Origin of the sequence: Vreelandella aquamarina, from assembly GCF_020075495.1 — a bacterium.
Lineage (GTDB): Bacteria > Pseudomonadota > Gammaproteobacteria > Pseudomonadales > Halomonadaceae > Vreelandella > Vreelandella aquamarina_A.
In genome coordinates this window covers 56,419-168,540 of the sequence record NZ_JABYQT010000006.1, presented here as the reverse complement: position 1 = coordinate 168,540, position 112,122 = coordinate 56,419, and the positions used below count along the sequence as shown (strand labels likewise).

The 112,122-nt window shown below is 60.7% G+C and carries 106 protein-coding genes (2 of these 106 cut by a window edge); 64 read left to right on the top strand and 42 right to left on the bottom strand.

What is annotated here, in order from left to right:
- The 3 genes in view from HW452_RS11515 to HW452_RS11505 are tightly spaced (each overlapping or abutting the next) and all read right to left on the bottom strand, a layout consistent with a single transcriptional unit that may run on beyond the window.
- Nucleotides 1-556 carry the 5' portion of an FkbM family methyltransferase gene (locus tag HW452_RS11515; protein WP_224106250.1) on the bottom strand. Its footprint begins 233 nt before the window's first position, so the window shows 556 of its 789 coding nt (coding positions 1-556); the start codon lies at nt 554-556; the stop codon falls past the left edge of the window.
- Nucleotides 556-2,526 (bottom strand): glucans biosynthesis glucosyltransferase MdoH, encoded by a 1,971-nt coding sequence (mdoH, locus tag HW452_RS11510; protein WP_224106249.1) that lies wholly within the window; start codon nt 2,524-2,526, stop codon nt 556-558. Before mdoH ends, HW452_RS11515 begins: the two co-directional genes overlap by 1 nt.
- A complete protein-coding gene (locus HW452_RS11505) occupies nt 2,519-4,042 on the bottom strand; it encodes a glucan biosynthesis protein (RefSeq protein ID WP_224106248.1) in 1,524 nt (507 codons plus the stop codon). Before HW452_RS11505 ends, mdoH begins: the two co-directional genes overlap by 8 nt.
- Nucleotides 4,043-4,246: 204 nt before the next feature.
- On the opposite strand from HW452_RS11505, the gene HW452_RS11500 reads away from it, so the two are divergent.
- On the top strand, nt 4,247-5,857 hold the full coding sequence (locus HW452_RS11500; RefSeq protein ID WP_224106247.1) for an alkaline phosphatase: 1,611 nt from the start codon (nt 4,247-4,249) through the stop codon (nt 5,855-5,857).
- Nucleotides 5,842-7,251 (top strand): mannose-1-phosphate guanylyltransferase/mannose-6-phosphate isomerase, encoded by a 1,410-nt coding sequence (locus HW452_RS11495; RefSeq protein ID WP_224106246.1) that lies wholly within the window; start codon nt 5,842-5,844, stop codon nt 7,249-7,251. The genes HW452_RS11500 and HW452_RS11495 overlap by 16 nt, the downstream gene beginning before the upstream one ends.
- 3 nt (nt 7,252-7,254) lie before the next feature.
- Here the strand turns inward: HW452_RS11495 and HW452_RS11490 are convergent, their stop codons facing one another.
- The 3 genes from HW452_RS11490 to HW452_RS11480 form a co-directional block, all read right to left on the bottom strand.
- Nucleotides 7,255-8,190, bottom strand: a complete 936-nt coding sequence (locus HW452_RS11490; RefSeq protein WP_224106245.1) for a lysophospholipid acyltransferase family protein — start codon at nt 8,188-8,190, stop codon at nt 7,255-7,257.
- Nucleotides 8,191-8,193: 3 nt separating this feature from the next.
- Entirely contained in the window at nt 8,194-8,592 is a 399-nt protein-coding gene (locus HW452_RS11485; protein WP_224106244.1) for a DUF4870 family protein, read from the bottom strand.
- A 107-nt stretch (nt 8,593-8,699) separates the two neighbouring features.
- On the bottom strand, nt 8,700-9,080 hold the full coding sequence (locus tag HW452_RS11480; RefSeq protein ID WP_224106243.1) for a VOC family protein: 381 nt from the start codon (nt 9,078-9,080) through the stop codon (nt 8,700-8,702).
- Between HW452_RS11480 and HW452_RS11475 the strand changes: the two genes are divergently transcribed.
- The 4 genes from HW452_RS11475 to HW452_RS11460 all read left to right on the top strand — a co-directional run bounded on the left by HW452_RS11475 (nt 9,079) and on the right by HW452_RS11460 (nt 13,974).
- Nucleotides 9,079-9,759, top strand: a complete 681-nt coding sequence (locus HW452_RS11475) for a class I SAM-dependent methyltransferase (RefSeq protein ID WP_224106242.1) — start codon at nt 9,079-9,081, stop codon at nt 9,757-9,759. The two genes, HW452_RS11480 and HW452_RS11475, sit on opposite strands and share 2 nt — an antisense overlap.
- A gap of 138 nt (nt 9,760-9,897) precedes the next feature.
- Entirely contained in the window at nt 9,898-11,271 is a 1,374-nt protein-coding gene (locus HW452_RS11470) for an MFS transporter (RefSeq protein WP_224106241.1), read from the top strand.
- Between the two features lie 108 nt (nt 11,272-11,379).
- Nucleotides 11,380-13,152, top strand: coding sequence for an acyl-CoA dehydrogenase (locus HW452_RS11465; RefSeq protein ID WP_224106240.1), 1,773 nt, complete (start codon nt 11,380-11,382; stop codon nt 13,150-13,152).
- Nucleotides 13,153-13,200: 48 nt separating this feature from the next.
- Nucleotides 13,201-13,974: an enoyl-CoA hydratase-related protein gene (locus HW452_RS11460; protein ID WP_224106239.1), complete on the top strand. Its 774-nt coding sequence runs from the start codon at nt 13,201-13,203 to the stop codon at nt 13,972-13,974.
- 64 nt (nt 13,975-14,038) lie between these two features.
- Here the strand turns inward: HW452_RS11460 and HW452_RS11455 are convergent, their stop codons facing one another.
- From HW452_RS11455 to HW452_RS11445, 3 genes are read right to left on the bottom strand one after another with little or no spacing between them, the layout of a single operon-like run.
- Nucleotides 14,039-15,049, bottom strand: a complete 1,011-nt coding sequence (locus tag HW452_RS11455) for a zinc-binding dehydrogenase (protein WP_224106238.1) — start codon at nt 15,047-15,049, stop codon at nt 14,039-14,041.
- 23 nt (nt 15,050-15,072) lie between these two features.
- The gene (locus tag HW452_RS11450; protein ID WP_224106237.1) at nt 15,073-15,843 is read right to left on the bottom strand and encodes an SDR family oxidoreductase; all 771 of its coding nucleotides are present in this window, start codon (nt 15,841-15,843) and stop codon (nt 15,073-15,075) included.
- A gap of 9 nt (nt 15,844-15,852) precedes the next feature.
- Nucleotides 15,853-17,211, bottom strand: a complete 1,359-nt coding sequence (locus tag HW452_RS11445) for a GntP family permease (protein WP_224106236.1) — start codon at nt 17,209-17,211, stop codon at nt 15,853-15,855.
- Between the two features lie 262 nt (nt 17,212-17,473).
- On the opposite strand from HW452_RS11445, the gene HW452_RS11440 reads away from it, so the two are divergent.
- The 4 genes from HW452_RS11440 to HW452_RS11425 all read left to right on the top strand — a co-directional run bounded on the left by HW452_RS11440 (nt 17,474) and on the right by HW452_RS11425 (nt 20,219).
- A complete protein-coding gene (locus HW452_RS11440; RefSeq protein ID WP_224106235.1) occupies nt 17,474-18,013 on the top strand; it encodes a YaeQ family protein in 540 nt (179 codons plus the stop codon).
- 192 nt (nt 18,014-18,205) lie between these two features.
- Nucleotides 18,206-19,195: a lipid A deacylase LpxR family protein gene (locus HW452_RS11435; protein ID WP_224106234.1), complete on the top strand. Its 990-nt coding sequence runs from the start codon at nt 18,206-18,208 to the stop codon at nt 19,193-19,195.
- Nucleotides 19,196-19,260: 65 nt separating this feature from the next.
- Complete coding sequence (locus HW452_RS11430; RefSeq protein ID WP_224106233.1) at nt 19,261-19,584, top strand: hypothetical protein; 324 nt, start codon at nt 19,261-19,263, stop codon at nt 19,582-19,584.
- Nucleotides 19,585-19,700: 116 nt separating this feature from the next.
- A complete protein-coding gene (locus HW452_RS11425) occupies nt 19,701-20,219 on the top strand; it encodes a DUF421 domain-containing protein (protein WP_224106232.1) in 519 nt (172 codons plus the stop codon).
- 72 nt (nt 20,220-20,291) lie between these two features.
- Here the strand turns inward: HW452_RS11425 and yghU are convergent, their stop codons facing one another.
- A complete protein-coding gene (yghU, locus tag HW452_RS11420; RefSeq protein ID WP_224106231.1) occupies nt 20,292-21,155 on the bottom strand; it encodes a glutathione-dependent disulfide-bond oxidoreductase in 864 nt (287 codons plus the stop codon).
- Between the two features lie 173 nt (nt 21,156-21,328).
- Here yghU and HW452_RS11415 point away from each other — a divergent pair, with 173 nt between their 5' ends.
- Complete coding sequence (locus tag HW452_RS11415; RefSeq protein ID WP_224106230.1) at nt 21,329-22,030, top strand: aspartate/glutamate racemase family protein; 702 nt, start codon at nt 21,329-21,331, stop codon at nt 22,028-22,030.
- Here the strand turns inward: HW452_RS11415 and HW452_RS11410 are convergent, their stop codons facing one another.
- Together HW452_RS11410 and HW452_RS11405 are read right to left on the bottom strand one after the other, a co-directional pair.
- Nucleotides 22,031-22,456 (bottom strand): organic hydroperoxide resistance protein, encoded by a 426-nt coding sequence (locus HW452_RS11410; protein WP_224106229.1) that lies wholly within the window; start codon nt 22,454-22,456, stop codon nt 22,031-22,033.
- Between the two features lie 112 nt (nt 22,457-22,568).
- Entirely contained in the window at nt 22,569-23,018 is a 450-nt protein-coding gene (locus HW452_RS11405; RefSeq protein ID WP_224106228.1) for a MarR family winged helix-turn-helix transcriptional regulator, read from the bottom strand.
- Nucleotides 23,019-23,282: 264 nt separating this feature from the next.
- Between HW452_RS11405 and HW452_RS11400 the strand changes: the two genes are divergently transcribed.
- From HW452_RS11400 to HW452_RS11385, 4 genes are all read left to right on the top strand, one after another.
- Entirely contained in the window at nt 23,283-23,825 is a 543-nt protein-coding gene (locus tag HW452_RS11400; RefSeq protein ID WP_224106227.1) for a gluconokinase, read from the top strand.
- 15 nt (nt 23,826-23,840) lie between these two features.
- The gene (gene gntR, locus HW452_RS11395; protein WP_224106226.1) at nt 23,841-24,836 is read left to right on the top strand and encodes a gluconate operon transcriptional repressor GntR; all 996 of its coding nucleotides are present in this window, start codon (nt 23,841-23,843) and stop codon (nt 24,834-24,836) included.
- 73 nt (nt 24,837-24,909) lie between these two features.
- Nucleotides 24,910-25,782 (top strand): MOSC domain-containing protein, encoded by an 873-nt coding sequence (locus HW452_RS11390; RefSeq protein WP_317986347.1) that lies wholly within the window; start codon nt 24,910-24,912, stop codon nt 25,780-25,782.
- Between the two features lie 175 nt (nt 25,783-25,957).
- Nucleotides 25,958-26,380, top strand: coding sequence for an OsmC family protein (locus HW452_RS11385; RefSeq protein WP_224106225.1), 423 nt, complete (start codon nt 25,958-25,960; stop codon nt 26,378-26,380).
- Between the two features lie 170 nt (nt 26,381-26,550).
- On the opposite strand, the gene HW452_RS11380 is transcribed toward HW452_RS11385, so the two are convergent.
- The 3 genes from HW452_RS11380 to HW452_RS11370 form a co-directional block, all read right to left on the bottom strand.
- A complete protein-coding gene (locus HW452_RS11380) occupies nt 26,551-26,985 on the bottom strand; it encodes a PRC-barrel domain-containing protein (RefSeq protein ID WP_224106224.1) in 435 nt (144 codons plus the stop codon).
- Nucleotides 26,986-27,412: 427 nt separating this feature from the next.
- Nucleotides 27,413-28,081, bottom strand: a complete 669-nt coding sequence (locus tag HW452_RS11375) for a 2OG-Fe(II) oxygenase (RefSeq protein WP_224106223.1) — start codon at nt 28,079-28,081, stop codon at nt 27,413-27,415.
- Nucleotides 28,078-28,746, bottom strand: coding sequence for a CoA pyrophosphatase (locus HW452_RS11370; protein ID WP_224106222.1), 669 nt, complete (start codon nt 28,744-28,746; stop codon nt 28,078-28,080). Before HW452_RS11370 ends, HW452_RS11375 begins: the two co-directional genes overlap by 4 nt.
- 93 nt (nt 28,747-28,839) lie before the next feature.
- On the opposite strand from HW452_RS11370, the gene HW452_RS11365 reads away from it, so the two are divergent.
- Nucleotides 28,840-29,397, top strand: a complete 558-nt coding sequence (locus HW452_RS11365; protein ID WP_224106221.1) for an NUDIX hydrolase — start codon at nt 28,840-28,842, stop codon at nt 29,395-29,397.
- A gap of 3 nt (nt 29,398-29,400) precedes the next feature.
- On the opposite strand, the gene HW452_RS11360 is transcribed toward HW452_RS11365, so the two are convergent.
- Nucleotides 29,401-29,712 carry an NGG1p interacting factor NIF3 gene (locus tag HW452_RS11360; RefSeq protein ID WP_224106220.1) on the bottom strand — a complete coding sequence of 104 codons (312 nt, stop codon included), beginning with the start codon at nt 29,710-29,712 and terminating at the stop codon, nt 29,401-29,403.
- A gap of 93 nt (nt 29,713-29,805) precedes the next feature.
- Between HW452_RS11360 and HW452_RS11355 the strand changes: the two genes are divergently transcribed.
- The 12 genes from HW452_RS11355 (at nt 29,806) to HW452_RS11300 (ending at nt 46,327) form a co-directional block, all read left to right on the top strand.
- Nucleotides 29,806-30,765, top strand: coding sequence for a sugar-binding transcriptional regulator (locus tag HW452_RS11355; RefSeq protein WP_224106219.1), 960 nt, complete (start codon nt 29,806-29,808; stop codon nt 30,763-30,765).
- Between the two features lie 138 nt (nt 30,766-30,903).
- Nucleotides 30,904-32,223 carry an ABC transporter substrate-binding protein gene (locus tag HW452_RS11350; protein WP_224106218.1) on the top strand — a complete coding sequence of 440 codons (1,320 nt, stop codon included), beginning with the start codon at nt 30,904-30,906 and terminating at the stop codon, nt 32,221-32,223.
- 78 nt (nt 32,224-32,301) lie between these two features.
- Nucleotides 32,302-33,192 (top strand): carbohydrate ABC transporter permease, encoded by an 891-nt coding sequence (locus tag HW452_RS11345; RefSeq protein ID WP_224106217.1) that lies wholly within the window; start codon nt 32,302-32,304, stop codon nt 33,190-33,192.
- Nucleotides 33,193-33,222: 30 nt separating this feature from the next.
- Nucleotides 33,223-34,077, top strand: a complete 855-nt coding sequence (locus HW452_RS11340; RefSeq protein ID WP_224106216.1) for a carbohydrate ABC transporter permease — start codon at nt 33,223-33,225, stop codon at nt 34,075-34,077.
- A gap of 12 nt (nt 34,078-34,089) precedes the next feature.
- Nucleotides 34,090-35,238, top strand: coding sequence for an ABC transporter ATP-binding protein (locus HW452_RS11335; protein ID WP_224106215.1), 1,149 nt, complete (start codon nt 34,090-34,092; stop codon nt 35,236-35,238).
- Nucleotides 35,235-35,933 (top strand): HAD family hydrolase, encoded by a 699-nt coding sequence (locus tag HW452_RS11330; RefSeq protein WP_224106214.1) that lies wholly within the window; start codon nt 35,235-35,237, stop codon nt 35,931-35,933. Before HW452_RS11335 ends, HW452_RS11330 begins: the two co-directional genes overlap by 4 nt.
- A gap of 73 nt (nt 35,934-36,006) precedes the next feature.
- Nucleotides 36,007-37,494 (top strand): mannitol dehydrogenase family protein, encoded by a 1,488-nt coding sequence (locus HW452_RS11325; RefSeq protein WP_224106213.1) that lies wholly within the window; start codon nt 36,007-36,009, stop codon nt 37,492-37,494.
- The gene (xylB, locus tag HW452_RS11320) at nt 37,494-38,981 is read left to right on the top strand and encodes a xylulokinase (protein ID WP_224106212.1); all 1,488 of its coding nucleotides are present in this window, start codon (nt 37,494-37,496) and stop codon (nt 38,979-38,981) included. Before HW452_RS11325 ends, xylB begins: the two co-directional genes overlap by 1 nt.
- A 365-nt stretch (nt 38,982-39,346) precedes the next feature.
- Nucleotides 39,347-40,828, top strand: a complete 1,482-nt coding sequence (locus HW452_RS11315; protein ID WP_224106211.1) for a TolC family outer membrane protein — start codon at nt 39,347-39,349, stop codon at nt 40,826-40,828.
- A gap of 129 nt (nt 40,829-40,957) precedes the next feature.
- Nucleotides 40,958-42,235, top strand: coding sequence for an efflux RND transporter periplasmic adaptor subunit (locus tag HW452_RS11310; RefSeq protein ID WP_224106210.1), 1,278 nt, complete (start codon nt 40,958-40,960; stop codon nt 42,233-42,235).
- Complete coding sequence (locus HW452_RS11305) at nt 42,235-45,444, top strand: efflux RND transporter permease subunit (protein ID WP_224106209.1); 3,210 nt, start codon at nt 42,235-42,237, stop codon at nt 45,442-45,444. Before HW452_RS11310 ends, HW452_RS11305 begins: the two co-directional genes overlap by 1 nt.
- 208 nt (nt 45,445-45,652) lie before the next feature.
- Nucleotides 45,653-46,327 (top strand): hypothetical protein, encoded by a 675-nt coding sequence (locus tag HW452_RS11300; protein WP_224106208.1) that lies wholly within the window; start codon nt 45,653-45,655, stop codon nt 46,325-46,327.
- Nucleotides 46,328-46,411: 84 nt separating this feature from the next.
- Here HW452_RS11300 and HW452_RS11295 read toward each other — a convergent pair whose 3' ends face one another.
- Nucleotides 46,412-47,023, bottom strand: coding sequence for a TetR family transcriptional regulator (locus HW452_RS11295; protein ID WP_224106207.1), 612 nt, complete (start codon nt 47,021-47,023; stop codon nt 46,412-46,414).
- Nucleotides 47,024-47,245: 222 nt separating this feature from the next.
- Here HW452_RS11295 and HW452_RS11290 point away from each other — a divergent pair, with 222 nt between their 5' ends.
- Nucleotides 47,246-48,277 carry a succinylglutamate desuccinylase/aspartoacylase family protein gene (locus tag HW452_RS11290; protein WP_224106206.1) on the top strand — a complete coding sequence of 344 codons (1,032 nt, stop codon included), beginning with the start codon at nt 47,246-47,248 and terminating at the stop codon, nt 48,275-48,277.
- 193 nt (nt 48,278-48,470) lie between these two features.
- Nucleotides 48,471-49,925 (top strand): catalase, encoded by a 1,455-nt coding sequence (locus tag HW452_RS11285; RefSeq protein ID WP_224106205.1) that lies wholly within the window; start codon nt 48,471-48,473, stop codon nt 49,923-49,925.
- 99 nt (nt 49,926-50,024) lie between these two features.
- Here the strand turns inward: HW452_RS11285 and dusA are convergent, their stop codons facing one another.
- Together dusA and HW452_RS11275 are read right to left on the bottom strand one after the other, a co-directional pair.
- On the bottom strand, nt 50,025-51,038 hold the full coding sequence (dusA, locus tag HW452_RS11280) for a tRNA dihydrouridine(20/20a) synthase DusA (protein WP_224106204.1): 1,014 nt from the start codon (nt 51,036-51,038) through the stop codon (nt 50,025-50,027).
- 631 nt (nt 51,039-51,669) lie between these two features.
- Entirely contained in the window at nt 51,670-51,984 is a 315-nt protein-coding gene (locus HW452_RS11275; RefSeq protein ID WP_224106203.1) for a hypothetical protein, read from the bottom strand.
- Between the two features lie 373 nt (nt 51,985-52,357).
- On the opposite strand from HW452_RS11275, the gene HW452_RS11270 reads away from it, so the two are divergent.
- From HW452_RS11270 to HW452_RS11245, 6 genes are all read left to right on the top strand, one after another.
- Nucleotides 52,358-52,627 (top strand): hypothetical protein, encoded by a 270-nt coding sequence (locus tag HW452_RS11270; protein ID WP_224106202.1) that lies wholly within the window; start codon nt 52,358-52,360, stop codon nt 52,625-52,627.
- A gap of 414 nt (nt 52,628-53,041) precedes the next feature.
- Nucleotides 53,042-53,926, top strand: coding sequence for an SDR family oxidoreductase (locus HW452_RS11265; protein ID WP_224106201.1), 885 nt, complete (start codon nt 53,042-53,044; stop codon nt 53,924-53,926).
- A gap of 71 nt (nt 53,927-53,997) precedes the next feature.
- The gene (locus tag HW452_RS11260) at nt 53,998-54,402 is read left to right on the top strand and encodes a hypothetical protein (protein WP_224106200.1); all 405 of its coding nucleotides are present in this window, start codon (nt 53,998-54,000) and stop codon (nt 54,400-54,402) included.
- A 60-nt stretch (nt 54,403-54,462) separates the two neighbouring features.
- On the top strand, nt 54,463-55,317 hold the full coding sequence (locus HW452_RS11255) for a hypothetical protein (RefSeq protein ID WP_224106199.1): 855 nt from the start codon (nt 54,463-54,465) through the stop codon (nt 55,315-55,317).
- Between the two features lie 28 nt (nt 55,318-55,345).
- Nucleotides 55,346-56,233 (top strand): hypothetical protein, encoded by an 888-nt coding sequence (locus HW452_RS11250; protein WP_224106198.1) that lies wholly within the window; start codon nt 55,346-55,348, stop codon nt 56,231-56,233.
- A 92-nt stretch (nt 56,234-56,325) separates the two neighbouring features.
- On the top strand, nt 56,326-57,210 hold the full coding sequence (locus HW452_RS11245; protein WP_224106197.1) for a dihydrodipicolinate synthase family protein: 885 nt from the start codon (nt 56,326-56,328) through the stop codon (nt 57,208-57,210).
- A gap of 44 nt (nt 57,211-57,254) precedes the next feature.
- Here the strand turns inward: HW452_RS11245 and HW452_RS11240 are convergent, their stop codons facing one another.
- Both HW452_RS11240 and soxR read right to left on the bottom strand, forming a co-directional pair.
- The gene (locus HW452_RS11240; protein ID WP_224106196.1) at nt 57,255-58,190 is read right to left on the bottom strand and encodes a glycerophosphodiester phosphodiesterase; all 936 of its coding nucleotides are present in this window, start codon (nt 58,188-58,190) and stop codon (nt 57,255-57,257) included.
- Between the two features lie 100 nt (nt 58,191-58,290).
- The gene (gene soxR, locus HW452_RS11235; RefSeq protein WP_224106195.1) at nt 58,291-58,734 is read right to left on the bottom strand and encodes a redox-sensitive transcriptional activator SoxR; all 444 of its coding nucleotides are present in this window, start codon (nt 58,732-58,734) and stop codon (nt 58,291-58,293) included.
- A 190-nt stretch (nt 58,735-58,924) separates the two neighbouring features.
- On the opposite strand from soxR, the gene HW452_RS11230 reads away from it, so the two are divergent.
- The 6 genes from HW452_RS11230 (at nt 58,925) to mmuM (ending at nt 66,463) form a co-directional block, all read left to right on the top strand.
- Nucleotides 58,925-59,998 carry a zinc-binding dehydrogenase gene (locus tag HW452_RS11230; RefSeq protein WP_224106194.1) on the top strand — a complete coding sequence of 358 codons (1,074 nt, stop codon included), beginning with the start codon at nt 58,925-58,927 and terminating at the stop codon, nt 59,996-59,998.
- 163 nt (nt 59,999-60,161) lie between these two features.
- Nucleotides 60,162-60,791, top strand: a complete 630-nt coding sequence (locus tag HW452_RS11225) for a LysE family translocator (protein ID WP_224106193.1) — start codon at nt 60,162-60,164, stop codon at nt 60,789-60,791.
- 53 nt (nt 60,792-60,844) lie between these two features.
- A complete protein-coding gene (locus HW452_RS11220) occupies nt 60,845-61,918 on the top strand; it encodes a DUF2235 domain-containing protein (protein ID WP_224106192.1) in 1,074 nt (357 codons plus the stop codon).
- A gap of 326 nt (nt 61,919-62,244) precedes the next feature.
- On the top strand, nt 62,245-63,843 hold the full coding sequence (locus HW452_RS11215) for a methyl-accepting chemotaxis protein (RefSeq protein ID WP_425348108.1): 1,599 nt from the start codon (nt 62,245-62,247) through the stop codon (nt 63,841-63,843).
- Between the two features lie 203 nt (nt 63,844-64,046).
- A complete protein-coding gene (locus tag HW452_RS11210) occupies nt 64,047-65,513 on the top strand; it encodes an amino acid permease (RefSeq protein ID WP_224106191.1) in 1,467 nt (488 codons plus the stop codon).
- Entirely contained in the window at nt 65,510-66,463 is a 954-nt protein-coding gene (gene mmuM / locus HW452_RS11205; protein ID WP_224106190.1) for a homocysteine S-methyltransferase, read from the top strand. Before HW452_RS11210 ends, mmuM begins: the two co-directional genes overlap by 4 nt.
- Here mmuM and HW452_RS11200 read toward each other — a convergent pair.
- On the bottom strand, nt 66,460-67,362 hold the full coding sequence (locus HW452_RS11200) for a LysR family transcriptional regulator (RefSeq protein WP_224106189.1): 903 nt from the start codon (nt 67,360-67,362) through the stop codon (nt 66,460-66,462). The two genes, mmuM and HW452_RS11200, sit on opposite strands and share 4 nt — an antisense overlap.
- 121 nt (nt 67,363-67,483) lie before the next feature.
- Between HW452_RS11200 and trpB the strand changes: the two genes are divergently transcribed.
- Both trpB and trpA read left to right on the top strand, forming a co-directional pair.
- Nucleotides 67,484-68,701 carry a tryptophan synthase subunit beta gene (gene trpB / locus HW452_RS11195; protein ID WP_224106188.1) on the top strand — a complete coding sequence of 406 codons (1,218 nt, stop codon included), beginning with the start codon at nt 67,484-67,486 and terminating at the stop codon, nt 68,699-68,701.
- A gap of 20 nt (nt 68,702-68,721) precedes the next feature.
- Complete coding sequence (gene trpA, locus HW452_RS11190) at nt 68,722-69,564, top strand: tryptophan synthase subunit alpha (protein WP_224106187.1); 843 nt, start codon at nt 68,722-68,724, stop codon at nt 69,562-69,564.
- A gap of 86 nt (nt 69,565-69,650) precedes the next feature.
- On the opposite strand, the gene HW452_RS11185 is transcribed toward trpA, so the two are convergent.
- A complete protein-coding gene (locus HW452_RS11185; protein WP_224106186.1) occupies nt 69,651-70,268 on the bottom strand; it encodes a LysE family translocator in 618 nt (205 codons plus the stop codon).
- Nucleotides 70,269-70,319: 51 nt separating this feature from the next.
- A complete protein-coding gene (locus HW452_RS11180) occupies nt 70,320-71,150 on the bottom strand; it encodes a helix-turn-helix transcriptional regulator (protein ID WP_224106185.1) in 831 nt (276 codons plus the stop codon).
- A gap of 196 nt (nt 71,151-71,346) precedes the next feature.
- Here HW452_RS11180 and HW452_RS11175 point away from each other — a divergent pair, with 196 nt between their 5' ends.
- The 7 genes from HW452_RS11175 (at nt 71,347) to HW452_RS11145 (ending at nt 76,093) form a co-directional block, all read left to right on the top strand.
- A complete protein-coding gene (locus HW452_RS11175) occupies nt 71,347-72,114 on the top strand; it encodes a carbon-nitrogen hydrolase family protein (RefSeq protein WP_224106184.1) in 768 nt (255 codons plus the stop codon).
- Nucleotides 72,095-72,478, top strand: a complete 384-nt coding sequence (locus HW452_RS11170; RefSeq protein WP_224106183.1) for an NUDIX hydrolase — start codon at nt 72,095-72,097, stop codon at nt 72,476-72,478. The genes HW452_RS11175 and HW452_RS11170 overlap by 20 nt, the downstream gene beginning before the upstream one ends.
- 119 nt (nt 72,479-72,597) lie before the next feature.
- Nucleotides 72,598-72,912, top strand: coding sequence for a hypothetical protein (locus HW452_RS11165; protein WP_224106182.1), 315 nt, complete (start codon nt 72,598-72,600; stop codon nt 72,910-72,912).
- A gap of 37 nt (nt 72,913-72,949) precedes the next feature.
- Nucleotides 72,950-73,381, top strand: coding sequence for a GNAT family N-acetyltransferase (locus HW452_RS11160; protein ID WP_224106181.1), 432 nt, complete (start codon nt 72,950-72,952; stop codon nt 73,379-73,381).
- Nucleotides 73,382-73,509: 128 nt separating this feature from the next.
- Complete coding sequence (locus HW452_RS11155) at nt 73,510-74,079, top strand: pyridoxamine 5'-phosphate oxidase family protein (protein ID WP_224106180.1); 570 nt, start codon at nt 73,510-73,512, stop codon at nt 74,077-74,079.
- Between the two features lie 95 nt (nt 74,080-74,174).
- Nucleotides 74,175-75,524, top strand: a complete 1,350-nt coding sequence (locus tag HW452_RS11150; protein WP_224106179.1) for a carboxylesterase family protein — start codon at nt 74,175-74,177, stop codon at nt 75,522-75,524.
- A 47-nt stretch (nt 75,525-75,571) separates the two neighbouring features.
- Nucleotides 75,572-76,093 (top strand): hypothetical protein, encoded by a 522-nt coding sequence (locus HW452_RS11145; RefSeq protein WP_224106178.1) that lies wholly within the window; start codon nt 75,572-75,574, stop codon nt 76,091-76,093.
- A gap of 81 nt (nt 76,094-76,174) precedes the next feature.
- Here HW452_RS11145 and HW452_RS11140 read toward each other — a convergent pair whose 3' ends face one another.
- The 5 genes from HW452_RS11140 to recB all read right to left on the bottom strand — a co-directional run bounded on the left by HW452_RS11140 (nt 76,175) and on the right by recB (nt 83,627).
- Nucleotides 76,175-76,426 (bottom strand): hypothetical protein, encoded by a 252-nt coding sequence (locus tag HW452_RS11140; RefSeq protein ID WP_224106177.1) that lies wholly within the window; start codon nt 76,424-76,426, stop codon nt 76,175-76,177.
- 104 nt (nt 76,427-76,530) lie between these two features.
- Complete coding sequence (locus tag HW452_RS11135) at nt 76,531-76,722, bottom strand: hypothetical protein (protein WP_224106176.1); 192 nt, start codon at nt 76,720-76,722, stop codon at nt 76,531-76,533.
- Nucleotides 76,723-76,788: 66 nt separating this feature from the next.
- Complete coding sequence (locus HW452_RS11130) at nt 76,789-77,544, bottom strand: phosphatase PAP2 family protein (protein ID WP_224106175.1); 756 nt, start codon at nt 77,542-77,544, stop codon at nt 76,789-76,791.
- 105 nt (nt 77,545-77,649) lie between these two features.
- Nucleotides 77,650-79,881 carry an exodeoxyribonuclease V subunit alpha gene (gene recD, locus HW452_RS11125; protein ID WP_224106174.1) on the bottom strand — a complete coding sequence of 744 codons (2,232 nt, stop codon included), beginning with the start codon at nt 79,879-79,881 and terminating at the stop codon, nt 77,650-77,652.
- Nucleotides 79,878-83,627 carry an exodeoxyribonuclease V subunit beta gene (gene recB / locus HW452_RS11120; protein WP_224106173.1) on the bottom strand — a complete coding sequence of 1,250 codons (3,750 nt, stop codon included), beginning with the start codon at nt 83,625-83,627 and terminating at the stop codon, nt 79,878-79,880. Before recB ends, recD begins: the two co-directional genes overlap by 4 nt.
- A 241-nt stretch (nt 83,628-83,868) precedes the next feature.
- On the opposite strand from recB, the gene pncB reads away from it, so the two are divergent.
- Nucleotides 83,869-85,050, top strand: a complete 1,182-nt coding sequence (pncB, locus tag HW452_RS11115; protein ID WP_224106172.1) for a nicotinate phosphoribosyltransferase — start codon at nt 83,869-83,871, stop codon at nt 85,048-85,050.
- Nucleotides 85,051-85,065: 15 nt separating this feature from the next.
- On the opposite strand, the gene recC is transcribed toward pncB, so the two are convergent.
- Nucleotides 85,066-88,671 (bottom strand): exodeoxyribonuclease V subunit gamma, encoded by a 3,606-nt coding sequence (gene recC, locus HW452_RS11110; protein ID WP_224106171.1) that lies wholly within the window; start codon nt 88,669-88,671, stop codon nt 85,066-85,068.
- Between the two features lie 208 nt (nt 88,672-88,879).
- Nucleotides 88,880-89,233: a DUF5362 family protein gene (locus HW452_RS11105; RefSeq protein ID WP_224106170.1), complete on the bottom strand. Its 354-nt coding sequence runs from the start codon at nt 89,231-89,233 to the stop codon at nt 88,880-88,882.
- A 200-nt stretch (nt 89,234-89,433) separates the two neighbouring features.
- Between HW452_RS11105 and ilvD the strand changes: the two genes are divergently transcribed.
- The 3 genes from ilvD to HW452_RS11090 all read left to right on the top strand — a co-directional run bounded on the left by ilvD (nt 89,434) and on the right by HW452_RS11090 (nt 93,618).
- Nucleotides 89,434-91,119, top strand: a complete 1,686-nt coding sequence (gene ilvD, locus HW452_RS11100; protein WP_224106169.1) for a dihydroxy-acid dehydratase — start codon at nt 89,434-89,436, stop codon at nt 91,117-91,119.
- A gap of 1,017 nt (nt 91,120-92,136) precedes the next feature.
- Nucleotides 92,137-93,333 carry a chromate efflux transporter gene (gene chrA / locus HW452_RS11095; protein ID WP_224106168.1) on the top strand — a complete coding sequence of 399 codons (1,197 nt, stop codon included), beginning with the start codon at nt 92,137-92,139 and terminating at the stop codon, nt 93,331-93,333.
- 105 nt (nt 93,334-93,438) lie between these two features.
- Complete coding sequence (locus HW452_RS11090; protein WP_224106167.1) at nt 93,439-93,618, top strand: hypothetical protein; 180 nt, start codon at nt 93,439-93,441, stop codon at nt 93,616-93,618.
- A 79-nt stretch (nt 93,619-93,697) separates the two neighbouring features.
- On the opposite strand, the gene HW452_RS11085 is transcribed toward HW452_RS11090, so the two are convergent.
- Nucleotides 93,698-93,970, bottom strand: a complete 273-nt coding sequence (locus HW452_RS11085) for an XRE family transcriptional regulator (RefSeq protein ID WP_106375577.1) — start codon at nt 93,968-93,970, stop codon at nt 93,698-93,700.
- A gap of 209 nt (nt 93,971-94,179) precedes the next feature.
- On the opposite strand from HW452_RS11085, the gene purE reads away from it, so the two are divergent.
- Nucleotides 94,180-94,695 (top strand): 5-(carboxyamino)imidazole ribonucleotide mutase, encoded by a 516-nt coding sequence (purE, locus tag HW452_RS11080; protein ID WP_224106166.1) that lies wholly within the window; start codon nt 94,180-94,182, stop codon nt 94,693-94,695.
- Between the two features lie 11 nt (nt 94,696-94,706).
- A complete protein-coding gene (locus HW452_RS11075; protein WP_224106165.1) occupies nt 94,707-95,828 on the top strand; it encodes a 5-(carboxyamino)imidazole ribonucleotide synthase in 1,122 nt (373 codons plus the stop codon).
- 54 nt (nt 95,829-95,882) lie between these two features.
- Here the strand turns inward: HW452_RS11075 and HW452_RS11070 are convergent, their stop codons facing one another.
- From HW452_RS11070 to HW452_RS11040, 7 genes are all read right to left on the bottom strand, one after another.
- Nucleotides 95,883-96,680, bottom strand: coding sequence for a TraX family protein (locus HW452_RS11070; protein WP_224106164.1), 798 nt, complete (start codon nt 96,678-96,680; stop codon nt 95,883-95,885).
- Nucleotides 96,681-96,861: 181 nt separating this feature from the next.
- Nucleotides 96,862-97,632: a transporter substrate-binding domain-containing protein gene (locus tag HW452_RS11065; protein WP_224106163.1), complete on the bottom strand. Its 771-nt coding sequence runs from the start codon at nt 97,630-97,632 to the stop codon at nt 96,862-96,864.
- A gap of 132 nt (nt 97,633-97,764) precedes the next feature.
- Nucleotides 97,765-98,496 carry an ABC transporter permease gene (locus HW452_RS11060; RefSeq protein WP_224106162.1) on the bottom strand — a complete coding sequence of 244 codons (732 nt, stop codon included), beginning with the start codon at nt 98,494-98,496 and terminating at the stop codon, nt 97,765-97,767.
- Between the two features lies 1 nt (nt 98,497).
- The gene (locus tag HW452_RS11055; protein ID WP_224106161.1) at nt 98,498-99,199 is read right to left on the bottom strand and encodes an ABC transporter permease; all 702 of its coding nucleotides are present in this window, start codon (nt 99,197-99,199) and stop codon (nt 98,498-98,500) included.
- A 14-nt stretch (nt 99,200-99,213) separates the two neighbouring features.
- Complete coding sequence (locus HW452_RS11050) at nt 99,214-99,984, bottom strand: ABC transporter ATP-binding protein (RefSeq protein ID WP_425348107.1); 771 nt, start codon at nt 99,982-99,984, stop codon at nt 99,214-99,216.
- A gap of 208 nt (nt 99,985-100,192) precedes the next feature.
- Nucleotides 100,193-101,185: a succinylglutamate desuccinylase gene (locus HW452_RS11045; protein WP_224106159.1), complete on the bottom strand. Its 993-nt coding sequence runs from the start codon at nt 101,183-101,185 to the stop codon at nt 100,193-100,195.
- A 167-nt stretch (nt 101,186-101,352) separates the two neighbouring features.
- Nucleotides 101,353-101,793 (bottom strand): hemerythrin domain-containing protein, encoded by a 441-nt coding sequence (locus HW452_RS11040; protein ID WP_224106158.1) that lies wholly within the window; start codon nt 101,791-101,793, stop codon nt 101,353-101,355.
- A gap of 225 nt (nt 101,794-102,018) precedes the next feature.
- On the opposite strand from HW452_RS11040, the gene wrbA reads away from it, so the two are divergent.
- Nucleotides 102,019-102,618, top strand: a complete 600-nt coding sequence (wrbA, locus tag HW452_RS11035; protein WP_224106157.1) for an NAD(P)H:quinone oxidoreductase — start codon at nt 102,019-102,021, stop codon at nt 102,616-102,618.
- 62 nt (nt 102,619-102,680) lie between these two features.
- On the opposite strand, the gene HW452_RS11030 is transcribed toward wrbA, so the two are convergent.
- Complete coding sequence (locus HW452_RS11030) at nt 102,681-103,754, bottom strand: tartrate dehydrogenase (protein ID WP_224106156.1); 1,074 nt, start codon at nt 103,752-103,754, stop codon at nt 102,681-102,683.
- Between the two features lie 134 nt (nt 103,755-103,888).
- Between HW452_RS11030 and HW452_RS11025 the strand changes: the two genes are divergently transcribed.
- From HW452_RS11025 to HW452_RS11005, 5 genes are all read left to right on the top strand, one after another.
- On the top strand, nt 103,889-104,812 hold the full coding sequence (locus tag HW452_RS11025; protein WP_224106155.1) for a LysR family transcriptional regulator: 924 nt from the start codon (nt 103,889-103,891) through the stop codon (nt 104,810-104,812).
- Between the two features lie 125 nt (nt 104,813-104,937).
- Nucleotides 104,938-105,369 (top strand): secondary thiamine-phosphate synthase enzyme YjbQ, encoded by a 432-nt coding sequence (locus tag HW452_RS11020; protein WP_224106154.1) that lies wholly within the window; start codon nt 104,938-104,940, stop codon nt 105,367-105,369.
- Nucleotides 105,370-105,530: 161 nt separating this feature from the next.
- Nucleotides 105,531-106,982, top strand: coding sequence for an alanine/glycine:cation symporter family protein (locus HW452_RS11015; protein WP_224106153.1), 1,452 nt, complete (start codon nt 105,531-105,533; stop codon nt 106,980-106,982).
- 176 nt (nt 106,983-107,158) lie between these two features.
- Complete coding sequence (locus HW452_RS11010; protein WP_224106152.1) at nt 107,159-107,767, top strand: FMN-dependent NADH-azoreductase; 609 nt, start codon at nt 107,159-107,161, stop codon at nt 107,765-107,767.
- A gap of 13 nt (nt 107,768-107,780) precedes the next feature.
- Entirely contained in the window at nt 107,781-108,083 is a 303-nt protein-coding gene (locus tag HW452_RS11005; protein WP_224106151.1) for an MGMT family protein, read from the top strand.
- Between the two features lie 72 nt (nt 108,084-108,155).
- Here the strand turns inward: HW452_RS11005 and HW452_RS11000 are convergent, their stop codons facing one another.
- Nucleotides 108,156-109,724 carry a bifunctional GNAT family N-acetyltransferase/carbon-nitrogen hydrolase family protein gene (locus HW452_RS11000; protein ID WP_224106150.1) on the bottom strand — a complete coding sequence of 523 codons (1,569 nt, stop codon included), beginning with the start codon at nt 109,722-109,724 and terminating at the stop codon, nt 108,156-108,158.
- 46 nt (nt 109,725-109,770) lie between these two features.
- Nucleotides 109,771-110,682 carry a DMT family transporter gene (locus tag HW452_RS10995; protein WP_224106149.1) on the bottom strand — a complete coding sequence of 304 codons (912 nt, stop codon included), beginning with the start codon at nt 110,680-110,682 and terminating at the stop codon, nt 109,771-109,773.
- A 121-nt stretch (nt 110,683-110,803) separates the two neighbouring features.
- Here HW452_RS10995 and HW452_RS10990 point away from each other — a divergent pair, with 121 nt between their 5' ends.
- Nucleotides 110,804-112,122: the 5' portion of an NADPH-dependent 2,4-dienoyl-CoA reductase gene (locus tag HW452_RS10990; protein WP_224106148.1), read on the top strand. The gene runs 703 nt beyond the window's last position; 1,319 of the gene's 2,022 nt are visible here — the first part of the coding sequence; its start codon is at nt 110,804-110,806; its stop codon lies off the right edge, out of view.

Below are 112,122 nucleotides of genomic sequence, written 5' to 3'. Positions count from 1 at the left end.
ACTCCACCGAAAGGGCGGCTACCGGCCGGCTGAGGCCTGCCAGCACCTCGGCTTCGTAGCCCTCGACATCTATCTTGATAAAGCTGGGCTCACCGTATTCGTCGATCAGTTGATCCAGGGTGGTAACGGGCACGCGTATCTGCCGTTCCCAGCGGACCTTGCGAAAGCTTTCGTTGCGCTCGCCAATCTGGTCGCGCCAATCAAGCGCCAGGGTGGACAGCGTCGGGTTGCGGGTACTGATGGCAATATCGGCCACGCCGGGCGCGGCGCCGGCGGCCAGCGGCAACAGGGTGACCGTTGGGTAGCGGACAATCCGCCGAAACCATTTGGCAAGTTCGGGCTGTGGCTCCAGCGCGACCACGCGCGCCCCCAGTGCATGAAAGGCGGCGCTGCGATCACCCAGATGGGCGCCTACATCAAATGCGGTATCGCCAGGCGCGATGAAGGGGCGGTAAAGGCGCTGCAGGCTCCGTTGCCTGCCGGGGCGCCAGTAGACCAGCAGCGAGCGGGCAACCCCGCCTGCACTGCCGAGCCGATGCAGAAGAGGCTGCTGCATCAATGAGGCTCCTTCGCTGCGGGCGCCGCTTGCACTGCATCGAACTGGGTAAGCGACTGGCTGGGCATGTCACCCATGAGTTCGCAGGGCAGAGGTGTCAGCAGCCTGTTGCTGTCAGCCCTGAGCGGTTGAGTTTCACTGTGACGCTCCATCAGCGCGTTGAAATCGTCCAGCAGCGCCGGGCTGAGGCTGGTACTCGGCGTTTGCAGCAGCCCAAGGCGACGGTTGACCACGCCACCCCAGGTGCTGCTGCTGGAGTACTTGATGATCGGTACCGCTACCACCAGACCCAGCCAGACGGGCGTCAACCAGCCAAAGGCGGGAGCAGAAAACAGCATGACGCTGCCGGCCCAGGCGATACCGCATAGAGTCATCCAGCCAGCGTGCTGCCACACCTCTTGCCAGGGCAATGAGCGCTCGCCGCGCGGCTGAGTCTGCCATTCGATCGAACGGCCCAGCAGTACGTTGATGATGAACAGGCTGTGCCAGGCCATCATCAGCGGGGCAATCAACGCGGCAAAGAGAATTTCCAGCAGGGCGCTTGCCAGCAGCTTTGCGCGCCCGCCAAAGGCATGGGGCGACTGGAAAAACGCCAGTGTCAGGCCAAGCAGCTTGGGCGCGACCAGCATGCCCAGCGTAATGGAAAGCAGCCCGGCCGACAGCGACTTGGGCAGGGCCTGTGTGGGCGGTGCATCGATGGCGTGGTAGCCCACCAGGAGACTTGAGCACACCAGCAGGCCCAGCCAGACCAGTGACGACAGATAGGCAAATGCACCGAACAGAAAGTGCAGGCGGCTGACAGGATGCAAGCCAGCCCCGGTGAGCAGGCGCAAATGCTGGAGATTGCCTTGCAGCCAGCGCCGGTCACGCTTGGCAAAGTCGAGCATGTTGCTGGGCATGGCTTCAAAGCTGTTGTGTGAAGCACTGGCGTATGGGTTGCGTCGTGATACGGCGGTTGTCGCCGTGGTGTCCAGCAACACCTGCCACCCGCTGCGTTTGAGCAGGGCCGCCTCGACAAAGTCGTGGCTGAGAATCTCCCCACCCAGCGGCGGCTTGCCAGGCAGAGTGGGCAGTCCGGCGCTGGTCATGAAGGCACGGGTGCGAATGATGGCGTTATGCCCCCAGTAGTTGGCCGCATCGCCTTGCCAGAAACTCTGCCCGGCGGCCAGCATGGGGCTGTAGAGCGCCGAGGCAAACTGAGTAAACAGGCCAAACAGGGTGCGCTGTCCAACCGGAATGGGCACGGTCTGAATCAGCCCCACGCCCGGCTGGTGCTCCATGCGATGCACCAGGTTCAAGAGCGTGGCGCCGCTCATCAGGCTGTCGGCATCAAGCACGACCATATAGTCGTAACGCTGTCCCCAGCGGCGGCAGAAATCCGCGATATTGCCCGCCTTGCGGCCCAGGTTGTTCTCCCGGCGACGGTAGTGCACCGCAAGCTGACCAGCCAGGCGCTGCTGCAGGGCGGCCACGTGGGCGGCTTCTATTTCGGTTTTTTCAGGGTCTTGAGTATCGCTCAAGATGAACACTTCAAAGTGTTCGCCAAGCGGTGTTCCCAGATGCTGGTGAACCGCGCCGGCTTGCTCCAGAAGCGAGCGGCAGGTGGCTTCAAGCCCTGCAATGGTAGGTAGGGGCGGTTCTGCGTAAATGGGCATGACCAGGGCGGTGCGGCCTTCAAGCGTATGATCATCCGGAGAAAGGGCGACTTGCTTGCGCAGGCTCAGTGGGTCCAGTCGCAGAGCGCTTACCAGAAAACCAAAGATGGCAACCCAGAAGGCCAGCGCGATCCAGGTAAACGTCAGCGCAAACAGCGCAAGGGTCATGATCTGCCAGCCCACACCCAATCCGGAAACCACGCGATTGAGCGCCACGCAGCCCGCCAGGCTGGTCAGTACCACCAGCACGGTCAGAAGGGCACGGCGAAGCCCCAGGCCTGGAATCAACGGGGTCGTTTCACTGATCTTATGCATCGGGATACCATACGTAGTTCCAGGTTTCGCTAATCGGCTCTCCGTTCAACATCAAACGCAGACGGATATCGCTGGGTTCGCCCGTGGCGGGAATGCGGAAGCTGGCTCGCCAGGCGTTATCGGAAAGTGCCGTCACCTGAGGGATCAGGATCTCGCTTCTTTGGGCGCTGATATCCAGCGTTACCGGCGCATCCGGGGGGATATCCCCGAGTACGCCGCCTTCAAAATCGACGACGAACTGGCGCTGCGGGTTGTGTTCGCTGGCTTGCCCAAGCCCCCAGAGCCCGCCATGGCGGGTGCGTACTACTCGGCCCAGCGTCAGCTCCTCGGGGTTATCGTTCAGCGTATAGGTATGGTAGTGAAGTTTGCGCGTGTTGCCGGCCTCGAGCGGTTCGTCGGCGACCCAGTAGGCCACGATATTGTCGAAGGTTTCATCCTGGGTGGGAATTTCCACCAGCTCTACATGGCCGGGCCCCCAGGGCTCGATAGGCGCGACCCACTGGCTTGGCCGGCGATGGTACTGCGCTTCCATGTCCAGGTAGCGGTCGAAATCACGCTCGCGCTGCATCAACCCGAACCCGCCCGGGTTACTGTCCAGAAAACTCGAAACGCGCAGGGCATCAGGATTGCTGAGCGGGCGCCAGATCCACTCATCGGCGCCAGTATGCATCAGAAGGCCATCTGAATCGTGCACCTGGGGCCGGAAATCATCCTGGCGTTCGTGACTCGCCTCGCCAAAGGTGTACATGCTGGTTAGCGGAGCAACACCCAGCTTGGCAATATCGTCACGCGCGAACAGCTGGGCTTCCACTTCGGCATCGGTCTGCTCGCCCGGGCGCAGGGTGAAGCGGTAAGCGCCGCTCAGCGATGGGCTGTCCAGCAGGGCAAGCAGAACGATCTCCTCGGCCTTGGCATCTGGCTTGTAGAGCCAGAACTCGCGGAAGGCAGGAAACTCCTCTTCTTCAGATGATGCCGTGTTGATGGCGAGCCCGCGTGTCGAGAGTCCAAAGACCTGGTCCTTGCCCGTCAGGCGAAAATAGCTGGCGCCAAGGAAGACCGCGAACTCGTCGGCGTACTCGCTGGTGTTGAGCGGGTAGTGCAACCGGAAACCGGCATGGCCGCTGCCGCTCAAATCCTGCTCGAGCAGCGCCTGGGCATCACCATCGTATTGAAAATCTTCGGTTGAAAAGGGCAGGCGGGAAACGGTGTCGTCATCAATGATATTGAGGGTAACTGGCGCCTTGAACAAGAAACCGCTATGAAACAGCTGCAGATTGAACGGGCTTTCATCACGCCAATAGGCGTGGTCGGGAGCAAAGCGGATCTGCCGGTAGGTGTCGTAACTCAGCTCTTTCAGGACGTCGGGTAACCTTTCATCAGGCGCCTGATACGCTGTTTCAGCAAGCATCCGGGCTTGCTCGATGACGGCGTCATAATGCCTGTCATCAGCGCTGGCAGGTAACGCAGCAAGGCCGCCAAGCAGTAATATCCATTTCCCGTTCTTCGTAAACCGCATAGGCGAGTTCCTTTCAATGCCAAATCTAGAGAGTGAGCCAACGCCAATTCAAGCGTGTTTTTTTGAACAAATATTATACGCTTAGTACTTGATGCACACTGTGTATTTACTTCTGGGCCGTCAGCCGGCCCCTCCAAGCCTGCCATTCAATGCGGTCAAGAATCGATGTTGGCTACCACTCGTTGAAATAATAATGAGAGCGATATGTTGCGATTATTGTCAGGTGCGTTGGCACTCAATCTGCTGCTGGTCGCGCCCCTTTGGTGGCGTTTCGGCACCTTTGGCCATCCCCTCGTTGCCTGGGAAGCGTGGATCATCGTTCCACTGATGCTGATATTGCCCGTAGGGCCGTTTCGCCGACTGATGAGCGTTGCCCTGGTCAGCTGGGTTGCCTTGGCGACCGTTGCCAACGTGGGTGATGCAGCCACCCACATGGCGTTTGGAAGGCCGCTAAACCTTTATTTAGACACCCCTTTAATGCGTTCCGTATTTCATCTGCTTGTAGGTAATGTAGGCCAAGTATGGGCCATTTGCGCGATGCTGGCAGGCGCGGCTTTACTGTTGGGTATCCTGTGGGCGCTGGTGCGCCTTCTGACACCACGCCATACGTTAGCAGCGAATCGCATCAAGGGGGGCGTGGCACTTGGTCTGGGGGTACTGGCCACCTGTCTGGCACTCGGCCAATTGGCTAACAGGCTCGTTATGCCCCAGGCGGCACTGCCGATGATCGAGGCAACACGTTTTCAATGGCAGCAGATAGTGACCACACACCGTGCGCGCCTGGCATTTGCCGAACAACTTGAAACCGCCCCGCTCAAGGCCCAGGCCCTACCAGGGCTTGATGAGCGTAACGTGCTGCTGACCTTTGTGGAGTCCTACGGGGTATCGGCGATCAACGACCCACGTTATAGCGACGTACTGCTGCCCACGCTGTCTACCATGCAGCAGCGCCTGGATGCTCGCGGCCTTCATGTAGTGTCGGGGCTTGTGGAAGCGCCCATTCGTGGCGGCCAGTCCTGGCTTGCCCACGCTACGCTGCTCAGCGGACGGTGGGTGGATAACCAGCTCTGGTACCGGCTGATGCTGAGTACCCAGAGCCCCACGCTGATCGATGATTTCAAGGCGACCGGCCAGCGTACACTGAGTATCATGCCCGCCATTACCCTGGCCTGGCCGGAAGGCGAGGCTTACGGCTTCGATGATATCGTGGTGGCAAAGGACATCGATTACGCAGGCCCCCCCCTTAACTGGGTGACCATGCCCGATCAGTTCACGCTCGACTATACCCAACGCCATCTGCTCGGTGACGCACCAGTGTTTGCGCAGATGGCGTTGATTTCGAGCCACGCGCCCTGGACTCCCATTCTGCCGGTAATAGAGGACTGGGAGTCGATTGGTGACGGCAGGATCTTCGCACCGTGGGAAGATGCTGGCGACCCGCCGGAGGTGCTTTGGCAGGATATCGAACGTATTCGCGACCACTATGCCTGGTCAGTCGACTACGCTGTAAAGGTGACCGGACGCTGGGCAGAACGCGTGGTGGACGACAATACCCTGATGATCATGCTGGGCGACCACCAGCCAGCCCCGTTGATTACCGGTGATGAGGCAAGCGCCGCAGTCCCCGTGCATATCATCAGCGGCGACCCGGCGCTGCTGGCGCCGTTCTATGCCCACGGGTTCGTGGATGGCACGCTGCCTAATCTAGACAACCCGGAACGCGCCGCCCGAATGAGCCAACTTCGTCACTGGCTGAAGGAGGGGTTTGGTGCGGATGATTTGCCTATAAGGAAGACACCATGGTCCAGCCGGTAATTTTATGCGGAGGTAGCGGTACACGGCTATGGCCGCTCTCCCGTGAGCAGATGCCCAAGCAGTTCTTGCGACTGACCTCCTCTCTGAGCTTGCTGCAGCAGACCCTTGGTCGGCTCGAGGGTTTGACTACCGCGTCGCCCATTATCATGGCCCATCAGGCACACCGCTTTCTGGTCGCCGAGCAATTGCGCGAGCAGGCGCAGCAGGCGCGTATCGTACTGGAACCTGAAGGACGTAATACTGCCCCGGCGATTGCCTGTGCGGCGCTACTGGCACTTGAGGCCGGCGACGACCCGCTGCTGCTGGTATTGCCCGCTGATCATGCAATTGGTGATGAGGCTGCTTTTCAAAAAAGCGTCAATCGCGCCGTTACACTGGCCGAGCAGGGCTATCTGGTGACATTTGGCGTGGTACCCACGTGTCCGGAAACCGGCTATGGCTACATTGCCTGCGGCGAAGCACTGGGCCATGGACATAAGCTTTCCGCTTTTATCGAGAAGCCGGATAGCCAGTGTGCCGCAAAGCTTATCGAGCAGGGCAACACGCTGTGGAACAGCGGCATGTTCCTGCTGCGTGCTTCGAGCTATCTTGAGCAGCTTGAGCGTCTTCAGCCGCAGATGCTTTCAGCCTGTCGTGATGCAGTGACCCGGGCACAGAGCGACCTGGATTTCCTGCGTCTAGATAAGCAGGCCTTTACAGCGTGTGCGTCAGACTCTATCGACTACGCAGTGATGGAGCACTGTAAAAACGCTGCGGTTATCTCATTGGACGCCCAGTGGAGCGATATCGGCAGTTTCGATGCGTTATGGAGTATCGGCACGCCAGATGAAGCGGGGAATGTTATCCGTGGCGATGCGCTGCTGAAAGCAACCGCCAATTCGCTGATAATGGCTGAGCATCGGCTGGTGGCTACGCTGGGGGTGGCTGACCTGATCGTAGTGGAAACGCCGGACAGCGTGCTGGTGGCACACCGTGACCGGGCTCAAGAGGTCAAACAGCTGGTGGCAACGCTTACCCAGGCCGGGCGAAGCGAGCCGTGCTCCTCGTCCGAGGTGCACCGCCCTTGGGGCAGTTTCCAGGCAGTTGACAGCGGCGGACGCCATCAGGTCAAGCATATTACCGTCAAGCCGGGGGGCAGGCTCTCGCTGCAGCGCCACCACCACCGTGCTGAGCATTGGGTGGTCGTCAGCGGCACGGCGCGGGTAACGGTAGATGAGCGCTGCTTTCTGGTAAGCGAAAACCAGTCAACTTATATCCCAATAGGTACGCTGCACCGCCTTGAAAACCCAGGCAAGATCCCGCTAGAGCTGATTGAAGTCCAGTCCGGAGCTTATCTAGGCGAAGACGATATCGAGCGATTTGACGATGTGTATGCTCGTCAGAGCAATGAGTAGCGCTCAGTAAAGCCGAAAGCGGTTGGCCTCGGGATGGCCCTGCTGTTCTTCAACGACTTTGCGGTAGCGCTTGTACTCCCACTGGTACTGAGCCGGGTCGAGGGCAATGGAGGCCTCGACACTGGCGTTCACACCGCTGGCGGACGTCACTTCATCTTCGCTGTAGACCCGCTCGTCAGCATCCAGAAAGTGAATCGCAAAGCCGCGGCCAGGCAGGCGCAGGGCAACGCCTGTCACCACTCGCGCCTGGGTGCGCGCTACCAGCTTGGGTAGAAGGGTGGCGGTATAGGCGTTTCGGCCGTAGAACGGGGCGAAGACGCCGCTGCCCCAATCGGGCTCCTGGTCGGGCAGGATGCCGATGGCTTCACTGCGCTTGAGCGCCTTGAGAAGTGCCGCGACGCCGCGTGGGTTGGTGGGCACCAGTTGCGCACCCATGCGCTCGCGGCCATGGCGAATGATGGGCTCAAGCTCTGCAATCTTAGGTGGCTCGTACATGGCGGTAAACGGGAAATGGCTGGAAAGCCAGAAGTTGAGGACTTCCCAGTTGCCGAAATGCGGGGCCAGCACAATCACCCCCCGTCCTTCCGCCCGGGCGCCGTCCAGCTTCTCGCGGCCATATACTTCGACAATGCCGGCCTCGATACGCTCGGGTTTGGCCATCCAGGCGTAGCCAAGCTCCATCATCGTGGCAGTGGAGTGGCGCATACTCTGCATGGCCAGGGCGCGGCGCTCGCTGGCGTCGAGCCCTGGGTAGACAACCGCAAGGTTGAGGTCCGTCACCTTGCGCTCGCGTTTGCTGAAGCGATAGACCAAAGCCCCTACCAGAGACGCAAACCGCCAGAGTCTTGGCAGCGGCCAACCCGAGAGGGTTTTCCACAGCCAAGAGATAGCCCCGGCACGATTGAATGAACGACGTCTGGAGAAAGCCTGTTGTTCCATCGATTAAATCAGCCAGGTATCCACGTTGGCGGGAGCGCGCTGTTCCTGCAGCGCCTTGAAGCCGATGACACAGCGAATGATGATCCAGGCGGCGAGTGCAAAAAAGAGTACAATACCGATTAGTAACAGGGTCAAAAACAGGCAAATACACGCATACACGAACCCTATCCAGAACGTGCGGATTTGATAGCGATAGTGCTCATCAAGCCAGGCCGGGCCTTTGCCGCGATATACGTAGGCAATAATAACGCCGACAAACATGGTGAAACCGACCAGAAAGCTAGCCAGATAAAGGCCGTAATTCACCATGGCCATGGTGGTATCGGGTTTTTTGGCGGGAGAGCCTTGATGTGTCTCGTTATGTATTACTTCACCTTCAAGAGACGTATCGTTATCGCGCATGATGACTCCTGTTACATGCTTTTTTAGCTAAGTATCCTGTGGACACCGTTCGAGCGCGCTATGATAGCGCGCATGGCAGTGCTTTTCATCTAGACGGAAAGGTTTTGCTAACGCGCCGGCCGGCAGATTTCCAGCAGGTTGCCATCAGGGTCACGCAGGTAAACAGACTCGATGGCACCGTTGGCACCCTGGCGGGCCACCGGACCCAGCTCTACCTCGATGCCGAGTGCGTCCAGGTGCTGCTGGAACTCATCCAGGGGCAGCAGGCAGCGTAGGCACAGATCCAGGCTGCCCGGTGTGGGGGTGGCGGAAATGGGCGCTATGTCCGTATCGGTCTGGTGAAGCCTGAGGGCGGTATCGCCCAGCATCAAATCGACCCGCTGTGCATCACGGTAGCGTACGTCGAGCCCCAGAACGCGTGAATAGAAGTCAACGGCGCGACTTATATCCGTCACGGTAACAACAAGATGATCCAGTCCTGTGAGCATGCTACTTTCCTTAATTCAAAACCCGAAACCCGAGAAGACGACGATGCGCTGCTGCCCGCTATGCGATGCAACGACGGTGACTCACTATCATCAGGATCGTCGTCGTGATTACTACCAGTGTGGCACGTGCCTGCTGGTGTTCGTGCCGCCGGAGCAGCATTTAAGCGCTGCCCTCGAGAAGGCCGAATATGACCGGCACCAGAACTCCCCTCATGATACGGGATACCGGGCCTTTTTAGGGCGTTTGTTTACCCCGTTGGTGGCGAAACTGCCCGCCGGGGCCTGCGGCCTGGATTTTGGCGCAGGGCCGGGGCCAACGCTTTCGATCATGTTCGAAGAGGCGGGGCATCCCATGGCCATCTATGATGTCTTCTATGCGCCCGACCCGGAAGCACTACGCTCCTCCTATGCGTTCATTACCGCCACTGAAGTGGTCGAACACCTGGCACGGCCGGGACAGGTTCTTGCCCGGCTGCTTGGTCAGCTCGAAGCCGGCGGCTACCTTGGGGTGATGACCAAGCGTGTGACCGCCAAGGAAGCCTTTGCTCGCTGGCACTATATCAACGACCCGACCCACGTGTGCTTTTTCAGTGAAGCGACCTTCACGTGGTGGGCGCAAAAGCATCATTTGACAGTCGAATTTCCTGGCGATGACACTGTAATTCTACAAAAACACTGATCTATCCCGCTATGGTATGAAAAAGCGTTGACTTTATGCTATCCAAGGCAATAATTGCGCGCCCGTTGACTGCCTGCTTACGGTACAGGAGGCGAAAACGGAGCTTCTTGGCAACTCGTTAGGCAAGGTGAGGTTTTCATGTCGCGGCAACTATTGGCCATGGCGCTTGCGCCCCTGTTGGGCCTGTTCATTCTGGGGATCGGCAACGGCTTTCTGGCCACCCTGATCACGGTACGCCTGGATGCGGCGGGGGAGTCCGCCACCATCATCGGGATCGTTTCGTCGGCCTATTTCATCGGCCTGGCGCTGGGGGCGGTGTTCAACGACCGGCTGCTGCTGCGCATCGGCCATATCCGCGCCTATGGAAGCTTCGCCTCGCTGGTAGCGGTCACGGTACTGCTGCAGGGGCTGTTCTTCGATCCCTGGGCCTGGTTTGCGCTGCGCCTGATTGGTGGCTGGGCAACGGTAGGTGTCTACCTGGTCATCGAGAGCTGGCTGCTGACGGCAGGCGAGCAGAAGGTTCGTGGCCGTCTGCTGGCGCTGTACATGATTTCCCTCTACGCCGCCGGGGTCATCGGTCAACTACTGCTGGGCGTGACCAGTGCGATGGGGATGACCGCACCGTTCATGGTCATCGGCATGCTGGCTTCGCTGTCGGTACTGCCCATGGCGATGATTCCACGTGTCTCGCCCTTGATCGAGCACGCTGAACCCCTTCCACCGTACCGGCTTGTCATGCTGACACCGACAGGCGTGATGGGCAGCCTGGGGTCGGGCATGGTGGTGGCCGCGGCTTACAGCTTGCTGCCGCTTTACTTGCAGCGCATCGGCATGAGCGTCAATCAGGTGGGGCAGATGATGGCGCTGGTGATTCTGGGCGCGATGCTGCTGCAATACCCGATAGGCCGCTGGTCCGACCGCCATGACCGCCAGATGGTATTGATCGGCATCAGCGGATTCTGCGTGCTGATTTCTGCCGCCATGCTGTGGCTGCCGCTTTCCACTCCAGTGCTGGCAGTGCTGCTGTTCCTGCTGGGCGGAGGGGTCTTTGCCCTCTACCCGGTAGCCGTAAGCCACGCCGCCGACCGCGCACCGGCAGGGGCGCTCGTGCGAATGAGTCAGGGGCTTTTGCTGATCAACTCGATTGGTGCCACGCTCAGCCCGCTGCTGATTTCTCCGGTGATGACCGCCGTAGGCGATGCGGGGCTCTTCTGGTCGTTTGGTGGGCTTAGCCTTGTGTTCGTGCTGTTCTTCTCCTGGCGCCGTCACGTTCGTCCGGCGCCGATGCCGGTGGCGCCGTTTACCGCTACAACGCCCATGACGGCGGCCGGCGCGGAGCTGGTGATTACCGAAGAGCTTGTTCAGGGGGCGCTCGAACACGAGCACCTGGAGGATCTCTCCGAGGCGGTGCCGGATGTGGAGGTGGCCGAGCCCGTGGTCGGCCCGCCTGCCGAAGAGGAAGCGCATATCACCTACTATGATGATGTAGAGCAGGTGGGAGTGCGTAAATAGCCAAGGCTTGAGACGTTGGGCTAATGGTATGGCCAGGGGTGAGAAACTACTATCGAGTACAGTGCTGAACTATCAAACGATTGTTTTATTCTTCATCAAGGGGTTGCCATGAACCACTACGCCGCGCCGGTACGCGATCTGCGTTTTGTGCTCGAAGAGTTGCTCGGGCATCGTTCGCTCAGCTTGCCCAATTTCAGTGATATCAGCCCGGATGTGGTGGAGGCGGTGCTGGATGAAGCGGCCAAGCTTGCCGGTGATGTCTGGGGGCCACTGAATGCCACCGGCGACCGGGAAGGAGCCAGGCGCCAGCCCGATGGCAGTGTCACGATTCCGGCGGGGTTCGCTGCGGCCTACCAGGCCTATGTCGAGGGCGGCTGGAACGGGATCGGCGTCTCCGAGGCGCTTGGCGGCCAGAACCTGCCCGAGGTCGTCGCCAGCGCCGTTCAGGAAATGCTCCACGGCGCCAACATGGCGCTGGGTCTATGCCCTATGCTGACCGCCGGCGCTATCGAGGCGCTGGCCCACCACGGCAGCGAAGCACTCAAGGCCGTCTACCTGCCCAAGCTGGTGGAAGGCAGCTGGACCGGCACCATGAACCTGACCGAACCCCAGGCGGGGTCGGACCTTTCCAAGGTGCGCACCAAAGCCGTACCGGAGGGCGACCACTACCGCATCAGCGGCCAGAAGATCTACATTACCTGGGGCGAACACGACGCCGCCGAGAACATCATTCACCTGGTGCTCGCACGCAAACCCGATGCCCCCGAAGGCAACAGGGGCATCTCGCTGTTTCTGGTGCCCAAGTTCCTGGTCAACGCCGACGGCTCGCTTGGCGAGCGTAATGATGTGGTCTGCGCCGCCATCGAGCACAAGATGGGGATCCATGGCTCGCCCACTTGCACCTTGAGCTTTGGCGAGCAGGGCGGAGCGGTAGGTTATCTGGTGGGCGAAGAGGGCCGTGGGTTGAACCACATGTTCACCATGATGAACGAAGCCCGCCACAAGGTAGGCATTCAGGGCATCGGTGTGGCCGAGCGCGCCTGCCAGCATGCCCTGGCCTACGCCCGAGACCGCCAGCAGGGTCGCCTGCCCGCCGCTCGCGGTGGGCAGGAGTGTCCGATCAGCGAGCATCTGGATGTTCGCCGCATGCTGCTTTCCATGCGCGCGCGCACCGATGCATTGCGCGCTCTGGCGCTCTACTGCGCCGCTCAGCTGGATATTGCCCGCCATGGCGACGAGCCGAGCGCCCGCCAGGCAGCCCAGGCTCGCGCCGAGGTACTGATTCCCGTGGTCAAGAGCTTCTCGACCGATCAGGCGGTGGAGATCGCCTCAACGGGCATTCAGGTGCATGGCGGCATGGGCTATGTCGAAGAGACGGGCGCGGCCCAGCTGTTGCGCGATGCGCGCATCGCGCCGATTTATGAAGGCACCAACGGTATTCAGGCGCTGGACCTTGCAGGGCGCAAGCTGCAGCGCGACCAGGGCGAGGCATTCGGCGGCTTGCTGAGTGAGGTGGCCGCCACGGTTGAAACGTTGCAGGCTCATGCTGAGCTGGCGCCTTTGGGGCAGGCGCTGGCGGCGGGGCTCGAGGATCTGACCGCCGCTCAGCAGCAGGTGCTGGCAGAAGGCAGCGACCCGGAGCGCGGCCCCGATGCCGTTCAGGGCTACGCCACGCCCTTTTTGACCCTGACAGGTCATGTGCTCTGCGCCTGGCAAATGGGCCTGGCTGCGCTCGGTGCCCAGGCCGCCATCGAGCAGGGCAGCAGTGATCCCTTCTACATCGCCAAGCTGCAGAGCGCCCGCTTCGCCATTACCCAGTGGCTGCCCGTCGGGCGTGCCCAGCGGTCGGTAATCGAGGCAGGGCTTGAGTGTTTGCGCTAGGGTGGAAAGGGTCGCCCGCTAACCTCGCATAACAATCAAGGAGCCAACATGAGCGAAGCAGTGATTGAAAAGGTGGATAACGATGGTGTGGTGCGGTTGACCATCAACCGTCCCAAGGCGCTTAACGCGCTGAACAGCGAAGTGCTCGTCGCGCTTGAGTCGCATCTCACCGAGCTTGAAGCCCAGAGCAACCTGCGTGCCGTGCTGATTACCGGTGCCGGGGAGAAGTCCTTCGTGGCCGGTGCCGATATCACCGAGATGCGCGACAAGACCCCGGAAGAGGCGCGCGCCTTTGCAAGCCAGGCGCTGCGCACCATCAAACGTCTGGAAACGCTGCCGGTGCCGGTGGTCGCGCTGGTGAACGGGTTTTGCCTTGGCGGCGGCTGCGAACTGGCGCTGGCCTGCGACTGGGCGGTAGCAAGCTCCAATGCGGTGTTCGGCCAGCCCGAAGTGTTGCTGGGCGTGATCCCAGGCTTTGGCGGCACCCAGCGCCTGCCGCGCCGTGTCGGGCCGGCCATGGCGATCGACCTGGTCACCACCGGGCGCAAGATCGATGCTGAGGAGGCGCTGCGTATCGGTCTGGTCAATCGTGTCATGCCCCAGGCCGAGCTTGAAGATTATGTGCAAGAGCTTACCCGGCAGCTCAAGGGCAACGGTCCGCAGTCGGTTCGGGGCGCCAAGCAGGCGGTTCACGACGGCATGGATCAGGATCTGGACAGCGCTCTGGCGCTGGAAACTGCGCTGTTTGCCGTCTGCTTTGCAGGTGAAGAACAGAAAGAGGGCATGAGTGCCTTTGTCGAGAAGCGCAAGGCCAACTTTTAAACGCAAGCGCTGATCAAGAGAAGCGGGCCCACGGCCCGCTTCTTTTATTATGTGCTCTGGAACGTTACGGCCAGAGCTCGATCAGCACCTTGCCGGAGATGTCAGAATCCTTGGCAATGGCAAAGGCGTTCTGGGCATCCGCGGCGGGCAGCACGTGGGTGATGACATCATCAAAGCGCGCATCTGCAGCCAGCAGCGCAATCGCGTCATCGATTTCGTCATGAAAGCGGAAGCAGCCGCGTAGCTGAACTTCCTTGGCAATCAGCGGTGCCAGGGCAAGCGGCTGCGGGGTAGCGGGCATCATGCCGATCTGGGCGATGACGCCTGCCCGGCGAACCGCCAGAATGGCGCCGTTGATGGAGGCCGGCACGCCGGTGCACTCCAGCACCACGTCGAAGGATTCCTGCGGTACTTCATCTTCGCCGATACGGTAGGTGTGCTGCACGCCAAGTGCGCGCGCCCGGGAAAGCGGTCCTTCCAGCACATCGGTAATGCTCACCTCTAGAGCACCCTTGGCGAGTGCCGCTGCCGCCGCCAGCAGCCCGATGGGGCCAGCACCGCAGACCAGCACCCGCTGGTTCTCGACGCCGCCGGCCACCTCGATGCCATGCAGGCCAACGGCCAGAGGCTCGGCCAGCGCGGCACGCCTGAGCGGAAGGGAAGCGGGCAGTATCCTTATCATACCGGGGTCGACATCCAGGTACTCGCTCATGCCGCCCTGGGTATGCGGCCAGGTGGAAGCCGACCCCAGATAGGCGCCTTCCGGCCACAGATGTGGCTTGCCCTCGATGCCTGGCTGGCTTTTGCCAAAGGTGGCGGGGTGGAGGGTAACCGGCGTTCCCGGGGCCAGTTTGCCGCTCGGGTCTTCTTCGACCACCCCGGCCATCTCGTGGCCGGGGATCAGCGGCTCGCGCACCACGAAGGCCCCGTTGGCCCCCTCATGGTAGTAGTGAAGGTCCGAGCCGCAGATGCCGCCGAAGGCCATGCGCAGCCGGACTTTTCCCGCCGCCAGCGCAGGGAGAACGAGACTCTCTTCGCGCAGATCCTGCTTGCCGTGAATGACTAATGCTTGCATAGCGCTGCTTCCTGTTGGAGCTGTTAGACGACCGAGGTCATGCCGCCATCAACGAAGATGTTCTGTCCCGAAACGAAGCTTGAGGCGTCGGAGCACAGATACACCAGAGTGCCGACCAGCTCATCGAAATGACCCCAGCGCTGCGCGGGGGTACGCTTTTCGACCCACTGGTTGAACGCCGGGTCCTGCCACAGTGCGGTATTCATCTCGGTCTTGAAGTAGCCCGGCGAGATGCAGTTGACCTGAATGTTGAAGCGCGCCAGGTCCGCGGCCATTCCCTGGGTCAGCAGCGCAACGCCGCCCTTGGTGGCCGAGTAGGGGGCGATGGTTTCGCGAGCCAGTCTGGATTGCACCGAGCCGATGTTGACGACCTTGCCCGAGCCGCGTTCGGACATGGCGCGGGTGACCACCTGGGAGACGTAAAACAGGCTCGACAGGTTGGTCGCGACCAGCGCGTCCCAGTCAGACGGGGTAAATTCATTGAACGGTGCGCGCCGTTGAAGTCCGGCGTTGTTGACCAGGATGTCCGGCACGCCGTGCTGGGCGATTAATGCCTCGAGCGCTTGCTGAGTCGCCTTGGCGTCGGTCACGTCAAAGCTTGCTGCATCGACCTGGGTGCCGGTTTCCTCGGCCAGGGTGCGCGCCTCTTCCTTGACAAGCGCCAGGTCGCGGCCGTGAAGAATCACTCGTGCCCCCTGGTGGGCAAGGCCGCGGGCCAGGGCGTTGCCAAGACCTCGGGACGAACCGGTGATCAGCGCCAGGCGGTCACGGATATTGAACAGTGTCTGGGTCATGACAGGCCTCTAGAACAGCATGAAGATAAGGTAGGCGAAAACAAACCCCACCAGGGATTCCAAGGCCTGCTGTACCGTCCAGGTCTTGAGGGTGGTCTTGACGTCCATGCCGAGCAGGCGACCTACCAGCCAGAAGCCCGAGTCGTTGACATGACCGGCAAATACCGAACCTGCTGCGGTGGCAACCGTAATGGCCACCACCTGCATGGCGCTGAAGTCTGCGCCAATCACCGCCGGCGCCATCAGGCCTGCGGCAGTGACCAGGGCAACGGTAGCTGAGCCTTGGGCCAGGCGCATGATGACGGCGATCACATAGGCCGCGAAAATGATGGGCAGGCCCAGATCGCTAAGCGAGTTTGACAGCGCATCGCCAATGCCCGAGGCGCGCAGAACACCGCCGAACATGCCGCCGGCACCGGTAATCAGTACCACCGAACAGATGGGCGCCAGGGCGGAATCCAGCACCTTCTCGAGCGCATTGCCTCCCATGCCCCGGCGGTGGCCCAGTACCAGCATGGCCACCAGGGTGGAAATAAGCAGCGCCACCGGCGTGCTGCCCATGGCACGCATCAGCTGGAACCAGCCCTGGTCGCTGTCCACCGCGCCTAGCGAGCGTAGAAAATCGAGCCCGGTGTTCATGAAGATCAGTATCAAGGGCAGGGTCAGCATGAAGATGACCGTACCCACGGTGGGAGGATTGGTAATCTCCTCTTCCTTTACTTCGCCGAACAGGCCCTTCTCCAGAGGGAAGGGGTAGCGCTTGGCCACGAACTTACCCCACATGTAACCGGACACCCACCACATCGGAAAGGCGATGATCACGCCGGTGAGCATCAAGAGCCCCAGGTTGGCCTCATAAAGCTCCGAGGCGGTGACTGGCCCTGGGTGGGGAGGCAGGAATACGTGCATCACCGAGAACGCCGCGGCCGCCGGCATGGCGTACAGCAGGATGGGGCCGCCCAGGCGGCGCGCCACGGCAAAGATGATCGGCAGCATGACGATCAGGCCCGCATCGAAGAAGATGGGAAAGCCCATCAGCAGCGAAGCGATACCCAGCGCAAATGGGGCGCGCCTTTCACCGAACAGTTCGATCATCTTGTCCGCCAGCACGCGCGCGCCGCCGGAGTGCTCGACCAGCTTGCCCAGCATCGCTCCCAGGCCCACCAGCAGAGCAACCGCGCCCAGCGTGCCACCGAAGCTTTCGATCATGGTAGGCACGATGGCTGCAAAGGGAATATTGGTTGCAAAGGCGGTCAACAAGCTGATCACGATCAAGGCGAGAAAGGCGTGAACCTTGAATTTGATGATCAGTATCAGCAGCAGCAAGACTGCAGCGGCGGCGATGCCCAGCAGAGGGCCTGCCGACATCGTTTGCGTCCATCCATCCATGAGCGTGCTCCGGAATAAGGGTTGTTAGGCGGTGCATGCGCCGATGTTATCGGTAACATTGGTCTTGCGAGCATAGTAGGACATGACGACCCGCGTTAAACACCCGACCTTGGTTTAAGGAGCCTCTATGTGAAGTGAACGCCGTGCGGCATGGCGCTTTACAGGCAGATTATCGTATCGCCTGACGCGCATCGGGCAGCGCATGAGGTAAACTGGCCTAAAATTCGCGACGGAACTATCCATGGCCTTGAGTGCAACCCCTTATAAAGTAGACATCAACCTTACCGACCTGGACCGCGGGGTGTACGAGACGCTGCGTTTTACCGTGGCGCGTCACCCCTCGGAAACCGAGGAGCGGATGAGCGCGCGGCTGATTGCCTACGTGCTGTGGTACAGCGAGGCGTTGGCCTTCGGGCGCGGGCTTTCCGATGTGGACGAACCCGCACTGTGGGAAAAGAGCCTGGATGGCCGGGTGCTGCACTGGATCGAAGTGGGCGTTCCCGATGCCGAGCGGCTGACCTGGTGCTCGCGGCGCTCAGAGCGCGTGTCGCTGCTGGCCTATGGGCGTATCGACGTATGGGAAAACAAGGTGCTGCCCGGCGTTGCATCGCTCAAGAATGTCCACGTGGCCGCTCTGCCTCAAGAAGCGCTGGCAACGATTGCCCAGGGGCTGCCGCGTGCAATCGACTGGGCGGTCATGATTAGCGATGGATCGATCTATATTACCGATGAAAACGGCCAGCACGATATCACTCCGCAGTGGCTGCTGGGCGATCGATAAGCCTCGTTTTTGACAAGATCGACTATGCTAAGCAAGAAAGGTTAAGCCTGCTTTTCGGGAAGAAATTGCAGGCGCCTTTTGATAAAACATAATGTTTGCTTGCTATGTTTTTGCACTTTTACATACAATCAGCAATGTTTGTTGGCGCCCAAGGCGCTGATGTCAATTGCCCCTTACCTCAAGGAACGAGAAATGCATGAATCCTGCCTGCTACGCTGGCGTCAGCTACCCCTTCTGGCAGCGATGTGTCTACTACCTGCACTGGCAAGCGCCGATGACAACGTCATAACGGTCAAGCATGAAAATGACGGCATGGCCAGCAGCGATGATGGTCATTTTACCAGCGGTTTCGAGCTTAATTGGGCCTTCAAGCCTGCCCCCGATGACTGGACACAGCGCCTGGCAACTGCCCTGCCCAACAGCGTCATGGGCCAGGCCGATACTGCCGCGTTTCGGCTGGTGCACCAGATTTACACCCCCGATAATATCGAGCGCGCTGATCTGATTGAAGATGACCGCCCCTATGCAGGGCTTGTGTATCTGGGCATGTCACTTTATGAAGATGTGCCGGTGGGCAACTGGCAGCAGGCTACCGACCTGCATCTGGATGTCGGCCTGGTAGGCCCTTCGTCACAAGCGGATAGCATTCAGCGCGAAGTGCACCGGTTCACTGAAAGTGATCGACCGCGTGGCTGGCGCCACCAGCTGGAAGATGAGCCAATCCTGAACCTGACCATGCGCCGTCAGTGGTGGCATGACCTTCCACTGGCCGGCAAGCGTCTTGCGCATGGCCCTGGTGTCAGCGTTGCTCTTGGCAACTTCAATACCTATGCAAGCGCCGGCTACGGCGTACGCTGGGGCGATGATGCCAGCGGCATTCCTACATTGACCCCCAATCCTGGCAATCGTGGCCGGATGACGAGCACCACCGGCTGGCAGTGGTATCTGTTTGCCAACGTCGAAGGCTACTACGTGGCCCATAATCTGACGCTGGATGGCAATGTATTCTCCAGCAGCCACTCCGTGGATCGCAAGGAATGGGTCGGCGAAGCGGCCGCCGGTCTTGCGCTTGCCTGGGACGAGTGGCAGGTCACCTACGCAGCGGTTCAGCGTACGCGTGAGTTCGATGGCCAGGATCGACAGGACAAGTACGGCGCGCTTACTCTCTCCAGAAGCTTCTAGGTCAACCGGCCCGGTAGCCGTGGCAAACGCCTCTACGGTTACCGGGCACCACCAGGGTAACCTGCATGGCCAACGCCTTCCCGCATACGCCTGACGGGCGCTATTTCGTTGCCAAGAATCGTCTGTGGCGCTGTACCGACCCACGCTTGAGCGAGGCGGAAAGGCAGCGCCATGTCAATGATCTGATGGACGCGCGCCGCGCGGTAAAGAGCGCGAAAGGGCAAGACGATGAAAAAGCCCTGCGTCAGGCGCGTGACAATGTGCAGGCCGCCAAGGAGGCGCTGGGCGAGCGTGGGCCAGTGTGGTGGGACGATAACGCTCCGGATGAAACCGGTATGGCGCCGCATAACAGCAGCTACGCCGAGTGGTGGGAGCAGCAAGGCAGGTAACCGCCTGATACCCGGCGCTGGCGAAGCATCCGGATTGCCGCTAGCTTGTCAGTAGCGAGCGCTATCGTTCAATGCGCGGCACACGGTGTGCCCGCTACATGGGTATCAGGGAGTTTATGTTTTTCAACGGTTGGGAAAATCTGTTTCGTACGCTGATTGTCGGGGTGCTGGCCTACGCTGTCCTGGTGATTTTTCTGCGCCTGTCGGGCAATCGAACGCTTTCCAAGATGAATGCGTTTGACTTGATTGTGACCGTGGCGCTGGGCTCGACCCTTGCCACCATTCTGCTTTCCAAGGACGTTGCTCTTGCTGAAGGGGCGCTGGCTCTAGGGCTATTGATCTTTCTGCAGTTTGCGATTACCTGGCTGAGCGTGCGCAAGCGTTGGGTAAAGCGGATGGTCACCGGCGAGCCCTTGATGCTGCTCTATCGCGGTGAGCTGCTTACCCGTGCTTTGCGTCAGGCGCGCGTGACCCAGGACGAAGTGCGCGCCGCCCTGCGCAGCAGCGGTCTTGGCAATGTAAGTGAGGCGCATGCGGTCATTCTGGAAACCGACGGCTCGCTTAGCGTGGTCAAGGAGAGTGACTCACCTGCAGACTCGAGCCTTGAAGGGGTGCGCCGCGCGGGACGGGACTAATCACCCCGGGGGCATACAGGCTGGCTGCGAGAACGGCCCCGACGGGGCCGTTCTTCTGTCTGCTGAAAGTCTCTACTGCAGCTTGTCCTGCGTTTTCAGCTCGAAATCACTGGCATCGTGGCGCTCATGGAGCTGTTCGCTTGGCTCGCCGAACGTACGGTTCACCATCCGGCCACGTTTGACGGCGGGGCGGGCATCGAGTTCTTCTGTCCAGCGCAGTACGTTCTTGTAGGTATGGGCTTCCAGGAACTCTGCCGCTTCGTACACCCGGTTTTTCACCAGCGCGCCGTACCAGGGGTGAATGGCCATGTCGGCAACGGTGTACTCGTCACCGGCCATGTAGCGGTTATCCGCCAGATGACGATCCAGCACATCAAGCTGGCGCTTCACTTCCATGGTGTAGCGGTCAATCGGGTACTGATATTTCTCCGGCGCGTAGGCGTAGAAGTGACCGAAGCCGCCACCCAGTATCGGGGCGCTGCCCATCTGCCAGAACAGCCAGGAGAGGCACTCGGTACGCTTGGCCGGGTCGCTTGGCAGAAAGGCGGAAAACTTCTCGGCAAGATAGAGCAGGATGGCGCCGGATTCAAACACGCGCTGGGGCGGCTGGGTGCTGTGATCCATCAGCGCAGGAATCTTGGAGTTGGGGTTCACGTCGACAAACCCGCTGCCGAACTGGTCACCTTCACCAATCTGAATCAGATGGGCGTCATACTCAGCGTCTTGAATGCCCTTTTCCAGAAGCTCTTCCAGCATCACGGTGACTTTTACACCGTTGGGCGTTGCCAGAGAGTAGAGCTGCAGCGGGTGTTTACCTACCGGCAGCGCCTTGTCATGGGTAGGGCCGGCAATAGGGCGGTTGATATTGGCAAACTTGCCACCATTGCCGGGCTCCCATTTCCAAACGCGCGGTGGGGTGTAAGACGTATCGCTCATCATGGCCTCGCTTGTCGGTTCTTGGGCAAGCGCCCAGAGCAGATGACATCCTGCTCAGGCGCTACAGATATTTTCTACGTAGATGCTTTATGAGGGTAGTCAAAAGCTGCTACAAGGGTAGTGTGTGATTAGCACGTTAATAAAGATTCCCGGCAACGAAAAAGGAGATGAACATGCAGGTGATCGGCGTACTGGGCGGAATGAGCTGGGAGTCGACGCAGAGTTACTATCGCGCCCTCAATGAAGGTGTGAAGCAGGCGCTAGGCGGCTTTCATTCTGCCAAGATAGCCATGGTCAGCGTTGACTTTGCAGAAATCGAGACCCTCCAGCAGCAGGGAGACTGGGACAAGGCAGGCGAGCTGCTGGCGGATGCCGCACGCTCGGTAGAGCGCGCCGGCGCCGATTTTCTACTGCTGGCAACCAACACCATGCATAAAGTGGCGCCGGCCATCGAAGGGGCTGTCGGGATTCCGCTCTTGCATATCGCCGACGCCACAGCCGAACGCCTTCAGCAGGATGGCGTTACTCGCGTGGGCCTTCTGGGAACGCGCTTTACCATGGAGCAGGACTTCTACAAGGCACGGCTGCAGGAAAACTTCGGCATTGACGTCGTGGTGCCGGACGAGGTCGAACGCGAGTCAGTTCACCGGATCATTTTCGATGAGCTGTGCCAGGGAGTGATCAATGATGATTCTCGCAAGCGTTACCTTGAGATCGTTGACAGCCTGCATGCACAGGGCGCCCAGGCGGTCATTCTGGGCTGTACCGAAATCGCGTTGCTGATAGAGCAGGCACATACGGATGTGACGCTCTACGACACCACCGCCCTGCATGCAAGCACGGCGGTGGCGCGAGCGCTGAACACGGGGCGGTGATCAGGCCAGGGTCAGCGTCACATCGATATTGCCACGCGTGGCGTTAGAGTAGGGGCAAACCACGTGCGCCTTGTCGACCAGCGCCTGAGCGACGCTCCTTTCAAGGCCCGGCAGATTGATCGTAAGCTCGACCTCGATGCCAAAGCCATCAGGAATCGCGCCAATGCCCACGCTGCCTTCAATGGATGCATCCTGGGGGAGCTTCACTTTCTCCTGGCTGGCGACATGCTTCAGCGCGCCCAGAAAACACGCAGAGTAACCTGCGGCAAAGAGCTGTTCCGGGTTGGTGCCGCTGCCGCCGGCGCCGCCAAGCTCCTTGGGCGTGCTGAGTTGTACCTCCAGCGCGCCGTCTGAGGACTTGGCGCTACCTTCGCGGCCGCCGGTTGCGGTAGCGTGGGCACGGTAAACGACGTTTTCTATCGACATGGCAAGTTTCCTTTCTGTGGTGAAGCAAGGTCTGGCAGTTTAATTTAGCGAAGCTTTATTTTGCGCGCAATATTAATTTCAGTGAACACGCCTTTCACTGTGTTTTAAGCGGTTAACCGCTTTTTTGCAGGCTGTTACGCAGTTGCACGAGGTCTTCCTTGAGCTGGGTCAGTGCCTCCACCGACTTCTCGCTGGCGTTGACAACGCAGCTGGGAATGCGGCGGGCCTGCTCACGCAGCTCCCGTCCCTTGTCGGTCAAGTAAAGCTCCACGATACGCTCATCTTGCCGGCTGCGCTGGCGAACCAGCAACTGGTCGGCTTCAAGACGTTTCAGCAGCGGGGTCAGTGATCCAGGGTCGGTCAGCAGGCGTTTGCTTAACGCGCCTACCGTAATACCATCTTGCTGCCACAGTACCAGCATGGCCAGGTACTGCGGGTAGGTAAGCCCCAACTCCTTGAGAAGCGGTTTATAAATTTTTGTCATTGTCAGTGAGGTAGAGTACAGCGCAAAACAGAGCTGATGATCCAGTTCCAACTCACTGCAAGGTTCTAACGCGGGCATATCGACTCCGATAAGGGATGCGATGGGCTAATGTAGCGCGCAGTGAACACGCTTACCAGACCTAGACGTTGGTCGTAGGTGCGTGCTTTTGCTTTGACACTCTCCGGCAAGGTCGTTAGCCTTTTTACATGATGTTACCGGTAACAGGGCCGGTTGCCGGGCCAATACTTCTTCAATATTCAAGCCCGCTACCTATTGGGCATCATGCTGATGACACTTTCATGACAGCCGCCGAATAGGCCGCGCATCGGGAGAAATGGTTCAATGAGGTCTACTTCTTATCGTATCCTGGTGATGGGGGCGTCCGGATGTGGAAAATCCCTGATCGGCAAACAGGTGGCCGCCGCGCTGGGTACTCGGTTCATCGATGGCGATGATTACCACCCGCCGGCCAACGTGGCTAAAATGGCCAGCGGCACGCCGCTTGACGACGATGACCGGCAGGGCTGGCTTCAGGCCCTGGCGGATCTGTTTGCGCAGTACCGTCAGCAGGATGAAAGTGTGGTCATTGCCTGCTCGGGACTCAAGCAGCGCTACCGCGACTGCTTGCGTAAAGGCGACCCGAAGCTCGAAATCCTGTTTCTGGAAGGCAGTCGTGATTTGTTGCGTGAACGCCTGGAAACGCGGGAAGGCCACTTCTTCAAGGGCGAGAACATGCTGGCAAGCCAGCTTGCCGACCTGGAGCCGCCTGGCGAAGATGAGGCCTGCACGGTGTCCATCGAGCTTTCACCCGAGCAGATTGTGGAGCACTTTACCGCTACGCTTGGCGGCGGCCTCATGCGCCCCCCGCACGCTCCCTTACCTTAGAGGAAGTATCACTGCTTGAAGAAAAAACGCCCAACGCTACAGGATATCGCTGACCGGGTTGGCGCCACCAAGATGACGGTCAGCCGCTGTTTGCGGACCCCGGAAAGTGTGTCGGAAGGCTTGAGGGAGCGTATCTTCAGCGTTGCAGAAAGCATCGGTTATATCCCCAACCGCGCGCCTGATCTGCTGTCCCGGGCGACCAGCCGCTCCATCGGTGTGCTGGTGCCGTCGCTCACCAACCAGGTATTTGCCGATGTGATCGTCGGTATCGAGGCCTTGACGGAGCCAGCAGGCTATCACCTGATGCTCGCTCACTACGGCTATAGTCCGGAGCTCGAGGAGCGTAGCCTGGCGTCATTGCTCTCCTACAATGTGGATGGCGTGATTCTTTCCGACCATCACCACACGCCGCGCAGCCTGCGCATGCTGGAAACGGCAGGCATTCCCGTGGTGGAAATCATGGATACCTATCAGGCGCCGCTGCAGCAGGCGGTGGGCTACGATAACGTGCGCGCCGCCTTTGACATGGTCAGCGAGATGATACGCCTGGGTCGCCGCCGGGTGATCTATCTGGGGGTGCGCCTGGATGAACGTACTCGCCAGCGTGAACAGGGCTACCGCCAGGCCATGGAAGCCCACGGCCTGACGCCGGTGGCGCTGCATAGCCGCCAGCGCTCTTCCTACAGCGTAGGTGCCGCGCTGTTGAAGCAGATTCTGAACGACTACCCCGATACCGACGCTATCTTCTGTACCAACGATGACGTTGCGGTAGGCGCTTACTTCGAATGTCAGCGCCAGGGAATGGATGTGCCAGACCGAATGGCCATCGCCGGTTTTCACGGCCACGATGTGGGACAGGCCATGACGCCAAGGCTTGCCAGTGTCATCACGCCGCGCCAGGCGATTGGCGAGGCGGCGGCAAAAATGCTGCTGGCCACCCTTCAGGGGGAAACCACCAACGAACGAGTGCTTGATCTGGGCTACCGCATCGAATGCGGCGGCACGCTGTAACTTGCCGGTAGGTGGCTGGCGCGAAGCAGGCGGGTTGGCTTAGAGTATCCATTTCGCTTGTTTCGAGGCTGCCGTGAACGTTGCTGCAAATACTGATCTGAGAATCGCCGAGCTCAATATCTATCCGGTTAAATCTCTGCAGGGTATCCGCCTTTCAGAAGCTGCGTTGACGCCAACCGGCCTCGCCTGGGACCGTCGGTGGATGCTGGTCGATACTCAGCAGCGATTTGTTACCCAACGCCAGCTGCCCACCCTGGCCACGGTAGGCGTGGCGTTGACAGACGATGCTCTGGTGCTTTCTCATCCAGATACCGCGCCCATTTCCGTCCCTTTGAAAGAGCCCCAGGGCAATTTACGCATCGTTCAGGTATGGAACGACCACTGCAAGGCCTGGCCCGAGAGCAACGCCGTCACGCAGTGGCTTGAGGCCGCGCTTGGAGAGCAGGCGAAAGGGTTGCAGCTGGTCAGGTTTGCCACCCGGTTCGAGCGAGCGGTAGAAGCCGAGTTTCTCGAAGGTGATCAGGCGCATACGCATTTTGCCGACGGCTACCCGTTCTTGATCACTTCCACCGGCTCCTTGGATTCCCTGAATGCAGCGCTAGAGGCTAACGGCAGCGAACCGGTACCCATGGCGCGTTTTCGCCCCAATATCGTCGTCGAGACGCCGCGCGCGTGGACGGAAGATGGATGGCATACCCTGGATGCCAGAAGCGGCGCGTATGGCTTTGCCCTGCGCAAGCCCTGCAAGCGCTGCAAGATCACCACGGTAGATCAAAAGACGGCTGCCATCTTCGACCCGGCAGAGCCGCTCAAGACGCTGGTGGCACTCAAGACTCAGCCGTCTTTGAAGGGCGGTTATTTCGGCCAGAACGCGACCCTGAATCGAGGAGAGGGCAGTACGCTGCGCATAGGTGATGAACTCATCGCAACTGGCCGACTATCGTGAAGCGCAGCGCTTGCACAAGCGATCGTCCGCTTTCTTGGCCTGCGTCTGACGTGATCGATTCGGCAGGGCACGCAAAATCGACTATGCTGATCAGGGCAGTCGGCTTGCATGATAGACCACGTAGGAAACAGGCTGGTCGAGCTGGCTAATAGCTATCTAGACACAAGGAGTTCTCATGGATCGTAAAGCTAGCGCACGTTGGGAAGGTGGACTCAAGGACGGTCAAGGCACCGTCAAGACGGAAAGCGGCGTTCTGGATGCCAATTACTCTTTCAAGAAGCGTTTCGAAGACGAGAAGGGCACCAACCCCGAAGAGCTGATCGGTGCAGCCCACGCCAGCTGTTTTTCAATGGCCCTGTCGATGATTCTGGGTGACAAGGGATACACTGCGAATTCGATCGATACCAATGCAAGCGTGACCCTCAAGCAGAATTCACAAGGTTTCAGTATTTCCAAGATTCATCTGGAGGTAGTGGCTGATATTGATGGTGCTGATGAAGCGAGCTTCCAGGAAGCGGCAGAAACGGCCAAGGCCAACTGCCCGGTTTCAAAGGTACTCAATGCTGATATCAGCATGACGGCCAAACTGAAAGGTTAAAGCTTTATCAAAAAATCGCCGCGTGTTAGCCACGCGGCGATTTTTTTATGGCGGCTGTTTATAGAGTCAAGTTCGTATCATTCGTGAACCTTTATATAGCCAATAAAAAATATATAGCCACTAAAAAGCCCCGGCATATGCCGGGGCCTTTTGCGTCTTACAATAACGAATTAGTTATTGTGGTGCGCATCGCGGTCAAACTCTTCAGCTTCTTCAAGCGCTTCTTGTGAAGCGTTGACGCGGATTACATAATCATCGCCATCGTCATCGCGTGTAAGCTCAAGGGAATCCCACTCGATGGCGACATCTTTTTCACCCATACCCAAGAAGCCGCCTACACCAACAACAACGGCCTGGATCTGGCCATCTTCATCAATGATCAAGTCATTGATGGTGCCAATGTTCTCATCGTCCTCAACGGTGCTCAGTACATTGTTTCCGGTGAGGGAGTCAGCGTAAAAGGTACCTTGCGGAGCGGTAGTCATGTACGTAGCTTCAACGGCAGTCGTCGTTGTGGCCGTGTCCTGAGCGGAAGCGGAACCCGCTGCCAGCATGAAGGCCGGAACCATCAGAGTACCAATAACTGCAGATTTGATCGTTTTCATTACTCATGCTCCTTGCACTTGTATGTAGGTGTAACGTGTCTACGTCGATACCTATATCAATTAATAGCAGCTGAGTTACTGACATCTTAAAGCTAGACATCGAATTCTGGCTTTAAGTTGAGTAACGCTTCACGTGATCTATATCACTCCTTGAAGCTTTTACTTTCAACACAATATCCATTTGTGTTTCAGCTGACTACTACTCCTGAAGTTTAAGTCCTGAAGTTTAAAGCTGGTTGCGAAAAACTACGGGGATAGTTTTTTGCTGTTCGACACTGCTGCGTGTCGAGACACTTATCAATGTAGACGCTATGTTCGGCTTTTCAACAGTTTTATTAAAAAACTTTTGTTAGAAAGTTATGTTGATGAGGGCCATCAGGAGGTCAGGAAGGGCCGGTCGATGATGGCCAGCCCCGGATACAGGTGGTTATCGCGCCGGGTCCAGCACGCCCCCAAGCGAGGCATTGCGCCGGAACCACCCCGCTATGCTGGCTCTTGAGCGGCGGGTCGGCAGGACTTCATGAGGAATGGTTTCCGAAAGAAAGCAGGCGAAGGTACCCGCTTCGGGAATTACCCGCGCCACCTCCTGGTGGGGGGCGTCGGGATGATAGATCACCATTTCACCGCCGCCATCTGCCGGCCAGTCAGGGTTGAGGTATCCCACTGTCGATATGACCCGGTTGGCGCGGCCACGAAAGCTGTCCAGATGACGCTGATAGAAAGCGCCCGCCGGGTAGTGGGCGAAATGAGCCTCATACTCGAACAGCCCCAGAAACAGCGCCTGGTTGAGTGCCTGCTGAAGCTCGCCCATGGCGCTCAGGTAATGGCGCTGGGCTTCGCTTTCACGATCGAGCCAATGAATGGCGTCCCCACGGATATCCTTGCGCAGGTGGTGCTGTTGGCCTCGGCCGATCCCGGCTTCTGCAAGGGCATCATGCTCGGCCATGTGCAAAAGCTCACGGTGCAGAGCGTGGCAAAGCGCAGGGTTGATGACCCCCTGACCCACGTACCAGCCCTGCTCTACCAGGGCGTCTACCACTGCGATTTGGACCGTCTGGCATAAGGCCGGTGCGGCTGACGCATCAAACGCCATCATTTGCGAATACTCTTGGCAGTTACCTGGCGAACGTCAGGCGAATTGAGGGGCCGGCTTCTGCGTTCGGGATAGTGCTTGAGCACTCCCGCCGGCTGCTGATAAAGATCAATGGGCATACCAAAGCCTTCTGCCAGGAGTTCGACCAGCATCATGGCCGAAAGCCCCCAGATCACGTGACCGTCAACGCGGTAGCTGGGTACATAGTGGGCTACGCCATCGACCGTGATCACATCGGTATGCGTACGCTGATCATCCAGAAAATGGCTCAGCGGCACCTCGAAGATGGCATCCAGTTCGCCCGGGTCGGCCACCAGCGGCAAGTCCGCGGGAATGATACCTACCCAGGGCGTTACCCTCAGACCATGCAGCGAAATGACATCCGAAAGCCTCCCCAGTGGCTCGACAAGCCTCGGGTCGAGAGCGATTTCCTCTTCGGCTTCCCGCAGCGCGGTGGTGTAAAGGTCTTTATCTTCAGGTTCACGTTTGCCGCCGGGAAAGGCGACCTGGCCGCTGTGGGTATTCAGATGACTCGCCCGGCGGGTAAACAGTAGCGTTGGTGAGGCGCGATCCACTACCGGCATCAACACGGCCGCTTCCGCCATCTTGAAATGATCCAGTCGTTTCGGGGTCAGTAGTTGCAGCTTTTGGCGCAGATTCTCTAACATGAGCTATCCAGTCACTTTGTCTCTTTGTACCCAGCAGGGGTAGCGCGCGTCAAGCGCGTGGCTATCCTGGCCACTCAGCCGTAGGAACACACCATGAATTTTTGCAGCCAGTGCGGTGAGAAAGTACGTTTTGCCATCCCGGAAGGTGATGACCGGCCGCGCTACCTGTGTGATGCCTGTGGCACTATCCACTACCAGAACCCGCGCATCGTTGCCGGTACACTGCCGGTAAGCGGTAGCCAGGTGCTGCTCTGCAAACGGGCCATTGCGCCGCGTAAAGGCTACTGGACCCTGCCCGCCGGGTACATGGAAAACGCCGAGACCACCCAGCAGGCCGCCATGCGCGAAACCCGGGAAGAGGCGCATGCCGACGTGGTACTGGGCGATCTTTATACCCTGATCGACCTGCCGCATATCAATCAGGTGTACATGATTTTCCGGGCCGAGCTGGTAAGCGGTTTCAGCGCCGGTGTCGAAAGCCAGGAAGTGGCGCTGTTCGATGAGCACGACATCCCTTGGGATGCGCTGGCCTTTCCTACCATCGAGCGCACGCTGCGCCACTTCTATGCCGATCGCGGCAAGAACCAGTTCCCGCTCCACGCCAGCACCATCACGCCGGAAGATCGCGAACGCTATTTTGGAAGCGCCTAGCCTTTAAAGCTCGGCCAACTGCCACACATCGTAGGCAACCTCCTCATAAGGATGGGCAAGCTTGAGCGCTGCAATGGCAGCATGAATCCGCTCGTCGCTGCACACAAGTTCCACCTTGAGTTCTTCGACCTGCGTAAGTGTATCGACGTGGCCGATGTGAGGGTCGGCGCCTTCCAAAGGGCGAAACTGGCCGGTGCCGCGGGTCTGAAAACAGCACGCTTCGTAATTGCCGATGCGACCGGCGCCGGTTTCAAACACTGCTTCCTTGACGCTTTCGGCAGCATCGATGGGGACAAAAAAGGCAAGCTTGTACATGGACTGACTCCTGTAAAAAGCACACTTGCATAGTAGCGGATAGGCGGCTTCTGGTCGTGGCGAGATCAATACAGACAGAGGGAAGGCTGATCAATGGATAAATTCGAGCTAAAGCTGGATCAGGCGGCCCGAGCTGCCTGGATGTCGTATGTGGGCGGCCTGACTCAAGACGAGATTGCCGCTCAACTGGGCGTTTCCCGGCCTGGCGTACAGCGTCTTTTAGCCCTGGCACGTCAGGAAGGAATGATCAAGGTACATATCGATCATCCCATTTCCACCTGCATGGCGCTGGGCCGTACGCTAGAAGAGCATTTCGGGCTTGCGTTTTGCGATGTGGTGCCCGCCGCTTCTCAAGGCGTTGAAAGCGCGGCCTATTACCTGGGTGTTGCGGCCGCCGAGCGGATCGGCAGGCTGGTCGAGCGAAACGCTCCGCTGACCCTTTCGCTGGGCAGCGGCCGCTCTGTGCGGGCGGCGGTGGAGGCGCTGGATCGCACAGAGCGGCCCCAGCACCGTTTTGTATCGCTGGTGGGCAATGTGGCTCGCGACGGCTCGGCCAACCGTTATGATGCGGTAATGCTGCTGGCTGACAAGATAGGCGGCCAGCGGTTTCTTCTGCCCGCGCCGGTGGTTGCTGAATCCTTGGCGGAAAAGAATGCACTGCTGGACCAGCGGCTTTTTCGGGCAATTGCCGAGGTCGCCAAGGCGTCGGAAGCGGCGTTCATCGGCGTAGGGCGAATCGATCGCCGGGCTACGCTGTTTCAGGATCACTTCATCAGCGAAAGCGAGCTTGAAGAGCTCCTGGGCCTTGAAGCGGTGGGGGAACTGCTGGGCTGGCCATTGAACAGCCGAGGCGAAGTGATCGATTGCTCGATTACCCGCCGCGTAACGAGCCTGCCGCTCGAGCATTTTGGCAAGCACCTGACGGTGGCGATTGCCGGGGGTAACGACAAGGCGCCGGCGATTCATGCCGCGTTGAGGGGTGGGTGGCTCAAGGGGTTGATTACCGATGAGGCGGCAGCGCGAAGGATCGTCGATCAACTTCCGACGACATGACGGCTTGCCGTCGCTGTAAGCGTAAAGTCTAAGCCTTGCCGCTTTGCTTTTTTTTGTCTTCCGTACGATCATTTGCTCGATTGATGATCAAAAAGATCAAGGCAACAATAATTTCAACATTGCCACAAGGAGAGCCCTATGCGACGCGCGCGTCACTTGCCTGTCACCGTCCTGGCGGCGGCCATTGCCCTGGCCAGCCACGCCCAGGCGCAAACCGAAATCACCGTCGCCACCGTCAACAACAACGACATGGTGATCATGCAGAGCCTGACCGATGCGTTCGAGAAGGCGCATCCCGATATCACCCTGGATTGGGTAGTGCTTGAGGAGAACGTGCTGCGCCAGCGCATGACCACCGATATTGCTACCGGCGGCGGCCAGTTCGATGTGATGACCATCGGCGCTTATGAAGCACCGATCTGGGCCGAGCGCGAGTGGCTTGAGCCTCTGGATGATCTGCCTGACGAGTACGCCGTGGACGATCTCTTGACCTCCGTACGCGATGGGCTAAGCCTTGAAGGTACACCCTACGCGCTGCCGTTTTATGCCGAAAGCTCGATGATGTACTACCGCAAGGATCTCTTCGAGGAAGCTGGCATTGAGATGTCCGAACAGCCGACATGGAACGAGGTACGCGACTGGGCGGAACAGCTGCATGGCGCACAGGAAGGCGTGGCGGGTATCTGCCTGCGCGGTAAACCCGGTTGGGGTGAAAACATGGCCTTCGTCACCACCCTGGTCAATACCTACGGTGGCCGCTGGTTTGACGAACAGTGGAACCCCGAACTCACTTCTGAGCCCTGGATGGAGGCCATCGAGTTCTATGTAGACCTGCTGGGCAATTACGGCCCACCCGGCGCCAGTTCCAACGGTTTCAATGAAAACCTCGCGCTTTTCGCACGCGGAAACTGTGCGATGTGGGTAGACGCCACCTCTGCGGCAGGAACGCTTTACGATGGCAGCGAGTCCAGCGTCGCCGACAGCCTTGGCTTCGCCCCGGCACCTGTGGCAAAAACGCCCAAGGGCTCGCACTGGCTATGGACCTGGGCGCTGGCGATTCCAGCCTCTTCCGAACACAAGGACGCCGCCAAGCAGTTTATCACCTGGGCGACATCCCAGGAGTACATCGAATTGGTCGGTGAAACCCAGGGCTGGACCAATGTGCCGCCGGGCACCCGCGAGTCCACCTACGCCAACGAGCAGTACACCCAGGCCGCGCCTTTCGCTGATTTCGTGCTGAGCGCGATTCAAAATGCCGACCCCACGGATTCCACGCTAGAACCGAATCCTTATACCGGCGTGCAGATTGTCAATATTCCTGAGTTTCAGGCAATTGGCACTCAGGTAGGGCAGAGCATTGCCGCGGCGCTGACCGGTGATACCACGGTAGAGCAAGCGCTGACCAGTGCCCAGCGCGCCACCGAGCGCACCATGCAGCGAGCGGGTTACAACGACTGATAAGGAAAGCGTCTACCCGTTACGCGGGTAGGCGTGTTGTGACGGTTTCTCGTTGGTTTTTCTCGCGCAGGTAATTCCATGACTAGAACTCGCGCTTCTGGCCGAACGGTCGGCGGGCTAAGAACGCTATCGCTGCAAGCACCGGCAGTAACGCTTCTACTGCTCTGGATGGTCGTGCCGCTGGGCATGACGATCTGGTTCTCCTTCCAGTACTACAACCTGCTGATGCCCGGCATGAGCGGCTTTGCAGGCGCTGAAAACTACGAGTATCTGTTGACGGATCCTGCCCTCTGGAAGGCGATGGGCAATACCTTGCTGCTGGTTGGCTGGGTATTGGCGATTACCGTAGGCGGCGGCATTCTGCTGGCCGTGCTGTTTCAGCAGGAGTTTGCCGGGCGTGGTATCGCTCGGGTACTGGCTATCTCACCGTTTTTCGTCATGCCCACCGTCAGTGCGCTGGTGTGGAAGAACATGATGATGCACCCCTCCAACGGCGTGCTGGCCTGGCTTGCCAACACGCTTGGGCTACCCGCCATGGACTGGTTCTCCACGCTGCCGCTCACGTCTATCGTGATCATCGTGGCATGGCAGTGGCTGCCCTTTGCGCTGCTGATTTTGCTCACCGCCATGCAGTCGCTGGATGAAGATCAGGTCGAGGCTGCGCGCATGGATGGTGCCGGGCCTATCGCCATCTTCTTCTTTATCACGTTGCCCCATCTCAAGCGGGCGATCAGTGTCGTGATCATGATCGAAATGATCTTTCTGCTGACCATCTTTGCCGAAATTTTTGTGACCACCTCGGGTGGACCTGGGCTTGCGACCACTAATTTGGCCTATCTGATCTACATGCGGGCACTGCTCGATTTTGATGTGGGTATCGCCTCAGCCGGTGGGGTAATGGCGATCATCCTGGCCAATATCGTGGCGATTTTTCTGGTCCGCATGGTGGCCAGGAACCTGGAAGAGTGACCCGGCACCTGGACGCTTGAGGGCATGACAATGACAACTCGACACATTAATGCCGCACCGCCCGCATTGAGATCGCAGCAGGCAAGACAGCTTCTGCTGACCCTGGTGGGCTGGGCCGTGGCGCTGACAATCTTCTTTCCCATCCTGTGGATGGTGCTTACCGGGTTCAAGACCGAAACCGCGGCGATTGCCGACCCAAGCTTCATCTTCTCGCCGACCCTTGAAAGCTATCAGGCGGTCAATGCGCGCTCGGGCTACGCCCGCTTTGCGCTGAACAGCGTCGCGGTGGCGTTTGGCTCCACCTTCCTGGCGCTTTTGATCGCGATTCCCTGCGCCTATGCCATGGCCTTTCTGCCCACCCGGCGCACCAAGGGTACGCTGTTGTGGATGCTTTCTACCAAGATGCTGCCGCCGGTCGGCGTGCTGGTGCCGATCTACCTGATCTTTCGCGATGTGGGCCTGCTGGATACCCGTACCGGACTGATCCTCATCTATACGTTGATGAACCTGCCGATCGTGGTGTGGATGCTTTATACCTTTTTCAAGGATATGCCCAGGGACATCCTCGAAGCGGGGCGCATGGACGGGGCCTCGACGTTTCAGGAAGTGTTCTACCTGCTGCTGCCACTGACAATGCCCGGCATCGCTTCAACAGGGCTTTTATCGGTGATTCTGAGCTGGAACGAGGCGTTCTGGAGTCTCAACCTGACCACCTCGAAAGCGGCCCCGCTGACCGCCTACATCGCCTCGTTCTCAAGCCCCGAAGGGCTGTTCTGGGCCAAGCTTTCCGCCGCTTCCACCATGGCCATTGCGCCCATTCTGGTGCTTGGCTGGATGACCCAAAAACAGATGGTACGCGGCCTGACCTTCGGTGCCGTCAAGTAAAGGATCTTGCTCATGGCAACACTGCAACTGCGCAATATCAGTAAACGCTTTGGCGATACCGAGGTGATCAAGGGCATCGACCTTGACGTGAACGACCGCGAATTCGTGGTCTTCGTCGGCCCGTCAGGCTGTGGTAAATCGACCCTGATGCGCATGATCGCGGGGCTTGAAAGCGCCTCCGACGGCGACATTCTGATCGACGGCCAGCGCATCAACGAAGTAGGTCCGGCGGACCGTGGCCTTGCCATGGTGTTTCAAAGCTATGCGCTCTATCCGCACATGACGGTCGAGGGCAACATGGGGTTCAGCATGCGGCTTGCCGGCGTGCCCAAGGCCGAGCGCCGCGCCAAGGTGCTGGAGGCGGCCAGGATTCTTCAACTGGAGCCGCTTCTGGACCGCAAGCCCAAGGCGCTCTCCGGCGGCCAGCGCCAGCGGGTGGCGATTGGCCGCGCCATCGTGCGCAACCCGGGCATCTTCTTGTTCGATGAGCCGCTCTCCAACCTGGACGCGGCGCTGCGCGTGCAGATGCGCATCGAGCTTGCCCGCCTGCACGACGAGTTGGACGCCACCATGATCTACGTTACCCACGACCAGATCGAGGCGATGACCATGGCCGACAAGATCGTCGTGCTCCACGACGGCGTGGTCGAGCAGGTGGGCTCGCCCATGGCGCTGTATCATCATCCGCGCAACCGCTTTGTGGCCGGGTTCATCGGCTCGCCCAGGATGAACTTTCTTCCGGTTACGCTGGTTGATATATCACCGGAAGGCGTAACGATTGGCCTGCCCGGCGGTGATGAGCGCCACGTGCCCGTTGAAGGCATGCATCTGACGGCGGACACGGCGCTCGAAATTGGCCTGCGTCCGGAGCACCTGGTGCTGGACGAGCAGGGGCCGCTGAGCGGTGACATCAAGGTGCTGGAGCGCCTGGGCGGGCAGACCTCGCTTTACGTTCAGATGGGCGATGAACTCATCACCATCATGGCCGATGGCGATGTAGCCTTTCGCGTCAACGACACCGTGCGCTTTGGTTTCGCCCCCGAGCGCGCGCACCTGTTTGATGGCGAAGGCCGGGCCTTGGAAAGTCTTCACCAGCATCCGCTGGCCGGGGTGACCCGTCATGACAACCGCGCGCCGGGCACGGCCGGGGAGCCTGCATGAGGGCGTTGATTTTTGACTGCGACGGCGTGCTGGTTGACAGCGAAGTGCTGGCCGAAACCATGCTGCTTGAGTATCTCTCCCGCTGGTTGCCCGACCTGAACATCAAAGAGGCGCTTGGTCAGGCGCTGGGGATGACCACCGCCAATATTCTGGCTCACCTTGAAAGGTCGAGTATTCATACGCTGCCACCGGATGCCGCCGAGCAAATGGATAGCGCCATCGAACGCCGGTTGGCCCAGGAGCTTCAAGCGATGGAAGGAGCCGATCAGGCCATTCGTGCCATCAGCCTTGATAAAGCGGTGGTTTCCAACAGCCGACGCCGCCGGGTGCTGGCCTCGCTTGCCCATACGCGGCTGGCCGACGCGTTTGGCGATGTGCCCATCTTTACCGCCGATGAGGTCACCAGGCCCAAGCCTGACCCGGCGCTCTATCAACTGGCGGCTTCCCGGCTGGGCCAGGTGCCCGGCAACTGCCTGGTGGTGGAAGACAGTGTGGCCGGCGTGATGGCGGCGCGCGCGGCGGGCATGTGTGTCATCGGATTCATAGGTGCCAGCCACGTGGATGCCGAGCAGGGCGAGCGCCTTCGCAAGGCAGGGGCCTGGCGCATCCTTGCACACATGCGCGGCCTGGAAGCGCTGGTGGATGAGTGGCAGGCCGGTGCACAGGTTGCCAGCGTGCAAAACGCCGCCCACTGACGGCTTCACAAGAAGAAAGCCGATTGACCCGTCGATCTGCCTTTTTAACTCCACCGTTATCAGGAGAGCACCCGTGACCCGACTCAATAACCAGTCCGTGGGCCAGCTTGCGCCTTCCATTGCCGTTCCCCTTTACGAGCGCAGCGCACTGACGCCCGGCATCGTGCATGTAGGCGTGGGCGGCTTTCACCGGGCGCATCAGGCCATGTACCTGGATGCGCTGATGAACCAGGGCGAGGCACTTGACTGGGGAATTATCGGCGTAGGCGTCATGCCGGGTGACAAACGCATGCAGCAGGCGCTCGCCGCTCAGGATTACCTCTACACACTGGTGATGAAACACCCCGACGGCGAGTATGAGCCTCGGGTCATCGGCAGCATGGTGGGTTATCTGTTCGCACCGGACGATAGCGAGGCCGTGATCGAGCAGATGGCCGATCCGGCGATTCGGGTGGTGTCGCTCACCGTCACCGAAGGCGGCTACAACGTTCATCCGGTGAGTGGCGAGTTCAACCTTGATGAACCACAGGTACGTGAAGACCTGGCAAACCCGACCCGGCCTTCCAGCAGCTTTGGTTTGATCGTCGAAGCGTTGGTTCGCCGTCGCGAGCGGGGTGTGGCGCCCTTTACGGTGATGTCCTGCGACAACATTCAGGGCAACGGCGACGTGGCCCGGCGAATGTTCACCGCCTATGCCCGCGCCCGGGATAGCGAGCTTGGCGAGTGGGTCGAGGTCAAGGTGGCGTTTCCCAATGCCATGGTGGACCGCATCACTCCCGTGACAACGCAGGCGGATATCGACGAGCTGGCCCGCCGGTTCGGTGTGGACGATGCCTGGCCCGTGGTGTGCGAGCCGTTTACCCAGTGGGTAGTGGAAGATCATTTTCCGCTCGGCCGCCCGCCCTTTGAACGCGTAGGCGTACAGCTGGTGAAAGACGTAGAGCCCTACGAGCTGATGAAGCTGCGCCTGCTGAATGCAAGCCATCAGGCGCTTGCCTATTTTGGCTATCTGGCCGGTTACCGCTACGCCCACGAGGTGTGCCAGGATGCACTGTTCGTCGAGTTTCTGCTCGGCTACATGCGTGAGGAAGGGGCGCCCACGCTTTCCCCCGTGCCTGGGGTCGACCTCGAGGCTTACCAGCAGACCCTGATCGAGCGCTTCGCCAACCCGGAAATAAAGGATACGCTGGCGCGGCTGTGCGCGGAAAGCTCGGACCGGATTCCCAAATGGCTGGTGCCGGTGATTCGCCATCGGTTGGCCTATCATGGTGAGATCACGCACAGCGCAGCGGTGGTGGCAAGCTGGGCGCGCTATGCCGAAGGGACAGACGAGCAGGGCGAGCCCATTGAGGTTGTAGACCGCCTGAAAACCTCGCTGATGGCCGTGGCTGCCAATAATCGAGCCCAGCCGAGCGCGTTTATCGATAACCGCGAACTGTTTGGTGACCTGGCCGATCAGCCGCGCTTTCGCAAGGCTTATCTGGAGGCGCTGGATTCACTGCATCGTCACGGCGCACGGGCTACGCTGGAAACTCTTGTGGCATCCAAAGGAACGCAGTGATGTATATCGGGGTGGATTGCGGTACGCAGAGCACCAAGGTGGTAGTGGTCGATGTAGAGCAGGGCATCATTCTAGGGGAGGCCAGCCGCCCGCACCGGCTTGATGAAGGTGAAAACGGACGGCGCGAGCAGGCGCCTGCCGAGTGGCTGGCCGCGCTCAAAGGCGCATTTTTCAGCGCGCTGGCGCGTGCCGGCGCAAGTGCCAGCCAAGTACGCGGCATTGGCGTTTCCGGGCAGCAGCACGGCATGGTGGCGCTGGATGCAGACGGCGCGCCGGTATACCCCGCCAAGCTCTGGTGCGATACCGAAACCAGCGCGCAGAACGGCCAGCTGGTGGCCCGGTTGGGTGGCGAGCAGGGCTGCCTGGAAAAGCTCGGCCTTGTGCTGCAAACCGGCTACACCGCCTCGAAGATTGCCTGGCTGCGCGACCATCAACCGGACGCCTACCGGCGTATCGACAGCGTGCTGCTGCCCCACGACTACCTCAATTTCTGGCTGACCGGCGAGCGTGTTACCGAAGCAGGCGATGCCTCGGGCACTGGCTATTTCGATACCCGCACGCGCCGCTGGCAGCTTGACGTGTTCTCGCACATTGCCCCCGAGCTTGACCCTGAGCGCGCGCTGCCACGCCTGCTTGACGCTCATGAGCCGGCAGGCGTCGTACGAACGCTGGTGGCCCGCGAGCTGGGGCTTTCCAATGACGTGGTGGTGTCCTCCGGTGGTGGCGACAACATGCTGGGAGCGATCGGTACGGGCAACATCACGCCGGGGCTGGTGACGCTGAGCCTGGGAACCTCCGGCACCGTATGCGCCTATTCACCGGCGCCGATTATCTGCGATAACGCCATGGTCGCGAATTTCTGCTCCAGCACCGGCGGTTGGCTGCCGCTGATCTGTACCATGAACGTGACCTCGGCCACCACCCGGATACGCGAGCTGTTCGGCCTGGATCTGGACGCGTTTAGCGAGCAGGTCGCCAACGCGCCGGTCGGGGCTGAAGGCATCACCGTGCTGCCGTTCTTCAACGGCGAGCGCGTGCCCATGCTGCCCGAGGCCTCGGCGGATTTTCTGGGCATGAACAGCCGTAATACCACTCAGGCAAACATGTGCCGCAGCGTGGTCGAGGGGGCTACCTTCGGGCTGCGTTACGGGCTTGAACTGCTGGGAGATTTGACCGCCGGGGCCAGCCAGATACGCCTGATCGGCGGCGGTGCCAACAGCCCCGTATGGCGGCAGATGGTCGCCGATATTACCGGCACCGAAGTGATCTGCCCGGAAATTACCGATGCCGCGGCACTGGGGGCGGCTATCCAGGCGGCCTGGTGTGACCAGCGGTCTCAAGGCGTGACGCTTGAAACGCTGTGCAAGCGCCTGGTGCATCTGGATGCGCTGTCTCACGCCGAACCCGACCCGGGCCGGGTAGCGGTCTATCAAGACGTTTACGAACGCTATATCGGCGCCCTGAAACAGCGCCACGCCCACCTTTGAGCAGAAGCAGCGCTGGGCTGGCGATCCTTCATCAGCGCTACGCAACCTGCCGTTCCCCTTTTACTGCTTGCCGGTTTGGCCCCGCGTGATAGCGTAGCGCGCGAGGCCTTTACGTCATGCAAGCCCAACGATAGGCAACTGGCCAGGCGCTTGAATGGCGAATGGTTATAAAAAAATACGCGGGAGTGCTTCCCCATACCCTGCTTTGGTCTAAGTTTAGGGGGCGCAGCTTGACAAGTGGCTGTACATACAAATAGGCATACTTCAAGTCTAGCATACATACATGAATGTAACTTATAATGCCACTCATCCTAAAATGGCTTACAAGCATCATCACCCCTTCGTTGACACCTAGAGGCACTTCCATGCGACTGGCACACTGGGCAGTCAATGCCCCTTTACGACCCTTGTTACTGGCAGTTCTTGCCGCGTCTGTTGCGCTGCCTGCTCAGGCAGCCGACCTTGTTACCATTACCCGCGATGCGTTGGGTAACAACGCTTCGTTGAATGCCGCACGCGCTCAGTATTCAGGCGTGGAAGCGGCGCGCGATGTAGCGCGCGGTCAGCTGCTGCCGCAGGTCAACGCCTCGGGTAATGTCGTGCACAATCGCCAGTACGAAAGCCAGACAAGCGCCAGAGCCGTACCTGTACCGCCAACCGGTGCAGGCAATGCAGGGGCAGGCGTCGGCGGTGGAAGCGATGATAACTTCAACAGCGGCTCGTTGAGTCTGGAAGCGACCCAGGTGCTGTTCAACGCAGTGACCCGCCAGGAAGTGACCCAGGCCGAGCGCCAGATCGACCAGCAAGTGTATCTTCTGGCCGCCACCGAGCAGCAACTGCTGATCGACGTGGCCAGCGCCTATTTCGATATTCTTCGTGCCAATGAAGTGCTGGAGGCCCGTCAGGCCCAGGAGCGTGCCATCGGCCGCCAGCTGGAGCAGGCCAGCGAGCAGTTCGAAGTAGGCTTGATTGCGATTACCGAAGTGGAAGAAGCGCGTGCCAGCTTCGATCAGTCACGCGCGGATCGTATTGCCGCGGAAAGCAACCTTCAGGTTGCCTTTGAAGTGCTGGAGCAGTTGACCGGCCAGCGCTACGCCAATATCGAATCCCTGGGCGACAGCATGCCGGTGGCGCTGCCTTCACCCAGTACCCGCGACTACTGGGTAGAGCAGGCAATCCAGCGCAACCCGCAGGTGCTGGCCCAGCAGGCCGGCATCGAAATCTCCCGAGTGGGCGTCGATATCGCCCGCGCCGGCCAGATGCCGACCTTCCAGGCATTTGCCAACTACCAGTACGCCGATAGCGATAACGACTACCTTACCGGGCACGACTCGTCGAGCCAGGTAGGCATCTCGGCCAACCTGCCTATTTATACCGGCGGCAGCACCAGTGCCCGCATCCGTCAAGGCACTTATCAGCTGGAGAGCACGCAGTACGAGTTCGAATCCCAGCGCCGCACAACCATTCAACAGGTACGTTCGCTCTACACCCAGGTCAGCAACAACGTCGAAACCGTCGAAGCTCGCCAGCAGGCCATTGTCTCGACCCAAAGTGCCCTGGAAGCCACGCGGGCAGGCTATGAAGTGGGCACCCGTAACATCGTCGATGTGCTCAATGCCGAGCAGAACTACTACAACGCGATCGCCAACTATGCCGAGTCGCGCTACGACTACGTCGTGAACCTGCTTTCCCTGCGCCAGCAGGCGGGCCTGCTGGATGTGCCGGCCATCGAGGAAGTCAACGGCTGGCTGACCGGCGAAGACGTTACCTTCACCCTGCCCGATGGCGGTGAAGACGACTACCAGCGTGGCATGAACATTGGTGCCCCGCCCACTCCGGACACCTAAGCACCTTCAATGATGCAGCCTCTGGTCACGAGGCTGCATCGCCAAGCCATCGTTTGGAAAAACAACGACGCTAGACGGCATGACAGCGCCGTTAGCCAACGTTTCGAGAAGATCAAGGGAAACCAACGTATGAGAAAGGTGATTCACTCACGCCGAGCGAGTCTAGTCACGCTGATTGCTGCGCTGGCGTTGACGGCCTGTAGCCAGGAAGAGCCGGAGCAGCCCCAGGGCGGGCAGCAGGAGGCCCCCCCGCACAAGGTAGAAGTCGCTGAAATGGCGCGCCAGGATATCCCGCTCAACAAGTCCTACCCTTCATTACTGCGCAGTGATAGCGAAGTCACGCTGGTGGCACGGGTCAACGGCTACCTCGAGGAGCGTCACTTCGAGCCTGGCCAGATGGTGGAGGAGGGCGACCCGCTCTATACCATCGAGCCCGATCTTTACCAGGCAACGGTCAACCAGCGTGAAGCGGACCTGCAGAGCGCGCGCGCCGAATACTCCCGCGCCCAGCGCGATGCCCAGCGCTTTGAACAGCTCTTGAACCAGAACTCGGTCAGCCGCCAGCAGTACGATCAGGCGCAGGCCGAGCAGCGCGTGGCCCAGGCCAACGTTGCCCAGGCGGAAGCCGCGCTGACCAGCGCCAACCTGGACCTGGGTTACGCCAACATGACCGCCCCGGTTTCCGGCATGATCAGCTTGAGCCAGGTCAACGTGGGCAACTTTGTCACCTCCGGCACCGAGCTTGCCACCATTACGCCGCTCGACCCGCTGGAAGTGCGCTTTCAACTGCCTCAGCGTGACGCCTTCGAGCTGCGCCGCCAGCTCAGCGAGGAGGGCGGTGCCTCCAATATCGTCGCTCGCTTGACCATGCCGGGCCAGGGAGGCGGCAGCGGTGCCGAGCTCGAGGGTCGTCTGGACTTTCTGGGTTCACGGGTGGATAGCGGTACCAGCACGGTACAGGCATCGGCCACCTTCGATAACCCTGAGGGTGAAATCCTGCCCGGCCAGTTTGTTCGCGTAAGGCTTGATGGCCTGCGGCGTTTCAATGTGTTTGCCGTGCCAGAAATTGCCGTGACCCAAGGGCTGATGGGCCCGCGGGTGTTCGTGCTGGATGAAAACGACCAGGCGCGCGAGCGCACCGTGCAGCTAGGCGATGTAGCCGGCCCCTGGCAGATTATCGTCGATGGGCTCGACGAGGGCGACCGGGTGGTAGTAGGCGACCCCGCCGGCCTGGAGCCTGGCGTGACCATCGACCCCCAGGCCTTCGATGGCAATGCCGACGATATCGTCGAGCGCGTCGAGCAGGCCGAAGCGCAAGAGCAACAGCAGGAAGCCGAGGCCGCGTCTCAGATGACCGAAGGTGCCGGTCAGACGCCGCCGGGTGAAGGGGAAGAGGGTGCACAATAATGAATTTCTCTAACTTCTTTATCAGTCGTCCGATTTTCGCCACGGTGCTGGCGATCATCCTGACGCTGATAGGTACCATGGCCATGCGGATACTGCCGATCGAGCAGTATCCAAGCGTGGTGCCGCCCACGGTATCCGTGCAGGCCCAGTTCCCGGGGGCGGATGCCGAAACCGTTGCGCAGACGGTAGCGGCGCCGCTGGCCGAGGCCATCAACGGCGTCGAGGACATGCTCTACATGACCTCCAACAGCGCCGATAACGGCATCATGAGCCTGAGTGTGGCGTTCAACATCGGCACTGATGGGGATATCAATACCATCAACGTCAATAACCGGGTGCAGGGGGCGCTTTCCCAACTGCCGGAGCAGGTCCAGTCCCAGGGCGTCACGGTCGAGCTGCGCTCGGACTCGATCTTGATGCTGGTGGCCCTGACGTCGCCCAATGGCGATTACAACAACGTCTACATGCAGAACTACGCCACCCTGAACATCCTCGACGAACTGCGTCAGGTGCCGGGGGTGGGTAACGCCGAAGTGCTGGGTGGTGGCGAGTTCGCCATGCGCATCTGGATGGATCCGGACAAGCTGGCACAGTACGACCTGACACCCAGCGAAGTGGCCAGCGCGATTCGCGTGCAGAATACCGAGATTCCTGCCGGTAACCTCGCGGCCACGCCGCAGGGTGAGCCGCGCGCCTATACCTACACCATTACCGCGGGTGGCCGGCTTTCCGATACGGACGATTTCCGTAATATCTATCTGCGCACCAATCCGGATGGCTCGTCGCTACGCCTTGAAGACGTTGCCCGCATCGAGCTTGGCGCATCGTTCTACGGTATCGATGCGCGGCTGAACGGCTCGACCATGACGCCGATCATCATCAACCAGCAGCCGGGGGCCAACGCGCTCTCGACCGCGGAAGCGGTGCGCGACACCATGAGCGATCTGGCCAGCCGCTTCCCGCCAGGGCTCGAGTATGTCACGCCTTACGACACCACGCTGTTTATCGATGCGTCAGTCGAGACGGTGCTGCATACCTTTATCGAAGCTTTCCTGATCGTTGCCGTCATCCTGTTCATCTTCCTGCAGAACTGGCGTTTTACGGTCATTGCCATGTCGGTCGTGCCGGTCTCGGTCATCGGTACCTTTGCCGGCTTCTACCTGTTCGATTTCTCGATCAACCTGCTGACCCTGTTTGCCCTGGTGCTCTCCATCGGTATCGTGGTGGACGATGCGATACTGGTGGTGGAAAACGTCGAGCGGGTACTCAGCGAAGAGGATGACATATCGGTTCGCGAAGCCACCGTACGGGCCATGAAAGAGGTGGGCGGCCCGGTAATCGCGACCTCCTTGATCATGGCGGCGGTCTTCGTGCCGGTTGCCTTCCTGGGCGGATTCACCGGTCAGATCTATCAGCAGTTTGCCATCACCGTGGCGATTTCGGTGGCTCTCTCGGCGCTGATGGCCCTGACGTTTACCCCGGCGCTTTCGGCCATCTTCATCAAGCACAACCTGCACCACAGCAAGCAGTCGGCGTTCAGACGCGCCATTACCACTCCGCTGCGGCTGTTCGACCGTCTGTTTGCCGGCATCACCGCCGTCTACATGTGGTTTGTGGTCAAGCTGGTGCGCTTCTGGGTACTGGCGCTGGCACTGACCGTAGCGGTTGGCGCGGGTTCCTACTGGCTATATGCCAATACGCCTTCGACGCTGGTGCCGGAAACCGACCAGGGGATCGTGCTGGTCAGTGTATCGCTGCCCGACTCGGCCTCGCTGGACCGTACCCAGACCTACATGGCGAAGCTAAGCGCGGCCATCGAGGACATTCCCGGTGTGCAGTACTCCTCGGCGGTCGCGGGTTACGATATTCTGGCAAGTGCCGTGAATACGGCGCGCGGGATCATCTTCGTCAACATGGTGTCATGGGAAGACCGCGACCTGACGGCTGATGGACTGGTGGGCCAGATCATGCAGCTTGGCGCGAGTATCGATGGCGGCTCTGCCATGGCCTTCAACGTGCCGCCCATCATGGGGCTTTCCACCACCGGCGGCTTTACTGGTTACCTGCAGTCGTTTGACGGCGCTTCACCGCGCGAGCTCTATGAAGCCTCGCTGAAGATCATGGGGGCGGCCAACCAGCACCCGGCATTGACTCAGGTCTTCTCGACCTTCAACGTCAACGTGCCTTCGTACCGGGCTGAAATCGATCAGCAGAAAGCCCTGAGTTATGGTGTGGCGCTGGAGAACATCAACTCTGCGCTTTCCAATACCTTTGGTAACGGCTTCGTCAACTTCTTCAGTTATCAGAACCGTAACTTCCAGGTATACCTGCAAAACGAAGATGAATTCCGCAAGACGCCGGATGATGTGAGCAGCGTATACGTGCGCGGCGGCAACGGCGAGCGGATACCGCTTTCCGAGTTCGTGACCCTCGAGCGTCAGGTCGGCCCGTCGGTGGTTTCGCGGTTTGGGGTGTATACCGGTGCGCAGTTCCAGGGCGGCGCCGCGCCGGGCTACAGTTCGGCCCAGGCCATCGAAGCCATGGATCAGGTGGTCATGGACACCCTTGGCCCGAACTGGGGCATGGGCTGGACCGGCACGGCGTTTCAGGAAGCCAACCTGGGGAACACCGCCACGCTTGCCATCGTGTTCGGTATCCTGATGGTATTCCTGATTCTGGCTGCCCAGTACGAAAGCTGGTCGCTACCGCTTGCTGTACTGACCGCCACGCCCTTTGCCTTCCTGGGTGGCGTTGGAGGCATTGCGCTTCGCGGGCTGGATACCAGCGTGTATGTACAGATCGGTATGCTGGTGGTCGTGGGCCTGGCGGCGAAAAACGCGATTCTGATCGTGGAGTTTGCCGAGCTTCAGCGCAAGGAGCAGGGCAAGTCGATCCGTGAGGCGGCCATTACCGCAGCAGAACTGCGTTTCCGCCCAATCGTCATGACCTCGCTTGCGTTCATCTTTGGTACCTTGCCACTGGCATTGGCCACGGGGGCCAGCGATGTCAGCAGCCACCATATCGGTACCACGGTGGCGATGGGCATGGCGTCGGTCGCGATTCTGGGAAGTCTGTTCATTCCAAGCTTCTACGCCATGATCGCTTCGACCTCTGCCTGGATTCATCGCAAGAGAAAGGGCGGCGATCACGATGAGGCCCAGGCGCTGGCGCATGACCAGCCAGACCGTGGCCCGCAGAACAGCGTCTAACTGACCGTCAGATGCAAAGCCAACGGGTGTCGCCTTCGGGCGACACCCGTTTTTTATGCGCCTGTGATCCGCGTCAAGGTCTTCAACAGCGGGAAAGAATAGTTTGGGCTATGCTTTAAGTGTTCAATCGTTTTCAGCTTGTGCCAAGACCAACAAATACACCACAGGCGAAGACAGCACCGGGCCCACGCCCGGAGGAGAGTACGCCATGCAACCGATTGTCTCTACTGCCATTCAGTTTCCCACCATCATCTTCACGTTTCTGCTTGCCCTGCTGGCGCTTTACTGGCTGCTGGTACTGATCCGCATCGCGCCGCTCGAGTTGTTCGAACACGACAGCCTGCGTGATGATCATATGGGGAGTACGCTGGTATCGCTGGGCTTTGCCGGGGTGCCGGCAACGCTTGCGCTGACGTTTCTGGTATTGATTGCCGGCGCTTTATCACTCGCTACCGAGCTTTTCATTCTGCGCTGGTTGCCGCTTGGCATGTTGCGTGTGCCGGTAGGCGTGCTGGTGGTATGGCTGGCGTTTGCCATTGCCTCGCCCATTGCGGCGATGATCTGCCATAGCCTGCATCGCGGCTTGCACCGCTATCCGCCGTTTACAAGACGCTGCCTGTTGGGCGCCACGGTCATTGTGGCTGAGAGTGAGGGTGACGATATCGCCATGGCAACGATCGACAAGGAGCCCAATAGCCATGTCCGGCTACATTGCAAAGCGGGCGATTGCCCCCAGGAAGGGGAGCGTCGTGTGCTGGTGAAGTATCTGGCAGACGAGGGCGCCTACCGCAGCGTGACCGAGCAGGCCTATATGGATACCCGGGTGCGGTTGAACAAGCTGCGTCTTCGTCATAAGCATCACGATGAAGGGTATTCCACCTGATTCGAAGCCTGCTCTTCAGTGTCAGCGCGCTTTCAAGCCTGCAGAGATAGCCGAGACAGGCGCGCGTGCTGCTAAGCGAGGTGGTCAGCGATGCATGATGCGTATCAGCGTATCGATCAGCTCACCGCCTCGCTGGCGTATGGAAAACGCCTCAGGGGTGCGCAGCCAGTCATGAAAAAGCCCGCCGAGCATGGACTGCATCATGCGGGTGGCAACTTCCGGGGTCAGGTCTTGACGCAGCAATTTCTGCTGCTCGGCTTCCTGAAAGACCAGCAGCATCTCACCGTAGCACTCTTCGCCAATCGCATCCTGCATGGCCAGGGGGTTGATGTCGCTGAAAAACTCACAGCGATGAAGCAGTATGGAGAGAATACGCTGGTGTGACGGTTGCTCGAGGCGAACCAAACCCGCGTGGCAGGCAAGGCGGATGGCTTCCAGAGGCGAAATGTCCTCATCGGCTCTGCTGACTTCTTCCATCAGCGATTGGAACGGCATGCGCACGCGCTCCACCAGCGCCATGAACAGGTCACCCTTGTTTTTGAAGTGCCAATACACCGCGCCACGGGTAAGATCCGCATGCCGCGCAATTTGCTCAAGCGACGTGCGCGCAACACCCTTTGCAAAAAATACCTCTTCGGCAGCATCCAACAACGCTTCACGAGTAGCAGCCGCTTCCGCTTTGGTCCTTCTTGCCATGGAAACGCAACCCCAGTAATGACATAAGATGGCCATATTTTATCCGATACCGCTCGGGTTTTACATTCAAAACTGTATGGATGGATGATTAAACCCGTGACCTGTGCTATCAAATCAGCATGTTCTTGATCCTGCGCAAGGGCAAAGCCGCATCGTGCAATGCTTGCCGCAATCACCACCTTATGTGTGCCAACTCACAACGCTGAAAGAAGGATACTCATGATGGCGCGAGCCCCTTTTCAACTTGCCGGGCATACCATATCACCCGGCCAACGTGCCCAGGTCGACGTGCCAGTGGCGCGTCTTTATACCCACACGCCGCTGCACATCACGGTGGAAGTGGTTCACGGGCGTAAAGAGGGGCCCGTCATGCTGGTGTGCGGCGGCATTCATGGTGATGAGATCAACAGCGTCGAGATCGTGCGTCGCCTGCTGCGCTCGAAAGCCATCAAGAGCCTGCGGGGCACGCTGATTGCGGTGCCTGTAGTCAATGTATTCGGCTTTTTGCAGCAAACCCGGTACCTGCCTGATAGGCGCGATCTTAACCGCTGCTTTCCCGGCAGTGAAACCGGCTCACTTGGCGGGCGTATTGCGGCGCTGTTTCGTGAGCAGATCGTCGATCAGGCCACCCATATCATCGACCTTCACACCGGCGCGCTTCACCGTACCAACCTGCCGCAGATTCGCGCCCAGTTAAGCCCGGGCAGCGAAACCGAACGCATGGCAGATGCCTTCGGCGCGCCGGTCATACTCAACGCCGAATTGCGCGAGGGCAGCCTGCGTCATTACGCACAGAATCGCGGTATTCCCGTGCTGACCTATGAAGCCGGCGAAGCGCTGCGCTTTGATGAGTGGGCCATCGCCCCCGGCGTACGCGGCGTGCTGCGCGTGATGCGCCGCCTTGACATGCTGACAGGTGAGCAGCGCCGCCGGGCGCAGGCCCCGGCAGAGCTTGCCAACGGCTCCAGCTGGGCGCGGGCGCCCATCGATGGCATCCTGCGGCCTCAGGTAAGGTTGGGCGCTCGTGTCGCCAAGGGCGAAGTGCTGGGAAAGGTAGCCGACCCGTTCGGCAATCAGGAAGATGAAGTCATCTCCATGGCCGATGGCATCGTGATCGGCATGAGCCGTCTGCCGCTGGCCAATGAAGGCGAAGCGCTTTACCACATCGCCCGTTTTGACGAGATCGAAGAAGCTGAAACCGCCATCGAGAGCTTTCAATCGAGCCTGACGCCGCCACCGGATGCGCTCTATTGAGCCTGTCATGCATAGCGCCTATCGGCTTGATAGCCAAGGTATCCGGCGCACGAGATGGCGCGATGGTCGCCCATTGACTATACCTTGGGGTAGATCGATTAGCTTACATTAAAAACAATCACTAACCCTGATTAGAACATGACGTAATGGCGGTGCCCGAGCACCGCGTCAGCCGTGACATGGAGGAAAGGTAATGACGAGCGGTAACTCAAATCATACGACAACGGGCGCAGGCATTCCGGTTTCAAGCGACGAGCATTCGCTGTCTGTGGGGCCCGATGGCCCCATCGTGCTGCACGATCATTTCCTGATGGAACAGATGGCGGCCTTCAACCGGGAAATGATTCCCGACCGTCAGCCTCACGCAAAAGGCAGCGGTGCCTTTGGCCATTTCGAGGTCACCCACGATGTCAGCCAGTATACGAAAGCCAACTTCCTGAAAAAGGGCACCAAGACCGACGTGCTTATTCGTTTTTCAACGGTGGCCGGAGAAAGCGGCAGCCCCGATACCTGGCGTGACCCGCGTGGCTTTGCGATCAAGTTCTATACCGAAGAGGGCAACTTCGACCTGGTGGGCAACAATACCCCCGTGTTCTTTGTTCGTGACCCGATGAAGTTCCAGCACTTTATCCACTCCCAGAAGCGTCGCGCCGACAACGGCCTGCGCGACCACGACATGCAGTGGGATTTCTGGACACTGGTACCTGAATCCGCTCATCAGGTGACCTGGCTGATGGGTGATCGTGGCGTACCCGCCACCTGGCGTCACATGAACGGCTACTCTAGTCATACTTACATGTGGGTCAACGACGAAGGCGAGCGCTTCTGGGTCAAGTACCACTTCAAGACCGACCAGGGCATCAAGTGCATGACCCAGGAGCAGGCAGACCAGATGGCTGGCACCGACGCGGACTACCATCGTCGCGATCTGTTCGAGGCGATCAAGCGGGGGGATTACCCTTCCTGGACGCTGCACATGCAGATCATGCCCTTCGACGATGCCAAGACCTACCGCTATAATCCTTTCGATCTGACCAAGGTGTGGCCGCACGACGACTACCCGCTGATCGAAGTGGGCAAGCTGACCCTGGACAAGAACCCGACTGACTTCCACAGCCAGATCAACCAGGCGGCCTTCGAGCCCAACAACATGGTGCCGGGCACCGGGCTTTCACCGGACAAGATGCTGCTGGCGCGCTCCATCTCCTACGCCGACGCCCACCGTGCCCGCCTGGGCGTCAACTACAAGCATATTCCGGTGAATACGCCCAGGTGCCCGGTAAACAGCTACACCCAGGGCGGCGCCATGCGCATTCATAACGCCACCGACCCGGTATACGTGCCCAACAGCAAGGGCGGCCCGCATGCCAACCCCCAGCGCTTCCCGGAAGATGCCGTATGGGCCACCAGCGGCGAGCTGGTTCGCACTGCCTATACCCTGCGTGAAGATGACGACGATTTCAGCCAGCCCGGTACGCTGGTGCGTGATGTGATGGACGACGCAGCGCGGGAGCGTCTGGTGTCCAACGTGGTGGGGCACCTCTCGGCAGGCGTGACCGAGCCCGTGCTTGAGCGCGCGTTCGAGTATTGGCGCAATGTCGATCAGGACATCGGCAAGCGCATCGAACAGGGCGTACGCGGCAACTAGGCACGTATAACGCCATGGCCTGATCGCCGCATCGACAGCCCGCTATCTTCCCAGATAGCGGGCTGTTCTGTTGTATCAGGCTTTATTTCAAGCACTACTTCAAGCGCTATGCTCTTCAAGCTCCGGCTCGCGAACCAGCCCCAGGGCATCGTCATAAAGGCGCAGCCCGGCGCCTTCCTTGTTAGCGTGCTCGGAAAGGTGCCGGCGGAAGCGCCGCCCGCCCGGGCAGCCCTGGAAAAGCCCGAGCAGGTGGCGGGTAATATGGTTCAGCTTGGCGCCTTCATCCAGCCGCTGCTGAATATAAGGGCGAAATGCCCGGGCGGCCTCAAGGCGGCTAGCCGCCGGGCCGGGCTCGCCGTACAGCAGCGCATCCACGCCGGCCAGCAGCCAGGGGTTCTGATACGCCTCGCGGCCCACCATCACGCTGTCCACGTGTTCAAGCTGCGCCTGACACTCCTCAAGCGTCTTGATACCGCCGTTGATGCCGATATGCAGCTCAGGCCGGTCCTGCTTCAAACGGTGTACGCGAGGGTAGTTGAGCGGCGGCACATCGCGGTTCTCCTTGGGGGAAAGCCCCTTGAGCCATGCCTTGCGAGCGTGCACGGTAAAGATCTCGCACCCCGCGTCGGCCACGATGTCGATAAAGCGCGCAAGGTCGGCGTCTTCATCCTGGTCATCGATGCCGATACGGCACTTGACGGTCACCGGAATGGAAACCGTCGCCTGCATGGCGCGCACCGCCTCGGCGACCTTCTCCGGGTAGCCCATCAGGCAGGCGCCGATCATGTTGTTCTGCACCCGGTCGCTTGGGCAGCCCACGTTCAGGTTGACCTCGTCATAACCCCACGCCTCAGCAATCGCCGCGCACTCCGCAAGCTCGCCGGCATCGCTGCCCCCCAGCTGCAGTGCAATGGGATGTTCCACGGCGCTGTAGCCTAAAAACCGCTCCCGCGGCGTACCATGCAAGATCGCCCCGGTGGTCACCATTTCGGTATATAACAGCGTCCGCCTGGTCAGCGTACGCACAAACGCCCGGTAGTCGCGGGTAGTCCAGTCCATCATCGGCGCAACAGAAAAGCGCCGGGCCGCATTCGCTGGGCTTGATTCTTTCATATCAACCACTTGCACCGTCAGGGTGCTGCATAGATATCGATCGTGAATACCCGTTGAGACGCCATGCCACCATGCCCGATGCACCCGATTCGTACTTGAGCACAGCGTCAGGGAGAACATCAAAAAGGAGGGCGCATCAGGGTGGCGTATCAGAAGAAGGGCTCGTTGGCGCGCAATTGTACGCAAGAAAGGCGATTCAATACAAAGCGAGCGTGATGCGAAGGTAAACCCGCCGTCATGCAGATGATATTCACTGGTGGCGGATGTGCATACAAACAGCCTCTTGTAAGCAATCTCTTACACACGTGGTGCGGATGGCTTACATCGCGGCGCTGCATTGTCTGTTAGGTTGATAGTGCGCTTGGATGCGCGGGCTGGAAGGAGCCAGTCTTGCTGTAAGGATGCAGATACCAAAGACCCCCGGCCAGCGGATGGCCGGGGGTTATGTTTTGGTGCTTATGCGCTTTTACAAATGCTAGCCAGCTCGACCATCGCAAGGCGAGTGAGAAATATGCTGCGCGCAGAAAGCTGCGTCGCGTTTTATCTCCTGAGGGGCGGGCCATCAAAAGGCCACCGTCAACGATGGCCTTTCAGAATGGAATCTACGCTCCTTGCAGTAGCGCCAGGTAAGCTACTCGCTTCCCTGAGGGTCTGCTTCATCTGATTTCCTGTCGATATTATCCTTGTGGGCGCGCTTTTCCTTGACCACTTGCGCGCCTGAAAAAGGAGCCGCTTCACCGGAGGTGTTGTGGCCAGGCTCCGAGCGGGCGTCTTCGTCTTTCTGATTGTCGACGTTTTCATCGGGTCGAAAAGGGCGCGGCTCCTCATTAGGCGATGCTTTTTGAGTCGTGGGGTCGTCGCTATTGGGCGTATCTTTATCGACTACCTGTTCGGCTTTCTGTTTTTCTTCGCTTTCGTTGTGCTTTCCATCCGCTCCATGGTTCATGTCGTTACTCCTGTGCTTTCATGATATCGACTTGCTACAAAGCCGCATTGGCTCTTCTACTTCTTACAGGCTAGAACAGCCCTTCGATATCCGCAGGTATAAAACTCCAATCAAGTGGTTAATTTAATTTGTATGTTTAACTTTTATAAAACTACTTGAAACAGGTATTTAATGCGCTAAAAGAGGCTCAATGCTTGCAATCTGTGTGTTTTTGCTATGGTTAAGAGGAGGCTTGGCGTTGCGGGCAAGGTTATCGAGGGCATAAGTTCATGAAGCAACAGGCTCTTGAAGAAACCGGTTTGTACGCCACGCATCGCAGTACCGCTAGCGCATGGAGTCGTTAGGGTTATGACTGAATGGACGGAGATTTCAAATGGCGAATTTTACCCGCACCAACCTGAGTCTTGATCACTACATGTGGGATGGCGATTCAAGCAGCAACGCTGATTTAACCGGTGCGCCGGACAGCTCCACGTTCAATCCCCAGCAAGGTGATGATGTGCTCTACATACTCAATTCAGCGCTTTCCGCTTCGGCACCGATCACTGCGCTGCATAAAGGCGAGCAGCTGATTCGTGATGACCTGCCTGACGACAAGCGCGAACAGCTGGGTGTCAAAAAGTGGTTGGATGAAAAAATTTAACCTGTATCAGTTTCAACGATGGATGCGTTCTCCAGCCCCTGGCCCATGCGGCCGGGGGTTATTGCATCTGGGGACACAATGGCACCAGGCCTGCGTTCTATCCCCATTTAATTTCCTGCTGGTCTGGGCCGGTTTGTAATCGAAGTGATTGCGACTAAAGTCAATAGAGTCTTCGTTTCGGCTCGTATGCTCAGTCTTCGCCGAAGCGGCTTGGGCCATTGCAAACACTGTTTAAACAGGGAGGTTAACGTGAAACCCATCAATACGTTTGATCCTACACGTCGTCGCGTTGTCGGTGGCTTGGCGACCGGTATGGCTGCGGCAATGGCGGCACCTGCGTTTGCCCAGTCATCCTCCTCGCAGGCATCAGGCAATTCAGGTAATTCAAGCAACGCCAGCGCAGCAGGAGGCTCCATGGCAGAGAAACAGGACCCTACCACACAGTATCCGTCACCCTCGTTTCCCAATCAGCCCCAGGAATGGCCCGGTCTTGCCAGTGAAATGGACCCGCGCCCGGATCACGGCGAGGAGAGCTACCGCGGAAGCGGGCGCCTGGAAGGCCGCAAGGCGCTGATCACCGGCGGCGACTCCGGTATCGGACGCGCCGCTGCCATCGCCTACGCCCGCGAAGGGGCGGACGTGGCGATCAACTATCTGGATGCCGAAGAGTCCGATGCCCGCGAAGTGATCGAGCTGATCGAAGCCGAAGGGCGCACGGCGGTGGCGATCCCCGGTGACATTCGCGATGAAGCGTTCTGCCGTGAACTGGTGGAAACAGCAGTAGAGCAGCTGGGTGGTCTGGATATCCTGGTCAACAACGCCGCGCGCCAGCAGTGGAAACCGTCGATCACCGAGATCTCTCACGATGACTTCGATGCCACCATGAAGACCAACCTGTACGCCATGTACTGGATTACCCAGGCGGCCATGCCACATCTCGAAGCTGGTGCGTCGATTATCAATACGTCGTCGGTCGTGGCCTACGACCCACCCAAGATCCTGCTCGACTACTCCATGACCAAGGCGGCAATCATCGCGTTTACCAAGGCGCTTGCCAAGCAGGTTGCGGAGCAGGGTATTCGCGTCAACGCCGTGGCACCAGGGCCGTTCTGGACCCCGCTACAACCCAGTGGTGGCCAGCCTGATGAGGCCGTGCAGAACTTTGGCGAAGATACGCCCATGGGGCGTCCGGGCCAACCTGTGGAGCTTTCCGGCGTGTATGTGCTGCTCGCCTCTCAGGAATCCAGCTTCACCACCGGGCACGTATACGGTGCGGCAGGCGGTAGCGGCCAGCCGTAAGGGCATGTCAGCCTGCGGGGCCAAGTGGTATATAATGAGCGTCTTAATTATATCCACCCGCAGGCTGCTCGATGGTTCAAATCATCTACTCCCACTACAACGATGATCGTGAGTTCGTTCATCGTCGGCTCACCACCGACCGCTTCGAAAAAGCGAGCGACATCATCGATCAGTACCCTTACCAGCACGAAGCCGACATGTTCGAGGAGCTGGGCAGCGGGGGAGGTTTGGAGTTCCTGCTGGGCGATCTCAAGGGCCAGCACGCGCACTACCATTTCATTCCCGTTGAGGCGGACAAGGGCATTCTCGATCTTTCCATCGTCGCTAAAAAAGGCGTTTTCAATCTGCTGGGCCGCAAGGCGCTGATCCGACACTTCTATCTTGTGACCCCTGACACCGCCAGGACGCAGATTCAGGAGCTCTTCGAGCACTCCGTCGAGTTCTTGTATGAAAAGCACCGCCCCTTCAAGAGCTGATCCCGGCTTTTACCTTCAAGCTTCGATCGATCCAATCCGGCGCCCGGGGAGGGGCTTTCAATGACCTATCATGGCGCGATCATCGACGAGCGCTTGATGACCGATCACGAATACGCCTATGCGAAAAAAGTCGTGGCGGGGCATCGCTACCTCTTCTGGTTTTTGATGGGCAGCGGCGTTATCACGTTTTGCCTGGGGGCGGGGCTTCCGATCGCCTTCAGCATGGATACGCTAACGCTCGATTGGATCGGGTTTTCGCTCATCGCGTTTTTGACGTTGGCTCCGATGATGGCCGGTATCTGGATGTTCTGGCTGGGCTATAAACGCCGGGTGCGCTTCGACCCGCGGGTTTCCATCATCCGGGGCATCCTGACCATTCGCAAAAAGCGCGTGCCCAGCAATGCGGGCGTCGTTAACTACGTCAACGAATATTACATCGGCAACGCGCTGCTGCACGGCCCGCCAGGCTCGTATGACCTCCTCGAGAAGTTGAATAGCCATGTCATCGAGGCTCACGCCCTCTTTCTACGGATGTCTCCACCGCTGAATTTGGGCAAACGCTATAAGGGAATCGACGAGGCGCTGCTCTTCAATTTGAAAGACCGGGACAACGCGAGCGACCTGATCAACCTCGACGGCGCTTTTGAGAAGTACGGGCGAAAGGTGTTCAAACGCCAGGCCAGACGCTTCAATCTTCTCAGCCTCCCGCCCATGCTCCTGAGCCTCGGGCTCGCGTTCTATTTCATCGTGAAATTCGAGCTCTTCACGTTCTGGGCGCTCTTGGGAATCATGGTGATCTCCATTATTGCGGGAGGCTTGATGTACGAGTTGCTCGACTACCTCTACAAGAAACTGAGAAAGGGGCTGGACCCTGATTCCCAGAGTTTGACGCCGGAAGAGATTCTCAAGGGCTAGGGTAGAAAGGAAGAGGGAATAAGAGACCGTGACTAAAAAGCTAAAAGAGGACGAGGCCGCCATCCACGAGGCAAGCACGGTCGGTGAGCGTACCATGACGCCCAACGAGCGGTTTCACGTTCGCCAGGTGGCGCTTTACAAGCGTATGGGGCTTCACGTAACGGCCATCGTCGGCGCCGTGTTCGGGCTGATGGGCATCGCGCTTTTAGTGCTCATGCTGGGGCTTTTGATCCGCTTTCAGATCGTGGGCTTTTTGATCGCGGCGGCAACGACCGGGCTTCTGGGGTATGTCGCGCGGGGGATGATCCGTGAAGGCACCAGGCGAAGGCTCAAGACGGCGGCTCACGTGACGATGATCAGGGGTGTGATGGAGCAGCAGGCGGTTAGCTACGCCACCTATAACGGCAGAACCACTCTGTATTTCCACAGCATTGGCGAGTTTGAGTTCATCAGGCCACTGGATACGGAATACACCTTCATGCCCTTTGTCGGGAAGCCCTTCGAGGCGCACGTGGTCGAGCTGTCTTATGAGACGTTTGAGGGGACGCCACTGGCGTTGAAGAAAAAGCGCGAGGCCATACTGCTCAAGCTCGAAAGCGAAGAGGGGAATGAGATCAAGGTCGACATCGACGGTGTCTACAAACGATACGGCCGCGGCTATTTCTATCGCTACTTTCTGGCCCAGGCGTTGATCGTCGGCCCTTCGATACTGTTGAGCCTGGTATTGATGATCGGTTACGCCGACCCGCTCGCCCGGTCTTACGGGCTCGGGTTTTTTACCGTCATGCTGGTCATCATCGTGCCCATTGCCATCGCCTTCGCCGCCGGGTCGCTGGTCTATTTCCTGTGCCTGAAGCTGCGCAAGTTGATCGATCCTGATTATGTCAAAACCCACGAGGAGCGGCTAAAGGGGTAGAGCGCTGCCGTTCGATGGAGTATCTGATACCTGCTCGCCAGCGTTTCAGGACGACGCGAGCAGCGCCCACTTTCATACAGAGGACATTGCCCATGTTCACAGGTCTCAGCGCCTTTCCCTTGACGCCCATGAGCGAGCAGGGCATTCGCGAAGACGAATTCGTTGGCCTGGTACAGCGGTTGGCCACCGCACGGGTGGATTCCATTGGCGTGCTGGGCTCGACCGGCAACTACATGTACCTGTCGCGCGAAGAGCGCGCCCGCGTGATTCACCTGGCGGTGGAAAACGCAGGTGGCGTGCCGGTGGTGGCCGGTATCGGGGCGCTTTCCACCCGCGCGGTGCTCGAGCTGGCAGAAGACGCCCAGAAAGCGGGCGCGAGCGGGGTGCTGCTGGCGCCGGTGTCCTACCAGACGCTCACCGAGGACGAAGTGTTCGGCCACTACGAGGCGGTGTGCGACGCCCTCGACGTGCCGCTTTGCGTCTACGACAACCCCGGCACCACGCATTTCTCCTTAAGCGACGAGCTGCACGGGCGCATCGCCGCGCTCTCAAAAGTGAAGTCGATCAAGATACCGCCGGTGGCCGGGGATATCGAAGAGGCCCGGGCGCGCATCGAACGGCTTCGCGCGCTGATTCCGGAGGACGTTACGCTCGGCATCAGCGGCGATCCGGTTGCGGCGGTCGGGCTCTGCGCCGGGTGCCAGGCCTGGTACTCGGTGCTCGGCGGGCTCTTTCCGCAGCGGGCATTGGCGATCACCCGCGCCGCCCAGGCGGGCGATAGTGAAACGGCGCTGAGGCTTTCAAACGAGCTCGAGCCGCTGTGGGCGCTTTACCGCGAGCAGGGCGGAAGCCTTCGCGTCATCGCGACCGTGGCCGAAGTGTTGGGGGTCGTGAGTAGCCCGAGCCTGCCGATGCCGCTCAAGACCCTGCAGGGCGAGGCGCGCCGACAGGTCGAGCAGATCATCGAGCGGCTGTAGGCAAACGTTTCTGGGCGCCCGGCGCGGGCCGGGCGGGGAGGAGGTTACTCGGTCAGCTCGATCAGCCGGTCCGGGTAGTCGGTGAACAAACCGTTCACGCCCCAGTCGATGAGTTGCTGCATCTCCTCGGGGTCGTTGATCGTATAGACGTGGACCGCCAGATCGTTTTGTTGGGCCTGGCGAACGAAGCCTTCGTCGATCATCGCCTCGCCTTCGTAGTAGGCGTTGGTACCAAGGCCCACGGCGTAGTCGGCCACGGCCTGGAAGTCCTCGTCGGTGATGCGCTCCGGGCCCGGGGTGACGCCGGTCCACTCTTCCCGGCGCTCGGGATCTTCATCGCCTGGGGAGTACCACACCAGCTGAATCAGCGGAATGTCCGGGTTCAGCTCGTGAATCTTCAAAAGGCTTTCCTGATCGAAGGACTGTATCAGCACCCGGCCGGTCTCGATCATGTCATAGGCTTCCAGCCGGCGAACCAGGCCCTCTTCCACGCCCGGGTTGAGGTCGGGAGACTTGGTTTCCAGATAGTAGCGGGCGTCCGTGCCGAAGCGGTTGAACACCTCTTCGAGGGTCAGAATGTGAGCGCCTTCGAAGGCGGAATCGGCCAGTTCCGGGTGGGCGTCGTTGAACCAGCTGCCGGCGTCGAGATCCTTGAGTTCGGCAAGCGTGTGATCGTTGATATGGCCTTCGCCGTTGCTGGTACGCTCGAGGGTATCGTCGTGAAAGGCGACCAGCTCGCCATCAGACGTCATCTGGATATCCAGCTCCAGGTAGTCCGCGCCCCAGGCGTGGGCGAGTTCCAGTGCCGCCATGCTGCTCTCTGGCGCGTGGCCGCTGGCACCGCGATGGGCGATGACCTGAAACGATTCGAGATCCTTTAGCTGCTGCGAAAGCGCCGAGGTATCGGCCTGGGCGGTCTGGACAACAAGGGCGCCGGCGAAAAGACTCAAGGGTAGGGCAAGCGTTGCGTGACGTTTCATGAAAACTCCCTTTTTCTCATGACGAGCTTGAACGGGTGATCGATGACCCTACCCGGTTTCTCACGCCTTTCCAAACGACGGTCTGGCGCCTGGCGTCGCGTCAGTCGGTCGACGAGACCAGCAGACGGGCACCGGGGCCTTCCTCGGCCAGGTGATCGTCCTGGTTGCGCAGCGGGCAGTCGGCAAGCGATAGGCAGCCACAGCCAATGCAGCGATCCATCTGGTTGCGTAGCTGCATCAGGCTCTCCACCCGCCGGTCGATCTCCTCGCGCCAGGCGGCCGTGATCGCTTGCCAATCCGCCGCGCTCAGCTGGCGATCGGTCGGAATCGAATCCAGGTGCTCTTTGGTCATCGCCAGCGGAATACCGGCGCGCTGGGCGATACGAATCACCGCAATGCGGCGCAGCACGCTTCGCGGGTAGCGGCGCTGATTGCCGCTGGTGCGCCAGGACTGAATCAACCCCTTGGACTCATAAAAGTGAAGCGTCGACACCCGCACGCCGCTGCGTTTGGCGACGTCTCCCACGGATAGATCGGTAGCCATGAGACTTCATACCTCGAGTTTACTGAAGCAATGCTGGGGCAAAGCGCTTTTGATGCGCGCATTTTAACAATTAATAAAGTTGTTGACCTCAACTATAGTCGAGGTCTTAGCCTTGTGCCGTGGCTGTTTTTAGCACATCAACCTGCATTTCTCTTAACCGCGTTACTTTCAAACAAAGGAGTGACTGCCGATGAAAGCCTGGTACAAGGAAACCCTTCAGACACCGCTTGCCTGTGTCGAGCGCCCGGACCCGGAATGCCGCCCCGGGTCTGTGGTGGTGGATGTGCGGGCGGTTCACGTGCCCGCCTACCTGATGGCGATGGTCGACAGTACCGACATCCCGCTGCCCGTGCCGCTCGTGCTGGGAGCCGGCGGCGTTGGCGTGGTGTGCGAAAAGGCCGATGATGTGTTCAACGTGGAGGTCGGGGATGTCGTTGCGCTCGACTCTCTGGTGGAGTCCGGGGATATCGACCACCCCGAAGACGTGCTCATGGGGCTTGGCGAGATCGGCGGGCGTGGCGAAAGCACCGAAGTGGTGGAGGCCATGCGCACCCGGTGGCGACACGGCACCATGGCGCAAAAAGCGCTGCTGCCGAAAGAGGCCGTTACCCGGCTACCCGGCGCGGAGCATTATGAGGAGCCGGGGAGGCTTGCGTTTCTGACCTGGCTCGGGATTGCCGGGGAGGGCGTGGTGCAGTCCGGCCAGCAGCCGGGCGATATCGTGGCGATTCTGGGCGCCACCGGGCAGATGGGCGGGGCCGCGGTGCTGGTCGCCCTGGCGAAGGGCGCCTCGCGGGTTATTGCGCTTGGACGTAACGAAGCCGCACTCGAGAAGCTGGCCACGCTCGACCCGCGCGTCGTGCCTGTTCAACTGACCAATGATGTCGAGCAGGACGCCGCCGCGATCATCGCGGTGGCGGGCGCGGTGCACGTGGTAATCGACACCATGGGCGATGCCGAGAGCGCCAACCCGCTGCTGGCCGGTTTTACGGCCCTCAGGGATAGCGGTACCCTGGTGCTGATGGGCGGCGTACGCCAGGACATCCCGGTTCCCTATGGTGAGGTACTGCGCCGCCGGCTGACGATCCGCGGCTCGCGCATGTACCGGCCTGAAACGGTGCTCTCGGTCTGGCGCATGATCGAGGCGGGCCTGATCGATCTGCCTCAGGTGGGCATGGTGGAAGTCGGCATCGACGACCCCAAAGCCGCCATCGACACCGCTACGAAGACGACCGGGCTCAACTTCGTGTCACTGAGGCCCTGATGGACGCGCGGCGCGGCAAGCCGCGCCGCTTGCGCCTGACCAACGTTTTTTAAAACCACACGGGACCAGTCCTGTGTTTGAATAAGAGGCTTTTCTGCATTGGTGAAAGGCCCACGCCCACGCTGAAAGGCGAAGGCTGGATTATTCAGACAAGGAGTATCGTGTGGACGCGTTGACCTGGTTGACCTACGTAGGCGTCATTTTCGCCCTGATCATCTTCCCCGGGCCAGTGGCGCTTTTGTGCACCAGCCACGGACTGAAATTCGGCCGAAAGCAGGCCACGGCCACGGTGCTGGGGGGCGTGGCGGCGTCTCTGGTGCTGATGATGATTTCCTCATTGGGCTTGGGGGCGGTGCTCGCGACCTCCGAAACCGCCTTCGCTATTTTGAAGCTGGTGGGCGGGGCGTATCTGATCTATCTGGGCATCAGCGCCTGGCGCGATACGACGAGTCTCGAGGTTGCTTCGCCGTCGGCGGAGCAGGCGCCGCCAATGCCCGCCAACAAGCGCTTTCAGCGTGGTTTTACCGTGGGCATCAGCAACCCCAAGGATCTTCTTTTCTTCGCCGCGCTATTTCCCAACTTCATCGACGTGAGCCAGCCGCAGCTTATGCAGTTCATGATACTTGCGTTGACCTGGCTTTTGATCGACTTCACGCTGATGTCGACCTATGCGGGACTGGGTGCCAGCATCAGCCGCTGGTTCCAGAGCCCGCGCCGCTACAAGCGGTTCAACCGGGCGACCGGTGGCCTGTTCATGGCCGCCGGCGGTACGCTCATGGCCTCGAATCAGTAGGCGAGCGTCGACACTGGTGATGCGCACTCGTCCGGGCGTCAAGGAGAGACAACGTGGCCAATCTCATCATTTGCGCGGACGGTACCTGGAATCAGCCGGAAGAGAATCTGGACGAGGATTACCCCACCAACGTGTTGAAACTGGCGCGGGCCATTTCACCCTTTGCGGGAAAAACGCGCCAGCACGTCTCCTACGGGTGGGGGATCGGTTCGTATCGCAACCGGATCAGCGGCGCGTTGACCGGCGCCGGTATCGAAAAGAACATCATCGATGGCTACCGCTACATCGTGCACAACTACACGCCGGGTGACGATATTTACCTCTTCGGGTTCAGCCGCGGCGCCTACAACGTGCGGGCATTGAGCGGACTCATCAACAACTGCGGCATTCTCAAACGCGCCGAGGCCGGGCGGATTACCCAAGCCTGGGACATCTACAAGGATGGCGCTGACAAGCACCGCCCTGGCGGCGAGGCCGCCAAGGCGTTTCGGGATAGCTACTGCCACCCATCGCGGCGCATTCACTTTATCGGCGTATGGGACACCGTGGGCGCGCTCGGTATACCGCTGAGCCTGTTGGGTGGGCTGTTCAACAATAAAAATGAGTTCTACGACACCAAGATGGGCAGCAATATCGCCACCGCCCGCCACGCGCTGGCCATCGACGAGATGCGCAAGGACTTCGAGCCCACCCTGTGGGAGTCTCGCGAGGGCGTGGATTTGAAGCAGGTATGGTTTTCAGGAGTGCACAGCGATATCGGTGGTGGCAAGGAACCTGACGAGAACGGTAATCAGGCCTCCGATGCACCGCTTGAGTGGATGCTCAGGGAAGCCAATGCCGCAGGACTTGCCCTAGAGCCGTACCTTCACGAAAACCTGACCGATGCAAGCCGGGGCGAGCTGCACGAGTCTCGCCGACACCTATATCGGTTAAGATCCAAACTGCACCGCTCGCTGGTCAATGAGGCCAAACCGACCCTGATCCACCAGAGTGTCAAGGAGCGCTACCAGCAGAATCGCGACTACCGCCCGCCCAGGCTCGAGGCCTTGGTTAAAGCATATGGCTGGGAAGGCCTGGAGAAGAGGATGGAGATGAGGGGGAGCATTCAGGCAACTGCCGAACATTGAGCCTGTCATTTCTGTGAACAGATGATACCCATCGTCAACCGGTGAAGGCGTCGCCACGGCTTCGGGCCGACGTCAGGTGCAACTCGCTTGAGTATTTTTTGAGCCCACTCAACTCTCATCGATCCCGGCCGATAGATCAATACGGCAATCATCGAAACGGCAGATCGCCATTCAGGCCGAGCCTGCATGATAATAGCCACCCTATCCTCCCCCTTCCTGCCCCAACGCCTTGCGCAGCGGGCTCTTGCGAGATGTCTACTCCTATGTTGTTCGTGAACCGAAGCGTCAAACAGCGACTGATACTGAGCTTGGGGACGTGTGTGTTGATGTTGATTTGTGTTGGAGCGGTAGGCCTTTATAGTCTCAAGAAGACTGACGATGCCATGACCGAGATTTATGAAAGTAACGTGCTGACGTTGATCGCGCTCAACGAGGTGGGCCAGGCCTTGCTTAGCAATCGGGTCACCATAATGATGGAACAACGGGATCAAAATCCTGCTTCTGCCGTAGCCGCTCAGCAAGCTATCGCCAAAAACGACGCCATTATCGACGACGCCTGGGCCGACTACTTTCCGCAGCGGATATCCTCGGAAGACGAACGTGCCATCGCGAACACGTTCATTGCCTCGCTGGCCGAGTTGCGTGCAGGAATCAGCGACGTTAACGCCGCCATGCTGAGAGGGGATTTTGATAGCGCACGCGCGATCGCGACCACGCAACTGAGTACGGCATATACAGGAGTGCTGGGGGCCATTACAGACCTTACCGAACGTAATAACGTTCAGGCTGCTGCCGCCAACCAGCAATCGACGGATAATTATCTCTGGACACGCAACGTTATCCTGATCGTCATGGCGATTGCCGTCATTGCCAGCACTCTGCTCGCCATATGGCTGGTTCGCGGCATCATGACGCCGCTCGGCAAGGCACAGAAACTCGCCAATGAAATGGCAGAAGGCCGACTTGATAACGATATCGACGTTACCTGCCAGGATGAGTTCGGTGACATGCTGCAAGCCTTGAAAACCATGGAAGCCAAGTTTTCAGGCGTGGTGATGTCCGTACGCAGCAATGCAGAAGCCGTCAATGGCGCCGCCGACGATATTGCCCAGGGAACCGAAGATTTGAGCAGCCGCACTCAGCAGCAGGCGGCGAGTATCGAAGAGACGGCCGCATCGATGGATGAAATTACTTCCACCGTGCGCCAGAACGCAGAGAACGCAGTCGAAGCCGACAAGCTGGTGAGTAATGTCAGCCAGCAGGCCAACGAAGGCGGAGAAATCGCCGGGCAAGCCGTTGAAGCGATGGAGCGTATCAATACCTCAAGCCGCAAGATTGCCGGTATCGTCGGGCTGATCGATGAAATTGCCTTCCAGACCAACTTGCTGGCGCTGAATGCCTCGGTCGAGGCTGCCCGCGCCGGCGAACAGGGCCGCGGGTTTGCGGTAGTGGCCAACGAAGTGCGTAACCTGGCCGGGCGCAGTGCCGATGCTGCCAAGGACATAAAAAAACTGGTCGAAGACAGTATCGTTCAGGTGGACACCGGCTCGGAGCTGGTCAACCGAGCGGGCAAGGCGCTCGAGGATATTGTTGGCGGCGTGCAGCGGGTCTCGACCCTGGTAGGCGAGATCGCCACGGCCAGCCGAGAACAGTCGCAGGGTATCGAGCAGGTCAATACGGCCATATCGCAGATGGACAGCGTCACCCAGGAGAATGCCAGCCTGGTCGAGGAATCCAGCGCGGCAGGGCGTTCACTGCAGCTTCAGGCAGCAGCGTTGCTCAAGGAAGTGTCATTTTTCAAAGGTGCAAAGGCTGGTCAGCATTCAGCCGCATTGCCTACGCCACAGCGCCGCCCGGCCGCCAGGCCCGAGAAGACCCACGTGCTGGGCAGCCCGCACGACACGGAGCAGTGGACCTCCTTTTAAACGCGATGAGCGCCCCACGGGGCGCTTTTTTGGCAATTCTGCTGTTCAGCCACGCTTCCCCCGGCATCATCTTGGATATCATATTCAAAATTAAGCTATAAAATAATTTTTTTATACCTTTTGAATACATTAAAATGGCGCCCTTTTTCAGGTCAGGCTTACGAGCCGACATAGACGCGTCACGTCAATAGAAGGTTGTCACCATGAGTGATCGGGCAAGTAGTTCATCCAAGCGGCAGGATAGCCGACAAGAGGGCGCGCACTTCAAGCGCAGTATGCAGACCCGCCATCTGGTGATGTTATCCCTTGGGGGCGTCATCGGGACGGGGCTTTTTCTGAGTTCCGGCTATACCGTACAGCAGGCCGGCCCCCTGGGCGCGGTGCTGGCGTATCTGGTGGGCGGTATCGTTGCCTGGCTTGTGATGATGTGCCTGGGGGAGCTGGCCGTGCACATGCCGGATTCCGGCGCCTTCAGCGCCCACGCCACGCGCTACATCGGCCCCGGCACCGGCTACATGGTGGCCTGGATGTACTGGCTCACCTGGACGGTGGCGCTGGGCTCGGAGTTCACCGCGGCGGCGGTGTTCATGGGGCGCTGGTTTCCCGACATTCCCGGCTGGTACTGGAGCGCGCTGTTCGCCGCCATCGTGTTTGGTGTGAACGCCTTCACCTCGCGCTTCTTTGCTGAATCCGAATTCTGGCTCTCCCTGATCAAGGTGCTGGCCGTGGTGGTGTTCGTGCTGATCGGCGCGGCGGCGATCATCGGCTTCGTGCCGCTTCAGGACGACACCGGCGCCGCCGTGGCATCCCCCGGCCTTTCCGCGCTGTGGGGCGAAGGCGCGATGCCGCCAAGCCTTCTGACCATCGGCATGACGCTGCTGGCGGTGATGTTCGCGTTTTCCGGCACCGAGCTGATCGGTATCGCCGCCGGCGAAGCCGTGGACCCGGCGCGCAACGTGCCGAAGGCCATTCGCGCCACGCTCTGGCGGCTGATTCTGTTCTTCGTCGGCACCATGATCGTGATCGCCGCGCTCCTGCCCCACACCGAGGCGGGCCTCAGCCAGAGTCCGTTCGTCGCGGTCTTCCAGCGCATCGGCGTGCCGGGGGCGGCGGACATCATGAACTTCGTGATCATTACCGCGCTTTTATCGGCGGCCAACTCCGGGCTCTACGCCTCGGCACGCATGCTCTGGACGCTGTCGGATCAGGGTACGCTGCCCAAATCCCTTGGCCGGCTCAACAAGCGCGGCATTCCCATGAACGCGCTGCTTCTGAGCATGATAGGCGGCTTCGGGGCGCTGTTCTCGAGCGTCTACGCGCCGGAGACCGTGTATCTGGTGCTGGTATCGATCTCCGGGCTTGCGGTGGTGATCGTGTGGATGGCGATCGCGCTGAGCCAGTTCAACTTCCGCCGCCAGTACCTGCGTGAAGGCGGGCGGCTCGAGGATCTGGTCTACCGCACGCCGGGGTATCCCTTCGTGCCGCTGATTGCCTTCGCGGCGTGCCTTGCCGCCTGCATCGGTATTGCCTTCGACCCGCATCAGCGCGTAGCGCTCTACTTCGGCGTGCCCTTCATCGTGCTCTGTTATCTCGTGCACTTTCTACACCGGCGCAAGGCGGCAAGGCGCGCCAATAGTGCCAAGTTCACCCACGCGGAGACCACCCCATGAGCCAGCACGACAATCCCATTACCCAACTGCTGCGTGACGTGCCCTTCATGGTGATCGACGGGGCGCTGGCCACCGAGCTCGAAACCCTGGGCTGCGATCTCAACGACAGCCTCTGGTCGGCGCGCTTACTTGCCGAGGCGCCGGAAAAGATTCGCCAGGTGCACCAGGCCTACTTCGAGGCCGGCGCTGACTGCGCCATCACCGCCAGCTACCAGGCAACCATTGCCGGTTTCATGCAGGCGGGCATGACGGCCAGCCAGGCGCGCGAGCTGATTCGATTGTCGGTCACGCTGGCTATCGAAGCCCGTGAGGCGGTATGGCAGGGGCAGAGTGATCGACCCAAGCCGTTGGTGGCCGCCTCGGTCGGCCCTTACGGCGCTTATCTTGCCGATGGCAGCGAGTACCGCGGCGGCTATGACCTGGATCGTGCCGGGCTGGTCGATTTCCACCGCGAGCGGTTCGAGCTGCTGCTCGAATCAGGTGCCGACCTGCTGGCGGTGGAAACCCTGCCGTCGCTCGACGAGGCGCTGGCGATCACCGATTTATTGGCCGAGCACCCCGGCGCCCAGGCCTGGATCACCTTCTCGGCGAAGGATGGTGAGCACATCAGCGACGGCACGCCGATCGAGGCGTGCGCGAAGGCCCTGGCCAACTGCCCGGGCGTGGCGGCCATCGGCGTAAACTGCACGGCCCTTGCGCATATCGAGTCGCTGATTGCCGCGATCAAGCGCGCCTGCGACCTGCCGGTGCTGGTCTACCCCAATTCCGGCGAGCAGTACGATCCGGTGAGCAAGACCTGGCATCCGGCGGCCTGTGACCACGGCGGCCCGTCCGGCCTGGTTCAAGGGGCCGAGCAGTGGTTGGCCGCAGGCGCTTCCGGCATCGGGGGATGTTGCCGTACCACGCCTGCGGATATCCAGGCACTGGCCGACTGGCGGCGCGCGCGCTAACGCACCGCTTCATTCAGAGCCTGTCCGAGCCATTCGGCCAGGCGCTTTCCAGCATGCGGGCTGGCCCCGCTGGGTAGCCATAAACAGAGCCGGGCAGGGGTCTGGATACTCCCCCAGGGCGCGACCAGCCGCCCGCTCTTCAGGTCATCCTCCACCAGCAGCCGGGGCGCGATCGCGACCCCGAGCCCCGCCACCGCCGCTTCCATCAGGTAGTAAAGGTGGTCAAACCCCTGGCCCCGGGCCAGCGCCTTCTCGAGCTGCGTCTCGCAAAGCCCTTGGGCGCGCGCCCAGGCCGGCCACGCCTGGGGGCGCGAGGCGGTGTACAAAAGGGCGCCGTTGAACAGCGTGTCGGGCCTTTCCGGATCGAAACCGGCAGCCAGATCAGCGCTTGCCACCGCGCAGATCTCCTCCACCATCAGTTCGATCACTTCACCCTCCTCGGGCCAGGGCGGCTCGATGAAGGCGAGGGTGGCGCTGATGCCTGCCTGTTTGCCGGGCTGCTCGCTATCGCTGACCACTACCTGTACGTTAAGCTCGGGCAGCGCCTGGTGCAGGCGGTCAAGCCGCGGTATCAGCCAGCGCGCCAGAAGGCTCCCCGGGCAGGCCAGGGTAAAAGGCGCGCCTTCCACTTCACGCTTGAGCGCGGCGCAACTATTGCGCAGGCGCTCGAACGCCTCGCCAAGGCCACGCTGCAGCGTCTCGCCGTGGCGTGACAGCACAAGGCCTCGGCCTGCCTTGATGAACAGCGGCGTATCGAAGTGCTCGTCCAGGCTCTTGAGCTGGCGGCTGACCGCGCCATGGGTCACGGCAAGCTCGTTGGCAGCGGCGGTGACGCTGCCAAGCCTGGCGGTGGCCTCGAACGCGCGCAGGGCGCTCAAGGGCGGCAAACTGTTCTGCATGGAAGCCTCGCAATAGTTGATTAAAACTCATGGATAGCTGACATCTTATCGATTTTTATCCCCGCCTGCCTGCGTTACGTTGAAGCCATTGAAATCGTACCCACTCGTCGTCGAGGTCGTGATGAACAAACCCTTCAATCCGTCGGCCAGCCTGCCCGATGGCAATGGCATGTTTGGCAGCTTCGGTGGCCGCTTCGTCGCAGAAACGCTGATGCCGCTGATCAATGAGCTACGCGACGAGTACGCCGCGGCCAAACATGATCCGGAATTTCAGCAAGAGCTCGCCTACTTTCAAACCGATTACGTGGGCCGGCCGAGTCCCTTGTATTTTGCCGAGCGGCTCACCGAGCACTTCGGCGGCGCGAAGATCTACTTGAAGCGCGAGGAGCTCAATCACACCGGCGCGCACAAGATCAACAACTGCATCGGCCAGGTACTGCTGGCCAAACGGATGGGCAAGAAGCGCATCATTGCCGAAACCGGCGCGGGCATGCACGGCGTGGCCACCGCCACCGTGGCGGCGCGCTTTGGTCTTGAGTGCGTGATCTACATGGGCACCACCGACATCGAGCGCCAGCAGCCCAACGTGTTCCGCATGAAGCTTCTGGGCGCGAAGGTGATTCCGGTCACCTCCGGCACCGGTACGCTGAAGGACGCCATGAACGAGGCGCTGCGCGACTGGGTGACCAATATCGATGACACCTTCTACATCATCGGCACCGTGGCAGGCCCTCATCCGTACCCGGCCATGGTGCGCGACTTCCAGGCAGTGATCGGTCATGAAACCCGCCGTCAGATGCAGGAGAAAGAAGGGCGCCTGCCGGATTCGCTGGTCGCCTGCATCGGCGGTGGCTCCAACGCCATGGGGCTTTTTCATCCGTTTCTTGAGGATGAAAGCGTGCAGATGGTGGGCGTGGAAGCCGGCGGCAAGGGCGTGAGTACCGGCAAGCACGCGGCGAGCCTCAATGGCGGCGCCCCTGGCGTACTCCACGGCAACCGTACGTACCTGCTGCAGAACGAAGATGGTCAGATTATCGACGCCCACTCGATTTCCGCTGGGCTCGACTACCCCGGCATCGGACCCGAGCACGCCTGGCTTCACGAGCAGGGCCGCGTCGAGTACGTGTCGGCCACCGACGAGGAAGCGCTCGAGGCGTTTCAGATCTGCTGTCGCGAGGAGGGCATCATCCCGGCGCTCGAAACTGCCCACGCCCTGGCCGAAGTCGCCAAACGTGCGCCCAAACTCCCCCACGATCACCTGATGGTGGTCAACCTGAGCGGCCGCGGCGACAAGGACATGATGAGCGTGGCCCACTATCTGGGTGAAAAATTCCAATGAGCGTACACAAGGAGCCCGCCATGAAAACCGATTCGCGTCTTGCCTCACGCTTCGCCGCGCTCAAGGCCGAAAACCGCCCTGGCCTTGTGAGCTATGTCACCGCCGGGGACCCGGATATGGCCACGTCACAGCGTATTCTGAACGGCCTGCCGGACGCGGGGGTCGATATCATCGAACTGGGCATGCCCTTCAGCGACCCCATGGCCGACGGCCCGGCCATCCAGAAAGCCGCCCTGCGCGCGCTGGAAGGCGGCCAGACCCAGGCCAAAACGCTTGAAATGGTGCGCCGCTTTCGTGAAGAGTACGCCACCACCCCCATCGTGCTGATGGGCTACTACAACCCGATATTTTGCTACGGCGTCGAGCGCTTTCTGGAAGACGCCGCGCAAGCCGGCGTGGACGGGTTGATCGTCGTCGACCTGCCCCCGGAGCACGACGACGAGATCTGCCAGCCCGCCGCCCGCCACGGTATCGACTTCATCCGCCTGGCCACGCCCACTACCGACGCCAAACGCCTGCCCACGGTGCTGGCCAACGCTTCCGGGTTCATCTACTACGTCTCGGTGGCGGGCGTCACCGGCGCCGGTGCGGCCACCCCGGAGAGTATCGAGCGCGCGGTCGGCGATCTGAAACGCCATACCCAGCTCCCCATCGGCGTCGGCTTCGGTATTCGCACACCGGAACAAGCCGCGTCTATCGGCCGCTTCAGCGACGCGGTGGTGGTGGGCTCGGCGCTGGTGGACTGTATCGAGCAGGCCAATACCGGTGAAGAGGCCGTTGCCAAGGTTCATGGGCTGGTTCGTGAGCTTTCAAGGAGCGTTAGAAACTGCCGCGAAGAAGTGAGCGAACCGCAGGTCAGTTAAGCGCAAGTGCAGTAGCGTGAAGGAGTAGAGCAGGCCATCGTGCCTGCTTTTGAGTCGACACGTGTAGGGTAGCCTTGCGATGGAAACTATATGCCCACCGCCCTGGCAAGCGGCAGCCACACGTGCTCGAAGCCGATCATCACCGCCACCGCTGCCAGAAGTCCTGCCATCACGATATTGAAGCGCTTCACCCAGCGCGGGTTCGTGATGCGCTGACCGAGCAGGGCGCCCAGCGCCATGTAACTGCCGGGCGCGCCGACGGCAAGCAGGCCAAGACCGACGGCCCAGGCGACCAGACTCACCCCCTGAATGCCCGCCGCCGGAAATTGCAGCGTGACGATGGGCAGCACGGCCACTGGCGCCTTGGGGTTCAGCAGTTGCATGATCAGCCCGTCACGAAAGCCGAACACCCGCGTGGGCGCCTCAGCGGTCTCGAGCTTTGCGCTGGCGCGGGCGATCTTCCAGGCGAGATAGAGAATATAGCCGCAGCCCAGCGCGCTGAGCACCATCAGCGCCTGACCGCCAACCCAGGCCGCCCCGGCGAACCCCAGCACCAGCAGGTAGAACAGCATCGCGCTGCCCACGCCAAGGCAAAAACCAATGGAGCGTTTGGCCTGGCCATTGATGCCCATGTTCAGGCCGAGTAGATTCACGGGCCCGGGCGTATACATGACACCCAGCCCATACAGGATGATTCCCAGCATGGTGAAACCTCGGGGAGTGGTCGATTCAGCAGATGGCGCCGTGCGCGAGCATCAGCGGGCGATATCGCGCCGGTACTGGCTTGGCGTCACAGCGTAGATACGCTTGAAGCGGCGGTTGAAGTGGCTCGCATCGGCAAAGCCGAAGCGTAGCGCCACCTCGTTAGTGGTAGCCCCCGCGGCCAGCGCCGCGCGCGCTGCATTGATACGGCAATTGATCACGTACTGGTGGGGCGTGATGCCGTAATGCTGGCGAAACAGGCGCAGGAAATGGTACTTGGAAAGATGCGCCGCCTGGCTGATCTCATCCAGTGACATATCCCGCTCCAGGTGAGCGTGAATGTAGGCTTTCGCCCGGCCGAGCAGCGCCTCCGGCCGTGTTGTGCGTTGTACGTCTTCAAACGCGCCATCCAGTTGCACGGTTCGCTCCACCACCTTGTAAAGCGCGTTCTCCTGATCGATACAACTACCCACGTCATGGGTGACTATCCATGCCAGCTCCAGAATGGCCCCGCGCAATCTGGCATCCTGAATCAGCGTCTTCGATGAGCGAAAGCCTGCGCCGATTTCTCGGCCCAGCACATCGGCAAACAGTGAATTGACCTGTTCTGGAGCGACATACAGCATCAGATAATCCAGCGTGTGCTCGCCGCCGGGCTGACCGTCGTGCACGTCCTCGGGATTGAACAGGATCACGTTGCCCGGCAGGCTCCTGTGAAACTGTCCGCCGCTGAAGAAATCCTGCCGTCCGGCCAGTGTCACGCCAAAGGCGTACTCCTCATGCGCGTGGCGGTCGTAGCGAAAGTCTTCCATTGCCGCGTGTAGCACCGTGAGACTTTTCACGTGCTGGCTCTTGATGAATTGAAATCGGCTGGCGTTAGGCATCCCGCGCGCTCCTGGTTCGTCACGCCGCTAGCTTAAATCAGCACGGCTATCCTGCGCTTGTACATAATTGCGCAATTGTTGAGCTTGCCGGCATAACCGACGCACGAGACCTGTTTGCCGTTGGAGCAAAAAGCTGATGTCAGTTAGGCTCGTGTGCTGGCAGTCAGGCCTTTCTTTAGATGACAGCGAGGATTGAATGAACAGTAGCAGTATCACGATTGGCTTGGCGCAACTCCCCGTGGCAAAAGGCGCCGTCAGCGAAAATCTGGCCACCCACCTTGCTTATATCGAGCGTGTGGCCAAAGACGGCGCCGATGTAGTCGTCTTTCCCGAGCTTTCGCTAACCGGATACGAGCTTGCGCTACTGGAAGAACTCGCGATGCCCAAGACGTCAGACGTGTTCAACACCCTGTCTAGCGCCGCCGTCCAACACAACATCGTGGTGATTGCTGGCTGCCCGTTGCACAACGAAGATAGCAAACCGCACATCGGTGCTGTTATCTGCTTCCCCAGTGGCGAGCGCGAGTTTTACGCCAAGCAGTACCTGCACGAAGGCGAGGACGTCTACTGCTCATCGGGTACTCAACACTATCTATTTACCGTCAACGACATGCGCATTGCGCTGGCGGTGTGTGCCGACTTCGCCAACCCCGCCCATATCGAGACCGCGGTTGCCCAGCAGGCACAGGTGTATATCGCCAGTGCCCTGATATCCGAGGCGGGTTACGAAGCGGATGCCAAGCTGTTGGCTAGCATGGCACAGCGTCATCAAGTGCCGGTGCTGCTTTCCAACCACCTCTCCATCACCGGTGGCTGGCAAACCTGCGGCAACAGCGGAGGCTGGAATGCCGAGGGCGAACTGATCGTGGCGGCTGATGGCACCGAGCCAAGCCTGGTGCTGTGTCATATCCATCAGGGTCAACTGATCGAGGGGATGAAAAACCATGTTTCCAGTCTCCATTAAAGGCGTGCTGCTGTTGCCTTCAAGTGAGGTAGTGCTGGCGCTCAATGATCGCAACGAGTGGGAGTTGCCCGGCGGGCGTATCGAAATAGGCGAGGACGCCGCCGAGTGCATGGTCAGGGAGTTTCAGGAAGAGCTGGATATCGAGGTCGAAGCGCTTGGCATCATCGACAGCTACCTGTTCGAGGTGATTCCCGGCAAGCACGTGTTCATCGTGACTTATGGCTGTGGTCTGGTCGGGAGCTTTAATCCACAAGTCAGCCACGAACACACCCGAATCGAGACGTTCCCTGTCGATGCGTTACCCGCCAACCTGCCGCCGGGCTATGCTCGTTCCATTGATGCCTGGCGGCGTGCCAATCGCTGATCGCTCTTGAGGGCAAGAGCACCGGGTGCCCGGCCACGGGTTCTGCTTGTGCCCTGGATTCGCCATTGGCATTATCACGCTCTGGCCGTTGAATGAACGGCGATAATGTGAGGACGTTCATGGGTAAGCTATTGTCATTGATCGTGGTGCTGGCGTTGGGTTATGCAGGTATCTATGTCTACTACGGCCACGCCGTGAAGCAGGAAGTGCAGCAAGAGCTCGATAACCGCGGCCTTTCTGCGGTGAGTGTAGAAAGCGTCGACTACGGGCTGTGGGCGCCGGTGAGTACCTCGACGGAGGTGACGCTGAACGTGACCTACCGGGGCTCGCAGGCCGCACTCAACCTGGGAATCGAAGGGCATCCGGTCTTTTCTGATGAGGTAAGCGTGAGACTCGATGGTCTTCAGGCCTTGCGGCTGGGTATCAATTTCTAGGCGCGAACGCACTCAATCAACGAACGAGAACCCGTCAATGCACTACCGCCCCATGACCATCGATGACTACACCGCCGCCGCCACCCTTTGGCGCAACACCGAAGGCGTGCGGCTGCGCGATGCGGATTCCCGCGAAGGCATCGACCGTTACCTGAAGCGCAACCCCGGCCTGAGCTTTGTCGCCGAGCTGCAGGGCGAAGTGGTGGGCACTATCATGGCGGGGCATGACGGCCATCGCGGTTTTGTTCAGCATCTGGCAGTCGCGGCGGCGTGCCGTAAACAGGGTGTTGGCGCTGAGCTGGTCCGCCGCTGCATGAATGCGCTGAGAGAAGAGGGCATTCAGAAATCGCACCTGATGCTGCTGGTGGACAACGAGGCCGGCAAGCGCTTCTGGAAGCGCCTGGGCTGGGAGTTTCGCACCGATATCGAGCTTCATTCGTTCATTCTGGAAGGCGGCCCCAATGCCTAGACGAGACGGCCGCTTTGTAGTGAGATGAAGGGGTACGCCAGTAAGCCGCATCGAGCCGTTCCAGCACATGCTGTCAATAACCGCACACGCATGAGAAACCCGCTAAATTTTCACTGCAAAGGTACTCCATGGCGACAAGCGAGCACCCGTGGGCAGAAGCGCTGCCGCTGCTCTACAACCACCTCTGGGCGTGCCTGACCCAGGGCGTCAACGACCGCCACGCGCCGGCCCGTCAACCCACCCTGGCCACGGTCAGCGAAAACGGCATGCCCCAGGCCCGCACGGTGGTTCTGCGCGAAGCCGACCCGCAGGCCGCAACACTTGCCACCTACACGGATATTCACTCCCACAAGATTGCCGCCCTGCGCGCCCACCCCGTGGCCGCACTGCACGTGTGGGACGCCGAGCAAAAGCTGCAACTGCGCCTTGAAGCCGACGTCACCCTGCTGAGCGGCGAAGAGGCGAGCGCGCGCTGGCAGCAAATACCCGAACACGCCCGCGCCGCTTACAGCAGCGGCTCCGCCCCGGGCGAGCCGATTGCAGAGGCGCTGGCCTACACCAAGACCCCGGCCCAAAATGCCTTTGCGGTGCTGTGGTTCGAGGTTAAAGCGATAGAGGCGCTGCACCTGGGCCGGCAGCACCGGCGCGCAGTATTCAAGCGGGCAGATAATTGGGCAGGGCAGTGGCTGGTGCCGTGATGGGCGCGCAGACTCATACTGTTGGCAGGAGCGGCTACAGCTCGTGACGATATACGCTTCCCAGTAGCGAGAATTTTTAAACCTCAAGGACCCTCATGCCCCACGCCGAGCCAATTGAGCAGGATGCTCCACGCTTCACTACCCTCGCGGGTGAAATCATCGGCTGGCGGGATCGCGGCGTGATTCGCGCCACGGGTATTCGCTACGCCCGCGCCAAGCGCTTCTGCGCTCCAGAAGATGAGCCGCCCGCCACTGTGCCCATTCACGCCACCGAGTGGTCGCCAGCCTTGCCGCAAAACACCATTCCCGAGCTGGATGCGGCCTTGGGCGTTACCCCTAAGGAAGCGGCCTACTGCGAAGGTGAACTGCATCTCTCGGTTACCGTTCCGGATAGCCCCGCCACAAAGCCACGCCCGGTAATGGTGTGGATTCACGGCGGCTCCTACGTGTTTGGCGCGGCGGATCTTGCGGTGTTCGACGTGCGCCCGCTGGCGCTCGAACAGGATGTGATCGTGGTGGCCGTGAATTACCGGCTAGGTTTGCTCGGGTTTCTCGGCGGCTACGCCGACCGCCCGGCGAACCTGGGCCTGCTGGACCTTATCTCGGCGCTGCGCTGGATCAACACCAATATTGCCGCCATGGGCGGCGACCCTGGTAATGTCACGCTGTTCGGTCATTCCGCCGGGGGCGATGCGGCAGCGCACTTGATGATTGCCGAAGGCACGCAAGGGCTTTTCCAGCGCGTCATCATTCAAAGCGCACCGCTGGGCATCAGCCGGGGCCGGGCAAAGATGAACGCCAGAATGGGCCAAAAGGCCGCCGCCTTGAACGACGAGGCGCCGCTGGATGAAGTGCTGCGCGTGCAGGAACAGGTGGTCAACGCCGCTCAGGGCTTCGGGCTGAGATCTGCCATGCCGTTTGGCACACAGTACGGCCACTATCCATTGCCTGTGGAAGCCGAGGTAGATGCCGCTTGGCGCCGGGCGGCGCCGAATTTTGACGTATTCATCGGCTACACCGCGGAAGAAACCGCGCTGTTTCTGGTGATGTCGCCCAATTTGATGCGCCTGCGCGGTTGGCCCTTGATGGGCGAGGCGGCCACTCGGGCCATGGTGGCCGCTACCACGCACAAGGTCTACAAGCGCGATGCGCTCCGGTTCGCCCGGCGCCACACGCGTGCTGGCGGCAATGCCTACGTTTACCGGCTGGAGTGGGGCAAGCGCCGCTACCCGTTCGGCGCCGCCCATACAATCGAACTTCCGCTGCTGCTGGGCGAGCCCGGAAGCTGGCAGTATGCCGACCTGGTCAAGCACGTGGACGAAGCTACGCTGCTCGAACACGGCAAGCGCCTGCGCGGGCTGTGGGCAGAGTTTGCGCGCAGTGGGCAACTGCTGGCCACGGGGCAGGTTGAGCCGCAGATATTGAAATGGTGGAAAGCAAACTAGCATCATCACTATTCCGAATAGGACTTAGCCCTATGCATTAAGGTAAAATGATCAAGATACCGCTAATGCAGACAGGAAAGGGCATGCAAGACGATAACGATACTTCCCATATTTATAAGCTTTCTTGGTTGGCCTATTTCAAGCCTTTTGTAATAGGTATTCTGGTCGCGTTGGCGGGGCTTGTTGTTTCGGGGATGGTACAACAGCCTTGGCTGAGCTGGGTGGCGCTACTGGCAGGGATTGTGAGCTTTATCTATCAGATCATCTATGTGCGTACCACAACGCTCTATATCGATGACGCGGGTATCTGGCTTCATGAAGGTGTTTTCCCCTGGCAAAAGGGTGTGCGGGGCGTGAAATGGCGCGATCTGGATAGCGCCCTGTTCTTTACTGGCTTTATCAGCTGGGCGTTCAAGTCCTACACGATCAATATCGGCCACCGTTATACCAAGGGCAGTGAGATTCATGTTCGCCACGTGAAAAACGGCAAGCAGTTTGTCGAACTGGTGAATGCCGAACACTATCGCCAGGTAGGCGGTGAGTCGCCAAGTATCAATGTAATGGATTAGACAGCCTTTACATGAACGCGAAAAGGGCATGGTGCTTCAACGGCGCCATGCCCTTTTTGATATCAAACCGGCTGAAAAAGGCTATTCGTCGTGCTTGCCCACATCCATCTGCGAGCCGTCGTAATCCTGAGTGTCGTCCGGGTCGGAGCCGGGCTCGCTGGACGTCTCGGCCTCGAAGCGGCGCGCCGCTTCAATTGCCTCGGGCTCCTGGTCGTGGCGCGAGATTTCCCTGGGGGCGTCCAGGTCAGTCACATCCATGACACGCCATCCTGAAACGATGATGGCATCGCCCTGATCGTCGCTGATCGGTTCCACGCGTGCGGTACGGGTCATGTGCTCTCTCCTTGAGTACGGGGTGATCTTTCACTATGGCAGAACATGGCGACGCCTGCCGGGTCCGTGAAAAAGTTTAATGCCGAGCAAGGTTATGACCGGTATCAGTTCGTGAAGAAGGCCAGATGAACGAGATGATCCGAAGTGGCGTTAGTCACCGGGGCGATGATCACGCGTCCGCTGTCATCACGATAGCCAAAACCACCGTTGCCATACTGGGCGAAAGGCTCTAAAGGCGTGAATTCGGGGCCTCGGGTATCGGCAAGAATACACGCCCAGGTTTTACTCTGCTCCATCGGGTCGGCAACGTCGCCAACCGTGATAACGCACCGTTCGTACCCTACCTCGCCCTCAACATTGGTTTATCCGTCGCCCGCCTCACCCTCTTCCTCCTCAATCTGCCCCCGCTGTTCCATCCAGTGCATCACGACCCAGCACAAGGCGGCCCAGCTTGCGCCGGCGGTCCAGCCGGCCAGCACGTCGGTGGGCCAGTGGACGCCGAGATAAACGCGGCTCACGCCGACGAGCAGGGTCATCAGTATTGCCAGTGCCAGGAGGTATGCCTTCAACCACAGCGAGGGCTGTACGCGAATGAGCAGGGCGGCCAGGGTGAGGTAGGTCACGGCGGACATCATGGAGTGACCGCTGGGGAAGCTGGCGGTGTAGACCATCGCTTCGTGCGAGACGAGATCCGGGCGAGCGCGGTCGAAGCCCATCTTCATCAGGGTGCTGAGCAGTATGCCGCCGGGCACCGCCACCAGGGCAAAGAGTGCGGCGCGGTAGTGTCTGGCGAGTAACATGTAGCCAAGCGCGCCCACCGTGATGAGCACCAGCACGCCCACGCCGCCCAAAGCGGTAAAGTCCCGGCCCATTTCCTCGAGCCAGCCCGGGCCAATCGGGTCGTTAAGATCCGCCGGGTTGCGAAGGGCGAGCAGCAAGCGCTCGTCCAGGCTCTGGGTGCCGCCCTCGATCACTTCACTGGCCAGCTCGACGAAGGCCCAGATTCCGCCGGAAAGTACCGCCAGGCCCAGCAGAATAGCGACTTCGTAGCGGCCAAACCTGGCCAGTTTGGAAAGGCCCTTGCGCCCGATGTGGCCGGCCTTTTCGTGGTGCTTCATGTGCAACTCCTTTGCATTGATACGCCGAGTGGGGGCGTTCCATGATAGTTAAACGCGGCTCTCGAAACGTCAGCATTCCATGTTTTAGCAAGGGGCGGGTAGCGATCAAGCCCGCATCACTTCCCTTACCACCGCCTCATTCAAGATACCGCGTTTGGCTTCCGCCACGGTCAGCCACTCCCGAGCGCGGGTGATGCCGGTATACACCAACTCCCGCGTCAGAATCGGGTTGATGGTAGCGGGCAGCAGCAGCGCCGTGTGCAGAAACTCCGAGCCCTGGGATTTGTGCACCGTCATCGCGAACACGGTTTCTACCGCGTGCAGGCGCGAGGGCAATACCCAGCGGATGGGTTTTTCCGGGTCGCTGTTGGGAAAGGCGACTCTCAACAAGGTTCTTCCCGGTGCGCGCGGGTCGGGCACCGCGAGTGTAATGCCGATATCGCCGTTCATCAGCCCCAGGCTGTAGTCGTTTTGCGTGACCAGCACCGGGCGGCCCTCAAACCAGCCTTTTTCAAGCTCCATATCGCTGGCGCTTAAAAGCCTTTCGCGGCGCAGCACCCGGGCGATGCGCAGGTTCAGGCCTTCCACGCCCCAGGGGCCTTTACGCAGCGCGCACAGCAGTTGGAAGTGGCCGTAGGCGTTCAGCACCTGCTGAGCCCAGGCGTTGTAGGGCTCGCGGTTGTCCTCGAACGCCACCCCTGAATCCGGGCGCTGGTTTCTGAGGGCGGTGAGGTAGTGGCGGTAGCCGGTAGGCGGGGCGAGTTCTATGCCGCTGCGCTTATCCACACGGCCTTTACCAGCGTTGGGAAAGCGCTCGGGGGAGCCGGTGATGACCAGGCGCTCCAGGGCGGTGTCGTCTTCGCTGCTCAAGATCAGGTGGTGCAGGTCGGCATAGCCGTGGCGCAGCGCGCCCTGCACGGCGCTCTGCTTGTCACGCTCGTTTAGGTCACGGCTCAGCGGCTGGTTGATCGCCTGGGCCAGCTGGCCGATGCCGCTCTGGGCGTCGAAGCGGTGGCTGACCCGCAGCATGGTAATCGCCTGGTCCAGCGCCTGGCCTGCGTGGTTCGTCAGGCCGTCCGGCAGGGGCTGGCCGGTGAGCTCGCTCAGCCACTGGGCGGTTTCCGGCGTGTAGTGGGCAGCCTCGGCTCGGCGGCACAGGTCGCCCAGCACAGCACCCGCTTCTACCGAGGCCAGCTGGTCCTTGTCGCCCAGCAGCACCAGCTTGGCGTGGGCGGGCAGGGCGCTGAGCACGGCAGTCATCAGTTCGATATCCACCATGGAGGCTTCGTCGATCACCAGCACGTCCAGCGCCAAGGGGTTATTGGGGTGGTGGCGGAAGTGGCGGGTATCCGGCCGGGCGCCCAGCAGGCGGTGAAGAGTGGTGACCTCGGTGGGAATCGTGATGGTGCTGGCATCGCCCGCCTGGCTGCGCGCGTCGAGCAGCGCTTCCAGCTCGCCCATGGGCAGCTTGCCCACCTGCCCGGCGATGGATTCATTCAACCGCGCGGCGGCCTTGCCGGTGGGTGCGGCCAGGCGGATGCGCAGCGCGTGCCCGGCGTTGGCCAGTTGCAGGGTCTGAAGAAGTGCAAGCAGGCGCACCACGGTGGTGGTCTTGCCGGTGCCAGGGCCGCCGGTGATGATCGCGAAGTGGCTGCGGGCGGCCAGGGCGCAGGCGATTTTCTGCCAGTCCAGGGTGCTGGTTGCCGGAAACAGTGTATCCAGGCTGCGTTTGAGCAGGGCTTTCTGGGGTGGCACCTGGCCTGGGGCACCCCGCGCTGCCGCGGTCAGGCGAGTGGCGATCTCCTGATGCAGGGTCTGTTCGAACTGCCAGTAGCGGCGCAGGTAAAGCCGCGTGGTGTGCGGGCTGCTGACGCACACCAGCGGGGTGTTGCCGTGGCCGCCGCACACCAGCGTAGGGTGGTCGAGCGCGGCCTGCCACTGCATGATCGTCAGCGTTTCGAGCACCTGGCTTGGCAGCGGCGGCGGGTCGCTCAGGTCGTCGCCTTCCGGCGGCAGCGAAAGGGCGAAGTCCGGCGAGTCGAGGGTGGCGCGCAAATCCAGGCACACGTGGCCACGGCCAAGCTGGTGGCTGGCAAGGGCCACGGCGAGCAGCAGCAGCGGTGGGGTGTTGCTGGCCTCACGGGCGAAGAAGCTGGCCAGCGCCCGGTCCAGGTCGCGCAGCCAGCCCCTCGCTACCCAGCGCTCGAATAGCGCCATCAGCGCTTCTTGGCTGGCAAGCGCCGGGTGCGGTTGAGGCGCGGGGGCGGGAGCCGGGGGGCTGGCGGGTGTTTCCAGCGTGTCATCGCCAAACAGGTCCAGGGTGTAGCCATCGTTCATGCGGTTGCCTCCTGGCGGGCGGTGCCGGCAAAAAGGGCGTCCAGCGCTTCGATCAGTGCCACCGGGGCGGGCTCTGCATGCACGCCGCGCTGGGCGGTGCGGCTGCCGCGCAGAAACACCGTGAGCGAGCCGCCCAGGTGGCGGTACGGGTCGTAGTCCGGCAGGCGGGCCTTGAGCAGGCGGTGAAGCGCCAGCAGATAGAGCGCAGCCTGCAGGTCGTAGCGTTTTTCCAGCAGTGCGGTGCTGAGCGCATCCAAGGTGTAGGCGCTATCGTCGCCGCCCAGGTAGTTGGATTTCCAGTCCAGCACGTAGAAGCGCCCTTCGAATTCGAAGGCCAGATCGATAAAGCCCTTGAGCATGCCGTTCAGCGTGTCGGCATCCAGCGCGGGCCGGGGGGTGCCGGGGAGTAAGTGCTTGCTCACCAAGGCGTCCAGCGCCTGGGTATCGACCTGATGGGCGGCAAACCAGAACTCCAGCTCCACCTGGTAGCCGCTCAACTGATTCAATGCCACGCGTTGCTGGCCGGGCAGCGGCAGCGGGGCGTGTAGAAGCCCTGAAAGCCAGCTCTCCAGTGTTTCATACCACGCCTGCCAGCCGCGCAGCTGCAGGCGGCGGCGCAAGGCGTCTTCGCGGGCCGGGGCGTCTTCCAGGGCTTGCTTGAACCCGAGCTTTCCCGCCCACTCTAAAAGCCCATGCAGAAAGGTGCCGGGGCCGGGGCCACGCGGAAAGCGGTGCAGGTGAGCGGCTTCCTCTACAGGGGCGCTTTGTGCCTGAGCGGTGTCAAGACCGGCCTGCGGGGCAAACGGCGCATCGAACAGCAGGTCCTGGGGTTCGTCCAGCACTTCGAAGGTGGTGGCTTCCTGGGGCGTGGTGGGCTCTGGCGTGGGGGGGGAAGGCGCCATTAATGTGCCGGACACCTCGCCGGAGGTGCGTAGCGCCGAGTAGCTGGCAATCCACCACTGCTCGCGGGCCGGGCGGCTGGGCGTGCGCGCCTGGCCCAGCGTTGTGTGTTGCGCCTCTGGCGTGAAGCGTTGGGCGGTGGCCTGAGGCACGGGCACCAGGGCAATCTCGCTGTCATCCACCAGCGCTTCCAGCGCCTTGCCCAGCTCGGCGGGGGCAATGGCCTTGCCGCCATTCAACAGGTAGCCCAGTGCACTGCCTTCGCCGTCCTTCAGCGGGGCCAGGCCAAGCCAGGTGGCGTGGCGGGCACGGGTAAGCGCCACGTACAGCTTGCGCAAGTCTTCGCCCAGGCGTTCGCGGTCGGCGGTGGCCAGGGTGTGCTCGTCGGCGCCGAGGCTCAACTGCAGGTTGCCTTCGCCGTCGTGCCAGCGCAGCGGCACGTCGCTCTCTTTCGTGGGGCGGTGATTGGCGATGAAGGGCAGAAATACCAGCGGGTACTCAAGCCCCTTGGATTTGTGGATGGTGACCACCTTGACCAGGTCGGCGTCGCTTTCCAGGCGCAGCTTGTGGCTGTCGCCGTGGCTTTCAGGCTCCGCAATGGCTTCCGTCAGAAAACGGATCAGGGCGTGTTCGCCGTCAAGCTCCTGGCTCGCCTGCTGAAGCAGCTCGCCCAGGTGCAGCAGGTCGGTAAGCAAGCGCTCACCCTCGGCAAACTCGCCCAGCAACCGCTCGGCAATGGCAAAATCGACCATCAGCCGGCGCACCAGCGGCAGCACCCCCTGGCGCTGCCACAGGCGGTGGTAGCGGCTGAACTGCTCGACCCGCGCTTCCCAGGCAAGCTCGCTCTGGTTCAGGTGGTCAAGCTCTGCAAGCGTCAGGCCGAGAAGCGGCGTGGCAAGGGCGGCGCGCAGCTTGGCTTCCGCCTGGCGTGAGCTTGCCTGGGGCTCGGCGCAGGCGCGCAGGCAGGTTTCCAGCTGCTGGGCAACAGGCGAGCTGAATACCTTGTCGTTATCCGAGAGGTACACGCTTTTCACGCCGCGGCTCTCCAGCGCCAGGCGAATGGCGCGGGCTTCCTGCAGGCCGTTGACCAGCACCGCCATGTCCGAGGGCTTGAGCGGGGTGAGGTCGCCATCGAGGGCAAAGCCGGCTTCCTGCTGGCGCCCGGCGTTAAGCAGCTCGGCCATGTGTGAGGCGCAGCGTTCGGCCATTTCCAGCTGATAGGTGGTCTTGGAAAGCGGCTCGTCGCTTGCGAGTTCCCACAGCGTCATGGCGGGCAGCGGTGCGCCGTTCCACACCAGCTGTTCGCGGCGGCCCTTGGCCTTGACGGGCAGAAAGGGCAGCGGGTTGTGGCCGGCGGCATCGCGAAACAGAAAGGCGCCGGCGTCGTGCTGGTCGGCGTAGTGAAAGCAGTGGTTGACCGCTTCTACCATGGCCTTGCTCGAACGGAAGTTAGTGCCCAGGGTAACGTGGCGGCCTTCGGTGTCCTGGCGGGCCTTCAGGTAGGTGAAGATATCCGCGCCGCGGAAGGCGTAGATGGCCTGCTTGGGGTCGCCAATCAGCAGGATGGCGCTGTCGCGGCGCGGCTTTGCAGCGTCATACACGGCGTTGAAGATTCGGTACTGGATCGGGTCGGTGTCCTGGAACTCGTCGATCAGCGCGACCGGAAACTGGCGCAGGATCTGCGCGGCCAACGCTTCCCGGTTCGGGCCTTGCAGGGCGCGGTCCAAGTGGGTCAACAAATCGTTCGGGCCCATTTCGGCGCGGCGCTCCTGCTCGCGCTCCAGCCGGGCGCGGCACCACTGCACGGCGTGAATCAGAAGATCGTTGCGCGGCTCGGGCAGGGCGTTGAGCTCGCCGGGAAGCGCGGCCAGCGCCTCCCAGGCCGCCGGGCAGGGCGGTGCGCCCTCTTTCCAGATTTCTACCATGCCCTCCGGGGTCATGCGCTTCCAGGCGGCGTCGGTAAGGGCCGGGCGATCACTGCTGCCTTCACTCCACTCTTTGAGCGCTCCCAGCCAGTTGGCGCGGCTCTTGGCATTGAAGCTCTGGCCCTTGAAGGCCTTGCGCTTTGCGGCGTCTTCAAGGGCTGGTACCAGCTCATCCAGCCAGCTGGCCCAGGGGGCCTTGAGTGCTTCAAGCTTGGCGGCGCGGGCGGCCTGGCAGGTCGCAAGCGTTTGCGCAGGCTCAGGGCGCGGCTCGCCCAGGGCGTCGCACTCGGGCAACAGGCGCTGAAGGCTTGCGTGCAGGGCATCCGGAGAGGGCCAGTAGCCCACAATGCTCTCCAGCGCGTCGCTTTCCAGGGCGTAGTAGAAGGTGCGCCAGTAGTCGCGCACCACGTCCTGCTCAAGCTCGCGCTGATCGTTCTCCAGGTTCAGCGAGAAGAGGCTGCCGCTATCGAACGCGTGCTCGCGCAGCATGCGGTAACACCAGCTGTGAATGGTGGACACCGCCGCCTCGTCCATCCACTCGGCGGCAAGCGCCAGGCGCCGTGCGCAGGCGGGCCAGGCCGAGGGTGAATACTCACTGCGCAGCTCGAGAAGCAAAGGGTCGCTCGGGGAGTCGGCAAGGGCCTGGTCTTCACGAAAGACCTCTGCGGCTTCCACTAGGCGGTTGCGAATCCGCTCGCGAAGCTCCTGGGTAGCCGCGTTGGTGAAGGTGACCACCAGAATCTCCGGCGGGGTCAGCGGGCGGATGAACGCGGCGTCGTCTTCCGGGTGGCGTGCGCCCAGCACCAGGCGCACGTATAACAGCGCGATGGTGAAGGTCTTGCCGGTACCGGCGCTGGCTTCGATCAGGCGGCTGCCGTGAAGAGGCAGGCTCAAGGGGTTGAGCGGGGCAGGCTGGCTCATCGCTGATCTCCACGGCAGGCGCAAAACAGAGCGCCCCTGGCGAGGAAGGGGCGGTAGCGGGCACTATATCGCGATGGCCAGTAGGGAGCAAAAGCGGCGCAAAAAAGGGCCCATGGCGCGGCTTGAGCGGCGGGCGGGCTGGGAGATAGTGCCGCCAGCTGCTAATCTTGTCGGCTCGCCATGATAGAGGCGACCCGTTTACACTACCGCGGCTTTACGTTCACGCTGACGATGAGACTCCATGCTGACCTCGCTTCTGGATAACGACTTCTACAAGATCACGATGCAGAATGCCGTGATCAAACGCTTTCCGTACGCGCATGTACGTTACGCTTTCATCAATCGCGGCGAGCATGAGTTCCCGGAAGGCTTTGGCGCGGCGTTGCGTCGTGAAGTCGACAACATGCAGACGCTGCGCCTGAGCGCAGACGAGAAGCGCTATCTCGAGATCACCTGTCCGTATCTTGACCCCACTTATCTCGATTTTCTGGCGGGCTTTCGCTACGACTCGAGCGAAGTGGTGATCGAGCAGGAGGGGACGGATCTCTCGGTGATGATCGAAGGCCCGTGGTATCGCACCATCTTGTGGGAAGTACCGCTGATGTCGTTGATCAGCGAGCTCTGGTATCGCCTGCGCGGCATTACGGTATCACAGGATAGCCATGCGCTGATCGAGCAGCGTACCCAGGAAAAGATCGAGCACTACCGCCAGATGGGCCTGAAGATTGCCGAGTTCGGCACCCGGCGGCGCTTCTCGTTCGACGTGCACGACCGCGTGGTGGGCGCGCTTCGCCACCACGGCGGCGAGTCGTTCACCGGTACCAGCAACGTGCTGCTGGCCATGCGCCACGGCGTCAAGCCGATCGGCACCCACGCCCACGAGTGGTTCATGTTCCACGGCGCGCGCTTCGGCTTCAAGATGGCCAACAGCCTGGCGCTGGAGAACTGGGTGGACGTATACCGGGGGGATCTGGGCATTGCGCTGACCGATACCTTCACTTCGAAAGCCTTCTTCGACAGCTTCGACAAGAAGTTCGCCAAGCTGTTTGACGGCGTGCGCCACGACAGCGGCGACCCCATCGACTTCGCGGCGCAAACCATCAGCCACTACCAGCGCCTGGGTGTGAACCCGCTGAGCAAGACGATCATCTTCTCGGATGCGCTGACCCCGGAGAAGGTCGAGCGTATCCAGACGTTCTGCCAGGACCAGATCGGCATGGCCTTTGGCATCGGCACCAACTTCACCAACGATGTGGGGGTGGACCCGATGAACATGGTGATCAAGATGGTCGATGCCCGCCCCGAAGGGCAGGGCTGGCTGCCGGTGATCAAGCTTTCCGACGTGCCGGAAAAGAACACCGGCGACCCGGAAATGATCTCGCTGGCCAAGCGGGTGCTGGCGCTCAACGGCCACCACCGTTGAGCCGTTGCCGCGCCGCTACTCCTTGATGGCGCGGTAGAGCGGGGCGTAGAGCGTTTCAACCAGCGTGGCAAAGCCGTGGCCCTGGGCGCAGGCGTTGTAAAGCGCCTTGAAACTCGGCCACTGGCGCGCCAGATAGGCGCTTTGCTGCACTTCGCCGGTGCGATAGCGGTCGCCTTCGTAGGCGCTGGCCGCCGCGCGGTAGGCATCGCTCTCCTCGATATCCTGTTCAGCACCGTCTTCGATACTCTCCGCACTGCCTTCCTTGCCCAGCCAGGCGAATGCTGCCTGGGGGGCGAGCGGCAGCGGGCTTTCCATGCCCGCCTGCCAGCACGCCAGCAGGTCGTTCAGATGCGTGCGTGCCGTGTCGGCGTCCAGCGGGGCCAGGTGCACGTGGCCCGCCTTGGAAAGCAGCTGGGTGGTCATGGGCGTCTGCGTATTGGCGGCCAGGTGTACTACCCAGGGGCGCAACAGGTGTTGCCAGCGGTACTGGCCGCGCCCGCGCCCCTGGCTGATCAGGCTGCTGCTGAGCAGCAGCAGCCTGCAGCGGTTGCCCTCTTCATCCGTGCGAATCTCGTTGACCCAATCCGCCACCTCCAGGCCGTGGGCGCTGAACGCCACTGCCAGCGGGGTATCGGCGCGGTGGGGCCACTCGTTGAGCGCCTTCTGGTACTCGAAGAACAGCGCTTCCATGGGTTCGGCCAGCGCCTCGCGCATGCGCTCGCCAAAGGCGCCTACCGCCAGCACCCCCTGGCCCTTGATGCGCTCGAGGGCGGCGTACATGGCGTCTTCCCGTGGCTCACCGTTATCCACTGCCTGGCGCTGGGCGGCAATCAGTTGGTCCTGCAACTGCCAGTGCTGCAAGCCGTCGAGGATGAACGGCTCGACATCCAGCTGGGCAAGCGCTTCCTGCTCAAAGTAGACCCCCAGGCGGTTATTGAAGAACGCCTTGACCGGCTCGCGCAGAAAACCGCCCAGTTGGGCGAGCGTGAGTGGAATGTCCTGCTCGAAGGTGGGCAGGGCGCTGGTCTGGGTATCCTGCGGGGCAGGCGGGGTGTGCAGCGCGTGCCACTCGTGCGCGTAGGTGAACAGCCGCGCCTCGGCGGGGGAGCGGGCCTGCCCTTCGAAGTAGCGCGGGCTGAACGGTTGCAGCGGGTGCTCGGTGGTCAGCGCCTCCAGAAGCGGTGTCTCGCCCTGGCTCTGCCAACCGGCGGCCAGGTGATCGCGCAGCTGGCCCACCAGCACCGAGGGCGGCATGGGGTTGTTGTCGATCTGGCTGCGGCCCACCCAGCTGATATAGAGCTGGTGGCGGGCGGAGAGCAGTGCTTCCAGGAACAGGTAGCGGTCGTCCTCGCGGCGCGAGCGGTCGCCGGGGCGGTAGTCGCCGCCCATCAGATCGAAATCCAGCGGCGGCTGGGAGCGCGGGTACTCGCCGTCGTTCATGCCTAAAAGGCACACTCGCTTGAACGGAATCGCACGCATGGGCATGAGGGTGGCGAAGTTGACCGCACCGGCCAGAAAACGCTGGGAAAGGCTGTGCTCGTCGATCTGTGAAAGCCAGTGCTCGCGTACCATGGAAAGCGGCAGTGGCTCATCGAGCCCGGCTTCTTCGGTGCTTTCCAGTACCTGCTGAAGCGCGCTTTCGAGCTTGGTGAGCATGACGCTCTCCTGGGCGTCGTCGGTCAAGAAGAAGGTTTCCAGAAGCGTGCGAAGCCTTGCCACCCACTCGGCGGCAGTGGCGGGCTGGCAGAACGTTTCCCAAGTCGCTTCCAGGCGTTCAAGCAGCGTGGCCAGCGGCCCGGCAAGCGAGGCTTCGAGCCCACCGATATCATCGAAGGGCTCGATGCCCTGCCACGCCCCGGCCACCCCCACGGTGTAACCCAGAAGCAGTCGGCGCAGGCCAAAGGCCCAGGTGTTCTGGCTCAGGCCCTTGGGGAGATCCAGCCGGGTGCGCTGTTCGGCGTTGAGCCCCCAGCGGATACCCGCCCCCTCGATCCAGCGGTTGAGCGTGGGCAAGTCGCTCTCTTCGATGCCGAAGCGCTCGCGCAGGGCGGGCACGTCGAGAAGGTCCAGCAGGTCACTCACCGAAAGGCGCAGCTCCGGCAGGCGCAGCAGCTTCTCGAGCGCGATCATCAGCGGCAGGCGGTGGCGGCTGGCTTGATCCGAGAGCGTATAGGGGATGTAGCGCGGGTCATCACGCCCGGTGCTGGCACGGTGAGCGTTCAAGCGGTACTGGCCGAACACCGCTTCGATATGCGGCGCGTAGCGGTCGATATCCGGCACCATGACGATGATGTCCCGCGGGCGCAGTTCCGGGTCAGCGCTGAACGCGGCCAGCAGCTGGTCGTGCAGAATCTCCACTTCGCGCTGGGGGCCGTGGGCGATGTGAAAGACGATGGAGTCGTCCTGCTCTACGTCTACCGCCGGCCAGGTGGATTGCGTTTCCGCCACCGGGCGCAGCTCGCGAATGTCGTCCTGGAGCTGGCTGAGCAGGCAACTGTGATCAACCGTGGTGAACGGCTCGAACATGTCGATGCGCAGCGCCTGCTGTTCGAACAGGGTCTGGTAGTTGCCGGCGTCGTCGTGCTCGTCGAGCAGGCGCAGGTAGTCGCGGCCCTGCTTGCCCCAGGCGGCCAGCAGCGGCTGGGCGTGCAGGTGCAGGGCGCTGTCCACGTCGCCGTCGCCAAGTACGTCCAGGGCGTCTGGCATGCCGGCCTTGCGCCGCTGGCGGTAGCGGTGGGCGCGCAGCAGGTCCTTGTGTTCGATGATATCTGCCCAGTAGTACTGGCAGGGGTTGTGCACGCACAGCACGATCTGGCAGCAGCGCGAAAGTGCGGCCAGCGCTTCCAGCGTCTGCTGGGGAAGCGACGAGATACCGAAGATGATCAACCGCCGGGGCAGGCCATGGGGGCAGCCGCCGTCTTCGAGCTGCCCGGCCACCGCCAGAAAGCGGCTGTGCACCTGGGCGCGGCTGCTGTTCAGGCCCGCCTCGCCCTGGGTGGCGGCGACATCATCGCGCAGAGCGCGCCACAGGGCGGGTTGCCAGCGCTGGTGTTCCTCGAGCGGGCGGGTTTCGCCGCGGGCGCTGATCAACACGTCGCGGCCCATCGCCCAGGCGTCCAGCCAGTCGGCGCGGTATACCTGGTACTGGTCGAACAGGTCCGCCAGGCGCTCGGCCAGCTGGTAATGCTTGCGCTGGTCGCGGTCGGTTTCCAGAAAGCGGGCAAGCGGCGCGAACACGGGCTGCGTGGCCAGGTCCGGCAGCAGGCGCAGCAAACGCCATACCAGGCGCGATTTATCGAACGGCGAGGTTTCCGGCACCGCGCCGCTGTCGCCGGTAAGCTCGGTCAGCACCGTGCGGTAGGCCTGCCAGAGAAAGCGCGCGGGCAGGGTGACGTCGAGCGCAGCGGCAATGCCGGCCCCGCCCTGTGCCGGGTCTTCCGCCAGGGCCAGCTTCAGCCACTGGCCGATGCCGTTGCTCTGCACCAGGATGGTCTCGTTCTCGAGCGGGCCCAGCGGGTGCAGGCGCATCCACTCCACCGCAAGCCCCCGCAGGTCTTCCAGGCGGTTGGCGTGCACCACCATGAATCCGGGAGTAAGGGGCGGTGTGGTCGAGAGCGGCATGGCAGGGTTCCTTCATCGCTGAAAGCAGCGCAGGGGGCGAGACGGGCAGGATATGGTGCCATAGGTCGCGCCTTCATGCCGAGCGTTCATGATGAAGGCAAAAGCACATGCGCTCAGTAGAACGGTGCCACGAGCTACCTGCCACTAAAAACGGCTATCGCAGAGCGATAGCCGTTGATGGGCAAGCATGACCGGCCAACTAACGTATTTAGTAGGACGACATGAGCGTGCCGAAACTGGCGGCGCCGAACAGAAGCATGCCCACAAAGAAAAGGATATAGAGCAGTGTCATGACTCCAAAGATGGTGAAGTATGTCTTGATCTTGCTCAGCGCGAATTTCATTTCTCGCTCATCGCCGCTCTGGAAGACTTTGTCGGCTGCCTTGGCCGCCTGCATCAATACCACGCCCGCCCAGATGGGCACCCAGGCCACGATGATGCCGACGATGCTCAGCGCCGAGAGGATCCCACCGATAATCAGCATCACGCCAATGAGCTGCATCCAAAATTTGGCGCGGTAGATCGGCTCGATCAGATCACGCAACAGTTCCTGCTTTTCCATTCCTGGCTCCATGCGAGTATTTGAACAAGCCGCGAAGTCTAAGTATGTTTTTGCTTTTTGTCTCTAGAAAAAACCCTTTTTTAGTGTAATGACCGCCTGAATAGCCTGAACGAACAATATCTTGGGTTGGACGTGTTGCGAGCCAGAGATTAACCCCCCAAGCTAGGGGATACTTTGCACAGCGTTGAGAGAGATTTCCGATGACCGAGCCTGCTGATACTACCCGCCGCCACTCCGCCCAAGTGGTCGATGGTGCCGGCAAGGCCGCCAGCCGCGCCATGCTGCGCGCCGTGGGCTTTACCGATGCCGATTTCAACAAACCCCAGGTAGGCGTTGCCTCGACCTGGAGCATGGTGACACCGTGCAACAGCCATATCGGCGAGCTTGCCGAGCTGGCCCGGGACGGCGCGGACGCCGCCGGTGGCAAAGGCGTGATCTTCAACACCATCACCATCAGTGACGGCATCGCCAACGGCACCGAAGGCATGAAGTATTCACTGGTCTCGCGCGAGGTGATTGCGGACTCCATCGAAACCGTGGCGGGCTGCGAAGGCTTCGATGGCCTGGTCGCCATCGGCGGCTGCGACAAGAACATGCCGGGCTGCGTGATGGGGCTGGCGCGTTTGAACCGCCCCAGTGTGTTCGTGTATGGCGGCACCATCATGCCGGGCAAGGGCCACACCGATATCGTCTCGGTATTCGAGGCCATGGGCGCGCATTCGCGCGGCGACATGGACCTGATCGAACTCAAGCAGATCGAGGAAACCGCGATTCCCGGCCCCGGCTCTTGCGGCGGCATGTACACCGCCAACACCATGGCTTCGGCCATCGAGGCACTCGGCATGAGCCTGCCGGGCAGCTCCGCGCAGAACGCCATCTCCCAGGAAAAGCGTGATGACTGCAGGGCGGCGGGCGAGGCGGTGCTCGAACTGCTGGCCGCGGATATCAAGCCCTCGGATATCATGACCCGCCAGGCGTTCGAGAACGCGATCACCGTCATCATCGCCCTTGGCGGCTCGACCAATGCGGTGCTGCACCTGATCGGCATGGCGCGCACCATCGGTGTCGAGCTTTCGCTTTCCGACTTCACCGAGATCGGCAGGCGCGTGCCGGTGGTGGCGGACCTGCGCCCGAGTGGCCATTACATGATGAGCGAGCTGGTGGCCATCGGCGGTATCCAGCCGCTGATGAAGACCCTGCTCGAGGCGGGCCTGCTGCATGGCGATTGCCTGACGGTCACGGGCAAGACCCTGGCGGAGAACCTGGCCGGTGTCGAAGGGTATCCGGATGATCAGAACATCATCGCGCCGCTGGACCGGCCCATCAAGGCGCAGAGCCACCTGCGCATTCTGTACGGTAACCTGGCCCCTGAGGGCGCGGTCGCCAAGATCACCGGCAAGGAAGGAACGCGCTTTTCCGGCACCGCCCGGGTGTTCGGCTCTGAAGAAGAGGCCCAGGCACGTATCAACGACGGCACCGTGGTGGCCGGCGATGTCATCGTCATCCGCTACGAAGGCCCCAAGGGTGGTCCCGGCATGCGGGAGATGTTGACGCCGACCTCGGCCATCATGGGGCGTGGCCTCGGCAACGACGTGGCATTGATCACTGACGGCCGCTTCTCCGGCGGCAGCCACGGCTTTGTGGTCGGCCACGTATCGCCGGAAGCGTTCGACGGTGGTCCGCTGGCGCTGGTGGAAAACGGCGACCGCATCACCATTGACGCCGAAGCCGACACCATCGAACTGCACGTGCCCGACGACGAGCTGATGCGTCGCCAGGCCGCCTGGCAACGCCCGGCCCCGCGCTACACCCGCGGCGTGCTGGCCAAGTACGCAAGATTGGTAAGCTCGGCCAGTACCGGCGCGGTGACCGACCAAAGCGAATAAGAGGCCACGCCCCGACGCTGGCCCATACCGTAGCGCGTGGTAAACCGCCAGGCGCACCCGCGGGAGCAGCGCGGCAAGCGCTGCCGGGGTTGGGGTAGGGCGCAAAAGCCGGTTTGGGTGCCGCCATCAAGGCGCCTTGACAGGCGCCATCCGCGGGTGCCTTATTTGCTCGTGCCTCGCAAGATTCGTTACCACGCGCTACGGGATGTGGCATAGGCATGATGTGGTGCAAACCGTAGCGCGTGGTAAGCCGACAGGCGCACCCGCGGGAGCAGCGCGGCAAGCGCTGCCGGGGTTGGCGGTGGGGCGCAAAAGCCGGGTTGGGTGCCGCCATCAAGGCGCCTTGGCAGGCGCCATCCGCGGGTGCCTCATTTGCTCGTGCCTCGCAAGATTCGTTACCACGCGCTACGGGATGTGGCATAGGCATGATGTGGTGCAAACCGTAGCGCGTGGTAAGCCGCCAGGCGCACCCGCGGAAGCAGCGCGGCGAGCGCTGCCGGGGTTGGGGTCGGGCGCAAAAGCCGGGTTGGGTGCCGCCCTCAAGGCGCCTTGGCTGGCGCCATTCGCGGGTGCCTTATTTGCTCGTGCCTCGCAAAACGTTACCGCGCGCTACTGTTGTTGCTGACGTTTAACGTGGTGCAAACCGTAGCGCGTGGTAAGCCGCCAGGCGCACCCGCGGGAGCAGCGCGGCGAGCGCTGCCGGGGTTGGCGGTGGGGCGCAAAACCCGGTTTGGGTGCTGCCATCAAGGCGCCTTGGCAGGCGCCATCCGCGGGTGCCTTATTTGCTCGTGCCTCGCAAAACGTTACCGCGCGCTACGGTTGTTGCTGACGTTTAACGTGGTGCAAACTGTAGCGCGTGGTAAGCCGACAGGCGCACCCGCGGGAGCAGCGCGGCGAGCGCTGCCGGGAGTGGGCGATGTAGGGGATTTCTCAGGGTTAGCGCCATACCGATCTACTGTCATCACCGCGTCAAACGTGACGGCTAGGCTTGGCTTTTTCTCTCAAGGAGCCGGTGTCATGTCCCAACAAACGGCCGCCCGCGCCTCTGTCGGTGAAGTCTTTCGGGCATTCCTGTTGCTGGGGCTGACGTCCTTTGGCGGGCCGGTGGCGCATCTGGGCTACTTTCGCACCGAGTTCGTGGAGCGTCGCCGCTGGCTTTCCGAGGCGGCCTATGCGGATCTGGTGGCGCTGTGCCAATTTCTGCCGGGGCCAGCCAGCAGCCAGGTGGGTTTTGCCATCGGGCTGTTGCGCGCGGGGCCGTGGGGGGCGGCCGCTGCGTGGTTTGCCTTTACCTTGCCTTCCGCCCTCGGGCTGGGGCTGTTTGCCCTGGGTGCATCGCTACTGGATGGGCCTCTTGCCACTGGCATCATTCACGGTTTGAAAGTGGCGGCGGTGGCTATCGTGGCCCATGCGGTGTGGGGCATGGCAAATAGCCTGTGCCCGGATAAACCCCGCGCCGCTGTTGCGCTGCTGGCGGTATTGACGGTGGTGGGGACAGGCGGGCCGCTGGGGCAGGTGAGTGCCATCGCGCTTGGTGGCCTGGCGGGGTTGGTGATGTGCCGCGAAGCCGCGCCAGCCCCTGACGAGGCAACGCTTCACGTGCGGGTGTCGCCTGCGGCAGGTGCCACGGCGCTGGGCCTGTTTGGCGGGCTGTTGACTCTGCTGCCCCTGCTGGCGGGAAGCACTGCCTGGCTGGATATCATCGATGCGTTCTACCGCTCCGGTGCGCTGGTATTCGGTGGCGGCCATGTAGTGTTGCCGCTGCTTGAAGCCGAGGTGGTGCAATCGGGGTGGGTCGCGCCGGATGCGTTTCTGACCGGTTACGGGGCGGCGCAGGCGGTGCCGGGGCCGCTGTTCACCTTTGCTGCGTACCTCGGTGCGCTGGTGCCGGGTATCCACCCGCTGGCGGGCGCCTCGGTGGCACTTCTGGCCATCTTTGTTCCAGGATTTCTGCTGCTGGTCGGCGTACTGCCCTTCTGGAACCGTTTTCGTCAGTGGGGCAGTGCCCAGGCTCTGATGCGCGGCGCCAATGCGGCAGTGGTGGGCATTCTGGGGGCAGCGCTCTATCAGCCGGTATGGACGAGCGCGGTGATCGGGCCTTTCGAATTCGCCCTGGCACTGACGGGCTTTCTGCTGCTGAGCGTATGGAAGCTTCCTGCCTGGGCGGTGGTCGTGGTGGCTGCACTGGGCGGTGTCGTTATAGCGATGCCATGATACGGACTTGCCATTAATCAAAAACGGCGTTGCATCTTTTCCCTTGGCGCTCTTGTCTTCTACGCTGGTAGTACGTTCATCGTCGTAACGCCCAAGGAGAGTAGAATGTCTACCCGACAAGCCCGTATCGACCCTGTGTTTGATGTGTCCGACTTGAAAGAAACCATTACCGGCTGGCAGGTCGTGGATGTGTCGCAGCCGGAAAACGAAGTGGTGGTTTCCGAGCATACCTCCGAGAAAGAGGCGATTCAGGCCGCTGAGGAGTTCGAGCAGCGCGAAGTCTAGCCCGCTGCTGGTCAATCGACACCATAAAAAACGCCTCGCATGTGCGAGGCGTTTGTCTGTTTGGTCAAGGAGGCTGCTGCTATGGCGCCTCCAGTTCTAACGTGCGACGCAGAACATTGAGTTCATCAATGTCCAGGTGCTCAAGCCTGCCGGCGAGCAGGTCGCTGATCTTCTGTACTGGAAGACCTGCCTGGCGGGCGATTTCCCGGCTGCCCAGGTCGGATACTGCAATCAAACGCGTAATGATGCGCATCAGGCGCGTGCGTTTCTCTAGATCCCTGACATCGAGGTCAGGGCTGCTTCGCGGAGGATCCAGCGTTTCTGCGTGAGCAGTTGCGTATGCCGTACTCATGTGACTCCATCAGTCTGAAATGACACCTACACAATGCCGCCAACGCAGGTGCTTTTCAATATTTAATTTGATGAAAATTTCGCGACATTTGGGGCCGCCGCTTGCCGCCGGGCTCTGGTAAACTATGCGCCTTCCTTTTAGCGTGCGCTGCGTGTTCCGTGCGCGGCACCTTTATCGTCTTGCAAGGCCCCTGGCCGAGGAGAAATGGCATGTCGTCGAATAGCGCGCCCAAGGTGGGCGTCATCATGGGCTCCAAATCCGATTGGCCGGTCATGGAACATGCGGTCGCCATGCTGGAGCGTTTAGGCGTTGGCTATGAAACGCGCGTGGTGTCTGCCCACCGGACGCCGGATCTGCTGTTCGACTATGCCAAGAGTGCGGCCGAGCGTGGCCTTCAGGTGATCGTGGCTGGTGCCGGCGGTGCGGCTCACCTGCCGGGCATGGTGGCGTCGCAGACGCCTTTGCCGGTGCTGGGCGTGCCGGTGGAGTCCAAGGCGCTGAAGGGCCTGGACTCACTGCTTTCCATCGCCCAGATGCCGGGCGGCATTGCGGTGGGCACGCTGGCGATCGGCAAGGCGGGGGCCACCAATGCGGGGCTTCTGGCCGCTCAGATCGTGGGCCTGCAGGACAGCGCCGTGCGCGACGCGGTCGAAGCCTTCCGTACCGAGCAGACCCAGCTGGTGCTGGATAATCCGGATCCGCGCCCTGCGCCGGATGCAGAGTAAGGAGATACCCGATGAACATTGGCGTTCTAGGCGCGGGCCAGCTGGGCCGCATGCTGGCCCTGGCGGGCTACCCGCTGGGCAATCGTTTCACCTTTCTGGACACCACCGGCAATCCGAGTGCGGGCGTCGGCGAGGTCATCGTCGACCCGGACAATCAGCACCTGGCCGCGTTTCTGACCAAGGTGGACGTGATCACTTATGAATTCGAGCACCTGCCGGTAGCGCTGGTCCAGGAGATCGAGAAGCACAAGCCGGTATACCCCGGCAGCCGCGCGATCCAGGTATGCCAGAACCGGGTGGAAGAGAAAGCCTTGTTTGACCGCCTGGGTATCCCCACGCCTGCCTATCGCGTGGTAGAGAGCGCTGATGAGCTCGAAGCTGCCGCCCGCGACCTTGGCTGCCCGGTCGTGGCGAAGTCCGTCACCGAGGGCTATGACGGCAAGGGGCAGGCGGTACTGAAAGCACCGGAAGAGGCCGCTGACGCGTGGCAGAGCATTGGCCATACGCAGTTGATCGTCGAGGCGTTTGTCGATTTCGTACGTGAAGTATCGATGATTGCCGTGCGCGGCCGTGACGGTGAAGTGGTGTTCTACCCCATGGCGGAAAACCAGCACGTGGGCGGCATTCTGCGCTACTCGGTGGCGCCCTTGCCGGACCTGGATGCCCAGGTGCAGCAGACCGCGGATACCTACATTCGTGCCCTGCTCGATGAACTCGACTATGTCGGCGTGCTGGCGCTCGAGCTGTTTCAGACCCGCGACGGCAGCCTCCTGGCCAATGAGATGGCCCCCCGCGTGCACAACTCTGGCCACTGGACGATGGATGGCGCGGTCACCAGCCAGTTCGAGAACCATCTGCGTGCCGTGCAGGGCTTGCCGCTGGGCAGTACCCAGGCGATTGCCCCTACCTGCATGGTCAACGTGATTGGTCAGGAGGGCGATAACGCCGCCATGCTGGGGCTTGCCCATACCCACCTGCACCGCTACGACAAGGCCGAGCGGCCCGGGCGCAAGCTTGCCCACGTCAACGTGGTAGCCGCTACCCACATAGAGCTTCTGGAGAAGGTTCGCGCCTGCCAGGCGCTACTACCCGATGCGCCAGCGGTGCAGTGGAGTTTCGAGCCCTTGCTGTAACGCCAAAGCCGCCCATGAGGCGGCTTTTTCAGGCGTGCTTTTCGGGATTTCAGGCTACCAGCCGAAGGCGATACGCCCGCTTATCAGCAGCCAGACGGCGATCAGGGCGAAGTGCCCTGGGTACCAGGCGAGCCACAGCCTGCGCGGCATGACGAGCGGCACGGCGGTAACCTGCCGGGCTGCACCGGCGGCCAGGATCAATACCGCGATGCAGGTGGCAACGGTAAACGATTTCGCCATGTCCGAAGCATTCATCTGCCCGGCAATCCAGAGGACCGGGAAGGCGGCAAGGCCTGCCCACAGGCGGGATTGAAAATGTGGCCCGGCCTGACTGAGAGCGTGCATGGCAAACATGAGCAGCGGAATCAGCAGCAGGCCATTGTGGCCATACTCCACCCAGAAGCCCAGTAGATACCAGAGCGTGACGCCTACCGTGGTGCCGAGCATCAGCCAGCCAAGCCCCAGGGTTTGCTGCTGGTAATGCTGCCAGCCCTGGCGCACCAGCGTACCCAGCGCCAGGCCGCTTGCCAGCGTAAAGCAGACATTGAAAATCAGCGCATCCGAGGCGCGCGGCATCAGCATGTAGGGAACTTGCGCGACCAGGCCGATAATCAGGATACGCCGGGCATAGCGCAGCGGGTTACGCGTATTGAACAGCCCGTGCCATGCCACCATGGCGGCAAACAGCGGAAACGCGATACGTCCGATGGAGGAGCCTGCCCATCCCAGCTCCCAGCCAGCTGGCAGTACATAGCGGGTCAGGTGATCCACGGTCATGGTAATGAGTGCCAGCCATTGTCCCCATCCCGTCCAGTGGGAAGAGGGTCGCAAGAGCGACGATGTGTCAGCCATAAAACCTCCGTGTCGGTCACTAGCTCGCTTAAGAAGACCGATAGTAGCACGGCTAGTTCACTGAATTTGCTCGCCTTGATGGCAAGTAAGGGAAAAGCGGACGGTAAAAGGTGAAGAGACGGCAGTGGCAGGATGGCGAAGGGAGAGTGGAGGCTCCCCGGCGGTGCCGGGGAGGGGAGGCTTACTCGTCGCCGAAGTAGCGAGTGTAGATTTCGTCGTAGGTGCCGTCTTCTTTCAGCGTTGCCAGGGCGTCGTTGAATTTATCGGCAAGCGCCTGATCACGCTGGCGGAAGGCGATACCGAAGCCGTCGCCGAAATACTCCTTGGGCTCGGTGATCTGCTCACCCACGATCACGTAATCACCGTTTTCGTTTTCGATCAGCGTGGACTGGCCGATCGGGAAGTCGAGGAACACGATATCCAGACGCTGGGCGTCCATGTCCAGCACCATGTCGTCGGCAGTGGAGTAGCGGCTGATATCGGCTACGCGGCCATAGTTGTCGGTAACGTAGTTGTCCTGGAGCGTACCGCGCTGAACGCCGATGGTCAGGCCTTCAAGGGTTTCTTCGTTGGCTTCGTCGATATCCAGGTCGCTTGCCGCGAACCAGGCCGACGGCATGGTGATGTAGGGCTCGGAGAACAGCACCTGCTGGCGACGCTCGTCGTTGATGGTCATGGAGGACATGACGGCGTCGTAGTTGCGTGAGAGAAGCCCCGGGATGATGCCGTCCCACTCCTGCTCGATCCACTCGCAGGTCACGCCGATCTCTTCGCACATGGCGTTGCCCAGGTCGATGTCGAAACCGGTCAGGTCGCCTTCAGCGGTGCGGTACTCCATTGGCACGTAAGGTACGTCCACACCGATACGCACGTGGTCGTAGTCGCGCGCCTGAGCGGAGGAGGCTGCCGCAACAGCCAGACCGATCAATGAAACCGATAGCAGTTTTTTCATTATTGAACTCCATGGTAAAACAGGTTCACATGATGTGATCTTCTTTAACGTACCCCAGCTTCGGACTGGCGAAAAGAGAAAAACATCATGCGAACCAACGTTTGTTCGACGTTCGCTGCCAGGCCCGTCGGCTCACGGGGTCTGGGGCTTCAAGTGGGCGAGCAGTTTCTTCTCCAGGAAGCGGAAGAAGAACAGGATGGCAAACGTCAGGCAGAGATAGATCAGCGCCACGAACAAAAAGGGTTCGAACGGGGTGTAGAAGCGCGAATAGACGTAGCGGGCGGCGCCGGTCAAGTCCATCAGCGTGACAACGCTTGCAATGGCGCTGGCGTGAAGCATGAAGATCACTTCATTGCCGTAGGCAGGCAGGGCACGACGAAAGGCGCTGGGAATGATGATACGCCGCATCATCAGGCTCTGGGACATGCCGTAGGCGCGTGCCGCCTCGATTTCCCCCTTGGCCGTTGCCTTGATTGCACCCCGGAAGATCTCGGTGGTGTAGGCGGCGGTATTCAGGGTAAAGGCGATCAGCGCAGGGTAGAACGCCTCGCGGAAGATGGGCCAGAAAACGCTTTCCTGGATGCCGTCAAAGAACACCACGCCGTAATAGATGATGTAGAGCTGAACGAGCAACGGCGTGCCGCGAAACACGTAGGTATAGAGATACACCGGCAGGCTGATCCATTTACGCTTCGAGCTGCGCAAGATGGCCAGCGGCACAGCCAGCACCAGGCCAATCACCAGCGAAAGAAATACCAGCTGGGTCGTGGTAACCAGACCATCCCAGTAATAGCCCAGGGTGGTAGGGGTGAAGATCAGGTTGCCGGAAAGAAGGTCATTGAACCAGGCGGAAATATCAGGCATGTCAATGCTCCCCGAATCCGATGTCGTAGCGTTTTTGCAGCCTGGCGAAGATCCACTCGGACACACTGGCGATCAGCAAATAGGCAACCGCTACGGGAATTAGAAACACGAAGGGTTCGTGGGTCGCGCGGGAGGCTTCGGCCGCCACGCGAACCATGTCGGTCAGGCCGATGACCGAGACCAGGGCAGTGGTCTTGAGCAGTACCATCCAGTTATTGGAAAGCCCCGGCAAGGCGTGGCGCATCATCTGCGGGAAACGGATGCGCCGAAATACCAGCGCACTGCTCATGCCATAGGCCTTGCCCGCTTCGATCTGGCCGTTGTCCACGGCCATGAACGCGCCGCGAAACGTCTCGCCCATGTAGGCGCCGAAAATGAATCCGATGGTCAGCACGCCGGCAGCAAAGGCATTGAAATTGATATAGATATCGATGTCGTAATGGTCATAGAGAATGTCGCTGATGGCGTTGACGCCGATCTGCCCACCGTAGAACAGCAGCATCATCAGCACCAGATCCGGCACGCCGCGAATCAGCGTGGTGTAAACGGTCGCAACCCGATGCAGCAGCCAGTGGCGCGACATCTTGGCCGTGGCGGTAAAAAGCCCCAGCACGATGGCCAGCAACAGCGACAGCACGGCCAGTTGAACGGTGACCCCGGCGCCTTCGATCAAGCGGGGGCCGTACCCTTGCAAATCCAGCATGGTAGCCTCGCAGATCAGTAGTTGGGGGTAAGAAACTGTTTGAGTCGCGGCGACTGTGGATTGCCCAGCACGTCATCCGGGGAACCGGCTTCTTCTACCAGTCCTTGATGCAGGTAGATCACCTTGCTTGACACATCCCGTGCGAAGCTCATTTCATGGGTGACGACGACCATGGTTCGCCCTTCGTTGGCCAGGTCGCGCATGACTTTCAGCACATCGCCGACCAGCTCCGGGTCCAGCGCCGAGGTGGGCTCGTCAAACAGCATGACTTCAGGGTCCATGGCCAGCGCTCGGGCAATGGCGCCGCGCTGCTGCTGCCCGCCGGACATCTGGGCGGGATAAGCGTTGGCGCGGGCACTCAGGCCAACGCGCTCCAATAGTGCATGGGCATGGTCGGTGGCTTCTTTTCTGGATTTGCCCAGCACATGAATAGGCGCTTCGATGATGTTCTGAAGCAGGGTCATGTGCGCCCAGAGATTGAAGTTCTGAAACACCATCGACAGCTTGGCACGCATCTGCACGACCTGCTTCCAGTCGGCCGGCTCACGACCGTGACGGGTATGCTTGAAGCGAATGGCGTCGCCGTGAAGAATGATCTCGCCATCATCGGGCTGCTCGAGCAGGTTCATGCAGCGTAGAAAGGTGCTTTTACCAGACCCTGAAGCGCCAATCAGAGTGATCACGTCACCCTTTTGTGCTTCCAGTGAGAGGCCTTTCAAGACTTCCGTATCGCCAAAGCGCTTTTTGATATTACGCACTTCAAGGGGAGTAGCGGCCATAAACATAGGCTCCAGTACAAAATTGCCGCGATAGCAACGCGTTTGACGCGTTGGGCTAGGTGGCGGCTGGCGCGAAAAAGTGGCGATTCTATCAGGCCCAGCGAAAATTGCGTGCTTTCGTTATGCGATAAATGCACGACCTTGGCGAATGCAGTGCGTCAGCTGGTCTTGAATGGCCTCTAGGTTGTTGTTATTTAATGCTTATTATGGTCTTTCAAGGTTTGATTGGTGGTTCGGTAGGTGAAACCAGAAGAGCCGCCCGTGCCCCCAGGGCGACGTCTGCATTGGGAAACACGACGTGCAAGGGAGTATCGCCCACAATGAAGTCGCCTGCCACGCTGTCATGGGCCAGGCGCGTACCCGGTTCGAAACGGCTGAAATTGGGCGTGTCGGCGGCGAAGCAGAGCGAAAAATCTTCCGCCTGGCGCATCAGTTCATGGTGTACCTGAAAAAACGTCATCTCATCCGGCGCTTTCTGCGCCGGCTTTCTACCTTCGCCCAGCGCATCGAGCAGTGCCTGCATGGGTACCAGGGCGGCCATGTCGTTTTCTCCGAAGGGCGCGACCCGGCCAAGTTCGAAGGTAAATGCCTGGGCCTGGTGGTAGTGCTTGCTGTAGTGCGAAAACGTCCAGCTTGCCTGGTGCTGGTGGAGTACCGCCTGCATGTCGGCGGCCGCCAGCCACTGCCACTGATGTGGCGCGATGCGGGTATCGGCAAATGGCTCGACCACAAAACGCGGATAGAGGCTGGCGCGAATGGCGGTATGCAGGTCGTAATGCAGCCTGGGTAACTCGGTATGTGCGGCAAAGAAGTCGTCTACCGCGCTCATCAGTTCCCGAGCCCGCGCAGGCTCGGCACCCGGTTCGGCGATTCCACGCGTGAACAGGCGGTTGAGATTGGTCTCGATGAAACGCCTTTGGGCGCGCAAGGCAGGAATATTGCCAAGGATCACCAGCACTGGTGCGCCCAGGGTAGTGATGCCCGCTTCCAGCGCACTCAGCCAACTGCCCAGCAGCTCGACCGGGGCCGTTTCATTGCCGTGAATGGCCGCCGAAAACACGCAGGCGTGGGCATCAGGTGCTTGCGTATCGGGCAAGAGCTCCATGATACCCGGGGCGTGCAGCTGATAAGTGCCGCTGGCGAATCGGCCCCGCTTTTGTGAAGGCAGGCGCTCGTTGAGCGTCCAGTCGAGCCAGTAATCCAGCATGTAGGCCTCTTGTTATTGGTGGGTGATTCGAGGTCATGTTTAGCATGCCCTCGGCGCAGGGCAAGCGCCAGCGTCGACGTTATGAAAAAGAAGAGGGGGTTCGTGTAAGCGCCGAGCGCAAGACGCCCGCAAGAGTGCGGGCGTCGGAAAGCGAACAAGGCAAATGCTTAGCCGGCGCGCAGGCGCTGCATCTCTTGTTCGTACTCGTCGGCAAGAGCGGTTTTCTGCGGGTTTTTCAACCCACGCCCGGCCAGCTGGAACACCTCCTGCTCTTCTTCATCCAGATGGTGGGTCACCAGGTGCTGCAGTTGCTTGGCATAGGTCAACCAGTTGGATGCGCTGTAATCGGTGCTGTCCAACTGCTCGATCAGCTCGTCGATTTCATGATGCTCGGCTACGCTGTGGCGGGCCTTTTCCTGGGTAAGGTCCATCTCCATCAGCGGAATGTAGAACGCACGCTCCTCGGCGGCGGCGTGGTGTTGAAGTTCATGCTTGATCTGCTGGTAGAGCGTGTCGCGCTCTTCACTGTCGCCGTGGGTTTCGACCAGGCGGGCCATCAGGTCGCGTTGCAGGTCGTGATCCTTGCGCAGAGCTTCGAAAATGGTCATGGGGCTACTTCCTTGTCGTGGAGACTTGATAGCAAAGATTAAAATCTAGTCAGTCGCAGGCATCTTCGCAAGCACAAAGCCATGCAGGAAATCGAAGCGAGTAGATGAAAACATTCGCTTTTATGACGTTTATATTGGGCTATGGTTAAAGGCACTAGCCTGCATGCAGGTTAGTAGTAACTGGTTGGTAATACAGGCCGAACGCAACGTCCAAAGGAGTGAGCAATGTCAAAGGTACTGGTACTTTACTATTCCATGTATGGCCACGTTGATACCCTGGCCAAGGCCGTCGCCGAGGGCGCAAGACGGGTGGACGGCGTGGAGGTAACCGTCAAGCGGGTACCGGAGACCATGCCCGATGAGGCATTCAAGAATGCCGGCGGCAAGCAGGATTACGACACGTCGGAAGCCACGCCCCAAGAGCTTGCCGACTATGACGCCATCATCTTCGGTACGCCGACTCGCTTTGGCAACATGGCCGGCCAGATGCGCACCTTTCTGGACCAGACCGGTGGGCTCTGGGCCAATGGTACGCTGCGCGGCAAGGTAGGCAGTGTATTTACCTCCACCGGTACCGGCGGCGGCGAGGAGATGACGGTGACTTCCACCTGGACGACGCTTGCCCACCACGGCATGGTGATCGTACCCATCGGCTACGGCATCGAAGAGCAGTTCGATATTTCCGAGGTGAGCGGTGGCAACCCCTACGGCGCGGCCACGCTTGCCGGCGGTGACGGTTCTCGTCAGCCCAGCGAACGTGAGCTGAAACTGGCGCGTTTTCAGGGTGAGCACGTGGCCGGTATTACCGCCAAGCTGGCACGTTGACAGCGCTTGCATGAAAGCCACCCGTCGGGGTGGCTTTTTTCATGCCTGACGCTTTTATGTGTTTATTCACCAAGGCGCTTGGCAATCGCTTCGCCCAGTGTCCTGGTCGTGCCCTGACCGCCGATGTCGCCGGTCAGCACGCTTGAATCGCCCTCGGCGAGTATCGCCTCGATGGCGCTGACCATCGCGTCGCCCGCCTCCTTGTAGCCCAGGTGCTCCAGCATCATGGCACCCGACCAGATCTGGCCAATGGGGTTGGCGATGCCCTTGCCTGCAATATCCGGGGCGCTGCCGTGAACGGGTTCGAACAGGCTGGGGAACTTGCCTTCCGGATTGATGTTGGCCGACGGCGCAATGCCGATAGTGCCGGTGCAGGCAGGGCCAAGGTCGGAGAGAATATCGCCGAACAGGTTGCTGCCTACCACCACGTCGAACCAGTCCGGATGGAGCACGAAGTTGGCGGTCAGGATATCGATATGGAACTTGTCGACGTCGATATCCGGATACTGCTTGGCCATCTCCTGCACACGCTCGTCCCAGTAAGGCATGGTGATCGAGATGCCGTTGGACTTGGTAGCCGAGGTCAGCTTCTTGCGCGGGCGGGTCTTGGCCAGATCGAAAGCGTATTTAAGCACGCGGTCGACACCGGTGCGGCTCATCACGGTTTCCTGAATGACGACTTCGCGCTCGGTACCTTCGAACATCTTGCCGCCGATGCTCGAGTACTCGCCCTCGGTGTTTTCACGCACCACATAAAAGTCGATGTCGCCTGGTTGGCGGCCGGCCAGCGGGCTCTTGATGCCCGGCATCAGCTTGCAAGGGCGCAGGTTGACGTACTGATCGAAGCAGCGTCGAAACTGGATCAGCGAACCCCACAGTGAAATATGGTCGGGCACCTTCTCGGGCCAGCCAACGGCGCCGTAGAACAGGGCATCGAAGTCTTTGAGCTGCTCGAACCAGTCGTCCGGCATCATCTTGCCGTGCTCCAGGTAGTAGTCACAGTTGCCGAAATCGAATGTGGTGAACTCGAGGTCGATGGCAAAGCGCTGGGCAGCAGCCTTCAGTACACGCAGACCCTCGGGCATGACTTCCTGACCGATGCCGTCGCCGGCGATGACCGCAATACGATGAGCCATGGGAACTCCTGTCGGTTGTTGAGTAGGCGTTTGGAAAACGCTTTGATAGACCTGCTGCAAACAGTCTAGCGGCTGTGGCGGTAAAGATAATCGGGTTAGTATGCAAGCTATTGTTGCCCGAAAGTGGAGAATCCATGTCGACGCTTGATGATCTGGCGTTTTTTCAACAGCTGGCCCGCGCGGGCAGCCTGACAGCCACGGCGCGGGAGCTTGGGCTTTCGCTCTCTGCGGTCAGCAAGCGGCTCAAACAGCTGGAAGGCCGCCTCGGGGTAGAGCTTGCCGCCCGCACCACGCGGCGGCTGACACTGACCGCCGAAGGCGAGCGCTATCTGGCGCGCGGGGGGCTGATTCTCGACGAGCTTCTAGAGCTTGAAAATTCACTGGGAGACGCCCGACAGCAGGCACTTGGCGGCAGACTGCGGGTGAATGCCACGTTCGGCTTTGGCCGACGGCATGTCGCGCCGCTACTTTCCGCCTTCTGTGCGGCGAACCCAGGCGTCGAAGGCTGGCTCGAGCTGACCAATTTTCCGCTCAACCTGAACGATCATGGTTTCGATATTGGCATTCGCGTTGGCAAGCCGCCGGATTCGCGCCTGATTGCCCGGCCACTGCTGGCCAATCGGCGGGTCTTGTGCGCAGCGCCTGACTATACGGCGCGTATGCCACCGCTTGCCACGCCAGCGGACCTGGCCCACCAGGCATGCCTGGTGGTGCGGGAGAACGATACCGATTTCCCTCTCTGGCGCTTCGAGCGCATCGCCAGACCAAGTGAGGTGCAGTCGGTCAAGGTCAGCGGGCACCTGGCCAGCAACGACGGCGAAGTGATCACTCAGCTGGCCCTGGACGGGCACGGCATCATGCTGCGCTCCTGGTGGGACGTGAACGAGCATCTGGCCAGCGGTGCGCTTTGCCCCTTGATGCCTGGCTGGCAGGGCGTTCGGGCCGATTTCTATGCCGTGTTCGAGCAGCGCCGCCATGTGCCTGCCCGGCTGCGCGCCTTCATCCATTACCTGGAGAGCAAGATCGCCGCGCGCGTGCCACCGCAGCCCCTGCCCTGAACGACTTGCTCGGCGTCACCTTGATCGACGATAGAACGCCAAGGTTGGGCTATGGTGAAGAGGACCTTGCAGAATGGACATGCAGATGACGTGCTTTTAGCGCAGAAAGGGCAAAGGAGTGTTGTATGTGGCATCAGCAGGAAATCCATCTACCCGAACTGGCTCGCGGCTTTCATCTGATCACCGATCAGGTGGGCCGTGCGCTGCCGTGCCTGGACGATTGCCGTATCGGCATGCTGCATCTTCAACTGATGCATACCTCGGCGTCGCTGACGCTCAACGAAAACAGCGACCCGGATGTGCGCCATGATCTCGATGCCTTCATGCGCCGGCTGGTGCCGGAAGGGCTCGGTTACTTTCGCCATACCCTTGAAGGGCCGGACGACATGCCTGCCCATGTGGCGGCCAGCCTGCTTGGTACCCAGATAACCCTTGCCGTACGCGATGGGCGTATGGCGCTGGGGACCTGGCAGGGCGTGTGGCTTGGCGAGCATCGTGAGCAGGGCGGGCCGCGGCGTATACTGGCCACGCTGAATGGCTGCGAAGACCGCCACTGAAATATACCGTTATCTTCCATGGTAGGTTAGGGTAAATTAGTAAATGCCGATATCTAGCAGCTACTTGCTGGAACATCAGAATAAATACGCCAATTTTCTTGCCATTTGAGTGAAGGCATGAAGAATGAAGCGCCTTCGACAAGTTAAAAAGGGTATGTGGTATGGATTTTACGATTCCAGAGCTGTTGACGGCGGCCGTTGACCGCAGCAACGGCCTGCTGTGGGGCAGCGTGCTGATTTACCTGCTGATCGGGGCAGGGCTCTATTTCACGATCATGACCGGCGGCATCCAGGTGCGTTATTTTGGGCATATGTTCAAGCTGCTGCGCTCCTCGCGCGATGCCGGCGAAGGCATCTCCTCGTTTCAGGCGCTCTCGACAAGCCTGGCGGCTCGGGTGGGTACCGGCAACCTGGCCGGGGTGGCAGTGGCCATCTACTTCGGCGGCCCGGGGGCGATCTTCTGGATGTGGATGACGGCCATGGTGGGCATGGCCACCAGCTTCATCGAGTCCACCCTGGCCCAGGCGTACAAGACCGACCACGGCGACAACACCTTTCGCGGCGGCCCGGCACGCTATATCGAGCGCGGGCTCGGGCTGCGCTGGATGGCGGTGCTGTTTTCGATCTGCCTGATCATCGCCTTTGGATTGGCGTTCAACAGCGTTCAGGCCAACTCCATCGCCCAGGCCATGGAGCAGGCATTTGCCGTTCCCACCTGGGCCATGGGGTTAGTCCTGGTCGTGGTGGTAACACCGATCATCTTTGGTGGCTTGAAGTCCATCGCCAAGGTGGCCGAGCTTATCGTACCGCTGATGGCGCTGCTTTATCTGGTGCTTGCACTGGTCGTGGTGGCGCTCAATATCGGTGATTTCCCGGCGGCCATCATGACCATCGTGAAGAGCGCCTTTGGCCTTGAGCAGGCCGCCGGCGGGGCCGTGGGTTATGCGATTTCCCAGGCCATCATGAACGGTATTCAGCGCGGCCTGTTCTCGAACGAGGCGGGCATGGGGTCAGCGCCCAACGCGGCGGCAACCGCCAGTACGCGTCCGGATCACCCGGCAGCTCAGGGCTTCATCCAGATGCTGGGCGTGTTTCTGGATACGCTGGTGATCTGCACAGCGACGGCTGCCATCATCATCATGGCGGGCCCGGAACTGCTGGCGGGTGAAGAGAACAACGGCATCCAGCTTACCCAGCTGGCCCTTTCAAGCCATGTGGGCGACTGGGGGGCGATGTTCGTGGCGATTGCCATCCTGCTGTTTGCCTTTACCTCGCTGATTGCCAACTACTCCTATGGTGAATCCAACATCGAGTACCTGGCTGGCCGACGTGCACCGGTGGCGGTGCTTATCTACCGGCTGGCGGTGCTTACCATGATCATGGTGGGGTCGGTGGCAAGCCTGGGCGCGATCTGGAACTTTGCCGATCTTTCCATGGGCATGATGGCGATCATCAACCTGGTGGCCATCCTGATGCTGTCGCCGATTGCCTTTGCGCTGTTTCGCGATTACGAAAAGCAGCTGAAGGCCGGCAAGGAGCCGACCTTCGATCCGAGCAAGTTCCCTAAACTGGCCAACCGGGTCGACCCCAAGGCGTGGCCCAGAAAGAAATAGCCGCCAACGTGTCTGCTTGAAACCCCGCCCTGATGGCGGGGTTTTTTTTTATAAGAGCTTAATAAAGATTCGATTTTGTCGAATGAAAATCGCAAATCAATGCGCTTTTGATTCACTGAAAGCATCGTAGAATAGCGACAAATATTCATCTTTCCATTATGAATCAGGAGTTTTCAATGACTACGCGTGCTTTGTTGGTCACCGCTTCCATCCTGGGTGAAAACGGCCAGTCCACGGCGCTGGCCCAGCATTTTCAAACCCGTGCCGCCGAGCGCGAAGGGGTGGAAGTGACTAAGCACGATGTGGTCGCCAACGCGCTGCCTCATCTGGATATCGCCGAACTCGGTGCCTGGCAGACTCCGGCGGACGAGCGCAGCGAAGAGCAGCAGGCCTTGGCCGCGCGTTCGGATGAGCGTCTGGCCGAGCTGCGCGCCAACGATGTACTGGTCATCGCCGTACCCATGTACAATTTTGGGGTGCCTTCACAGCTCAAGGCCTGGTTCGACCGCGTGCTGCGTGCCGGCGAAACCTTCCGCTATACCGAAAATGGCCCGCAGGGGCTGGTGGAAGGCAAGCGAGCGATCATTCTGGGTGCGCGGGGCGGCATCTATGCCGATACCGGCATGGATAGCCAGACGCCGCATCTCAAAAGCATGCTAGGCTTGATGGGCGTTACCGATGTCGACGCTGTCTACGCCGAAGGCCTGAACATGGGTGAGGCCATGCGCGACGCGGCGCTGAAAGAGGCTTTCCAGGCCATCGACCGGTTGGTTGAGGCGCTATAACAGAGAGTTGACCATGGCACGCCCTGAATTGCTCGAGCAGATCTACACCATTGTCGATCAGATTCCGGCAGGGCGGGTAACGACCTATGGGCGCATTGCCGCCATGACCGAAGGCGCGACTCCACGCTCGGTGGGCTCGGCCATGCGCCATCTGCCTTCGGGCCATACGCTTCCCTGGCATCGGGTGATCTCGGCAAGCCTCAAGCTTGCCGATCACGGGGGCGCATCACGCCAGTACCAGAAGCTGCGCGATGAAGGTGTTGTTTTCGATGCAAGAGGGCGTGTGCCCGCCCATCTGCTCTGGCCTGATGAATGATGCCTTGAATGGATACGCAAACGCCGCCCAACGGGCGGCGTTCTTGTATGGGTAAAAAAGCGCTTTTATGCCTTACTCGTCCAGATTGGCACCGGACTTCAGCGACCAGTCGCGCCAGCGCAGGTCGAACAGATCCTTGCGGCGGTCCTTCAGGTTGGTCACCGAGCCTTCGGCGCGCACGATGGTCAGGCGCGTCAGGTCCAGGTCCGAGAAGAAGATCATCTCGGTATTGGGCGTGGTTTCCGCCAGCACCGCGTCGTGGGGGAAGGCAAAATCCGACGGCGTAAACACCGCCGACTGGGCGTACTGGATATCCAGGCTCTCGATCGAGGGCAGGTTGCCCACACTCCCGCACAGGACCACGTAGCATTCGTTCTCGATGGCGCGGGCCTGGCCGCAATGGCGCACCCGCAGGTAGCCGTTCTTGGTGTCGGTCCAGAAGGGTACGAAGAGGATGTCCATGTCCTGGTCGGCCAGCAGCCGGCCAAGTTCCGGGAACTCCACGTCGTAGCAGATCAGAATGCCCACGCGCCCGGCGTCGGTATCGAATACCTGCAGATTGTCGCCCCCCTCGATCACCCAGTCGCGGCGCTCCTGCGGAGTGATATGCAGCTTGGCCTGCTTGTCGATGTCGCCGTCGCGATGGAAGAGATAGGACACGTTGTAGAGCCGGTCATCCTCGCCCACTTCGATCATCGAACCGCCCACGATGTTGATGTTGTAGGACACCGCCATGCGCGAAAGCTCGGCCTTGAAACGCTCGGTAAAGCTTGCCAGAAAGCGGATGGAGCCCCGCTGGTCCTGCTGGGCGGTGCGGTCCTGCAAGCCCATCAGGGGGGTGGTGAACAGCTCCGGAAAGACGGCAAAGTCGCTTTGATAATCCGATAGGGCGTCCACGAAGTATTCGATCTGCTGGAGCGCGGCTTCGACCGAGGAAAACTCGCGCATCTGCCACTGGACGGCGCCCACCCGCACCTGGGTGGGGCGTGTGTCCAGCACGTTCTCGGCAGGCTCGAAAAGGATGTTGTTCCACTCGAGCAGCGTCGCGTAGCCCCGGGACTGTTCGTCTTCGGGCAGGTACTTGCGCAGCAGGCGCTTGACCTGGAAGTCGTTGGCCAGCTGAAACGACAGAATCGGGTCGTAGATCTCCTTGCGCGAGACCTTGTCGATGTACTGGGCCGGGGTCAGTTCGTCGGCGTGCTGGTAGTACTCGGGAATGCGTCCGCCGGCCAGGATGGCGCGCAGATTGTGCGAACGGCAAAGCTCCTTGCGCGCTTCGTAGAGGCGTCGGCCCAGGCGATAGCCGCGGTAGTCCGGGTGGATCAGCACATCCAGCCCGTACATCGCATCGCCCTCCTCGTTGTTGAGGATGATCTCGCGGTGGCCGATCAGATCGTCATACTTGTGCGGGTTGGAAAATTCGTCGTAGTCCACCTGCACCGTGAGCGCCACGCCAACTAGATGGCCGTCGTCTTCAATGGCGATCTGGCCGTCGGGAAACTCCTGGATCAGCTTGTCGATAGTGTGCCGGGGCCAGGCACCGCCGATATCGTGATAGACAGCGTCCATCAATGTCTTGAGCTGATCGTAATCATCGCTCGTCAGGTTGCGCAGATTTAGATGCAGTTCTTCTAAGGACATGTCAGGGGGTTCCAGAATAAAAAGAAAACAGCTTAGTACAAGATGGCTAGGCGCGGCCTGGCTTATTTGCTGCTACGCCTTGTACCAGCGGGCGCGTCAGGGTCTGTGCCATGATGACGCCGGCCAGAATCAGCAGGCCGCCGGTAAAGTGAAAGCTCGCCACCTGCTCGCCCAGCATCACCATGGCAATCAGCGCACTGAACAGCGGCATCAAGTTGATGAAGATGCTCGCCTGGTTGGCGCCGATCTGACGCACGGCACGCATCCATAGATAGGTGGTAATGACCGAGGCAGGAATGCCCGCATACACGATCAGCCCGATGTTCTGGCTATCGACCGGGGTCATGGGGCCCATCAGGTAGGGCGGCAGCAGAAACAGCACCGCACAACATACCTGAGCATAGAGCATCACCCAGGGCGGCAAGTTCATTTTCCAGCGCTTGAGCATGACACCGTATAGCGCGTAGCAGCTGGCGGCGACCACCATCAGCGCGTCGCCTCGTGCCACCTCCAGGTTCAGAAGCGAAAGGGGATTGCCGCGGCCCAGCAGTACAGTCACGCCGATAAATGCCAGCACGCCGCCTATCACGCCACCAAGCGTAGGCGGCTCGCGCAGGATCAACGCGCTCATCAGAACGGTCAGAAGCGGTACCATGGCGGCCAGAATGCCCATGTTGGTCGCCGTGGTGGTTTCCGCGGCCACATAGGCAAGGCCTTGCCATAGCCCCATGCCCAGAAGCCCGAGGGCCGCGAGCTTGTACCCGTTCCGGGCGATCTCCTGGCGATGGCGAATGACCGCCGGAAGAACGAACGGCGTCATGACCAGAAGCGCCAGCAGCCAGCGCAGAAAGGCGATGCTGCTCGGCGCAATGGCGCCGACGCTCAGTTGGTTGATGGTCATGTTGCCCGACCAGATCAAGACGGTGGCAAGCGGCGGTAGAAAGTAGATCAGCGGCATCACAGTTTTCCTTGTCGTTAGCCGGATAATGTTACGTGCTTTATCGCGTGTCGCAAGCGAAGACTGTACGCGGTGACAAGGATGTCATACGCTTGTTTGAATAACGCCAAGGAGAACCGTGATGACCCGTGCGCCCGCTTACCCGTCTCTTTTTCAGCCGATGACCGTTGGTCACCTGACACTGCCCAATCGCCTGCTGATGGGCTCCATGCATACCAACCTTGAAGAAGCGCCAGACGGCTTTGCAAGGCTGGCGGCCTTTTATGCCGAGCGCGCGCGGGCCGGGGTGAGCTTGATCGTGACCGGGGGCATTGCGCCCAATCCAGAAGGCGCGGTATTCCAGGGTGCCCATGCGCTGACCGATGATTCGCATCTACCCGAGCACCGCGAGGTCGTCGAAGCGGTTCACGCCGAAGGCGGGCATCTGTGCATGCAGATTCTACACGCCGGACGCTACGCCTACTCGCCGGCGTTGGTAGCGCCTTCGGCCATTCAGGCGCCGATCAACCCGTTCACACCGCGTGAATTGCAAGGCGACGAGGTCGAGCAGCAGATCGATGACTACGTGCGCTGCGCCGTGCTTGCCCAGAAGGCGGGCTACGATGGTGTGGAAATCATGGGCTCGGAAGGCTACCTGATCAACCAGTTCATCTGCCAGCGCACCAACCGGCGCACGGATGAGTGGGGCGGCAGCTTCGAGAACCGTATTCGCTTTCCCGTGGAGATCGTCAAGCGCGTTCGCGAGGCCGTGGGCGAGCGATTCCTGGTGATCTTCCGCCTCTCGATGATCGACCTGGTGGAGGAGGGCAGTACCCATGAGGAAATCGTCGCGCTTGGCCAGGCCGTGGAAGCGGCTGGCGCCAACCTGATCAATACCGGCATCGGCTGGCATGAAGCGCGGGTGCCGACCATCGTGACCAGCGTGCCGCGAGCGGCCTTCACCGAAGTGAGTCGCCGGGTGAAAGCCGCGCTCTCGATTCCGCTGGTGACCACCAACCGGATCAACATGCCAAGCGTGGCCGAGGCGGTACTGGCCGACGGCCACGCCGACATGGTCTCCATGGCCCGGCCGTTTCTGGCCGACCCGGCCTGGGTCGAAAAGGCCAAGGAGGGGCGTGCCGATGAAATCAATACCTGTATTGCCTGTAACCAGGCGTGTCTGGATCACACCTTTGCCGGCAAGCTGACTTCTTGTTTGGTCAACCCCCGCGCTTGCCACGAAACCGAGCTGGTCATCGAGCCTGCCGCGGCGTCCAAGCGCGTGGCGGTGGTGGGCGGCGGGCCGGCGGGTCTTGCCACCGCGGTTACGGCGGCCCGCCGAGGGCATCACGTGGTGCTGTTCGAGCAGCGTGCCGAGTTGGGGGGGCAGTTCAACTATGCCCGCCGAATCCCCGGCAAGGAGGAGTTCAACGAGACCCTGCGCTACTACCGCGTCATGCT

Excerpts from the sequence above, each read along its gene's own strand:
- HW452_RS11495 (WP_224106246.1), top strand. The coding sequence starts at position 5,842 with ATGGTCCAGCCGGTAATTTTATGCGGAGGTAGCGGTACACGGCTATGG.
- HW452_RS11075 (WP_224106165.1), top strand. The coding sequence starts at position 94,707 with ATGAACATTGGCGTTCTAGGCGCGGGCCAGCTGGGCCGCATGCTGGCC.
- HW452_RS11295 (WP_224106207.1), bottom strand. The coding sequence starts at position 47,023 with ATGGCAAGAAGGACCAAAGCGGAAGCGGCTGCTACTCGTGAAGCGTTG.
- HW452_RS11050 (WP_425348107.1), bottom strand. The coding sequence starts at position 99,984 with ATGTTTATGGCCGCTACTCCCCTTGAAGTGCGTAATATCAAAAAGCGC.
- HW452_RS11215 (WP_425348108.1), top strand. The coding sequence starts at position 62,245 with ATGTTGATTTGTGTTGGAGCGGTAGGCCTTTATAGTCTCAAGAAGACT.
- ilvD (WP_224106169.1), top strand. The coding sequence starts at position 89,434 with ATGACCGAGCCTGCTGATACTACCCGCCGCCACTCCGCCCAAGTGGTC.
- HW452_RS11450 (WP_224106237.1), bottom strand. The coding sequence starts at position 15,843 with ATGACCCAGACACTGTTCAATATCCGTGACCGCCTGGCGCTGATCACC.
- recB (WP_224106173.1), bottom strand. The coding sequence starts at position 83,627 with ATGAGCCAGCCTGCCCCGCTCAACCCCTTGAGCCTGCCTCTTCACGGC.
- HW452_RS11355 (WP_224106219.1), top strand. The coding sequence starts at position 29,806 with ATGGATAAATTCGAGCTAAAGCTGGATCAGGCGGCCCGAGCTGCCTGG.
- HW452_RS11090 (WP_224106167.1), top strand. The coding sequence starts at position 93,439 with ATGTCTACCCGACAAGCCCGTATCGACCCTGTGTTTGATGTGTCCGAC.
- chrA (WP_224106168.1), top strand. The coding sequence starts at position 92,137 with ATGTCCCAACAAACGGCCGCCCGCGCCTCTGTCGGTGAAGTCTTTCGG.
- HW452_RS11425 (WP_224106232.1), top strand. The coding sequence starts at position 19,701 with ATGTTTTTCAACGGTTGGGAAAATCTGTTTCGTACGCTGATTGTCGGG.
- HW452_RS11290 (WP_224106206.1), top strand. The coding sequence starts at position 47,246 with ATGGCGCGAGCCCCTTTTCAACTTGCCGGGCATACCATATCACCCGGC.
- HW452_RS11400 (WP_224106227.1), top strand. The coding sequence starts at position 23,283 with ATGAGGTCTACTTCTTATCGTATCCTGGTGATGGGGGCGTCCGGATGT.
- HW452_RS11265 (WP_224106201.1), top strand. The coding sequence starts at position 53,042 with ATGGCAGAGAAACAGGACCCTACCACACAGTATCCGTCACCCTCGTTT.
- HW452_RS11285 (WP_224106205.1), top strand. The coding sequence starts at position 48,471 with ATGACGAGCGGTAACTCAAATCATACGACAACGGGCGCAGGCATTCCG.
- HW452_RS11180 (WP_224106185.1), bottom strand. The coding sequence starts at position 71,150 with ATGCCTAACGCCAGCCGATTTCAATTCATCAAGAGCCAGCACGTGAAA.
- mdoH (WP_224106249.1), bottom strand. The coding sequence starts at position 2,526 with ATGCATAAGATCAGTGAAACGACCCCGTTGATTCCAGGCCTGGGGCTT.
- HW452_RS11340 (WP_224106216.1), top strand. The coding sequence starts at position 33,223 with ATGACAACTCGACACATTAATGCCGCACCGCCCGCATTGAGATCGCAG.
- HW452_RS11360 (WP_224106220.1), bottom strand. The coding sequence starts at position 29,712 with ATGTACAAGCTTGCCTTTTTTGTCCCCATCGATGCTGCCGAAAGCGTC.
- HW452_RS11345 (WP_224106217.1), top strand. The coding sequence starts at position 32,302 with ATGACTAGAACTCGCGCTTCTGGCCGAACGGTCGGCGGGCTAAGAACG.
- HW452_RS11300 (WP_224106208.1), top strand. The coding sequence starts at position 45,653 with ATGCAACCGATTGTCTCTACTGCCATTCAGTTTCCCACCATCATCTTC.
- recD (WP_224106174.1), bottom strand. The coding sequence starts at position 79,881 with ATGAACGATGGCTACACCCTGGACCTGTTTGGCGATGACACGCTGGAA.
- pncB (WP_224106172.1), top strand. The coding sequence starts at position 83,869 with ATGCTGACCTCGCTTCTGGATAACGACTTCTACAAGATCACGATGCAG.
- HW452_RS11015 (WP_224106153.1), top strand. The coding sequence starts at position 105,531 with ATGGATTTTACGATTCCAGAGCTGTTGACGGCGGCCGTTGACCGCAGC.
- HW452_RS11500 (WP_224106247.1), top strand. The coding sequence starts at position 4,247 with ATGTTGCGATTATTGTCAGGTGCGTTGGCACTCAATCTGCTGCTGGTC.
- HW452_RS11315 (WP_224106211.1), top strand. The coding sequence starts at position 39,347 with ATGCGACTGGCACACTGGGCAGTCAATGCCCCTTTACGACCCTTGTTA.
- HW452_RS11455 (WP_224106238.1), bottom strand. The coding sequence starts at position 15,049 with ATGCAAGCATTAGTCATTCACGGCAAGCAGGATCTGCGCGAAGAGAGT.
- HW452_RS11130 (WP_224106175.1), bottom strand. The coding sequence starts at position 77,544 with ATGAAGCACCACGAAAAGGCCGGCCACATCGGGCGCAAGGGCCTTTCC.
- purE (WP_224106166.1), top strand. The coding sequence starts at position 94,180 with ATGTCGTCGAATAGCGCGCCCAAGGTGGGCGTCATCATGGGCTCCAAA.
- HW452_RS11435 (WP_224106234.1), top strand. The coding sequence starts at position 18,206 with ATGCATGAATCCTGCCTGCTACGCTGGCGTCAGCTACCCCTTCTGGCA.
- HW452_RS11170 (WP_224106183.1), top strand. The coding sequence starts at position 72,095 with ATGTTTCCAGTCTCCATTAAAGGCGTGCTGCTGTTGCCTTCAAGTGAG.
- HW452_RS11440 (WP_224106235.1), top strand. The coding sequence starts at position 17,474 with ATGGCCTTGAGTGCAACCCCTTATAAAGTAGACATCAACCTTACCGAC.
- HW452_RS11350 (WP_224106218.1), top strand. The coding sequence starts at position 30,904 with ATGCGACGCGCGCGTCACTTGCCTGTCACCGTCCTGGCGGCGGCCATT.
- HW452_RS11410 (WP_224106229.1), bottom strand. The coding sequence starts at position 22,456 with ATGTCGATAGAAAACGTCGTTTACCGTGCCCACGCTACCGCAACCGGC.
- HW452_RS11040 (WP_224106158.1), bottom strand. The coding sequence starts at position 101,793 with ATGACCATTTTCGAAGCTCTGCGCAAGGATCACGACCTGCAACGCGAC.
- HW452_RS11150 (WP_224106179.1), top strand. The coding sequence starts at position 74,175 with ATGCCCCACGCCGAGCCAATTGAGCAGGATGCTCCACGCTTCACTACC.
- HW452_RS11445 (WP_224106236.1), bottom strand. The coding sequence starts at position 17,211 with ATGTCGGCAGGCCCTCTGCTGGGCATCGCCGCCGCTGCAGTCTTGCTG.
- recC (WP_224106171.1), bottom strand. The coding sequence starts at position 88,671 with ATGCCGCTCTCGACCACACCGCCCCTTACTCCCGGATTCATGGTGGTG.
- HW452_RS11245 (WP_224106197.1), top strand. The coding sequence starts at position 56,326 with ATGTTCACAGGTCTCAGCGCCTTTCCCTTGACGCCCATGAGCGAGCAG.
- HW452_RS11370 (WP_224106222.1), bottom strand. The coding sequence starts at position 28,746 with ATGTTAGAGAATCTGCGCCAAAAGCTGCAACTACTGACCCCGAAACGA.
- HW452_RS11330 (WP_224106214.1), top strand. The coding sequence starts at position 35,235 with ATGAGGGCGTTGATTTTTGACTGCGACGGCGTGCTGGTTGACAGCGAA.
- HW452_RS11240 (WP_224106196.1), bottom strand. The coding sequence starts at position 58,190 with ATGAAACGTCACGCAACGCTTGCCCTACCCTTGAGTCTTTTCGCCGGC.
- HW452_RS11145 (WP_224106178.1), top strand. The coding sequence starts at position 75,572 with ATGATCAAGATACCGCTAATGCAGACAGGAAAGGGCATGCAAGACGAT.
- trpB (WP_224106188.1), top strand. The coding sequence starts at position 67,484 with ATGAACAAACCCTTCAATCCGTCGGCCAGCCTGCCCGATGGCAATGGC.
- HW452_RS11105 (WP_224106170.1), bottom strand. The coding sequence starts at position 89,233 with ATGGAAAAGCAGGAACTGTTGCGTGATCTGATCGAGCCGATCTACCGC.
- mmuM (WP_224106190.1), top strand. The coding sequence starts at position 65,510 with ATGAGCCAGCACGACAATCCCATTACCCAACTGCTGCGTGACGTGCCC.
- HW452_RS11010 (WP_224106152.1), top strand. The coding sequence starts at position 107,159 with ATGACTACGCGTGCTTTGTTGGTCACCGCTTCCATCCTGGGTGAAAAC.
- HW452_RS11165 (WP_224106182.1), top strand. The coding sequence starts at position 72,598 with ATGGGTAAGCTATTGTCATTGATCGTGGTGCTGGCGTTGGGTTATGCA.
- HW452_RS11480 (WP_224106243.1), bottom strand. The coding sequence starts at position 9,080 with ATGCTCACAGGACTGGATCATCTTGTTGTTACCGTGACGGATATAAGT.
- xylB (WP_224106212.1), top strand. The coding sequence starts at position 37,494 with ATGTATATCGGGGTGGATTGCGGTACGCAGAGCACCAAGGTGGTAGTG.
- HW452_RS11260 (WP_224106200.1), top strand. The coding sequence starts at position 53,998 with ATGGTTCAAATCATCTACTCCCACTACAACGATGATCGTGAGTTCGTT.
- soxR (WP_224106195.1), bottom strand. The coding sequence starts at position 58,734 with ATGGCTACCGATCTATCCGTGGGAGACGTCGCCAAACGCAGCGGCGTG.
- HW452_RS11155 (WP_224106180.1), top strand. The coding sequence starts at position 73,510 with ATGGCGACAAGCGAGCACCCGTGGGCAGAAGCGCTGCCGCTGCTCTAC.
- trpA (WP_224106187.1), top strand. The coding sequence starts at position 68,722 with ATGAAAACCGATTCGCGTCTTGCCTCACGCTTCGCCGCGCTCAAGGCC.
- HW452_RS10995 (WP_224106149.1), bottom strand. The coding sequence starts at position 110,682 with ATGCCGCTGATCTACTTTCTACCGCCGCTTGCCACCGTCTTGATCTGG.
- HW452_RS11490 (WP_224106245.1), bottom strand. The coding sequence starts at position 8,190 with ATGGAACAACAGGCTTTCTCCAGACGTCGTTCATTCAATCGTGCCGGG.
- HW452_RS11275 (WP_224106203.1), bottom strand. The coding sequence starts at position 51,984 with ATGAACCATGGAGCGGATGGAAAGCACAACGAAAGCGAAGAAAAACAG.
- HW452_RS11385 (WP_224106225.1), top strand. The coding sequence starts at position 25,958 with ATGGATCGTAAAGCTAGCGCACGTTGGGAAGGTGGACTCAAGGACGGT.
- HW452_RS11305 (WP_224106209.1), top strand. The coding sequence starts at position 42,235 with ATGAATTTCTCTAACTTCTTTATCAGTCGTCCGATTTTCGCCACGGTG.
- HW452_RS11200 (WP_224106189.1), bottom strand. The coding sequence starts at position 67,362 with ATGCAGAACAGTTTGCCGCCCTTGAGCGCCCTGCGCGCGTTCGAGGCC.
- HW452_RS11210 (WP_224106191.1), top strand. The coding sequence starts at position 64,047 with ATGAGTGATCGGGCAAGTAGTTCATCCAAGCGGCAGGATAGCCGACAA.
- yghU (WP_224106231.1), bottom strand. The coding sequence starts at position 21,155 with ATGAGCGATACGTCTTACACCCCACCGCGCGTTTGGAAATGGGAGCCC.
- HW452_RS11405 (WP_224106228.1), bottom strand. The coding sequence starts at position 23,018 with ATGCCCGCGTTAGAACCTTGCAGTGAGTTGGAACTGGATCATCAGCTC.
- HW452_RS11005 (WP_224106151.1), top strand. The coding sequence starts at position 107,781 with ATGGCACGCCCTGAATTGCTCGAGCAGATCTACACCATTGTCGATCAG.
- HW452_RS11470 (WP_224106241.1), top strand. The coding sequence starts at position 9,898 with ATGTCGCGGCAACTATTGGCCATGGCGCTTGCGCCCCTGTTGGGCCTG.
- HW452_RS11230 (WP_224106194.1), top strand. The coding sequence starts at position 58,925 with ATGAAAGCCTGGTACAAGGAAACCCTTCAGACACCGCTTGCCTGTGTC.
- HW452_RS11055 (WP_224106161.1), bottom strand. The coding sequence starts at position 99,199 with ATGCTGGATTTGCAAGGGTACGGCCCCCGCTTGATCGAAGGCGCCGGG.
- HW452_RS11140 (WP_224106177.1), bottom strand. The coding sequence starts at position 76,426 with ATGACCCGTACCGCACGCGTGGAACCGATCAGCGACGATCAGGGCGAT.
- HW452_RS11430 (WP_224106233.1), top strand. The coding sequence starts at position 19,261 with ATGGCCAACGCCTTCCCGCATACGCCTGACGGGCGCTATTTCGTTGCC.
- HW452_RS11460 (WP_224106239.1), top strand. The coding sequence starts at position 13,201 with ATGAGCGAAGCAGTGATTGAAAAGGTGGATAACGATGGTGTGGTGCGG.
- HW452_RS11485 (WP_224106244.1), bottom strand. The coding sequence starts at position 8,592 with ATGCGCGATAACGATACGTCTCTTGAAGGTGAAGTAATACATAACGAG.
- HW452_RS11415 (WP_224106230.1), top strand. The coding sequence starts at position 21,329 with ATGCAGGTGATCGGCGTACTGGGCGGAATGAGCTGGGAGTCGACGCAG.
- HW452_RS11020 (WP_224106154.1), top strand. The coding sequence starts at position 104,938 with ATGTGGCATCAGCAGGAAATCCATCTACCCGAACTGGCTCGCGGCTTT.
- HW452_RS11185 (WP_224106186.1), bottom strand. The coding sequence starts at position 70,268 with ATGCTGGGAATCATCCTGTATGGGCTGGGTGTCATGTATACGCCCGGG.
- HW452_RS11070 (WP_224106164.1), bottom strand. The coding sequence starts at position 96,680 with ATGGCTGACACATCGTCGCTCTTGCGACCCTCTTCCCACTGGACGGGA.
- HW452_RS11060 (WP_224106162.1), bottom strand. The coding sequence starts at position 98,496 with ATGCCTGATATTTCCGCCTGGTTCAATGACCTTCTTTCCGGCAACCTG.
- HW452_RS11335 (WP_224106215.1), top strand. The coding sequence starts at position 34,090 with ATGGCAACACTGCAACTGCGCAATATCAGTAAACGCTTTGGCGATACC.
- HW452_RS11175 (WP_224106184.1), top strand. The coding sequence starts at position 71,347 with ATGAACAGTAGCAGTATCACGATTGGCTTGGCGCAACTCCCCGTGGCA.
- HW452_RS11365 (WP_224106221.1), top strand. The coding sequence starts at position 28,840 with ATGAATTTTTGCAGCCAGTGCGGTGAGAAAGTACGTTTTGCCATCCCG.
- HW452_RS11030 (WP_224106156.1), bottom strand. The coding sequence starts at position 103,754 with ATGGCTCATCGTATTGCGGTCATCGCCGGCGACGGCATCGGTCAGGAA.
- HW452_RS11270 (WP_224106202.1), top strand. The coding sequence starts at position 52,358 with ATGGCGAATTTTACCCGCACCAACCTGAGTCTTGATCACTACATGTGG.
- wrbA (WP_224106157.1), top strand. The coding sequence starts at position 102,019 with ATGTCAAAGGTACTGGTACTTTACTATTCCATGTATGGCCACGTTGAT.
- HW452_RS11310 (WP_224106210.1), top strand. The coding sequence starts at position 40,958 with ATGAGAAAGGTGATTCACTCACGCCGAGCGAGTCTAGTCACGCTGATT.
- dusA (WP_224106204.1), bottom strand. The coding sequence starts at position 51,038 with ATGAAAGAATCAAGCCCAGCGAATGCGGCCCGGCGCTTTTCTGTTGCG.
- HW452_RS11375 (WP_224106223.1), bottom strand. The coding sequence starts at position 28,081 with ATGATGGCGTTTGATGCGTCAGCCGCACCGGCCTTATGCCAGACGGTC.
- HW452_RS11135 (WP_224106176.1), bottom strand. The coding sequence starts at position 76,722 with ATGGAGCAGAGTAAAACCTGGGCGTGTATTCTTGCCGATACCCGAGGC.
- HW452_RS11065 (WP_224106163.1), bottom strand. The coding sequence starts at position 97,632 with ATGAAAAAACTGCTATCGGTTTCATTGATCGGTCTGGCTGTTGCGGCA.
- HW452_RS11380 (WP_224106224.1), bottom strand. The coding sequence starts at position 26,985 with ATGAAAACGATCAAATCTGCAGTTATTGGTACTCTGATGGTTCCGGCC.
- HW452_RS11255 (WP_224106199.1), top strand. The coding sequence starts at position 54,463 with ATGACCTATCATGGCGCGATCATCGACGAGCGCTTGATGACCGATCAC.
- HW452_RS11475 (WP_224106242.1), top strand. The coding sequence starts at position 9,079 with ATGCTACTTTCCTTAATTCAAAACCCGAAACCCGAGAAGACGACGATG.
- HW452_RS11085 (WP_106375577.1), bottom strand. The coding sequence starts at position 93,970 with ATGAGTACGGCATACGCAACTGCTCACGCAGAAACGCTGGATCCTCCG.
- HW452_RS11505 (WP_224106248.1), bottom strand. The coding sequence starts at position 4,042 with ATGCGGTTTACGAAGAACGGGAAATGGATATTACTGCTTGGCGGCCTT.
- HW452_RS11000 (WP_224106150.1), bottom strand. The coding sequence starts at position 109,724 with ATGTCCTTAGAAGAACTGCATCTAAATCTGCGCAACCTGACGAGCGAT.
- HW452_RS11465 (WP_224106240.1), top strand. The coding sequence starts at position 11,380 with ATGAACCACTACGCCGCGCCGGTACGCGATCTGCGTTTTGTGCTCGAA.
- HW452_RS11160 (WP_224106181.1), top strand. The coding sequence starts at position 72,950 with ATGCACTACCGCCCCATGACCATCGATGACTACACCGCCGCCGCCACC.
- HW452_RS11025 (WP_224106155.1), top strand. The coding sequence starts at position 103,889 with ATGTCGACGCTTGATGATCTGGCGTTTTTTCAACAGCTGGCCCGCGCG.
- HW452_RS11045 (WP_224106159.1), bottom strand. The coding sequence starts at position 101,185 with ATGCTGGATTACTGGCTCGACTGGACGCTCAACGAGCGCCTGCCTTCA.